Origin of the sequence: Streptomyces sp. NPDC057002, assembly GCF_042673825.1 — a bacterium.
GTDB lineage: Bacteria > Actinomycetota > Actinomycetes > Streptomycetales > Streptomycetaceae > Streptomyces.
The window spans coordinates 349839-462457 of sequence record NZ_JBHURZ010000009.1 but is presented as its reverse complement, the minus strand read 5'-3'; the positions used below and the strand labels follow the sequence as shown (position 1 = coordinate 462457).

The 112619-nt window shown below is 71.7% G+C and carries 102 protein-coding genes and 1 pseudogene (1 of these 103 only partly in view); 58 read left to right on the top strand and 45 right to left on the bottom strand.

Annotated elements, in window-relative coordinates; all coding sequences use genetic code 11:
• The first annotated feature begins 41 nt into the window (after positions 1–41).
• On the top strand, positions 42–998 hold the full coding sequence (locus ACFT32_RS37485; RefSeq protein ID WP_382498084.1) for an LLM class F420-dependent oxidoreductase: 957 nt from the start codon (positions 42–44) through the stop codon (positions 996–998).
• Between the two features lie 10 nt (positions 999–1008).
• Here ACFT32_RS37485 and ACFT32_RS37480 read toward each other — a convergent pair whose 3' ends face one another.
• On the bottom strand, positions 1009–2811 hold the full coding sequence (locus tag ACFT32_RS37480; RefSeq protein WP_382498082.1) for a glycoside hydrolase family 15 protein: 1803 nt from the start codon (positions 2809–2811) through the stop codon (positions 1009–1011).
• A gap of 474 nt (positions 2812–3285) precedes the next feature.
• Between ACFT32_RS37480 and ACFT32_RS37475 the strand changes: the two genes are divergently transcribed.
• The 10 genes from ACFT32_RS37475 to ACFT32_RS37430 all read left to right on the top strand — a co-directional run bounded on the left by ACFT32_RS37475 (position 3286) and on the right by ACFT32_RS37430 (position 15232).
• A complete protein-coding gene (locus ACFT32_RS37475) occupies positions 3286–4932 on the top strand; it encodes a CTP synthase (protein WP_382498080.1) in 1647 nt (548 codons plus the stop codon).
• 96 nt (positions 4933–5028) lie between these two features.
• The gene (locus ACFT32_RS37470; protein WP_114251190.1) at positions 5029–5655 is read left to right on the top strand and encodes an NUDIX hydrolase; all 627 of its coding nucleotides are present in this window, start codon (positions 5029–5031) and stop codon (positions 5653–5655) included.
• Between the two features lie 160 nt (positions 5656–5815).
• Positions 5816–7855, top strand: a complete 2040-nt coding sequence (locus ACFT32_RS37465) for a tetratricopeptide repeat protein (protein WP_382498078.1) — start codon at positions 5816–5818, stop codon at positions 7853–7855.
• A 136-nt stretch (positions 7856–7991) separates the two neighbouring features.
• Positions 7992–9116, top strand: coding sequence for an alanine dehydrogenase (gene ald / locus ACFT32_RS37460; RefSeq protein ID WP_382498076.1), 1125 nt, complete (start codon positions 7992–7994; stop codon positions 9114–9116).
• 412 nt (positions 9117–9528) lie between these two features.
• The gene (locus ACFT32_RS37455) at positions 9529–10656 is read left to right on the top strand and encodes a ParA family protein (protein ID WP_382498074.1); all 1128 of its coding nucleotides are present in this window, start codon (positions 9529–9531) and stop codon (positions 10654–10656) included.
• The gene (locus ACFT32_RS37450; RefSeq protein ID WP_382498072.1) at positions 10641–11231 is read left to right on the top strand and encodes a hypothetical protein; all 591 of its coding nucleotides are present in this window, start codon (positions 10641–10643) and stop codon (positions 11229–11231) included. Before ACFT32_RS37455 ends, ACFT32_RS37450 begins: the two co-directional genes overlap by 16 nt.
• An 18-nt stretch (positions 11232–11249) precedes the next feature.
• Positions 11250–12377, top strand: a complete 1128-nt coding sequence (locus ACFT32_RS37445) for a segregation and condensation protein A (RefSeq protein ID WP_382498070.1) — start codon at positions 11250–11252, stop codon at positions 12375–12377.
• On the top strand, positions 12374–13060 hold the full coding sequence (gene scpB, locus ACFT32_RS37440) for an SMC-Scp complex subunit ScpB (RefSeq protein ID WP_382498068.1): 687 nt from the start codon (positions 12374–12376) through the stop codon (positions 13058–13060). Before ACFT32_RS37445 ends, scpB begins: the two co-directional genes overlap by 4 nt.
• Complete coding sequence (locus ACFT32_RS37435; RefSeq protein WP_382498066.1) at positions 13060–14124, top strand: pseudouridine synthase; 1065 nt, start codon at positions 13060–13062, stop codon at positions 14122–14124. The genes scpB and ACFT32_RS37435 overlap by 1 nt, the downstream gene beginning before the upstream one ends.
• 88 nt (positions 14125–14212) lie before the next feature.
• Positions 14213–15232, top strand: a complete 1020-nt coding sequence (locus ACFT32_RS37430; RefSeq protein ID WP_382498064.1) for an ADP-ribosylglycohydrolase family protein — start codon at positions 14213–14215, stop codon at positions 15230–15232.
• 3 nt (positions 15233–15235) lie between these two features.
• Here the strand turns inward: ACFT32_RS37430 and ACFT32_RS37425 are convergent, their stop codons facing one another.
• Positions 15236–15676: a Rieske (2Fe-2S) protein gene (locus ACFT32_RS37425; protein WP_382498062.1), complete on the bottom strand. Its 441-nt coding sequence runs from the start codon at positions 15674–15676 to the stop codon at positions 15236–15238.
• 180 nt (positions 15677–15856) lie between these two features.
• On the opposite strand from ACFT32_RS37425, the gene aroH reads away from it, so the two are divergent.
• The 5 genes from aroH to der all read left to right on the top strand — a co-directional run bounded on the left by aroH (position 15857) and on the right by der (position 20320).
• Positions 15857–16219 carry a chorismate mutase gene (gene aroH, locus ACFT32_RS37420; RefSeq protein WP_189731135.1) on the top strand — a complete coding sequence of 121 codons (363 nt, stop codon included), beginning with the start codon at positions 15857–15859 and terminating at the stop codon, positions 16217–16219.
• On the top strand, positions 16216–17301 hold the full coding sequence (locus ACFT32_RS37415) for a prephenate dehydrogenase (protein WP_382498060.1): 1086 nt from the start codon (positions 16216–16218) through the stop codon (positions 17299–17301). Before aroH ends, ACFT32_RS37415 begins: the two co-directional genes overlap by 4 nt.
• A 117-nt stretch (positions 17302–17418) precedes the next feature.
• Complete coding sequence (gene cmk, locus ACFT32_RS37410) at positions 17419–18099, top strand: (d)CMP kinase (protein WP_382498058.1); 681 nt, start codon at positions 17419–17421, stop codon at positions 18097–18099.
• Positions 18096–18743: a lysophospholipid acyltransferase family protein gene (locus ACFT32_RS37405; protein WP_382498056.1), complete on the top strand. Its 648-nt coding sequence runs from the start codon at positions 18096–18098 to the stop codon at positions 18741–18743. Before cmk ends, ACFT32_RS37405 begins: the two co-directional genes overlap by 4 nt.
• Before the next feature lie 80 nt (positions 18744–18823).
• Positions 18824–20320, top strand: a complete 1497-nt coding sequence (gene der / locus ACFT32_RS37400) for a ribosome biogenesis GTPase Der (protein ID WP_382498054.1) — start codon at positions 18824–18826, stop codon at positions 20318–20320.
• A 66-nt stretch (positions 20321–20386) separates the two neighbouring features.
• Here the strand turns inward: der and ACFT32_RS37395 are convergent, their stop codons facing one another.
• Both ACFT32_RS37395 and ACFT32_RS37390 read right to left on the bottom strand, forming a co-directional pair.
• Positions 20387–20776 (bottom strand): hypothetical protein, encoded by a 390-nt coding sequence (locus ACFT32_RS37395; RefSeq protein ID WP_382498052.1) that lies wholly within the window; start codon positions 20774–20776, stop codon positions 20387–20389.
• An 86-nt stretch (positions 20777–20862) separates the two neighbouring features.
• Positions 20863–21645 (bottom strand): hypothetical protein, encoded by a 783-nt coding sequence (locus ACFT32_RS37390; RefSeq protein WP_382498050.1) that lies wholly within the window; start codon positions 21643–21645, stop codon positions 20863–20865.
• Positions 21646–22188: 543 nt separating this feature from the next.
• On the opposite strand from ACFT32_RS37390, the gene ACFT32_RS37385 reads away from it, so the two are divergent.
• Entirely contained in the window at positions 22189–22827 is a 639-nt protein-coding gene (locus ACFT32_RS37385; protein WP_382498048.1) for a transglycosylase family protein, read from the top strand.
• 84 nt (positions 22828–22911) lie between these two features.
• On the opposite strand, the gene ACFT32_RS37380 is transcribed toward ACFT32_RS37385, so the two are convergent.
• Genes ACFT32_RS37380 through ACFT32_RS37370 form a run of 3 tightly spaced genes read right to left on the bottom strand, consistent with a single transcriptional unit; the run spans position 22912 to position 26726 of the window.
• A complete protein-coding gene (locus tag ACFT32_RS37380) occupies positions 22912–23553 on the bottom strand; it encodes an ATP-binding cassette domain-containing protein (RefSeq protein WP_382498046.1) in 642 nt (213 codons plus the stop codon).
• Positions 23550–26240 carry an ATP-binding cassette domain-containing protein gene (locus ACFT32_RS37375; RefSeq protein WP_382498044.1) on the bottom strand — a complete coding sequence of 897 codons (2691 nt, stop codon included), beginning with the start codon at positions 26238–26240 and terminating at the stop codon, positions 23550–23552. The genes ACFT32_RS37380 and ACFT32_RS37375 overlap by 4 nt, the downstream gene beginning before the upstream one ends.
• 9 nt (positions 26241–26249) lie before the next feature.
• Positions 26250–26726, bottom strand: coding sequence for a hypothetical protein (locus tag ACFT32_RS37370; protein WP_382498042.1), 477 nt, complete (start codon positions 26724–26726; stop codon positions 26250–26252).
• Positions 26727–26865: 139 nt separating this feature from the next.
• Between ACFT32_RS37370 and ACFT32_RS37365 the strand changes: the two genes are divergently transcribed.
• The 3 genes from ACFT32_RS37365 (at position 26866) to ACFT32_RS37355 (ending at position 29803) form a co-directional block, all read left to right on the top strand.
• Complete coding sequence (locus ACFT32_RS37365; RefSeq protein ID WP_382498040.1) at positions 26866–27429, top strand: hypothetical protein; 564 nt, start codon at positions 26866–26868, stop codon at positions 27427–27429.
• Positions 27404–28690, top strand: a complete 1287-nt coding sequence (locus ACFT32_RS37360) for an ABC transporter substrate-binding protein (RefSeq protein ID WP_382498038.1) — start codon at positions 27404–27406, stop codon at positions 28688–28690. The genes ACFT32_RS37365 and ACFT32_RS37360 overlap by 26 nt, the downstream gene beginning before the upstream one ends.
• A 72-nt stretch (positions 28691–28762) precedes the next feature.
• Entirely contained in the window at positions 28763–29803 is a 1041-nt protein-coding gene (locus tag ACFT32_RS37355; protein ID WP_382498036.1) for a helix-turn-helix transcriptional regulator, read from the top strand.
• Between the two features lie 43 nt (positions 29804–29846).
• Here the strand turns inward: ACFT32_RS37355 and ctaD are convergent.
• Positions 29847–31373 (bottom strand): annotated as a pseudogene (ctaD, locus tag ACFT32_RS37350) (cytochrome c oxidase subunit I); the annotation flags it as partial.
• Between the two features lie 394 nt (positions 31374–31767).
• Between ctaD and ACFT32_RS37345 the strand changes: the two are divergent.
• A complete protein-coding gene (locus tag ACFT32_RS37345) occupies positions 31768–31983 on the top strand; it encodes an I78 family peptidase inhibitor (RefSeq protein WP_382498034.1) in 216 nt (71 codons plus the stop codon).
• A gap of 52 nt (positions 31984–32035) precedes the next feature.
• Here the strand turns inward: ACFT32_RS37345 and ACFT32_RS37340 are convergent, their stop codons facing one another.
• Together ACFT32_RS37340 and ACFT32_RS37335 are read right to left on the bottom strand one after the other, a co-directional pair.
• A complete protein-coding gene (locus tag ACFT32_RS37340) occupies positions 32036–33019 on the bottom strand; it encodes a phosphatase PAP2 family protein (RefSeq protein WP_382498032.1) in 984 nt (327 codons plus the stop codon).
• A 227-nt stretch (positions 33020–33246) separates the two neighbouring features.
• The gene (locus ACFT32_RS37335; protein WP_382498030.1) at positions 33247–34470 is read right to left on the bottom strand and encodes a glycosyltransferase family 39 protein; all 1224 of its coding nucleotides are present in this window, start codon (positions 34468–34470) and stop codon (positions 33247–33249) included.
• Between the two features lie 263 nt (positions 34471–34733).
• Here ACFT32_RS37335 and ACFT32_RS37330 point away from each other — a divergent pair, with 263 nt between their 5' ends.
• Both ACFT32_RS37330 and ACFT32_RS37325 read left to right on the top strand, forming a co-directional pair.
• Positions 34734–36338 (top strand): MFS transporter, encoded by a 1605-nt coding sequence (locus ACFT32_RS37330; protein WP_382498028.1) that lies wholly within the window; start codon positions 34734–34736, stop codon positions 36336–36338.
• A gap of 241 nt (positions 36339–36579) precedes the next feature.
• A complete protein-coding gene (locus ACFT32_RS37325; protein WP_382498026.1) occupies positions 36580–37770 on the top strand; it encodes an acyl-CoA dehydrogenase family protein in 1191 nt (396 codons plus the stop codon).
• Positions 37771–37821: 51 nt separating this feature from the next.
• Here the strand turns inward: ACFT32_RS37325 and ACFT32_RS37320 are convergent, their stop codons facing one another.
• Positions 37822–38259, bottom strand: coding sequence for a cell division protein SepF (locus ACFT32_RS37320; protein WP_184597617.1), 438 nt, complete (start codon positions 38257–38259; stop codon positions 37822–37824).
• Between the two features lie 288 nt (positions 38260–38547).
• Between ACFT32_RS37320 and ACFT32_RS37315 the strand changes: the two genes are divergently transcribed.
• From ACFT32_RS37315 to ACFT32_RS37305, 3 genes are all read left to right on the top strand, one after another.
• Complete coding sequence (locus ACFT32_RS37315) at positions 38548–39753, top strand: DUF5685 family protein (RefSeq protein ID WP_382498024.1); 1206 nt, start codon at positions 38548–38550, stop codon at positions 39751–39753.
• A 309-nt stretch (positions 39754–40062) separates the two neighbouring features.
• Positions 40063–40968 carry a S1 family peptidase gene (locus ACFT32_RS37310; RefSeq protein ID WP_382498022.1) on the top strand — a complete coding sequence of 302 codons (906 nt, stop codon included), beginning with the start codon at positions 40063–40065 and terminating at the stop codon, positions 40966–40968.
• Positions 40969–41415: 447 nt separating this feature from the next.
• Positions 41416–42498 carry a S1 family peptidase gene (locus ACFT32_RS37305; protein WP_382498020.1) on the top strand — a complete coding sequence of 361 codons (1083 nt, stop codon included), beginning with the start codon at positions 41416–41418 and terminating at the stop codon, positions 42496–42498.
• Between the two features lie 62 nt (positions 42499–42560).
• Here ACFT32_RS37305 and ACFT32_RS37300 read toward each other — a convergent pair whose 3' ends face one another.
• Positions 42561–43589: a DUF3533 domain-containing protein gene (locus ACFT32_RS37300; protein ID WP_382498018.1), complete on the bottom strand. Its 1029-nt coding sequence runs from the start codon at positions 43587–43589 to the stop codon at positions 42561–42563.
• A gap of 154 nt (positions 43590–43743) precedes the next feature.
• Between ACFT32_RS37300 and ACFT32_RS37295 the strand changes: the two genes are divergently transcribed.
• Both ACFT32_RS37295 and ACFT32_RS37290 read left to right on the top strand, forming a co-directional pair.
• Positions 43744–47259, top strand: coding sequence for a DNA polymerase III subunit alpha (locus tag ACFT32_RS37295; protein WP_382498016.1), 3516 nt, complete (start codon positions 43744–43746; stop codon positions 47257–47259).
• Complete coding sequence (locus ACFT32_RS37290; protein ID WP_382498014.1) at positions 47256–48230, top strand: hypothetical protein; 975 nt, start codon at positions 47256–47258, stop codon at positions 48228–48230. The genes ACFT32_RS37295 and ACFT32_RS37290 overlap by 4 nt, the downstream gene beginning before the upstream one ends.
• 16 nt (positions 48231–48246) lie before the next feature.
• Here the strand turns inward: ACFT32_RS37290 and ACFT32_RS37285 are convergent, their stop codons facing one another.
• Positions 48247–48621, bottom strand: a complete 375-nt coding sequence (locus ACFT32_RS37285; protein WP_184597607.1) for a cupin domain-containing protein — start codon at positions 48619–48621, stop codon at positions 48247–48249.
• A 97-nt stretch (positions 48622–48718) separates the two neighbouring features.
• On the opposite strand from ACFT32_RS37285, the gene ACFT32_RS37280 reads away from it, so the two are divergent.
• Both ACFT32_RS37280 and ACFT32_RS37275 read left to right on the top strand, forming a co-directional pair.
• Positions 48719–49165: a MarR family winged helix-turn-helix transcriptional regulator gene (locus ACFT32_RS37280; protein ID WP_382498012.1), complete on the top strand. Its 447-nt coding sequence runs from the start codon at positions 48719–48721 to the stop codon at positions 49163–49165.
• Between the two features lie 174 nt (positions 49166–49339).
• A complete protein-coding gene (locus ACFT32_RS37275) occupies positions 49340–50197 on the top strand; it encodes an esterase/lipase family protein (RefSeq protein WP_382498010.1) in 858 nt (285 codons plus the stop codon).
• 120 nt (positions 50198–50317) lie between these two features.
• Here ACFT32_RS37275 and ACFT32_RS37270 read toward each other — a convergent pair whose 3' ends face one another.
• On the bottom strand, positions 50318–51337 hold the full coding sequence (locus ACFT32_RS37270; RefSeq protein WP_382498008.1) for a lytic polysaccharide monooxygenase: 1020 nt from the start codon (positions 51335–51337) through the stop codon (positions 50318–50320).
• A 191-nt stretch (positions 51338–51528) separates the two neighbouring features.
• Between ACFT32_RS37270 and ACFT32_RS37265 the strand changes: the two genes are divergently transcribed.
• Positions 51529–51978, top strand: coding sequence for a GNAT family N-acetyltransferase (locus tag ACFT32_RS37265; protein WP_382498006.1), 450 nt, complete (start codon positions 51529–51531; stop codon positions 51976–51978).
• A gap of 27 nt (positions 51979–52005) precedes the next feature.
• Here the strand turns inward: ACFT32_RS37265 and ACFT32_RS37260 are convergent, their stop codons facing one another.
• Positions 52006–52140 (bottom strand): hypothetical protein, encoded by a 135-nt coding sequence (locus ACFT32_RS37260; protein WP_382498004.1) that lies wholly within the window; start codon positions 52138–52140, stop codon positions 52006–52008.
• Between the two features lie 138 nt (positions 52141–52278).
• Here ACFT32_RS37260 and ACFT32_RS37255 point away from each other — a divergent pair, with 138 nt between their 5' ends.
• Entirely contained in the window at positions 52279–52911 is a 633-nt protein-coding gene (locus ACFT32_RS37255; RefSeq protein ID WP_382498002.1) for a class I SAM-dependent methyltransferase, read from the top strand.
• 8 nt (positions 52912–52919) lie between these two features.
• Here ACFT32_RS37255 and ACFT32_RS37250 read toward each other — a convergent pair whose 3' ends face one another.
• The gene (locus ACFT32_RS37250) at positions 52920–53420 is read right to left on the bottom strand and encodes a DUF402 domain-containing protein (RefSeq protein ID WP_382498000.1); all 501 of its coding nucleotides are present in this window, start codon (positions 53418–53420) and stop codon (positions 52920–52922) included.
• Positions 53401–54330: a GNAT family N-acetyltransferase gene (locus ACFT32_RS37245; protein ID WP_382497998.1), complete on the bottom strand. Its 930-nt coding sequence runs from the start codon at positions 54328–54330 to the stop codon at positions 53401–53403. Before ACFT32_RS37245 ends, ACFT32_RS37250 begins: the two co-directional genes overlap by 20 nt.
• A gap of 71 nt (positions 54331–54401) precedes the next feature.
• On the opposite strand from ACFT32_RS37245, the gene ACFT32_RS37240 reads away from it, so the two are divergent.
• On the top strand, positions 54402–54770 hold the full coding sequence (locus ACFT32_RS37240) for a GntR family transcriptional regulator (protein ID WP_382497996.1): 369 nt from the start codon (positions 54402–54404) through the stop codon (positions 54768–54770).
• A 127-nt stretch (positions 54771–54897) separates the two neighbouring features.
• On the opposite strand, the gene ACFT32_RS37235 is transcribed toward ACFT32_RS37240, so the two are convergent.
• From ACFT32_RS37235 to ACFT32_RS37210, 6 genes are all read right to left on the bottom strand, one after another.
• A complete protein-coding gene (locus tag ACFT32_RS37235) occupies positions 54898–55671 on the bottom strand; it encodes a DUF72 domain-containing protein (RefSeq protein ID WP_382497994.1) in 774 nt (257 codons plus the stop codon).
• 33 nt (positions 55672–55704) lie between these two features.
• Positions 55705–56799 (bottom strand): DUF5925 domain-containing protein, encoded by a 1095-nt coding sequence (locus ACFT32_RS37230; protein WP_382497992.1) that lies wholly within the window; start codon positions 56797–56799, stop codon positions 55705–55707.
• Positions 56800–56873: 74 nt separating this feature from the next.
• Complete coding sequence (locus ACFT32_RS37225) at positions 56874–57674, bottom strand: polysaccharide deacetylase family protein (protein ID WP_382497990.1); 801 nt, start codon at positions 57672–57674, stop codon at positions 56874–56876.
• On the bottom strand, positions 57667–58692 hold the full coding sequence (locus ACFT32_RS37220; protein ID WP_382497988.1) for a glycosyltransferase family 2 protein: 1026 nt from the start codon (positions 58690–58692) through the stop codon (positions 57667–57669). The genes ACFT32_RS37225 and ACFT32_RS37220 overlap by 8 nt, the downstream gene beginning before the upstream one ends.
• Entirely contained in the window at positions 58689–59510 is an 822-nt protein-coding gene (locus ACFT32_RS37215; protein WP_382497986.1) for a glycosyltransferase family 2 protein, read from the bottom strand. The genes ACFT32_RS37220 and ACFT32_RS37215 overlap by 4 nt, the downstream gene beginning before the upstream one ends.
• Positions 59511–60018: 508 nt before the next feature.
• On the bottom strand, positions 60019–61224 hold the full coding sequence (locus tag ACFT32_RS37210) for a S8 family peptidase (RefSeq protein WP_382497984.1): 1206 nt from the start codon (positions 61222–61224) through the stop codon (positions 60019–60021).
• Positions 61225–61504: 280 nt separating this feature from the next.
• On the opposite strand from ACFT32_RS37210, the gene ACFT32_RS37205 reads away from it, so the two are divergent.
• Positions 61505–62311 carry an SGNH/GDSL hydrolase family protein gene (locus ACFT32_RS37205; protein WP_382497982.1) on the top strand — a complete coding sequence of 269 codons (807 nt, stop codon included), beginning with the start codon at positions 61505–61507 and terminating at the stop codon, positions 62309–62311.
• Positions 62312–62315: 4 nt separating this feature from the next.
• Here ACFT32_RS37205 and ACFT32_RS37200 read toward each other — a convergent pair whose 3' ends face one another.
• The 4 genes from ACFT32_RS37200 to ACFT32_RS37185 all read right to left on the bottom strand — a co-directional run bounded on the left by ACFT32_RS37200 (position 62316) and on the right by ACFT32_RS37185 (position 68981).
• A complete protein-coding gene (locus tag ACFT32_RS37200) occupies positions 62316–63923 on the bottom strand; it encodes a serine/threonine-protein kinase (RefSeq protein WP_382498141.1) in 1608 nt (535 codons plus the stop codon).
• Positions 63924–64064: 141 nt separating this feature from the next.
• Positions 64065–65672: a nickel transporter gene (locus ACFT32_RS37195; protein WP_382497980.1), complete on the bottom strand. Its 1608-nt coding sequence runs from the start codon at positions 65670–65672 to the stop codon at positions 64065–64067.
• Positions 65669–67339: a tetratricopeptide repeat protein gene (locus tag ACFT32_RS37190; protein ID WP_382497978.1), complete on the bottom strand. Its 1671-nt coding sequence runs from the start codon at positions 67337–67339 to the stop codon at positions 65669–65671. The genes ACFT32_RS37195 and ACFT32_RS37190 overlap by 4 nt, the downstream gene beginning before the upstream one ends.
• Before the next feature lie 109 nt (positions 67340–67448).
• On the bottom strand, positions 67449–68981 hold the full coding sequence (locus tag ACFT32_RS37185) for a DUF4331 domain-containing protein (RefSeq protein WP_382497976.1): 1533 nt from the start codon (positions 68979–68981) through the stop codon (positions 67449–67451).
• A gap of 227 nt (positions 68982–69208) precedes the next feature.
• Between ACFT32_RS37185 and ACFT32_RS37180 the strand changes: the two genes are divergently transcribed.
• The 3 genes from ACFT32_RS37180 (at position 69209) to ACFT32_RS37170 (ending at position 70959) form a co-directional block, all read left to right on the top strand.
• Positions 69209–69751, top strand: a complete 543-nt coding sequence (locus ACFT32_RS37180; RefSeq protein WP_382497975.1) for a sigma-70 family RNA polymerase sigma factor — start codon at positions 69209–69211, stop codon at positions 69749–69751.
• Positions 69748–70566 carry an anti-sigma factor domain-containing protein gene (locus ACFT32_RS37175; protein WP_382497973.1) on the top strand — a complete coding sequence of 273 codons (819 nt, stop codon included), beginning with the start codon at positions 69748–69750 and terminating at the stop codon, positions 70564–70566. Before ACFT32_RS37180 ends, ACFT32_RS37175 begins: the two co-directional genes overlap by 4 nt.
• A 126-nt stretch (positions 70567–70692) precedes the next feature.
• Entirely contained in the window at positions 70693–70959 is a 267-nt protein-coding gene (locus tag ACFT32_RS37170; protein ID WP_382497972.1) for a hypothetical protein, read from the top strand.
• 127 nt (positions 70960–71086) lie between these two features.
• Here the strand turns inward: ACFT32_RS37170 and ACFT32_RS37165 are convergent, their stop codons facing one another.
• Together ACFT32_RS37165 and ACFT32_RS37160 are read right to left on the bottom strand one after the other, a co-directional pair.
• Positions 71087–71869 carry an ABC transporter permease gene (locus ACFT32_RS37165; protein WP_382497971.1) on the bottom strand — a complete coding sequence of 261 codons (783 nt, stop codon included), beginning with the start codon at positions 71867–71869 and terminating at the stop codon, positions 71087–71089.
• Positions 71866–72822 carry an ATP-binding cassette domain-containing protein gene (locus ACFT32_RS37160; protein ID WP_382497969.1) on the bottom strand — a complete coding sequence of 319 codons (957 nt, stop codon included), beginning with the start codon at positions 72820–72822 and terminating at the stop codon, positions 71866–71868. The genes ACFT32_RS37165 and ACFT32_RS37160 overlap by 4 nt, the downstream gene beginning before the upstream one ends.
• Before the next feature lie 63 nt (positions 72823–72885).
• Between ACFT32_RS37160 and ACFT32_RS37155 the strand changes: the two genes are divergently transcribed.
• Positions 72886–73623 carry a TetR/AcrR family transcriptional regulator gene (locus tag ACFT32_RS37155; protein ID WP_382497968.1) on the top strand — a complete coding sequence of 246 codons (738 nt, stop codon included), beginning with the start codon at positions 72886–72888 and terminating at the stop codon, positions 73621–73623.
• Here the strand turns inward: ACFT32_RS37155 and ACFT32_RS37150 are convergent.
• The 3 genes from ACFT32_RS37150 to hmgA are packed head-to-tail and all read right to left on the bottom strand — an operon-like array spanning position 73620 to position 76881.
• A complete protein-coding gene (locus tag ACFT32_RS37150; RefSeq protein ID WP_382497966.1) occupies positions 73620–74762 on the bottom strand; it encodes a type ISP restriction/modification enzyme in 1143 nt (380 codons plus the stop codon). The genes ACFT32_RS37155 and ACFT32_RS37150 overlap by 4 nt on opposite strands.
• A gap of 26 nt (positions 74763–74788) precedes the next feature.
• Entirely contained in the window at positions 74789–75538 is a 750-nt protein-coding gene (locus ACFT32_RS37145) for a GntR family transcriptional regulator (RefSeq protein WP_382497964.1), read from the bottom strand.
• A 26-nt stretch (positions 75539–75564) separates the two neighbouring features.
• The gene (hmgA, locus tag ACFT32_RS37140; RefSeq protein ID WP_382497962.1) at positions 75565–76881 is read right to left on the bottom strand and encodes a homogentisate 1,2-dioxygenase; all 1317 of its coding nucleotides are present in this window, start codon (positions 76879–76881) and stop codon (positions 75565–75567) included.
• Between the two features lie 154 nt (positions 76882–77035).
• Here hmgA and ACFT32_RS37135 point away from each other — a divergent pair, with 154 nt between their 5' ends.
• The 11 genes from ACFT32_RS37135 to ACFT32_RS37085 all read left to right on the top strand — a co-directional run bounded on the left by ACFT32_RS37135 (position 77036) and on the right by ACFT32_RS37085 (position 91610).
• Positions 77036–77647 (top strand): hypothetical protein, encoded by a 612-nt coding sequence (locus ACFT32_RS37135; protein ID WP_382497960.1) that lies wholly within the window; start codon positions 77036–77038, stop codon positions 77645–77647.
• A complete protein-coding gene (locus tag ACFT32_RS37130) occupies positions 77644–78261 on the top strand; it encodes a TetR family transcriptional regulator (RefSeq protein WP_382497958.1) in 618 nt (205 codons plus the stop codon). Before ACFT32_RS37135 ends, ACFT32_RS37130 begins: the two co-directional genes overlap by 4 nt.
• A gap of 108 nt (positions 78262–78369) precedes the next feature.
• Positions 78370–80613, top strand: coding sequence for a molybdopterin oxidoreductase family protein (locus ACFT32_RS37125; RefSeq protein ID WP_382497956.1), 2244 nt, complete (start codon positions 78370–78372; stop codon positions 80611–80613).
• A gap of 135 nt (positions 80614–80748) precedes the next feature.
• Positions 80749–82191 (top strand): CitMHS family transporter, encoded by a 1443-nt coding sequence (locus tag ACFT32_RS37120; protein WP_382497955.1) that lies wholly within the window; start codon positions 80749–80751, stop codon positions 82189–82191.
• A gap of 42 nt (positions 82192–82233) precedes the next feature.
• Complete coding sequence (locus ACFT32_RS37115; RefSeq protein ID WP_382497953.1) at positions 82234–83475, top strand: MFS transporter; 1242 nt, start codon at positions 82234–82236, stop codon at positions 83473–83475.
• Between the two features lie 93 nt (positions 83476–83568).
• Positions 83569–84150 carry a hypothetical protein gene (locus ACFT32_RS37110; protein WP_382497951.1) on the top strand — a complete coding sequence of 194 codons (582 nt, stop codon included), beginning with the start codon at positions 83569–83571 and terminating at the stop codon, positions 84148–84150.
• 775 nt (positions 84151–84925) lie between these two features.
• Positions 84926–85906 carry a class F sortase gene (locus ACFT32_RS37105; RefSeq protein ID WP_382497949.1) on the top strand — a complete coding sequence of 327 codons (981 nt, stop codon included), beginning with the start codon at positions 84926–84928 and terminating at the stop codon, positions 85904–85906.
• Positions 85907–86087: 181 nt separating this feature from the next.
• Positions 86088–87422: an ABC transporter ATP-binding protein gene (locus ACFT32_RS37100; RefSeq protein WP_382497947.1), complete on the top strand. Its 1335-nt coding sequence runs from the start codon at positions 86088–86090 to the stop codon at positions 87420–87422.
• A 129-nt stretch (positions 87423–87551) separates the two neighbouring features.
• Positions 87552–88940: an aldehyde dehydrogenase family protein gene (locus ACFT32_RS37095; RefSeq protein WP_382497945.1), complete on the top strand. Its 1389-nt coding sequence runs from the start codon at positions 87552–87554 to the stop codon at positions 88938–88940.
• 22 nt (positions 88941–88962) lie between these two features.
• Positions 88963–90045, top strand: coding sequence for a Zn-dependent alcohol dehydrogenase (locus ACFT32_RS37090; protein WP_382497943.1), 1083 nt, complete (start codon positions 88963–88965; stop codon positions 90043–90045).
• 191 nt (positions 90046–90236) lie between these two features.
• On the top strand, positions 90237–91610 hold the full coding sequence (locus tag ACFT32_RS37085; RefSeq protein ID WP_382497941.1) for an MFS transporter: 1374 nt from the start codon (positions 90237–90239) through the stop codon (positions 91608–91610).
• Here ACFT32_RS37085 and ACFT32_RS37080 read toward each other — a convergent pair.
• The 3 genes from ACFT32_RS37080 to ACFT32_RS37070 all read right to left on the bottom strand — a co-directional run bounded on the left by ACFT32_RS37080 (position 91599) and on the right by ACFT32_RS37070 (position 94083).
• Entirely contained in the window at positions 91599–92564 is a 966-nt protein-coding gene (locus ACFT32_RS37080; protein WP_382498139.1) for a DMT family transporter, read from the bottom strand. The genes ACFT32_RS37085 and ACFT32_RS37080 overlap by 12 nt on opposite strands.
• A 111-nt stretch (positions 92565–92675) precedes the next feature.
• Positions 92676–93386: an ArsR/SmtB family transcription factor gene (locus ACFT32_RS37075; protein ID WP_382497939.1), complete on the bottom strand. Its 711-nt coding sequence runs from the start codon at positions 93384–93386 to the stop codon at positions 92676–92678.
• Between the two features lie 46 nt (positions 93387–93432).
• Complete coding sequence (locus ACFT32_RS37070; protein ID WP_382497937.1) at positions 93433–94083, bottom strand: TetR/AcrR family transcriptional regulator; 651 nt, start codon at positions 94081–94083, stop codon at positions 93433–93435.
• Between the two features lie 68 nt (positions 94084–94151).
• On the opposite strand from ACFT32_RS37070, the gene ACFT32_RS37065 reads away from it, so the two are divergent.
• The 3 genes from ACFT32_RS37065 to ACFT32_RS37055 all read left to right on the top strand — a co-directional run bounded on the left by ACFT32_RS37065 (position 94152) and on the right by ACFT32_RS37055 (position 96323).
• Positions 94152–95303, top strand: coding sequence for an acyl-CoA dehydrogenase family protein (locus tag ACFT32_RS37065; protein ID WP_382497935.1), 1152 nt, complete (start codon positions 94152–94154; stop codon positions 95301–95303).
• A gap of 59 nt (positions 95304–95362) precedes the next feature.
• On the top strand, positions 95363–95608 hold the full coding sequence (locus ACFT32_RS37060; RefSeq protein WP_382497933.1) for a YiaA/YiaB family inner membrane protein: 246 nt from the start codon (positions 95363–95365) through the stop codon (positions 95606–95608).
• A 70-nt stretch (positions 95609–95678) separates the two neighbouring features.
• Positions 95679–96323 carry a TetR/AcrR family transcriptional regulator gene (locus ACFT32_RS37055; protein ID WP_382497931.1) on the top strand — a complete coding sequence of 215 codons (645 nt, stop codon included), beginning with the start codon at positions 95679–95681 and terminating at the stop codon, positions 96321–96323.
• On the opposite strand, the gene ACFT32_RS37050 is transcribed toward ACFT32_RS37055, so the two are convergent.
• Complete coding sequence (locus ACFT32_RS37050) at positions 96314–96775, bottom strand: MaoC family dehydratase (RefSeq protein WP_189726631.1); 462 nt, start codon at positions 96773–96775, stop codon at positions 96314–96316. The two genes, ACFT32_RS37055 and ACFT32_RS37050, sit on opposite strands and share 10 nt — an antisense overlap.
• Before the next feature lie 101 nt (positions 96776–96876).
• Between ACFT32_RS37050 and soxR the strand changes: the two genes are divergently transcribed.
• Positions 96877–97341, top strand: a complete 465-nt coding sequence (soxR, locus tag ACFT32_RS37045) for a redox-sensitive transcriptional activator SoxR (RefSeq protein ID WP_382497929.1) — start codon at positions 96877–96879, stop codon at positions 97339–97341.
• Positions 97342–97456: 115 nt separating this feature from the next.
• Here soxR and ACFT32_RS37040 read toward each other — a convergent pair whose 3' ends face one another.
• Positions 97457–98173, bottom strand: coding sequence for a 3-keto-5-aminohexanoate cleavage protein (locus ACFT32_RS37040; protein WP_382497927.1), 717 nt, complete (start codon positions 98171–98173; stop codon positions 97457–97459).
• Between the two features lie 93 nt (positions 98174–98266).
• Positions 98267–98872, bottom strand: a complete 606-nt coding sequence (locus ACFT32_RS37035; RefSeq protein WP_382497925.1) for a hypothetical protein — start codon at positions 98870–98872, stop codon at positions 98267–98269.
• Positions 98873–99134: 262 nt separating this feature from the next.
• On the opposite strand from ACFT32_RS37035, the gene ACFT32_RS37030 reads away from it, so the two are divergent.
• The gene (locus ACFT32_RS37030) at positions 99135–101933 is read left to right on the top strand and encodes a penicillin acylase family protein (RefSeq protein WP_382497924.1); all 2799 of its coding nucleotides are present in this window, start codon (positions 99135–99137) and stop codon (positions 101931–101933) included.
• Between the two features lie 28 nt (positions 101934–101961).
• Here ACFT32_RS37030 and ACFT32_RS37025 read toward each other — a convergent pair whose 3' ends face one another.
• Both ACFT32_RS37025 and ACFT32_RS37020 read right to left on the bottom strand, forming a co-directional pair.
• Positions 101962–103278: a serine-threonine protein kinase gene (locus ACFT32_RS37025; protein ID WP_382497922.1), complete on the bottom strand. Its 1317-nt coding sequence runs from the start codon at positions 103276–103278 to the stop codon at positions 101962–101964.
• A gap of 109 nt (positions 103279–103387) precedes the next feature.
• Positions 103388–104623 carry an exo-beta-N-acetylmuramidase NamZ domain-containing protein gene (locus tag ACFT32_RS37020; RefSeq protein WP_382497921.1) on the bottom strand — a complete coding sequence of 412 codons (1236 nt, stop codon included), beginning with the start codon at positions 104621–104623 and terminating at the stop codon, positions 103388–103390.
• Between the two features lie 195 nt (positions 104624–104818).
• Here ACFT32_RS37020 and ACFT32_RS37015 point away from each other — a divergent pair, with 195 nt between their 5' ends.
• The 3 genes from ACFT32_RS37015 to ACFT32_RS37005 are packed head-to-tail and all read left to right on the top strand — an operon-like array spanning position 104819 to position 107876.
• On the top strand, positions 104819–105592 hold the full coding sequence (locus tag ACFT32_RS37015; protein ID WP_382497919.1) for an SDR family oxidoreductase: 774 nt from the start codon (positions 104819–104821) through the stop codon (positions 105590–105592).
• Complete coding sequence (locus tag ACFT32_RS37010; protein ID WP_382497917.1) at positions 105589–107253, top strand: class I adenylate-forming enzyme family protein; 1665 nt, start codon at positions 105589–105591, stop codon at positions 107251–107253. Before ACFT32_RS37015 ends, ACFT32_RS37010 begins: the two co-directional genes overlap by 4 nt.
• Positions 107254–107282: 29 nt before the next feature.
• Positions 107283–107876 carry a TetR/AcrR family transcriptional regulator gene (locus tag ACFT32_RS37005; RefSeq protein ID WP_382497915.1) on the top strand — a complete coding sequence of 198 codons (594 nt, stop codon included), beginning with the start codon at positions 107283–107285 and terminating at the stop codon, positions 107874–107876.
• Positions 107877–107954: 78 nt separating this feature from the next.
• On the opposite strand, the gene ACFT32_RS37000 is transcribed toward ACFT32_RS37005, so the two are convergent.
• A complete protein-coding gene (locus tag ACFT32_RS37000; RefSeq protein ID WP_382497913.1) occupies positions 107955–109169 on the bottom strand; it encodes an acyl-CoA dehydrogenase in 1215 nt (404 codons plus the stop codon).
• A 5-nt stretch (positions 109170–109174) separates the two neighbouring features.
• Positions 109175–110209, bottom strand: coding sequence for a phosphotransferase family protein (locus tag ACFT32_RS36995; protein WP_382497911.1), 1035 nt, complete (start codon positions 110207–110209; stop codon positions 109175–109177).
• 205 nt (positions 110210–110414) lie between these two features.
• On the opposite strand from ACFT32_RS36995, the gene ACFT32_RS36990 reads away from it, so the two are divergent.
• A complete protein-coding gene (locus tag ACFT32_RS36990) occupies positions 110415–111359 on the top strand; it encodes an NADP-dependent oxidoreductase (protein ID WP_382497909.1) in 945 nt (314 codons plus the stop codon).
• Between the two features lie 27 nt (positions 111360–111386).
• Here ACFT32_RS36990 and ACFT32_RS36985 read toward each other — a convergent pair whose 3' ends face one another.
• The 3 genes in view from ACFT32_RS36985 to ACFT32_RS36975 are tightly spaced (at most 45 nt apart) and all read right to left on the bottom strand, a layout consistent with a single transcriptional unit that may run on beyond the window.
• On the bottom strand, positions 111387–111722 hold the full coding sequence (locus tag ACFT32_RS36985) for a DUF202 domain-containing protein (RefSeq protein WP_382497907.1): 336 nt from the start codon (positions 111720–111722) through the stop codon (positions 111387–111389).
• Positions 111719–112111, bottom strand: coding sequence for a YidH family protein (locus ACFT32_RS36980; protein WP_215122459.1), 393 nt, complete (start codon positions 112109–112111; stop codon positions 111719–111721). Before ACFT32_RS36980 ends, ACFT32_RS36985 begins: the two co-directional genes overlap by 4 nt.
• Before the next feature lie 45 nt (positions 112112–112156).
• On the bottom strand, positions 112157–112619 hold the 3' portion of the coding sequence (locus tag ACFT32_RS36975) for an NUDIX hydrolase (protein WP_382497905.1). Its footprint extends 53 nt past the window's final position; only the last 463 of its 516 coding nucleotides appear in the window; its start codon lies off the right edge, out of view; its stop codon occupies positions 112157–112159.

Here is a 112619-nt window from a genome sequence, read left to right as displayed (position 1 = left end):
TGCCCGGATTACGGCGTGATCGCCCGGGTACGGGCGCTGTCATGGACATCAGCGTGGTGGCAGTGGGGCGCGAGGACGACAGTCCGGTCGAGGAGCCGTTGCGGGTCGCGATGCTCGCCGACCGGCTCGGGTACCGGGAGGTGTGGGCGGGTGAGGGACCGACGTGGGACTCGTTCGTCCTGGCGACGGCGATCGGCGCGGCCACCGAGCAGGCAGTGCTGACGGCCGGGCCGGTGCCGGTGTCGGTGCGCGACCCGCTCACCGTCGTCCGGGGCGCCGCGTCCGCCGCCGCCGTCACCGGCCGGCCCGTCGGTGTGGCCCTCGGCACGTCCAGCAAGCGGGTCGTCGAGGGCGTGCACGGCCGGCCGCGGACCCGGCCGGCCGCTGCCCTCGAGGAGTCGGCGGCGGCCGTGCGCGCGCTGTGGGACAGCGTGCCGGGCGATCCGATCGTGCCCGGCAGCGGCTTCCCGCGCCGGCTGCCTCCGCCCGGGGGCGAGGTCACCGTCGCGGCGTTCGGCGAGCGCGCGATCGGCACCGCCGTCGCGCACGCCGACCGGATGCTGCTCGACATCGTCTCGCCGGAACAGGTCCGCGTCCTGCGGGCGCGCATGCTCGCCGCCGCCGAGCGGGCGGGCCGTACGCCGCCCCGGCTGGCCGCCTGGCTGCCCGCCGCCGTGGACCCGGGGCCGGAGTCGCTCACACAGGTCCTGCGCAGCGTCGTCGGCTATCTCGCCGTGCCGGGCTACAGCGACATGTTCGTCGAGGCGGGGCTCGCCGAGGTCGTCGAACTGGCCGCCAAGGGCGCCGACCGGGACACCCTGCTGCGGGCCATGCCGCCCGAGGCCGCGGGCACGGTCGCCCTCGTCGGCGACCCCGGCACCGTCCGCGCCCGTATCGACGCCTACGCCGAGGCCGGCCTCGACGAGATCGCCCTGGTCCCGGCCACAGCGGGCGACCTGGCGGGGGAGCGCACACTCACGGCCCTCAGGCCGGTGTGACGCACCGCGTTCAGCCGCCGTAGGCGCCCGAGGCCGTCAGACGCAGGGCCGTGTCGATCAGCGGCACATGGCTGAACGCCTGCGGGAAGTTGCCCACCTGGCGCTGGAGGTGCGGGTCCCACTCCTCGGCCAGCAGACCGAGGTCGTTGCGCAGGGCCAGGAGCTTCTCGAACAGCTTGCGGGCCTCGTCCACGCGGCCGATCATCGCCAGGTCGTCGGCCATCCAGAACGAGCAGGCGAGGAAAGCCCCCTCGTCGCCGGGCAGCCCGTCGACGCCCGCGTTGTCGCCCTCCGTCGGGTAGCGCAGGATGAAGCCGTCCGGCGTGGACAGCTCCCGCTGGATCGCCTCGATGGTGCCGATGACGCGCTTGTCGTCCGGCGGCAGGAAGCCCATCTGCGGGATGAGCAGCAGCGAGGCGTCCAGTTCCTTCGAGCCGTACGACTGCGTGAAGGTGTTGCGCTCCTTGTCGTAACCCTTCTCGCACACGTCCCGGTGGATGTCGTCGCGCAGTTCCTTCCAGCGCTCCAGCGGGCCGTCGGCGTCACCGGACTCGATCAGCTTGATCGTGCGGTCGACGGCGACCCAGGCCATCACCTTGGAGTGCACGAAGTGGCGGCGCGGGCCGCGCACCTCCCAGATGCCCTCGTCCGGCTCCTGCCAGTGGCCCTCCAGGTAGCGGATCAGCTTGAGCTGGAGCAGCGATGCGTAGTCGTTGCGCGCGAGGCCCGTCATGTGGGCCAGGTGCAGGGCCTCGGTGACCTCGCCGTACACGTCCAGCTGGAGCTGGTGGGCCGCGCCGTTGCCGACCCGGACCGGGGCGGAGTTCTCATAGCCCGGCAGCCAGTCCAGCTCCGCCTCGCCCAGCTCGCGCTCGCCGGCGATGCCGTACATGATCTGCAGGTTCTCCGGGTCGCCCGCGACCGCCCTGAGCAGCCACTCGCGCCAGGCGCGGGCCTCCTCGCGGTAGCCGGTGCGCAGCAGCGAGGACAGGGTGATCGCCGCGTCGCGCAGCCAGGTGTAGCGGTAGTCCCAGTTGCGGACGCCGCCGATGTCCTCCGGCAGGGAGGTGGTGGGCGCGGCGACGATGCCGCCGGTCGGGGCGTACGTCAGGGCCTTCAGCGTGATCAGCGAGCGGATCACGGCCTCGCGGTAGGGGCCGTGGTACGTACAGTGATCGACCCACTCGCGCCAGAAGTCCTCCGTCGCCTCCAGCGACTGCTCCGGCTCGGGCAGCGGCGGCGGCTCCTTGTGCGAGGGCTGCCAGGAGATCGTGAACGCGATCCGGTCACCCGGGGCGACCGTGAAATCCGCGTACGTCGTGAGCGACTTGCCGTAGGTCTCGGCGGATGTGTCGAACCACACGGAGTCGGGGCCCGCCACCGCCACCGTGCGCCCTTCGTGCTTGTGCACCCAGGGCACCACCCGGCCGTAGGAGAACCGCATCCTGAGCGCCGAGCGCATCGGCACGCGGCCCGAGACGCCCTCCACGATCCGGATCAGCTGCGGGGCGCCGTCACGCGGCGGCATGAAATCGGTCACCCGGACCGTGCCCCGCTGGGTGTCCCACTCGGATTCCAGGACCAGCGAGTCACCGCGGTAGCTGCGCCGGGCGGCGGTGGGCGGCTGCTGGTCGGAGGCGTACGCGGGGCCGAGCCGCCAGAAGCCGTGCTCCTCGGTGCCCAGCAGGCCGGCGAAGATGGCGTGCGAGTCGAAGCGGGGCAGGCACAGCCAGTCGACTGTCCCGTCCCGGCAGACCAGGGCAGCGGTCTGCATGTCTCCGATGAGTGCGTAATCTTCGATGCGCCCGGCCACGTGCAACTCCAGTCGAACGGCCACGTCACCCCACGAGGGGGCTGTCGCTAGTGCGGTCAAGGGGGGTTTTCAGCAGGTCCTGCAATGCGTCGTTGAGTCATGAAGCAAAACAGTTCACTCAGCTGCGACGCAAAGCGCCGATTGTTGCTCAACGAACTGACGAGCTCACGTTGTTCCGGTGCTTACGGGCGGGGGGTGGTGCCGTTGGGCCGGCGGGCTCGGCAGCGAGTGTCCGAGCAGGATACGACGCACGCAGATGATCTGTGTGCCGCTCCGGGCAAGGCAGGTACGCCGAACGAGTGAGCAACGGGTGAGAGACCGGTAACGATGATCGCCTCCGTGTCGGCGCGTGTGCGGAGCGTGGCCGGAAGCCATCGCCTCGCGGCGCTGATACGCTGGTAGCCCGTGGACCGGTGGGCGTCTGACCCCCGAACCGCACCTCCAGATCGCGACCACGGGAGCCCCCTCTTGGCCATGCCCAATTCCACGACGACCAAGCACATCTTCGTCACCGGGGGTGTCGCCTCCTCGCTCGGCAAGGGCCTGACGGCCTCCAGCCTCGGCATGCTGCTCAAGGCCCGCGGCCTGCGCGTCGTGATGCAGAAGCTCGACCCCTACCTGAACGTGGACCCGGGGACGATGAACCCCTTCCAGCACGGTGAGGTGTTCGTCACGAACGACGGCGCCGAGACCGACCTGGACATCGGCCACTACGAGCGCTTCCTCGACCGCGACCTGGACGGCTCCGCCAACGTCACCACCGGTCAGGTGTACAACACCGTGATCGCCAAGGAGCGGCGCGGCGAGTACCTCGGCGACACCGTGCAGGTCATCCCGCACATCACCAACGAGATCAAGCACCGCATCCGCCGCATGGCGACGGACGAGGTCGACGTCGTGATCACCGAGGTCGGCGGCACGGTCGGCGACATCGAGTCGCTGCCGTTCCTGGAGACCGTCCGCCAGGTCCGTCACGAGGTCGGCCGTGACAACGTCTTCGTCGTCCATATCTCGCTCCTGCCCTACATCGGCCCCTCGGGTGAGTTGAAGACGAAGCCCACCCAGCACTCGGTTGCGGCCCTGCGCAACATCGGTATCCAGCCGGACGCGATCGTGCTGCGCTGCGACCGCGAGGTGCCCACCGCGATCAAGCGGAAGATCTCGCTGATGTGCGACGTCGACGAGGCCGCCGTCGTCGCCTGCCCCGACGCCCGCTCGATCTACGACATCCCGAAGACCGTGCACGGCGAGGGCCTGGACGCCTACGTCGTCCGCAAGCTGGACCTGCCGTTCCGGGACGTCGACTGGACCACCTGGGACGACCTGCTCGACCGTGTCCACAAGCCCGACCACGAGATCACCCTCGCCCTGGTCGGCAAGTACATCGACCTGCCCGACGCCTATCTGTCGGTCACCGAGGCGCTGCGCGCCGGCGGCTTCGCCAACCGGGCCCGCGTGAAGATCAAGTGGGTCACCTCCGACGACTGCAAGACCCCGGCGGGCGCTGCCCAGCAGCTCGGCGACGTCGACGGTGTCTGCATCCCCGGCGGCTTCGGCGACCGCGGCGTGCTCGGCAAGGTCGGAGCGATCAAGTACGCCCGCGAGAACAAGCTCCCCCTGCTCGGCCTCTGTCTCGGCCTGCAGTGCATCGTGATCGAGGCCGCGCGCAACCTGGTCGACATCCAGGACGCAAACTCCACCGAGTTCGACCCGGCCACCGGCCACCCCGTCATCTCCACCATGGCCGAGCAGCTCGACATCGTCGCCGGTGAGGGTGACATGGGCGGCACGATGCGGCTGGGCATGTACCCGGCCAAGCTGGCCGAGGGCTCGATCGTGCGCGAGGTGTACGACGGCAAGGAGTACGTCGAGGAGCGGCACCGTCACCGGTACGAGGTGAACAACGCCTACCGGGCCGAGCTGGAGAAGAAGGCGGGTATCCAGTTCTCCGGCACCTCCCCGGACGGCAAGCTCGTCGAGTACGTCGAGTACCCGCGCGACGTCCACCCGTACCTGGTCGCCACCCAGGCACACCCGGAGCTGCGCTCGCGCCCGACGCGTCCGCACCCGCTGTTCGCCGGGCTCGTCAAGGCCTCGGTCGAGCGGAAGACTTCGAAGTAACACACCAGTTGTACGGTGGCCGGGGTGCATCCCTTCAAAGGGTGTGCACCCCGGTTTTCTTTCAGCAGGTCGGGTCGGGTACGTGGAAGGACAGGCATGACCATCAAGGACACCCCGGAGGAGTGGGAGGTCCGGGCGACGGACACCCCCTTCGTCGGCAACAAGACCTCCGTCCGCACCGACGACGTGGTCATGCCCGACGGCACCGTGGTCGGCCGTGACTACCAGGTCCACCCCGGCTCGGTGGCCGTCCTCGCCCTCGACGAGGCCGACCGCGTCCTGGTCCTGCGCCAGTACCGCCACCCCGTGCGCCACAAGCTGTGGGAGATCCCGGCCGGTCTGCTCGACGTCCCCGGCGAGAACCCGCTGCACGCCGCGCAGCGGGAGCTGTACGAGGAGGCGCACGTCAAGGCCGAGGACTGGCGGGTGCTGACCGACGTCTACACCACCCCCGGCGGCTGCGACGAGGCCGTACGGATCTTCCTCGCCCGCGATCTGTCCGAGGCCGAGGGCGAGCGCTTCGCGGTCGAGGAGGAAGAGGCCGACATGGAGCTCGACCGGGTTCCGGTCGAGGACCTCGTCCGGGGCGTACTGGCCGGCGAACTCCACAACAACTGCCTCGTGGTGGGCGTCCTGTCCCTGGTCGCCGCGCGTGCGGGGGACGGCCTGGACGCACTGCGCCCGGCCCAGGCGCCGTGGCCGGCGCGGCCGTTCGAGGCGTGAAGGAGCTCCAAGGTGTGAAGATCGGCTGATCCGATCGGGGGATGTGGCTGCCGTGCCCGTCGTGCTCCACCCGGAACGTTGCAGAGCGTGAACTAGGCTCTGAGGCACGCCCGAACCGGATTCCCGGCGGGCTTGCGTGCGTGGGACGGGAGTGTGGCCCGTGACGGATCAGGTCGTGGAGAAAGGCGACGTGCGGCTGACCGGACACGCTGCCGGCGAGAGTCAGTTCCTGGGCCGCACACGGGAGTTGAAGGAGCTGCGCGCCGATATCGAGCGCGCCGGCCTGGACACCCTCGCCGGCCGCAAACCCCCACGCGCGCGTGTGCTGCTCATCGCCGGCCGGCCCGGCTCGGGACGCACCGCCCTCGCCGAGGAACTCGCCCACCAGGTCGCGGACCGTTACCCGGACGGGGTACTGCGTGCCCGACTGACCGACCCGGACGGCACCCCCGTACCGGTCGAACGAACGGCCCGCGAGCTGCTCGCCGCCCTGGACCGGGAAGCCCCGGCCGGGGCCTGCGGCGACGACCTCACCGACTCGCTGCGCGGCGCCCTGGCCGACCGCCGCGCCCTGCTCCTGCTGGACGACGCGGCCGACGCCGAGCAGGTCGACGCCCTGCTGCCCGACACCCCGGACTGCCTGGTCGTCGCGGTCTCCGAGGGCCCGCTGACCGGCATCTCGGACGTCCGCCCCTGCACGCTGGGCGGCCTGGACGCCAAGTCCGGAGTGGAGCTGCTGTCCCGGCACACCGGCTCGGTCCGCATCACCGTCGACCCCCGGGCCGCCGAGGGCCTCGCCGAGGAGTGCCAGGGGCAGCCCGCCGCGCTGATGCTGGCGGGCGGCTGGCTCGCCGCCCGCCCCAAGGCGGCCGTCCTGGACCTCGCCAAGCAACTGCGCACCGACCCCGCCGAGGGAACCGCCCTGAGCCGGGTCTTCCGCCTCGCCTACGACGCCCTGCCGGCCACCGCCGCGAGGATGCTGCGCCTGCTCGCCCTCGCCCCGGCCGGACTGGTCGACCCGCAGACCGCCTCCGCGCTCGTCGGCTGCTCGGTCGACAGCGCCCGCACCACCCTGGAGGACTTCGTCGCCCTCGGCTTCCTGCACGCGGTGGACTCGCCGCTGCCGCAGTACGAGGTCCCCGGCTGTCTGCACCCCATGCTCCGCGTCCTCGCCGGGCACCACGAGCGCCCCGCCGATCTCCAGGTGGCCCGGGCCCGGATGCTGGAGCGGACCGTACGACTGCTCCAGGTCTGCCGTGCCATCACCGAGACCGACAGCCCCCAGGCACGCCAGAAGCTCCTCGACATGCCGCGCGCCCTGCGCTTTCCCACTCCCCGGGCGGCCGCCGACTGGCTGCGCCTGACCCGGCCCGCCCTGCTGGCCTCGGCCCGGCTCGCGGTCGACGACGGGGAGCTGGACACCCTGGCCCGGCGGCTGATGTCCCAGCTGGTGCGGGCGATGGCGGCGCACGTCGGCACCCAGGCGGCCGCACCCGACCTCTACGACATCCACAGCCTGGTCCTCGACGTGGCCGAGCGCCGCGATCTGCCCCGCGAGCGGGCCGCCGCCCTGCTCAACCTCGGCGACCTCGACGCCCGGAGCGGCCGTACGGCCGACGCGCTGGTGCGCTACCGGGCCGCGCTGGACGCCGGACGCGAGGTCGACGACCCGTACGCGGCCGGACGCGCGATGGAATCCGTAGGCGGTGCGCACCTGGATCTCGGCGACTTCGACCGGGCCGCCGACTGGTTCGGCCGGGCCCTGGTCGAGCGGCTCGCCCGGGGCGAGCGCGCCGACGCCGCGCGGCTGTACGGGCGGATCGCCGCCGCCCACACCTTCGCGGGCCGCTACGGCGAGGCCCTGCGGAACTGGCGCGCGGCGATCTCCGGGCACCGCAAGCTCGGCGATGTGGCCGCCCAGGCGCGGGCCCTGAGCGAATTGGCGCGGGTCCAGGAGTACGCGGGCCGGCCCGACGAGTCGCTGCGCACCTGCCGGGAGGCCGTGGAATGGGCGCGGCGGGCCGAGGACACGCGGTTGCAGGCCGCGCTCCATCTGCGGGTCGCCGACACCCTCGAACACCTCGGCGATCCCGCGTCGGCCGGGCTGCACCGGGGCGCCGCCGAGCGGCTCCTCGGAGACATAAACCAGGAAGACGACCCTGACGCCTGCGAAATCCGTACCGCATCAGCTGAAGATTGATGCAATGAAAGGCTAGACAGCGGGAACACCTTCATTAGACTGGCTGTGCCGCACGTTCTCCTGCGGTCTCTCCCGGTGTGCCCGAGCGCGGCCGGGTATGTGTAGTAATGCCCCCATACCCTCTGAGCCAAGGACCGTGATCGACGTGAAGGTCGGCATCCCCCGCGAGGTCAAGAACAACGAGTTCCGGGTGGCCATCACCCCCGCCGGCGTGCACGAGCTGGTGCGTTACGGCCACCAGGTCGTCATCGAGCGCGGCGCCGGCGTCGGCTCCTCGATCGTGGACGAGGAGTACGTCCTCGCCGGTGCCCAGATCCTGGACACCGCCGACGAGGTGTGGGCCGCCGCCGACCTGCTGCTGAAGGTCAAGGAGCCCATCGCCGAGGAGTACCACCGCCTCCGCAAGGACCAGACGCTCTTCACCTACCTGCACCTCGCCGCCTCCAAGGAGTGCACGGACGCCCTCCTGGAGTCCGGCACCACGGCCATCGCGTACGAGACGGTCGAGCTGCCCAGCCGCGCGCTCCCGCTGCTCGCCCCGATGTCCGAGGTCGCGGGCCGGCTGGCCCCGCAGGTCGGCGCCTACCACCTGATGCGCGCCAACGGCGGCCGGGGCGTGCTGCCCGGCGGCGTCCCCGGCGTCCTGGCCGGACGGGCCGTCGTCATCGGCGGCGGTGTCTCCGGCTGGCAGGCGGCGCAGATCGCCATCGGCCTGGGCTTCCATGTGACCCTGCTCGACAAGGACGTCAACAAGCTCCGTGAGGCGGACAAGATCTTCGGCACGAAGATCCAGACCGTCGTCTCGAACACCTTCGAGCTGGAGAAGGCCTGCCTGGAGGCCGACCTCGTCATCGGCGCGGTGCTGATCCCCGGCGCCAAGGCCCCGAAGCTGGTCACCAACGAGCTCGTCTCGCGGATGAAGCCCGGAAGTGTCCTTGTCGACATCGCGATCGACCAGGGCGGCTGCTTCGAGGACTCCCGCCCGACCACCCACGCCGAGCCGACCTTCCCGGTCCACGAGTCGGTCTTCTACTGCGTCGCCAACATGCCCGGCGCGGTGCCCAACACCTCCACCTACGCGCTGACCAACGCCACGCTGCCGTACATCGTGGAGCTCGCGAACCACGGCTGGGCGCAGGCGCTGCGCCGTGACCCGGCACTGGCCCGGGGCCTCAACACGCATGACGGCAAGGTCGTTTACCGCGAGGTCGCCGAGGCCCACGGCGTGGAGCACGTGGAGCTGGCCTCGCTGCTCGTCTGAGTCCGGCGGCCGGTAAATCGGCTAAGTCATCAACCGGTAAAGGCGATACGTCAACACAGGCCGTCAACGCCGCGCACCCGGCCGGACCTTGCCCGACAAGGTCCGGCCGGATGTGTGTATGGTCACTTCGCGCTTCTCGAGCAACTCGCCTCGAACGTAACCCTTCAACCGATTCGCACACCGGTGAAACCTGCCGTGCGACGGCCGTACGCCCTTGACAGCGGGATGTTTCATTGCCGACACATCGGGCCGGGTCCGGCGGATTGTGTTGCTGCGGACGCCCGACACGCCATAGAGTCGCCAGTCGTCGGCATGGTGCCACGCTGACCTGTCTAGAAGTTTCCTGGTCACCAAGGAGGTAAGACGACTTGTGAATGAGTCGACATTTACTCCCGGGGGTGGCCAGCCAGGAATGCCTGCACGGGACCAGGAGCCCGCGGGATTCGCGGCTGTCGGCTCCGTCGCTGTGCGCACCTTCGCAGCCCACCAGAGTCCGCAGGCGACTCACACAGCACACCAGAAGATGGATGGCCATCACGTGAACGCCATGGCCGGCGGCGGAAGTGGCGCGCCCCACAACCAACTCGCCGACTACGACGACCTGCCCGAGGGGCACTTCTACGACCCCGACGCGGAGTACGAGCCCGACCCCGAGTACGCGGCCACTCTCGCGCCCGACGCGGCCAGACAGCGCCGGGAGCGCATCGGCCCGACCGGGCGTCCGCTGCCGTACTTCCCGATCCCGGGCCCGCTGGGCGACCACGGTCCCGCGAAGATCATCGCGATGTGCAACCAGAAGGGCGGCGTCGGCAAGACGACGTCGACCATCAACCTGGGTGCCGCGCTCGCGGAGTACGGACGCCGGGTCCTGCTCGTGGACTTCGACCCGCAGGGCGCGCTGTCGGTCGGTCTCGGCGTCAACCCGATGGAACTCGACCTCACCGTCTACAACCTGCTCATGGAGCGGGGCATGGCGGCCGACGAGGTGCTGCTGAAGACGGCGGTCCCCAACATGGACCTGCTGCCCAGCAACATCGACCTGTCGGCGGCCGAGGTCCAGCTGGTCTCCGAGGTCGCCCGCGAGTCGACACTGCAGCGCGCCCTGAAGCCGCTGCTGCCCGACTACGACTTCATCGTCATCGACTGCCAGCCCTCGCTCGGCCTGCTCACGGTGAACGCCCTGACGGCCGCGCACAAGGTGATAGTCCCGTTGGAGTGCGAGTTCTTCGCGCTGCGCGGTGTGGCGCTGCTGACGGAGACCATCGAGAAGGTCCAGGAACGGCTCAACCCGGAGCTGGAACTCGACGGGATCCTCGCCACGATGTACGACTCGCGCACGGTGCACAGCCGTGAGGTCCTCGCGCGTGTCGTCGAGGCGTTCGACGACCACGTCTACCACACGGTCATCGGGCGCACGGTCCGCTTCCCGGAGACCACGGTCGCCGGTGAGCCGATCACCACGTACGCCTCCAACTCCGTCGGTGCCGCCGCCTATCGCCAGCTCGCCAGGGAGGTGCTCGCCCGGTGTCACGCCGAGTGAGTCTGCCGGGGGCCGACGAACTCTTCCGTACGACAGGGGGGATGGGGCTGCAGTCGTCCTCGCCCAGGCGCCAGGCCAACGGCGACGCCCGGGTGCCCGCTCCGGCGGGTGAGGGCGACGCGGCGGCGGCAGCCGGCGCGGAGGACGCGCCGCAGTCGGTGCCCGCACAGGGCGGCGACGGCGAGGGCGCCGAGCATGTGGCGACGGACGCGGAGCCGGCCGATGCCGGGGAGTCCCGCAGCCGCTCCGCGGCCGCGGAGCGCTCCGGCTCCGAGCGGCGTCAGGCGGCGCAGGAAGGTTCTGCCGCCGCGTCCGCGGGCGCGGCGCCCCGCAAGCGCGGACGGGCGGCCGCGCGCCGCCCCAGCGGCCGTGAGCGGCACGACGAGAAGATCACCGTGTACGTGTCCGCCGAGGAGCTCATGGACCTGGAGCACGCCCGTCTCGTGCTCCGCGGTGAGCACGGCCTGGCCGTCGACCGGGGCCGCATCGTCCGCGAGGCGGTCGCCGTGGTCCTCGCCGACCTGGAGACCCGCGGGGACGCCAGCATCCTCGTACGACGTCTGCGCGGGCGGTAACGGTAGCCTGCGGGGGCTATGACCTCGAACGCTTCCCCTCCACCCGCCGACGGCCCGAACGGCCGTCGGCGCGCGTTGGGGCGGGGGCCGGGCGCCGGGCCCCTGCCGGGAGCTGAGCCGGTAGAGCCGGGATCGCCTCCGGAGATGGCTTGGCCCGAGGCTGCGCCGCCCGAGCCCCCGGCACGGGCTGAGCCGACAGCGGCGGAGACCTTGGGGCCGGTGGCCGAGCGGGTGGAGCCCGTTGAGCCGCAGTCGGCCGTCGAGTCGGTGGTGGTTGTAGAGCCGACGGCGCCCGTTGAGCCGGATGCAAGGTCCGAGAGCCCGGGTAACGCCGGTGACGGGGTCTTCAAGGTTCGGCTCGCAAACTTCGAAGGGCCCTTCGATCTGCTGCTTCAGTTGATCTCCCGGCACAAGCTGGACGTCACCGAGGTCGCGCTGTCGAAGGTGACCGATGAGTTCATGGCGTACATCCGGGCGCTGGGGCCGGACTGGGATCTGGACGAGACGACCGAGTTCCTCGTCGTCGCGGCCACGCTGCTCGATCTGAAGGCGGCCCGGCTGCTGCCCGCCGCCGAGGTGGAGGACGAGGGCGATCTGGCGCTGCTCGAAGCCCGGGACCTGCTCTTCGCCCGGCTGCTCCAGTACCGCGCGTACAAACGGATCGCGGACATCTTCAGCGGGCGGCTCGACGACGAGGCCCGGCGCTATCCGCGTACCGTCGGGCTCGAACCGCAGCACGCCGAGCTGCTGCCCGAGGTCGTCATCAGCATCGGGGCGGAAGGGTTCGCCAAGCTTGCCGTGAAGGCGATGCAGCCCAAGCCCAGACCGCAGGTCTACGTCGACCACATCCACGCCCCGCTGGTCAGCGTGCAGGAGCAGGCCCAGCTCGTCGTGGCCCGGCTCAGGGAGTTCGGCGAGGTCAGCTTCCGGGCGCTCATCGAGGACACCGACGACACACTCACCGTCGTGGCCCGCTTCCTCGCACTGCTGGAGCTGTACCGCGAGAAGGCGGTGGAGCTGGAGCAGGAGGCCGCGCTGGGCGAGCTGCTCGTGCGGTGGACCGGCGGGGACGGGGACGAGACACCGACCGTCACCGACGAGTTCGACCGGCCGCCCGAGCCGCCGAAGGAGGAGAAACAGGCGTGAGCGAAGAAATCAGCGAGCTCCCGGCCGGGCTGCGTACCGTCGCCGACCTCGACCTCAAGCCCGCTCTGGAGGCCGTCCTGATGGTCGTGGACGAGCCCGCGACCGAGGAACATCTCGCGAAGATCCTCGACCGCCCGCGCCGCCAGATCACGGACGCGCTGCGCGAGCTGGCCGACGAGTACACCGTCCAGGGGCGCGGCTTCGAACTGCGGTTCGTCGCGAACGGCTGGCGGTTCTACACCCGCGCCGAGTATGCGCCCGCCGTCGAGCGCTTCGTGCTGGACGGGCAGCAGGCCCGTCTCACCCAGGCCGCCCTGGAGACCCTGGCCGTCGTCGCGTACCGGCAGCCGGTCAGCCGCAGCCGGGTCTCGGCCGTGCGCGGAGTCAACTGCGACGGCGTCATGCGCACCCTCCTGCAACGGGGTCTGGTCGAGGAGGCGGGCACGGAACCCGAAACAGGTGCGATCCTGTACACGACGACGAACTACTTCCTGGAGCGGATGGGCCTGCGCGGTCTGGACGAGCTCCCGGAGCTCGCGCCCTTCCTCCCGGAGGCGGAGGCGATCGAGGCCGAGACCCAGGAGGGCGTACCGTCGTTCGACCCGGACGCGCCTGATGACGACGTGCCGGGCCGCCCGGTCTCCCCGGGTACCGACGACGAAGACGACCAGACGGAACTTTGATGCGAAGCAGCGGCAGGAACGGCGGAAACGGCGGGCGGGGCAACCACCGCGGTGCCGGCAACAACAGGGACGACAAGCAGGGGCAGGGCCGCCCCAGCAAGCCCCGCCCCGAGGAGCGCCGCTACGACGTGGGCCCCGGGGCGACGAAGGACGGGCCCAAGTCCGGGCGCGGCGGTGCGGCCCGCGGCGGCGCCAAGGGCGGTCCGAAGCAGCCCCAGCAGCGTGGGCGTACGGCTCCGGCGCGCCCCCGTGAGTACGAGGCGCAGATCGAGGAGCGCAACCGCGACCGGTACGCCGGCAAGAAGGATGTCAAGCTGCCCAAGACCTTCCCGGGCGCCGAGCAGGAGGGCGAGCGGCTCCAGAAGATCCTCGCGCGCGCGGGCTTCGGCTCCCGGCGGGCCTGCGAGGAGCTGATCGAGGAGGCCCGGGTCGAGATCAACGGCGAGATCGTCCTGGAGCAGGGACGGCGTGTCGATCCCGAGAAGGACGAGATCAAGGTCGACGGGCTGACCGTCGCCACGCAGAGCTATCAGTTCTTCTCGCTGAACAAGCCCGCCGGGGTCGTGTCGACGATGGAGGACCCGGAGGGCCGGCAGTGCCTCGGTGACTACGTCACCAACCGCGAGACCCGGCTCTTCCACGTCGGCCGGCTCGACACCGAGACCGAGGGCGTCATCCTGCTCACCAACCACGGCGAGCTGGCCCACCGGCTGACCCACCCGAAGTACGGCGTGAAGAAGACCTACCTCGCGCACATCGTCGGCCCCATCCCGCGCGACCTGGGCAAGCAGCTCAAGGACGGCATCCAGCTGGAGGACGGCTACGCGCGCGCGGACCACTTCCGGGTCGTCCAGCAGACCGGCAAGAACTACCTGGTCGAGGTCACCCTCCACGAGGGTCGCAAGCACATCGTGCGCCGGATGCTCGCGGAGGCCGGTTTCCCGGTCGACAAGCTGGTCCGGGTCGCCTTCGGGCCGATCACCCTGGGCGACCAGAAGTCGGGCTGGCTGCGGCGGTTGTCCAACACGGAGGTGGGGATGCTGATGCAGGAAGTCGATCTCTAGGCACGGCGCCGACCTCCCAGTGCTTTCTGTTCCCCGCGTCCTCCATGGCGCGGGGAACTGTTCGTGACCGGCCGGAAGGACACCCCGCATGAGCCTCCTCGTCCACAAGCAAGCCGCCACCGGCGCGCTCACCGGCCTGGCCCTGGGGGACGCGCTGGGCTATCCGACCGAGTTCAGCGGCGTGCCGGCGATCCTGGACAGATTCGGCCCTTGGCGGCAGCTGGAGCTGCCGACACCGGCGATCGTCAGCGACGACACGCAGATGACGCTGGCGCTCGGGTGGGCGGTCCGGACGGCGATGGACCGGGGGCTGCTCACCCCGGCGCGGCTGGCCCGGCCCCTGCGCGAGGAGTTCGTGAACTGGTACCAGTCGCCGCAGAACAACCGGGCTCCGGGTCGCACCTGCCTGAAGGCTTGCTCGCTGCTGAAGGACGAGGCCCGCCCCTGGCAGGACGCCAGCCAGATCCACTCCAAGGGCTGCGGCGCCAACATGCGCGTAGCGCCCCTGGGGCTGATCGTGGGTCTGAGCGACGAACAGCGCGCGGGAGCCGCCCAGTTGCAGTCCGCCCTCACTCACGGGCATCCCACGGCGCTCGCCGCGTCCGATCTCACCGCACACGCGATACGCCTGCTCGCGCAGGGCGCCGAGCCGGCCGGGCTGATCGGCCTGCTCCGTTCGTACGCCCTGGAGAACCGCAGCCACTACCACGAGCGCTGGCTCGGCGATCTGTGGCGCCGGGCCCAGGACCCGAGCCCCGAGCAGTTCATCGCGCGCGGCTGGGACGAGTGCCTGGAGATCCTCGACCGTCTCGGGCACGCCGTGCGCACCGTCTCGCCCGAGGACGACCCGTGCCTGGCCACAGGCGAGGGCTGGATCGCCGAGGAGGCCCTGGCGACCGGGCTGCTGTGCTTCCTGCTCTTCGCCGACGAACCGGTGACGGCCCTGCGGCGCGCCGCCTGCACCGCCGGTGACTCGGACTCGATCGCCTGCCTGGCGGGCGCCTTCGCCGGCGCGTATCTGGGCGCGGAGGCCTGGCCGACCGAGTGGGCCGACCGCGTTGAACATCGAAGCGACCTGCTCACGCTCGGGGCGCTCTGGGACGCGTGAGGGTCAGGTGAGGCGGACCGAGTTTCCCTCCACGGTGATCTGTTCGGCGGGCAGGGCGCGGGTCGCCGGGCCGTGGGCCACCGCGCCGTCGGCGATGCGGAACTTGCTGCCGTGGCAGGGGCAGTTGATCGTGCCGTCGGAGACCGTCGACACCAGACAGCGCTGATGGGTGCAGATGGCCGAGAAGGCCTTGAACTGGCCCTGCTCCGGCTGGGTCACCACGACCTCCTCGTCCTTGAAGATCTTGCCGCCGCCGACCGGGATCTCGTCGGTGGAGGCCAGCTCCTGGCCGGCGGGGGCGCCCGTCGTCTCCTTGTCGGTGGGGGAGACCGTCGACGTGGAGCCGTCGTCGCCGCCGCCCCCTCCGCAGGCCGCGACCAGTGCCACCGCTCCTGTCGCGCCCGTGGCGAGGAGAACCGTCCGGCGAGTGGTGTCGTACGTCATGTCGTCACTCCGGAAGTGCCAATAAGGGAGAAAAGGGACTTTTCTGAATCCTGGCACTGAAAATACCCAAGGAGTAGTAATTCCGGTGTCTCATCGGGCGGGCGCCGCGCATCCGGTTCGCGCGGGCTGACTAGGCTGGTCGGACGTAGAGCGACACGCACGTCAGCAAGGAGCAGCGCCGTGGCGGTACGAGCGGTCCGGGGGGCCGTCCAACTCGAGCGGGACGAGGCCGGGCACATGGACGAGCAGGTCGGAGCCCTGCTCACGGCCATCCTGGAGCGCAACGAACTCGCGGCCGACGACCTGATCAGCATCTGGTTCACGGCCACGCCCGACCTGCACAGCGATTTCCCGGCGGCCGCCGCCCGCAAGCTCGGCATCGTCGACGTACCGCTGATCTGCGCCCAGGAACTCGACATCGAGGGCGCCATGCCGCGCGTCGTCCGGGTCCTCGCGCACATCGAGTCCGACCGGCCCCGGGCCGGTATCGCCCACGTCTACCTCGGCGCCGCGGCCGCCCTGCGCAAGGACATCGCCCAGTGAGAACCGCACTCGTCATCGGCACCGGCCTCATCGGCACGTCCGCCGGCCTGGCCCTGTCCCAGCGGGGCGTCACCGTGCACCTCGCCGACCCGAACCCGGAGCAGGCCCGCACGGCGGCCGCCCTGGGCGCCGGCACGGACGAGGCGCCGGACGGGCCCGTCGACCTCGCGATCGTCGCCGCCCCGCCCGCACACGTGGCCGACGTGCTCGCCGACGTGATGCTCCGCGGTGCGGCGCGCGGCTACCTGGACGTCGCCAGCGTCAAGGGCGGGCCCCGCCGCGAGCTGGAGGCACGCGGCCTCGACCTGAACGCCTACATCGGCACGCACCCCATGTCGGGCCGGGAGAAGTCCGGCCCGCTGGCCGCGACCGGGGATCTCTTCGAGGGCCGGCCCTGGGTGCTGACCCCGACCCGGGATACCGACACCGAGGTGCTGAACCTCGCCCTCGAGCTGGTCTCGCACTGCCGCGCCGTGCCGGTGGTCATGGACGCCGACGCCCACGACCGTGCCGTCGCCCTCGTCTCCCACATGCCCCACCTGGTCTCCAGCCTGGTCGCCGCGCGTCTGGAGAACGCCGAGGAGGCCGCCGTACGGCTGTGCGGGCAGGGCATCCGGGATGTGACGCGGATCGCCGCCTCCGACCCCCGGATGTGGATCGACATCCTCTCCGCGAACCCCGGGCCGGTGGCCGACCTGCTCACGGACGTCGCCGGCGACCTGGAGGAGACCGTGCGGGCCCTGCGCGCCCTGCAGTCCACCGACGACCACAAGCGCCGCGAGGGCAGTACCGGCATCGAGGACGTCCTGCGGCGCGGCAACGCGGGGCAGATCCGCGTCCCCGGCAAGCACGGGTCCGCCCCGCGGGTCTACGAGGTCGTGGCGGTGCTCATCGACGACCAGCCGGGACAGCTGGCCCGGATCTTCGCGGACGCGGGCATGGCCGGCGTCAACATCGAGGACGTACGGATCGAGCACGCGACGGGGCAGCAGGCCGGCCTGGTGCAGCTGATGGTCGAACCGAAGGCGGCACCCGTGCTGAGCGCCGCGCTGCGCGAGCGGGGCTGGGCCATTCGGCAGTAGGGCATCCTGGAACAGGGCCGGCCGACGCGCGGCCGGACGAGTGACCCGCACCCAGTAACCTTGTGCGGGGCAGTCGCGCCCTCACCCCCGCCAGCCCGGTCCAGGAAGGTCTCCACTGTGGAAAGCCCCACGCCCGTGATTGTCGCCATCGACGGCCCCTCCGGCACGGGCAAGTCGAGCACCTCGAAGGCCGTGGCGGCACAGCTCGGGCTGAGCTACCTGGACACCGGCGCCCAGTACCGGGCGATCACCTGGTGGATGGTGAGCAACGGCATCGACATCGACGACCCCGCCGAGATCGCCGCCGCGGCCGGCAAGCCGGAGATCGTCTCGGGCACCGACCCGCAGGGCCCGACCATCACCGTCGACGGCGTCGATGTGGCCGGCCCGATCCGCACCCAGGAGGTCACCTCCAAGGTCAGCGCGGTCAGCGCGGTGTCCGAGGTGCGGGCCCGGATCACCGAGCTGCAGCGCACGATCGCGGCCTCCACGGAGAACGGCATCGTGGTCGAGGGCCGTGACATCGGCACCACCGTGCTGCCCGACGCCGACCTGAAGATCTTTCTCACCGCCTCCCCGGAGGCGCGTGCCGCCCGCCGCAGCGGCGAGCTGAAGGGCTCCGACGTCCACTCCACCCGCGAGGCCCTGATCAAGCGGGACGCGGCCGACTCCAGCCGCAAGACCTCGCCGCTCGCCAAGGCGGGCGACGCCGTCGAGGTGGACACCACCGAACTCACGCTGGCCCAGGTCATCGAGTGCGTCGTCACCCTCGTCGAGGAGAAGCGGGCGGGGAAGTGACCGAGCTGCCTTCGGTACGGGGTGCCGAGGTCGGGCGGCGCATCGGCGTCGGCCTGATGTACGGGTTCTGGAAGCCGCGGGTGCTCGGCGCCTGGCGGGTGCCGACGAACGGCCCGGTGATCCTCGCGGTCAACCACTCCCACAACATCGACGGCCCGATGGTCATGGGTGTGGCGCCCCGGCCGACGCACTTCCTGATCAAGAAGGAGGCGTTCATCGGGCCGCTGGACCCCTTCTTGCTCGGCATCGGGCAGGTGAAGGTGGACCGCGACACCACCGACCGGACGGCGATCACCCAGGCGATCGGCGTCCTGGACAACGGCGGCGTGCTCGGCATCTTCCCCGAGGGCACCCGGGGCGAGGGCGACTTCGCCTCGCTGCGCGCCGGGCTGGCGTACTTCGCGGTGCGCAGTGGTGCCCCGATCGTGCCGGTCGCCGTGCTGGGAAGCACCGAGAAGCGCGGACGGTTGATAAAGGGGCTGCCTCCGCTGCGCTCGCGCGTCGACGTCGTCTTCGGCGAGCCCTTCGACGCGGGCGACGGCAGCGGGCGCCGTACGCGCAAGGCGCTGGACGAGGCCACCGGCCGCATCCAGAAGCAGCTCGCCGCCCACCTGGAAAACTCCAGGCGCCTCACCAGGCGCTAGGCAACACTGAGTAGTGGATCAGCCCGGCAGACAGCGGGTACTCCACCGACCACCAAGATGAACGACGAGGTACGGACTTCATGAACGACCACATCCAGCCCGACGGCTCGGCCGCCTCCGAGGGCGCGCACGAGCACGACCACGGGGCGCTCGGCGACGCCGAGTTCGCGGAGTTCATGGAGCTCGCCGCGGAGGAGGGCTTCGACCCCGAGGACGTCGAGGGCGCGATCGAGGAAGCCGGGCACGGCCCGCTGCCCGTGCTCGCCGTGGTCGGCCGGCCCAATGTCGGCAAGTCGACTCTCGTGAACCGCATCATCGGACGCCGCGAGGCCGTCGTCGAGGACAAGCCGGGCGTCACCCGCGACCGTGTGACCTACGAGGCCGAGTGGGCGGGCCGCCGCTTCAAGGTCGTCGACACCGGCGGCTGGGAGCAGGACGTCCTCGGCATCGACGCCTCCGTGGCCGCGCAGGCCGAGTACGCCATCGAGGCCGCCGACGCGGTCGTCTTCGTCGTCGACGCCAAGGTCGGCGCCACCGACACCGACGAGGCCGTCGTACGACTGCTGCGCAAGGCCGGCAAGCCGGTCGTGCTGTGCGCCAACAAGGTGGACGGCCCGAGCGGCGAGGCCGACGCCTCGTATCTGTGGTCGCTGGGCCTGGGGGAGCCGCACCCGGTCTCGGCGCTGCACGGCCGGGGCACCGGCGACATGCTGGACCAGGTGCTGGAGGCGCTGCCCGAGGCCCCGCGCGAGGCGTTCGGCCCGGGCGGTATCGGCGGCCCGCGCCGCATCGCCCTGATCGGCCGCCCCAACGTCGGCAAGTCCTCGCTGCTGAACAAGGTGGCGAACGAGGAGCGCGTCGTCGTCAACGAGCTGGCGGGCACCACCCGTGACCCGGTCGACGAGCTGATCGAACTCGGCGGAGTCACCTGGAAGTTCGTCGACACGGCGGGCATCCGCAAGCGGGTCCACCTCCAGCAGGGCGCCGACTACTACGCCTCGCTGCGCACCGCCGCCGCCGTCGAGAAGGCGGAGGTCGCCGTCATCCTCGTCGACGCCGCCGAGTCGATCTCGGTGCAGGACCAGCGGATCGTCACCATGGCCGTGGAGGCGGGCCGCGCGATCGTCCTGGCCTTCAACAAGTGGGACACCCTCGACGAGGAGCGCCGCTACTACCTGGAGCGGGAGATCGAGACCGAGCTCGGCCAGGTGGCGTGGGCCCCGCGGGTCAATGTCTCGGCCCGCACCGGGCGGCACATGGAGAAGCTGGTCCCGGCGATCGAGACGGCCCTGGCGGGCTGGGAGACCCGGGTCCCGACGGGCCGGCTGAACGCCTTCCTCGGCGAGCTGGTCGCCGCCCACCCGCACCCGGTCCGGGGCGGCAAGCAGCCGCGCATCCTGTTCGGCACCCAGGCGGGCACCAAGCCGCCGCGGTTCGTGCTGTTCGCCTCCGGCTTCATCGAGGCGGGCTACCGGCGCTTCATCGAGCGCCGCCTGCGCGAGGAGTTCAGCTTCGAGGGCACGCCGATCCACATCTCGGTGCGGGTGCGCGAGAAGCGCGGCGCGAAGAAGAAGTAGCGCGAGACAGCAAACAGTGGAGGGGCGGCCCCACGGGGCCGCCCCTCCACTGTGTCCGGTGCTCGCTCAGACGCCGCTTCGTGGTACCGGCGGCAGGGCGGCCGGCACATAGTGCATCGCCGTGCCGTGTGCGCTGACGGTCCCGACACGCTGCCAGTGCGGCTGCTGTCCGGCGGCATGGCGGGCGCTCTGGGCCCCCGCGCTGTACGCACTGTACGAGCTGCCGTACGAATGGCTGTACGAGCCCGTACTGTGCGGGATGGTCCCGAAGGCGGTGAACCCCAGCTTCTCCTCGCCGCTGCGGTCGCCGGGCAGTGCGCGGAAGGACTTGACGTACTCGGCGTAGAGCGCGTCGTAGATCGGCGTGGCCGATGGGCCGCCCAGGGAGTCCTGAGCCGACCGCGCGGAGGGGATCGACGAGAAGGACTGGCGGCGGGGAACGTCGTATGCGTGCACGTATGTCCAAACGACCCCGCGGGTCAGGGGATGCGGCCCTTGTACGGCTTTCGCCGGTGTACGGCGCAGGCGGGTGACCCGCCGGTTCAGGTGCCGGCCAGCGGCAGGGCCGCGCCGACCAGCTTTCCGGTCGCCGCCGCCTTGTCCAGGGCGTCCCGCATCAGGTCCTCGCGCGGCTGACGGCCGATCGAGCCGACGGGCGCGGCGAACATCAGCACCTGCTGGTGCTTGTTGGCGGCCGCGCGCCAGGGGTCGGTCACCTGGAGCGGCTGGTGCGCCTGCCACCAGGCCACCGGCTGTCCGCCGTTGCTGCCCGGCTGGAGCACCGCGTGCAGCTGGCCCACGGCGAGCAGCACCGACCAGCCGTGCAGCACCGGCGGTACGGCGGACAGGTCGCTCAGCGGCATGAAGCCCTGCTCGATGAGCAGCGGCAGGAAGTCGTCGCCGGAGCCGGTGGTGCCGGCCCGGGCGATGGGCGCGGTCGGCTCCACCACCAGGGCCGGGTGCAGCTCCCCGGCGATCAGGACGAGCCCGCTGGTCACGCCGAGCACCGCCGGTTCGGGCGCCGACTGGTCGGACACCATGCCGTCGGTGTCGCCGGCGATGGACTTCACGGCGCCCCGGAGCTGCTCCTCGGTCACCTGGACGACCTGCGAGGGCAGACAGCCGGAGTGGGCGAAGGCGAGAACGGCGGTCTCGTCCCCGATGAAGAGGACGGTGCTGGTGCGCTCCTGCTCGGAGTCGCCCGGAGTGCGGCAGGACGTGCAGTCGTAACTGCCCGGGGCGGTCTCTCCGGCGAGCAGGCGGTCTGCTTCTTCGTCGCCGATCTCGGCGCGTACCTCGTCGCTGACGTCGAGCATGCGCGGCACGGGTGGCTCCCTCGGGGATGCGGTGCGTGGCAAAGCCGGGTGGCTCCCGGCCCGTGGTCCGGGTAGGTCCCGGCTCATGAAGAAGACAACGGACGATCTGTGGCGGGAGTCACGCCCCAGGGCGAACGGAATCGAACCAACCAGCGCGCAGGGTCACGTTCGGCACGGAATCGCACACTCACGGTCAAGTCCCTGATTTGTAAAGGGCGTTGGAGTGGTGAAGTGGGTCACACGTCGACGAGCCGGTTGGTCGATAAATCACGAAATCCAGGAATGAAGTGGGTGTCCGGAAATTGCCGTTACCCGGGGTATCGGTGAACTGGCCTGGCGTGACGGGCCGCCGGTTGATGACAGGCCGTCAACTCCTTAGATTCCTCCGCCGTGTGCAGCGAGCACCGCTCGGGTACGTCCGCCGGCCGCACGGTTCCCCGGAACCGGGCAGCACCACCACCGGCGGGCGGGGCGAGCGCGACCCACGTGCCCCATGGCGCGGGGAGTGGCGTTCCGCCTTGGGGGACCCCGGGTGTTTCGAGAGGGATCTACATGTCCGAATGTGCCGATACCACCCGCGACAGCGCTCGGAAGAACCCGGTTCGTACGACGGCGGTCCTCGCCGGGGCGGCACTGCTCGCGCCCCTCGGACTGCTGGCGGCGACCGGCAACGCCGCGGCCGCTGACAGCGGGGTGTGGGACCGCATCGCCCAGTGCGAGAGCGGCGGCAACTGGCACATCAACACCGGCAACGGCTACTACGGCGGACTCCAGTTCGCCCCGTCGACCTGGAGCGCCTACGGCGGCACGGCCTACGCGGCCACCGCCGACCGGGCGAGCAAGTCCCAGCAGATCGCCGTCGCCACCAAGGTCCAGCGCGCCCAGGGCTGGGGCGCCTGGCCGACCTGCTCGGCTCGCGCCGGGGCGAGCGGAAGCGCACCAGCGGCTTCCGCGTCCGCTCCGGTCACCTCCAAGCCCGCTCCGGCGAAGCAGTGGAAGGCGCCGGCGCGTTCCGCGGAGCACCCGGACCGCAGCTCGTCCCGCGGCGACTACACCGTCCGCGAGGGCGACACCCTGAGCGGCGTCGCCGCCCGGCACGGGACCACCTGGCAGCGCCTCTACGCCGCCAACAAGGCCGCCATCGGCGGTGATCCGAACATGATCGTGCCCGGCCTGCGCCTCGACATCTGAGCCGCTGCACCCCCTCGCCGGGACACGGGTCCCGTCCGGTCGCCGACCGGACGGGACCTCGGCCGTGCGGGCACCGGTGCACGGTCATCGCCTGAGCTCGCCCGCCTCCCCGGCGAACACGACCGACCCGCGGCGCAGTTCGTAGACCAGGGCGGGCCGGTCCCGGAGATCGGGCGGCAGTCGCTGCTCGGCGATCACCACACACGCGTCGAGCGCGCTCAGCAGCTCGTAGGTCCGGGCCGCGACCGGGGGCGACATGCCCTGGGCGGGCTCGTCGACGAGCACCACGCGCGCGCGTGCCAGCAAAGCCCGGGACAGGGCGAGCATGCGCTGCTCCCCGCCGGAGAGGGTGCCGGCGCGCCGCTCCAGCAGAGGACGCAGCTGCGGATAGGCGTCGAGGGCCGGGGCATGGTCCGGGGCGGCGAGTCCGAGGTTCTCGCGCACGCTGAGCGAGCCGAACACGGCCTGCCGTTCCGGCACCAGGCACAGCCCGCGCCGGGCCCGCTCGTACGCCGGTACGCGGGTCACGTCGACGCCGTCCCACACCACCGCCCCGCCGGACAGGGGCACGATGCCGGCCAGTGCGCGCAGGGCGGTGGTGCGGCCGGAGCCGTTGCGGCCCAGCAGGACGGTGAGGCCGGGGCCCGGGGCGGCGAGGGTGACGCCGTGCAGGGCCTCCAGGGGGCCGTAGCGCACGCGGGCGTGGCGCAGGGAGACCGTCGTCATCGGCCGGCCGCCGTTCCCAGGGCGTCCAGGACGCGCTCGGGCGGACCCGAGGCGACGATCCGGCCCGCGGTCATGACGTGCACGACATCGGCGAGGCCCGCGACCAGGTCCAGGTCGTGCTCGACGACGAGGAGGGCCGTGCCGTCGGCGGCCAGGGCCTTCAGGACCCGGGCCAGGGCGGCCACTTCGGCGCTGTCCAGGCCGGCGGCGGGCTCGTCGAGCAGCAGCACGCGGGGGCCGCCCGCGAGGACCCGGGCCAGTTCGACGCGGCGCAGTGTCCCGGTGGGCAGCCCGGCGGCGGGCAGTGCCCGCACCGGCCCGTCCAGCCCGAGCAGCCTCAGCGTCCGCTCCACCGCGCCCGGGTCGGTCACCCGGCCCTGCTCGGCACCGACCCGGACGTTCTCGGCCACGGTCAGCGACGGGAAGACGGCCAGTTGCTGGAAGGTCCGCGCGACACCGAGCCGGGTGCGGGCGTGGGCGGGCAGCGCGGTGATGTCCCGCCCGGCGAGCCTTACGGTCCCGCGCGCGGGCCGCAGTGTCCCGGCCAGACAGTGGAACAGGGTGCTCTTCCCGGCCCCGTTGGGGCCCACGACGGCGGTGATCCGGCCGGGGGAGAGGTCCAGGTCGACTCCGTCGAGTGCGGTGAAGCCGCCGTAGCGGGCGTGGATACGGCGGGCGGTGAGGAGGGGAGCGGCAGGGGTGGGGGGTGTGGCTGCGGAGGCCTCGGGTGTGGGTGCGGGCGGCGACGCCGGTGGCCGTTCGCCGCTGCCCGGTACCGCAGCCGTCGCCGTCGCCCCCGCGGGCACCGGTGCCGGCCGGGCCGCCCGTGGCTCCACCGGGCGCAGCAGCGCTCGGGCCCGGGCACCCAGTGGTGTCAGGGCCGGTGCCCGGCGCAACCGCAGGCGTTCCGCCGCCGTGCGCAGGGCCTCGTACGGGCCGCCGGGGAAGCGGCCCACGAGGATCGCCAGGATGCCGATCAGGGCCGCGGCGAAACCGCCCCGGGTGCCCGCGTCCAGACCGACCAGGAGGGCCGCGGCGGCGAGGGCGCCGAGGGTGCTGTCGGCGCCCAGCACCACGACCGCCGCGAACCACAGCAGGCCGCGCACCGGGTCGTACGCGGCGGCGTCGAAGGCGCGCAGGCCCATGCCGAGCATGCCGCCGCCCAGCGCCGCCAGCGCCGCGCCCGCGACGAAGGCCAGCAGCTTGAGGGACGGCACCTGGACGCCCGCCGCCTGCGCGCCCCGCTCGTGGTCCCGCATGGCCGCCAGGGCCCGGCCCGTCCGCCCCCGCCGCAGGGCGTGCGTCGCCAGCAGCGCGACCGCCAGCAGGAGCAGCTCCAGGACGTAGTAGGCACGGTCCCCGTCGAACCCGGCCGGACGGCCCAGCGACAGGCCCGACGTGGCGTACGGCTGGGCGAAGACGAAGCGGCTCACCCCCACGCCGACGGCGAACGTCGCCAGCGCCAGCGCCAGACCCCGGCGGCCGATCGCCGGCCAGCCGGTGAGCAGACCGAGGGGCGCCACCAGGACGACCGCCACCGCGAGGGCCGCCAGCTCCGGCAGGCGCGGCAGCCCCGGGAAGCGGCCCGCCGCCAGCAGCGCGGTGAACAGGGCGCCCAGACCCGCGTACGCCGCCTGCCCCAGTGAGATCTGGCCGCCCCGGCCGGTGACCACCACCAGGGACAGCAGGATCACGGCCAGCGCCGGTACCTGGACGGAGGTGTGCAGGTCCCGGCCTGCGAGGCCGAGCGGCAGCAGGAACAGGACGAGCGCCACGATCCACGCGCCCGGCGGGGTCCGTACGCGCGCGGTGGCCGTGCGCGGCAGCGCGTCACGCGCATCGGCCCCCGGCAGTGCCAGCGCCGCGATCAGCAGGGCGACGACGAACAGGTTCGTGCCGGCCGCCTGGAGCAGCGGCTCGCCCCAGCCCGACGGATGCAGCCGCGTCAGCTGGCTCTGCGCCACCCCGATGCCCAGCGCCACCACCACCGCGACCGGCAGGCTCCGCATCCGGGCGGCCACCGCGACCGCCACGACCTCCATCACGAGCAGCGGCAGACCGTACGGATCGAGACGCACGTACGGCGCCAGCAGCACGCCCGTCAGACCCGCCGTGAACGAGCCGAACGCCCAGCCCGCCGCCGCGACCCGGTCCGCGTCGACGCCGCCCAGCACGGCGAGCTGCCGGTCGTCCACCACGGCCCGCAGCTCCCGCCCGAACCGCGTCCGGCGGACCACCGCCGCGACCCCGGCGGCCAGCACCAGCACCACCGCCAGCTGCCCCCACGGCTCGTCCGGCACCAGCTCCGGCGCGTCCTGGCGCGCCCCCTGCCCCCACAGCAGCGCCGCCCCGCCCACCAGCAGCACGAACACCCCGATGGACGCCACCAGAGTCTGCGCCGGGTCGCCGCCGAGGACCGCCAGCGGCCGGAAGACGAACCGCTCCAGTACGACACCCAGCCCCGGCGCCAGCACCAGCAGGGTCACCGCGGCCCCGAGCCACAGCGGCCAGCCCCACTCGACCACGCACTGCCGCAGCACGTACGCGCACACCATCGCGATCGCGCCGTGTGCGAAGTTCAGCACCCCGGTCGCGCGGTACGTCACGATCAGGCCGATCCCGGTCAGGGCCGCCGCGCTGCCGACCGAGAGGCCGGCGAGGGTGAGGTCGTACGTCAGCGAGGACATCGGCCGGGCTCAGTCGGTTTCCCCGGTGGGCTCGCAGATCGGGCAGGGGCCCAGTTCACCGCTCGCCACCAGCTTGGAGTCCACCGGGACCGCCTCCGCCTTGCCCGCGACCAGCGGGCAGTCAGCGCGGTGCCACAGCGTGCCGCCCGGCACCATCAGCTGCTCGCCGCTGACCGCCAGGGGCGCGAGGGACGCCTGCCCGGTCTCGTCCGTGTCGGCGGGTTCGGCGGCCACCAGCAGGCCGTACAGCTCCTCCACACGCGCGGCGGCGATCGAGCCCCGGCCGTGGGCCAGCAGCACCGCCCCGGAGACGATCAGCGCGGCGCCGGGGACCGTGCAGGAGGCGAGATAGGGAAGCTGCCGTTCCGCGAAGCGCTCGCCGGAGACGCCGTACCAGCCGACGACGCACAGCACCGCGCCCGCGGCCAGCGCGGCCCAGCCGGTCCACAGGACGGGGTGCACGGTCCGCAGTCGGCTCGTTCGCATCGCTGGCTCCCACACGTCGGTTCGGCTGTGTGCTGGCTGCCTGTTCAAGTCCGGCGATCGCTTGCACTATGCCCCGTGGAAGCTGACCCTGAAAGCACCGGGCGCACATGGCCCGGACCGACACCCGGTGGTGAGCCAGATGGTTCTCGGCAGCGACCTCAGGCGGGGTAGAGCGACAGAGGGCCCGCGAGCCGCGGGACGGGGCACGGCGATCGCGGCCGCCCTGGTCCTGGCCCTCGCCCCGGCCCTCGCGGCATGCAGTGACGACAGCGGCGGCGGCAGCGAGAGCACGCCGCCCACACCGACCGCGGAGCGGACCGCGAGCGCGCCGGCCAGCGCACCGGCGGACCGGGCCGCGGCCGAGCAGGAGATCAAGCAGAACTGGGAGACGTTCTTCGACCCGGAGACCTCGACCGAGGACAAACAGGCCGTTCTGGAGAACGGCGACCGGATGGGCCCGGTGCTCCAGGCCTTCAGCGGTGACGAGCGCGGCGGACAGGTCCAGGCGAAGGTCACCAAGATCGAGTTCACCTCGGCGACCGAGGCGAACGTGACGTACACGCTCACCCTGAAGGGCGCCACCGCTCTGCCGGACGCCTCCGGGACAGCCGTCGAGCAGGAGGGCACCTGGAAGGTGTCCGTCAAGACGCTGTGCTCGCTGGTGCAGATGAGCGGCAATGGGTCGCCGGTCCCGGGCTGCTGAGATCCTCGCCGCGGTGCTGCTGCTCGCCCTGAGCGCGGCCTGCGGCAGCCGGCTCCCGGAGAGCGACTTCGAGCGCGACGACCGCACCCCGGCGCCCCGTGACTCCGTGCCCCTGCGGGTCGGCATCATCACCAGCGCCACCAGCCCGGTCGGCGGCAGCGCCTTCACGGGCCCGCGCGACGGCGCCGAGGCCTGGTTCGACCGGCTCAACGCGCGCGGGGGCATCGACGGCCGCCGTGTCGAGGTGCGCCTGTGCGACGACGGCGGCAGCGGCGTCGGCAACAACGAGTGCGTGCACAAGCTGGTCGAGGAGGACGAGGTCGTCGCCCTGGTCGCCACCACCGCCCTGGACTACGCGGGCGCCTCCCGGGTCTCACGCGCGCGCGTGCCCGACATCGGCGGCCAGCCCATCGGCGGCGCCTACGACACCTACCCGCACCTCTACGGCATCTACGGCAGCCTCGCGCCCCGCGACGGCACCACCGGCTGGGACGGCAAGCTGTACGGCGGCACCGAGGTCTACCGCTACTTCAAACGTGAGCACGGCGCCCGTACCGCGGCCGTCGTCTCCTACAACCAGTCCGCGTCCGCCGCCTACGCCCGGCTCGTCGAGCGGGGCCTGCGCGCCGAGGGCTACAAGGTCGTCACCGAGCAGGTCGACTTCGCCCTGCCCAACTTCCGCGCCGTCGCGGCCGACCTGAAGGAACAGGGCGCCGACCTGGTCTTCGACGCCATCGACTCGCACGGCAACGCCCGGCTCTGCCAGGCCATGGACGAGGCCGGTGCCCGTGTCACCGCCAAGGTGACCAACGTGCAGAACTGGACGTCCACCGTCCCGGACGACTACGAGGACGCCCCGCGCTGCCGCAACGCCCTCTGGGCGACCGGCGCGAGCCGCGACTTCGACGACACCGGCCACCCGGCCGTACGGGAGTTCCGCGAGGCGACGAAAGACCTGGAGACGCACTCCCAGTGGCAGCTGGAGGGGTGGGCCGCCGCACGCTGGTTCACGGACGCGGCGAAGTCCTGCGCGAAGTCGGGCATCACGCGCGCGTGCGTCGACGGCTACATGAACCGCAGCCAGGGCTACACGGCGGGCGGACTGCTCCTGCCCGTCGCGTTCCAGCGGCTCGCCGAGCCCCCGAAGACCCGCGAGACCTGTCTGTCGGTGGCCCGCTGGCAGGACGGCGAGGGCTGGGTCGGCCAGGGCGACATGAACCGCAACTGCTTCGACGTACCCCAACTGGCGTACGAGCCATGAGGACAGCGGGGCCTTGCGGACAGCGGGGCCTTGAGGTCAGCCGCTGTCCGCAAGGGCTGGCAGACTCGCCCCATGTTGGAGACCTCGGCACGCCTGCTGCGACTGCTGTCACTGCTCCAGGCCCACCGCGAGTGGTCCGGCGCCGACCTGTCCGAGCGGCTCGGCGTCAGCGCCCGCACCCTGCGCCGCGACGTCGACCGGCTGCGCGGGCTCGGCTACCCGGTCAACGCCAGCCCCGGGACGGGCGGCGGCTACCAGCTGGGCGCCGGCGCCGAACTCCCACCGCTGCTGCTGGACGACGACGAGGCCGTGGCGGTGGCGGTCGGGCTGCGCACGGCCGCCGGGCAGGGCATCGAGGGCATCGGCGAGACCTCGGTACGGGCCCTCGCCAAGCTGGAACAGGTGCTGCCGAACCGGCTGCGCCGCCGGGTGGGCGCCCTCAACGCCTTCACCGTGCCGATGCTGCGCGGCCCCGTGCCCGACGCCGTCGACCCCGTCGTGCTGACCGAGCTCGCCCACCTCTGCCGGGACGCCGAGCGGCTGCGCTTCGAGTACCGGGGCCATGACGGCACCCTCAGCCGCCGCAGCGTCGAACCGCACCGCCTGGTGTGCACCGAACGCCGCTGGTACCTGGTCGCCTGGGACCTGGAGCGGGAGGACTGGCGCACCTTCCGCGTGGACCGCGTCACGCCCAGGCCGCCCCACGGCCCGCGCTTCGTGCCGCGCGAGCCGCCCGCCGAGGACCTGGCCGCCTACGTCTCCCAGGGCGTCTCCACGCGCGTGTACGCCGCCCACGCCGTGGTGCGGCTCCTGGCGCCCCTGGAGGAGGCCGCCGCCCACATCTCGCCCTCCGCCGGGGTGCTGGAGGCCGAGGGCCCCGACAGCTGCCTGCTGCGCTGCGGCGCCGGCAGCCTCGACGTCATGGTCATCCACGTGGTGATGCTGGGCTTCGAGTTCGAGGTGCTGGAGCCGGTTGAGCTGATCGAGGCGGTCAGGAGGACTCGCGACCGGCTTGATGCCGCTTTGGCTCGGGCTGCGCAGTCACCGCCGCGTACTCCGGATGGTGCAGATCGAACGCCGGCGACTCGGACCGGATCCGGGGCAACGTCGTGAAGTTGTGCCGGGGCGGCGGGCAGGACGTCGCCCACTCCAGGGAGCGGCCGTAGCCCCAGGGGTCGTCGACCTCGACCTTCCGCCCGTACTTGGCGGTCTTCCACACGTTGTAGAGGAACGGCAGCGTCGACATGCCGAGCAGGAACGCGCCGATCGTCGAGACGGTGTTGAGCGCGGTGAACCCGTCCGCGGCGAGGTAGTCCGCGTACCGGCGGGGCATGCCCTCGGCGCCCAGCCAGTGCTGCACCAGGAACGTGGTGTGGAAACCGACGAAGAGTACCCAGAACTGGATCTTGCCGAGCCGTTCGTCGAGCATCTTCCCGGTGAACTTCGGCCACCAGAAGAAGAAGCCGCCGAAGATCGCGAAGACGACGGTCCCGAAGACGACGTAGTGGAAGTGCGCGACCACGAAGTACGAGTCCGTCACATGGAAGTCCATCGGCGGCGACGCCAGGATCACCCCGGTCAGCCCGCCGAACAGGAACGTCACCAGGAAGCCCGCCGCCCAGAGCATCGGGGTCTCGAAGGACAGCGAGCCCTTGAGCATGGTGCCGGACCAGTTGAAGAACTTCACTCCCGTCGGCACGGCGATCAGGAAGCTCATGAGGGAGAAGAAGGGCAGCAGCACCGCGCCCGTGGCGAACATGTGGTGTGCCCACACGATCATCGACAGACCGGTGATCGCCATCGTCGCGCCGACCAGTGTCAGATAGCCGAACATCGGCTTGCGGCTGAAGACCGGGATGATCTCCGTGATGATCCCGAAGAACGGCAGCGCGATGATGTACACCTCGGGATGCCCGAAGAACCAGAACAGGTGCTGCCACAGGATCGCCCCGCCGTTGGCCGCGTCGAAGACCTGCGAGCCGAACCGCCGGTCCGCCTCCAGCACCAGCAGCGCCGCCGCCAGCACCGGGAACGCCATCAGGATCATGATCGACGTGAACAGCGTGTTCCAGACGAAGATCGGCATCCGGAACATGGTCATCCCGGGGGCGCGCATCCCGATGATGGTGGTGACGAAATTGACCGCGCCGAGGATCGTGCCGAACCCGGACAGCGCCAGCCCCATGATCCACAGATCGGCCCCGATACCCGGCGTGCGCTCCATGCTGTTGAGCGGGGCGTAGGCGGTCCAGCCGAAGTCCGCCGGACCGGAAGGCACCAGCAGCGAGCCGAGCACGATCAGCCCGCCGAACAGGAACAGCCAGTACGAGAGCATGTTCAGCCGCGGGAAGGCGACGTCGGGCGCGCCGATCTGGAGCGGCATCAGCTCATTGGCGAAGCCCGCGAAGGTCGGCGTCGCGAACAGCAGCAGCATGATCGTGCCGTGCAGCGTGAACGCCTGGTTGAACTGCGTGTTGTCGAGGATCTGCAGTCCCGGGCGGGCCAGTTCGGCGCGCATCAGCATCGCCATCACACCGGCGACCAGGAAGAAGCCGAACGACGTGATCAGGTACAGATGGCCGATCTTCTTGTGGTCCGTCGTCGTCAGCCAGTCGACCACCGCCCGCCCGTGCCGCGTCCTCGGTGCAGGCCACGCCTTCGCCTGTACGGTCTGCGTCCCCATCGCTCGCTCGCCCCTTCGCTCATCGCGCACCGGGCCCGCCGAAGCCCGCGCCGCACGTGCCCGCGAGCTCACGCCATGATGCTCGGGTCGCCGCGTGCTCCGACAGGGGCGTATCGGCCTCTCCGTGCCCGATCCACGCATTTCCTGTGCGGCGCCGGCTCGGCCGGACCGGGGGCGGCGCCGGAATGGAATGGAGCTCCGGGGGTACTTCTCCCGGAACTTTCCGCCGGGCTTTTCCAGGAGCTCATGTGACACGCGGGAATTACGATCGAATGCCTGCGGAAGGCCTAGGGAACCGCTCGTCCGTGTGACGGACAGCGCCGGAAACGCCTGTCGTGATCTTGTGACAGAAGTGTGACCGGGGCCGGACAGCCACCGGGGGTAGCGTGGCGGCATGGCACCGATTCCGACACCTTCCGCGGAACCCGACGACAGCCCGGACACCTATGTCGGCCTGCCGGCCGACCGGGCCGAACACCTCGCGCGTGAGCGCGGCTGGCCGACGGTGCGCTCGTTGCCGCCAGGGGCGATCATCACGATGGAGTACCGCGTGGGACGGCTGAACTTCGAGGTGAAGGGCGGCCGGGTGGCGCGCGCCTGGAAGGGCTGAGACACGGCGAAGGCCCCGGTTCCGCTCCGGAACCGGGGCCTTCGTGTGCCCGTCAGGGGTGGGCCGAGGATGCCGAGCCGCGCGGGAGCCGCTCCGGATGCGGCGGACGGCGGCTGCCGGCCGGGGTGACCGGGGTGCGCTCCGAGCGGGCCGTGTGCGGCCCCGGGGCCAGATAGGCGGGGGCCCGGGGCGAACGGGCCGCGACGTCGTCCCGGTCGGCGGGCAGCGGAGTGACCGCCACGGGCGGCGCGCTGACCGGGACGGGAAGCGTACTGCTCCGGCGGGACCGCCAGCGGTCGCGAAGCTCGAAGATCCTGGCCTCGGCACGGGCGATCAGCGGCTCGAACCACGGCAGGGCGAGCATGATCAGCAGTCCCGCGACCCAGCCGAGGAGTACATCGCTCAGCCAGTGCGTACCCAGGTAGACGGTGGCCAGCCCGACGCCGAGCGAGGTCACGGCGGACACGGCGGACAGCCAGCGCTGCGCTCTCGCGGTAGAAGCCAGGTAGGCCAGGATTCCCCAGGTCACCACGGCGTTGGCGGTGTGACCGCTCGGAAATATATCGCCGCCGCGCCACATCTCGTTGGAGCCGATCACGGTCGCGTAGTGCGGTCCCAGGCGGCCCATGCCGTACTTGGCGGCGCCGACCGTGATGTTCAGCAGCATCAGTGAGACGCCGAGGGCGAGCAGCGGACGCAGGGTGTGCTGCCGCCACGAGCGCCAGCCCAGCCAGGCCGCGACCATCACCGCGGTCGGGCCGCGCTGGCCGAGCACCACGTAGTAGTCGACGAACCAGTGGATCTCCGACCACTGCTGGTACGGCCGGAAGAACATGACCTGCCAGTCGAGCCGGACCAGCCAGGACGTGATCACCACGGCCCACACGATCGCGCCGTAGAACGCCGCGGTGGCGGCGACGAGCACGATGCGGTGCCTGCTCATCTTCGGCACATCGATGTGGGCGGGTCGTTCCGGCTCACGATCCAGCCGGGCGAACACCCGGTCCAGACGGGTGAGCTTCGGTTCGGTACGCACCCAATCGACGTTACAGCGAGTGAGCTCTGATGCCGGGCGAATCAACGGCTTTGTGATGACGATGTGATGTGGGATTCCTCTCAGGAGGAGGTTTATTTCCACCGAATCTACAATCGTCGACCGCTGCGGCCTTCAATTCCTTTGATCATTCCGGATGGGGGTTTTATTGCGCTTTTGAATTCGTTCACCGGAGCATGGCGCGGAATTCCCCCGGTGCTCACAGCGGGTCAGGGCGGACCGGAGCCGTTCAGCCAGAACGCCCCGTACACCGCGGAGGCTACCGCCACCGACCCCAGCACCAGTGCTGACCTGCGCGTACGCAGCCGGGCGAGGGCCGGCGCAAGGGGTAGCAGCAGGGGGAAGGCGGGCACCAGCAGGCGCGGTTTCGAGCCGAAGTAGCTCGATGCGCACAGCGCGAGCGCGACGACGACCCCGGTGTAGACCAGCAGCGGGAGCGGCTGGCGCTGACGTACCCCGACCACATACAGCCAGATGACTGACGCGACCCCGACGATCAGCCCGACGCCGGCCAGGGCCGAGGGGAACGACGTGAACTTCTCCGCGACGAACCGGGCGAAGGCGTAACCGCCGTCGAAGCCGTTGCGCCACCCGGCCTGCACGTCGAGATAGCCGAGCGGCCCCTTACCGGTGTGGTGGCCGACCCACAGCACGTAGCCGGCGGTGCCGAGGGGGGCCAGCAGCATGCCGAGGACACGGGAGGCGTCGGCCGAGGCGGAGACGGACATCGAGGTGAGGGCGGAGGCGGGGGCGCTCGGCGTGGTCCGCGCGCCGTCCGGCTCGCTCGCGCGTCGGTCCCGCACGAAAGAGGCCACGGCGGTCACCCACACCGCCGCCACCACCGCCAGACCCACCGGACGGGTCAGCCCCGCCAGCAGTGCCAGCGCGCCCGCCAACGGCCAGCGGCCGGTCAGAACCGCGTACAGCGCCCACGCGGCGAGCGCCGTGAACAGGGACTCGCTGTACGCCATCGACTGCACGATCCCGACCGGGAGCACGGCCCACAGCAGCACCGCGCACACCCCGGCCCGGCGGCCGTACACATGGTCGGCCACCGCGAAGATCCCCCAGGCCGCGGCGAGAGAGGCGAACAGACTGACGAGGAAACCCCCGTCCGTGTACGACAGCGGGGACACCGCCGTCACCAGCCGCTCCAGCCAGGGCAGCAGCGGGAAGAACGCGAGATTGGAGTGCACGTCCCCGTTCGCCAGGCGCACCTCGTAGCCGTAGCCGAGCTCGGCGACCCGGGTGTACCAGAGTGAGTCCCAGCGGGCGGTCAGCAGCGTGTACGCGTTCTTGTCCCGCGCGGCGCTCCACAGGGCCAGGGCGACAAGGCCCAGGGCGCGCACGGCCGCGTACCCCAGCAGGGCCGGGGCCGCCCGGCGCAGCGCCCCGGCGCGGGACGGAGCCGCGCGCGTCTCGAGATCGGTCACGCGCCCGATTATCGACCCGCGGCGGAACCGCACGGCCGGCCGGGGCGTGGTCGACGCTGAGGGGAGTGGCGTACGCCACATCGTTCCGCCGGGACTGTGAGAGGTCCGCCACTAGGCTCCGGCGGGGACTCGCGTACGCTGACGTGTCACTCGCTTTTCGTTTGCGCGGGCCGGAGACCACCGCTCCTCTCCGGCCGAGTCGCGGGGGCGTCCCCCACCCCGTGAGCCCGCCGATCGCGAGGGAACATCTGGGAGGTACGTACATGTCCGGGACGACCACGGCTGCCGCTGCGCTGCGCCGTCGGGCGGCCGGGGCCGGTGCCAACCGCTGGGTGGTTCTCGTCGTCCTCTGCGTCAGCCTGCTGCTGGTCGCCGTCGACGCCACCGTGCTGCACGTGGCGGTCCCCGCCGTCACCGAGGACCTGAAGCCCGGCGGGATCGAGCTGCTCTGGATCGTCGACATCTACCCGCTGGTCTGCGCCTCGCTGCTGATCCTGTTCGGCACGCTGGGCGACCGCGTCGGCCGCCGGAGGGTTCTGCTCCTCGGGTACGCGCTGTTCGGCGTCGCCTCGGGCCTCGCGGCCCTGGCGGACAACGCCCAGGTACTGATCGTGGCGCGGGCGCTGCTCGGTGTGGGCGGCGCGATGATCATGCCCGCGACCCTGTCGATCCTGCGGCAGGTCTTCCCGGACCGGCGCGAGCGGGCGCTCGCGATCGGCATCTGGAGCGCCGTGGCCGCGGTGGGCGCGGCGGTCGGGCCACTGCTCGGCGGCTTCCTGCTGGAGCACTTCTGGTGGGGTTCGGTCTTCCTCGTCAACATTCCGTTGATGCTGGTCAGTCTTCCGGTGGGGCGGCTGCTGCTGCCCGAGTCGAAGGGCGACGGCACCGGCCCCTGGGACGTCGTCGGCGCCCTGATGGCGGCCGCCGGGCTGTTCGGCGTGGTGCTGGGCGTCAAGCGGCTCGGGGGCGGGGAGCCGGTGTGGAGCATGTTCACCGTGCTGCCGCTGGTCCTGGGCGCGGGGCTGCTGGTGGCCTTCGTACGGCGGCAGCGTCGGCGGGTGTCTCCGCTGGTCGACCTCACGATGTTCGCCCGGCCGGCGTTCAGTACGTCCGTCGGCTGCATCGTGCTGGCGATGCTCGCGCTGGTCGGTCTCGAGCTGATCGCGGCGCAGTACCTCCAGCTGGTGCTCGGGCTGTCGCCGCTGGAGACGGGGCTGCGGCTGCTGCCGCTGACGTTCGCCGCGATGGCGGCCGGGCTGGCCGGTGCGCGGATGCTGCGGCGGTTCGGTCCGCGGCGGATGGTGAGTGTCGGGTTCTGCCTCACGGCGTTCGCGGTGCTGCTGCTGACGGCGCTGGGCCGGACGGACGACTGGGGGCTGATGCTGGCTGCGTTCGTGCTGCTGGGCTTCGGGCTGGAGACGACGCTGTTCGGGGCGTACGAGTCGATGCTGAGCGAGGCGCCGCAGGAGCAGGCCGGTGGGGCTGCGGCGATCGGGGAGACGTCGTACCAGCTCGGGGCGGGGATCGGGATCGCGCTGCTCGGCACCGTGATGAACGCGGCGTACGCGCCCGGCTTGTCGGGTGTCTCGGGGGTGCCGGAGTCGGCGTCCTCCTCGGCGGGGCATTCGCTGGGGGAGGCCTACGAGGTTGCCGCGCAGCTGGGCGGGTCGGCCGGAGCCGCTCTGCGGCATGCCGCCCGGGACGCGTTCGTGCACGGGCTGCATGTGACGTTGCTGGTGAGTGCGGGGTTGTTGCTGCTCGGGGCGGCGATGGCGTTGCGGTTGCCGCGGACCATGCAGTGCGAGGAGACGGGACCGGTGGAGGTACCCGCACCGAGGGACGCCGCGGAGTCGCGCGTCTCCGTATAGATCGCCCACCCATGCACCGCCCGTAACTGCCGACCGAGGGGTCCGGCCCGCCTGTGGTGGCGGGGCGCCGTCGGCGGCTTGCGGGTAGCGGGAGGGCCCGGGCCTGAGGGCCTTGGAGGAACGGGGAGGTGGAAGGCGACCTTCCCTCCTTATTTGGCAGCTACGGGTGGTGCGCGGGTGGGCGGAGGTCGTAGCGTCTTGGTTAGCGGTGCTAGTTATAGAAGCCTCGGAGGGTGTCGTCATGTCCATGTCGTCCAAGTTGCCCCCCTTCGACCCCACCGACCCCCTCGGTCTCGACGACCTGCTGGATGCGGAGGACCTCGGGATCAGGGACACCGTCCGGGCCTGGGCCGCGGACCGGGTGCTGCCGTATGTGGCCGACTGGTACGAGAAGGGGGAGCTGCCGGAGATCCGGGAGCTGGCCCGGGAGCTCGGGGGGCTCGGCGCGCTCGGAATGTCGCTGAGCGGGTACGGGTGCGCCGGCGCCTCCGCCGTGCAGTACGGGCTCGCCTGTCTGGAACTGGAGGCCGCCGACTCCGGCATCCGGTCCCTCGTCTCCGTGCAGGGCTCTCTCGCCATGTACGCCATCCACCGGTTCGGGAGTGAGGCGCAGAAGCGGGAATGGCTGCCCCGTATGGCCTCCGGCGAGGTCATCGGGTGCTTCGGGCTCACCGAGCCCGATCACGGGTCCGACCCCGCCTCCATGCGGACGTACGCCAAGCGCGACGGTTCGGACTGGGTGCTCAACGGGCGCAAGATGTGGATCACCAACGGCTCGGTCGCCGGTGTCGCCGTCGTGTGGGCGCAGACCGAGGACGGGATCCGGGGGTTCGTCGTGCCGGCCGGCAGCAGTGGATTCTCCGCGCCGGAGATCAAGCACAAGTGGTCCCTGCGCGCCTCGGTGACCAGCGAACTCGTCCTCGACGACGTACGACTGCCCGCCGACGCCGTACTTCCGGAGGGCACCGGCCTGCGCGGACCGCTCAGCTGTCTGTCACACGCCCGGTACGGAATCGTCTGGGGCGCCATGGGCGCGGCCCGCAGTTCCTTCGAGGCCGCGGTCGACTACGCGAAGTCGCGGGAGCAGTTCGGGCGGCCCATCGGCGGCTTCCAGCTCACCCAGGCCAAACTCGCCGACATGGCGGTCGAACTGCACAAGGGGATTCTGCTCGCCCATCATCTGGGGCGGCGTATGGACGCCGGCCGCCTGCGTCCCGAACAGGTCAGCTTCGGCAAGCTCAACAACGTACGAGAAGCGATCGAGATCTGCCGCACGGCCCGCACCATTCTCGGCGCCAACGGGATCTCGCTCGAATACCCCGTGATGCGGCACGCGACCAACCTCGAGTCGGTGCTCACCTACGAGGGCACCGTCGAGATGCACCAGCTCGTGCTGGGCAAGGCGCTCACCGGACTCGACGCCTTCCGGTAGACGCCGTCCGGTGAACCCTGCGCGGGGGCAGGGCCGGTGAGCGGCCCTGCCTCAGCTCTGGTTGAAGAAGCCGTCCGTGCGGTGCCCGGCCGGGTCGCCGTTCACGATCTCCGTGTTGGCCGGGGTCAGCAGGAAGACGCGGGTCGACACCCGCTCGATCGAACCCCGCAGGCCGAAGATCAGCCCGGCAGCGAAGTCGACCACGCGCTTGGCGTCGGCGGCGTCCATGGCCGTGAGGTTCATGATGACCGGCACGCCCTCGCGGAACAGCTCGCCGATCGCGCGGGCGTCCCGGAAGCTGTCCGGGGTCACCGTGCCGATGCGACGGCCTCTCTCCTCGGCGACGTCCGAGGCCACCTTGACACGCGGATCGGTGACCCAGGCCTCCCCGGACTCGGTCCCGTCGGAGTAGTCGTCGTCGTAGTAACGCTCGTCTTCGTTGTCGTCGACGAGGCCAAGCCAGGCACTTGCCTTGCGTACCGATCCCATGGACGCCTCCTCTCACAGCGGTCTTTCTGCTTTCCGCATCCCTATGGTCGTCCATGATGCGGATGGCGCGCCAAGTGGATAGACGCCGCACGGGGGGTTTGTGACGGTACTGGTGCACAGCGATTCCGTCGAGAGTCCGTGTTTCCCAAGGGCCTTGTCGTAAACGACTGCTGACTGTGAGTGAAATATGATTCTTCACGGCGTATGGGTGATGGGCAGTGCGTACGGGTGAACGGGTTGGCCGATACTATGCGGCGCCCAAACATCGTACGGAGCGCGGGGGACGTCGTGTTCGGAATGGTCAGGCCCTGTCGGCATCGGCTCGGTGAGACTCTCACCGCTCAGTGGATGGCGCATTTGTGTGGGCTGTGTCTCGCATTGCGCGGGGATCACGGGCAGCTCGCGCGCATCGTGACGAACTATGACGGGCTTCTCGTCTCTGTATTGACGGAGGCTCAGACACGTCCTGTCACCGGCGCGTCGGGTGGTGTGGGGCGGCGTACGGCTGGTCCGTGTCCGCTGCGGGGAATGCGCACCGCGTCCGTCGCGCACGGTGAGGGAGCGCGGCTCGCGGCGGCCGTGTCGCTGGTGCTCGCCTCCGCCAAGGTGCGCGACCATGTCGCCGACGGCGACGGGCTGCTGGCGCGGGCGCCGGTGGCGCGTGCCGCGCGCCGGGTCGCGGCGGGCTGGGACCGGGCCGGGGCCCGGACCGGCTCCGCCGTCGGGTTCGACACGGCCGTCCTGGTCGATGCCGTGGACCGGCAGGGCGGCATCGAGGCGCTCGCCGGGCCCGGGACACCGCTTCTGACGGTGACCGAACCGACCGAGACCGCGACCGCCGCCGCCTTCGCGCACACGGCGGTCCTCGCCGGCCGGCCGTACAACGCCGGGCCGCTCGCCGAGGCGGGGCGCCTCTTCGGGCGGCTCGCCCACCTCCTGGACGCCGTGGAAGATCGGCACGCTGACGCCGCGTCAGGCGCCTGGAACCCGATCACCGCGACCGGCACCTCCCTCGTGGAGGCCCGGCGGCTCGCCGACGACGCGGTGCACGGCGTCCGGCTGGCGCTGCGGGAGGCGGAGTTCACCGACGGGCGGCTGGTGCACCGGCTCCTCGTGCACGAGCTGCGCACCTCTGTCGACCGCGCCTTCGGCACGACCGCCTGCGCTCACACCGCCGGCCCCGAGGCGGCCGGTCCTCATGCGCCGCCCGGTACCGGTGCCCCGGGCGGCCCCGGCGCCCCGCTGCCGCCGGAGCCGCCGCGCGGCAACCGGCGCGGGCCGCTCGCCGGGTGCGCGGTGTGGCTCGGGCTCGCCTGTACGTGTCAGATGTGCTGCGGCACGTATCAGGACCCGTGGACGGGCGAGCGCAAGGAAGGGCAGTGCGGCAACTGCGACTGCAGCGGATGCGGGGACTGCTGCAGCTGCTGCGACTGTTGCGGCAACTGCTGTGACAACTGCGGCTGTGACGGCTGCGACTGCGGCTGCAACTGCTGAGGCACCGGTGGGGACGCCCGTGGAAGGGCGGGGCGGGCACTGTTGCCGCTGTGCGCGGGGGAGCGCGTGCTGGCGTGAGGCGCGGCGTACGGGCACGTGAGGTGCGGTGGGAGCGCGTGTCGCAAAGATCGTTCAAAGGTTGACGGCCGAAAGGCACCCTTGCGCCTACCGGCCGTTCGGCCGAATACTCCCCCACAGCGCTTGTCAGGGGCACGGCGTGTTCGGGAACCGGACGCGCGGTCCCAGGCTGCGCCTCACGGGCCCGAGACCCCACGAGGGCCCCCTACTTCCCCTGTGGAGGAACGAAAAGTGAGGATCAAGCGCACCACCCCCCGCAGCGGCATCTCGAGACGGACCCGGCTGATCGCCGTTTCCACCGGCCTCGTCGCCGCAGCAGCGATCGCGATCCCCAGCGCGAACGCGTCCGACACCCCCACCACCTTCAGCGCCGCCGAGCTCAAGAGCGCGAGCGGCTCGATACTGAAGGCCGACATCCCGGGCACCGCCTGGGCCGTCGACAGCAAGACCGACCGTGTGCTCGTCACCGTCGACAGCACGGTCACCCAGGCCGAGATCGCGAAGATCAAGCAGCAGGCCGGCGCCAACGCCGACGCGCTCACGATCAAGCGCACCCCCGGCAAGTTCAACAAGCTCATCCAGGGCGGCGACGCCATCTATGCGAGTAGCTGGCGCTGCTCCCTCGGCTTCAACGTCCAGAACAGCAGCGGTCAGCAGTTCTTCCTGACCGCCGGTCACTGCACCGACGGCGCGGGCACGTGGTACTCCAACTCCGGCCGCACCACGGTCATCGGCTCTACCGCCGGCTCCAGCTTCCCGGGCAACGACTACGGCCTCGTGCGCTACAGCGGGTCCGTCAGCCGGCCCGGCACCGCGAACGGCGTGGACATCACGCGCGCGGCCACCCCGAGCGTGGGCACCACCGTCATCCGCGACGGCTCCACGACCGGTACGCACAGCGGCCGGGTCACCGCCCTCAACGCCACCGTCAACTACGGCGGCGGCGACATCGTCTCCGGCCTGATCCAGACCACCGTCTGCGCCGAGCCCGGTGACTCCGGCGGCTCGCTCTACGGCAGCAACGGCACCGCGTACGGTCTGACGTCCGGCGGTAGCGGCAACTGCTCCTCCGGCGGTACGACGTTCTTCCAGCCCGTCACGGAGGCCCTGAGCGCCTACGGGGTCAGCGTGTACTAAGCCCTACCGAGCAGCAGTAGGCAGCGTTTGTGCCCCCGCACGCATTGCGTGCGGGGGCATTCCTTTGTGGGGTGGGGCGGTTTGTGGCTGCTTGTCATGCCTTAGGGAGAGTGCAGGGAAAGGTGGGCCAATGTCCGCCCCTCGGATGCCGATTGGGGTCACTTGGTTGGGCGATTTTCAGCCATGGCCAGACCTCGCAGAGTGCGCACACATTACTCACGCGTAATGTTTGCAGTGTGAACGCGTGTGAAGCGCGTGCGAGTTGGGTCCGATTTGACCGTGCGCGGTCAAAATGTGGGGGCGTGGGGTCGGCAATCTACGCGCGTCCTGAACTCGACCTTGTGTGCTCCCCGTTGTCCTCGGAATAGTGGGCGCTCGTCAACAAGGCCTTCCGGCCCGCGAGGTCCCCACAACCTCCCGGGTCGACCCCCCACAGGAGGACATGAGTTGAAGCACCGACGCATACCCAAGCGACGTGCAGCCCTGGCAGGTGCGGGTGTCGCCGCACTGGTCGCCGCTGGAGTGACCTTCCAGTCTGCGAACGCCAGTGAGCCCGCGAAGGCCTCCGCGCCCGAGACCCTGTCGGTCTCCGCGGCCGGAAAGCTCGCCTCGACGCTGGCCAAGGACCTGGGCGCCGACTCGGCCGGTACGTACTACGACACGAAGAGCAAGAACCTCGTGGTGAACGTGCTCGACGAGGCCGCGGCCAAGGCCGTCGAGAAGGCCGGCGCCAAGGCGAGAGTCGTGGCGAACTCCCTCGCCGAGCTGAAGAGCGCCCGCGGCACGCTGAAGGCGGACGCGACGATCCCCGGCACCGCCTGGGTGACCGACCCGACGACGAACAAGGTCGTCGTGACCGCCGACCGTACGGTCTCCAAGGCCGAGTGGGCGACGCTGACGAAGGTCGTCGACGGGCTCGGGGCGAAGGCCGAACTGAAGAGGTCGAAGGGGGAGTACAAGCCCTTCATCGCCGGTGGCGACGCGATCACCGGTGGCAGCGGCCGCTGCTCGCTCGGCTTCAACGTGGTCAAGGGCGGCGAGCCGTTCTTCCTGACCGCCGGGCACTGCACCGAGGGCATCTCCACCTGGTCGGACTCCAGCGGCAAGGAGATCGGCACCAACGCGGACTCCAGCTTCCCGGACAACGACTACGGGCTGGTCAAGTACACCGCCGAGGTGGCTCACCCGAGCGAGGTGAACCTCTACAACGGCTCGACCCAGAAGATCTCGGGTGCCGCCGAGGCGACCGTCGGCATGGAGGTCACCCGGAGCGGGTCGACCACCCAGGTGCACGATGGCAAGGTCACCGGGCTGGACGCCACCGTGAACTACGGCAACGGTGACATCGTCAACGGTCTGGTCCAGACCGACGTCTGCGCCGAGCCCGGCGACAGCGGCGGCTCGCTGTTCTCCGGCGACAAGGCGATCGGGCTCACCTCCGGTGGCAGCGGTGACTGCACCTCCGGTGGGGAGACGTTCTTCCAGCCGGTGACCGAGGCGCTGTCGGCGACCGGTACCGAGATCGGCTGACACACGCACAGCTTCGCGAAGTCCCGCCCCTTGTGTGAGGGGCGGGGCTTTTCGTGTGTGTCCTACGGCTCGTGCGCCGGGAGCGGGGTGGCTGCTCGCTTTCGCAGCGCGGCGGCCGCCAGTGTGAGGGCCGCTCCCACCACCGCCCAGGCGGCCAGTACCAGGAGTGATGTGGCCATGGCGTTGTTCTCGAAGTAGGCGATCGAGCGGGTGGCCCAGGTGCCCGCCCCCGGGGGGAGTGCCGGGCCGATCGCCTTCCAGAAGGGCGGCAGCAGGGGTGGGGGGAGGGCGCCGCCGGCGCTCGGGTTGCCGAGGATCACCACCAGCAGGATCACCAGGCCGATCCCGATCGTGCCGAAGATGCCCTGGAGGGCGAGGGTGGCCGCGCCCACGGCGAAGATGATCAGGGCGCCCAGGCCCCAGAGGGCCGCTGTGCTGCCGGGGAGGGCGTCCAGGACCGGGCCGGCGATTAGGGCTCCGCCCAGGCCGCCGGTGATCGCGACCAGGGCCATGACCGCCAGGCGGATCGCGGCGCGTTCGGGGTTGGAGGGTTTCGCTCCCGCGCTGATGGCCAGGGCCGCGGCGCCCAGATAGCCGCCCACGCACCAGCCGACCACCAGATAGAAGGACGAGAGCCCGTTGGGGTCGTGGGCGGCGGACGGGATGACGTCGACCGTGCGGAGTCTGCGGTTCTCCGATTTCTCCAGCGTGGTGACGAGGGTCGTCAGGGTGCTGGCGAGGACCCTGCCGCCGCCGGTGGCCACGAGGAGGGTGTCGGTGCCCGCCGGGTCGATGATCAGGGCGCCGTCGATGTCCCGGTTCATGATCTGGTTGCGGGCCGCGGCCGCGTCGGGCAGTGCGCGAGGGTCCAGCGGGGAGCCGGGCAGCTGTTCCAGTCGGGTCACCGCTTGTGCGGAGGCGGCCTGGGGGGCGACCACCGCGAAGGGCACGTCCTTGAGTTTCGGGTCGTGCAGTGCCCCCACGTAGGAGGCGATGAAGAGCAGCTGGAGGGCGATCACGCCGAGGATGAGCAGCGTGGCCCGCGGGGTGACGGCGTCTTTCACCTCACTGAGGAACGAGCTGTGCGGCATGCCTCCACGGTCGGGGGTGGCCGGGTGTTTCCGCAGGTGGGGCGGGGCCGAACGGATGTCGCACACACATTCGAAAATTGGTCTATGGTGGGGGTGAGGTAGCTGGGAACAGATGTTCGAGAGCTGGTGTGGCTCACGAGTGCGGGAGGTGCGTGTGCCGGGGTTCACGCATCTGCACACCGTCTCCGGATTCTCGTTGCGATATGGAGCCTCGCATCCGGAGCGGCTGGCCGAGCGTGCCTCCGAGCGGGGTATGGACGCCCTGGCTCTCACCGATCGCGACACGCTCGCCGGTGCCGTCCGGTTCGCGAAGGCCAGTGCGAAGGCGGGGGTCCGTCCGGTGTTCGGGGCGGATCTGGCGGTGGCGGGCGCCCAGGCTCCGGAGAGCGGTGACCGGAGGGGGCGGCGTCGGACTCCGGTGCGGGGCGGTGCCTTCGTCGACGAGTCGGCTCCCCGCGTGATCTTTCTTGCCCGGGACGGTGCCCGGGGGTGGGCCGAGCTGTGCCGGCTCGTCTCGGCGGCGCACGCGGGGGAGGGTCCTACGCCGCTGCTGCCCTGGGAGCACCGGCACGCCGAGGGGCTGACCGTGCTGCTCGGGCCCGAGTCGGACGTCGGGCGCGCCCTGGCCGCGGGGCGTCCCGATCGTGCGGCGCGGCTGCTCGTGCCCTGGCGTGAGGTCTACGGCGACGATCTGCGGCTGGAGGCCGTCTGGCATGGCCGAAAAGGTACGGGTCCAGGGTCCCTGCGGCTGGCCGCCCGCACCGTCGGGTTCGCCGCGGAGCAGCGGATCCGGCCCGTGCTCAGCAACGCCGTGCGGTACGCCGACCCGGGGCTGGGCCCGGTCGCCGACGTCCTGGACGCCGCCCGGCGTCTGGTGCCCATCGACCCGACCAAGGAGCTGGACTCCGGCGAGGCCTGGCTCAAGGGGGCGGGGGCCATGTTCGGGGCGGCGGAGCGGATCGTGGAGGCCGCGGGGTTCCGGCGGGACACCGCTCATCGGCTGGTGGAACAGACCGAGGCCACGGCCGCCGAGTGCCTGGTCGACCCCGAGGACGACCTCGGGATCGGTACGGTCCACTTCCCCGAGCCGCAGCTGGTCGGCGCCGGGCGCCGTACCGCCCAGCGGACGCTGGCCTCGCGGGCGGTGGCGGGGATGGTGCTGCGCGGGTACGACCGGCGGCGGGAGTACTGGGAGCGGATGCACCATGAGCTGGACATCATCGCCCATCACGGCTTCGCCTCTTATTTTCTGACCGTCGCCCAAGTGGTCGACGATGTCCGGGGGATGGGCATCCGGGTCGCCGCCCGGGGGTCCGGGGCGGGGTCGCTCGTCAACCATCTGCTCGGGATCGCGCACGCCGATCCGATCGAGCACCGGCTGCTGATGGAGCGGTTCCTGTCGAAGGAGCGGGTCGTGCTGCCCGACATCGACATCGACGTGGAGTCCGCGCGCCGGCTGGAGGTCTACCGCGCGATCATCGGCCGGTTCGGCACCGAGCGGGTCGCGACGGTCGCGATGCCGGAGACGTATCGCGTACGGCACGCGATCCGGGACGCGGGGGCCGCCCTGTCCATGGACCCGGCCGAGATCGACCGGGTCGCCAAGTCCTTCCCGCATATCCGGGCGCGGGATGCCCGTGCGGCACTGGAGGAACTGCCCGAGCTGCGTGCGCTGGCCGGGGAGAAGGAGAAGTACGGGAGGCTGTGGGAGCTGGTCGAGGGGCTGGACGCCCTGCCGCGCGGGGTGGCCATGCATCCGTGCGGGGTGCTGCTGTCGGACGCCTCGCTGCTCGCGCGTACGCCGGTCATGCCGACCAGCGGCGAGGGTTTTCCGATGTCGCAGTTCGACAAGGACGATGTCGAGGACCTCGGGCTGCTGAAGCTGGACGTGCTGGGTGTGCGGATGCAGTCGGCGATGGCGCACGCGGTGGCGGAAGTGGAGCGGGTGTCGGGTGTCCGGGTCGATCTGGACGCCCTGCCGCCGGGGGATCCGGAGACGTACCGCCTGGTGCGGTCCGCCGAGACGCTCGGGTGCTTCCAGATCGAGTCGCCGGGCCAGCGGGACCTGGTCGGGCGGCTCCAGCCGGCCACGTTCCACGATCTCGTCGTCGACATCTCGCTGTTCCGGCCCGGGCCGGTCGCCGCCGACATGGTGCGGCCGTTCATCGAGGCGCGGCACGGGCGGGCGCCGATCCGTTATCCGCATCCGGACCTGGAAGGGCCGCTGAAGGAGACGTACGGGGTCGTCGTCTTCCACGAGCAGATCATCGACATCGTCGACATCATGACCAGGTGCGGGCGTGGTGAAGCGGACCGGGTGCGGCGGGGCTTGTCGGATCCGGAGTCGCAGGGGCGGATCAAGGTGTGGTTCGCGCAGCACGCGGCGGCCCGGGGCTATGACGCGGAAACGATTCAGCGGACCTGGGAGATCGTCGAGGCCTTCGGGTCGTACGGCTTCTGCAAGGCGCACGCGGTCGCCTTCGCGGTGCCGACGTACCAGTCGGCGTGGCTGAAAGCGCATCACCCCGCTGCTTTTTACGCCGGGCTGCTCACTCATGACCCCGGGATGTATCCGAAGCGGCTGCTGCTGGCGGACGCGCGGCGGCGGGGGGTGCCGGTGCTGCCGCTGGATGTGAACGCGTCGGGGATCGCACATCGTATCGAACTGGTGTCCGGTAGTTGGGGGCTGCGGCTGGCTCTCTCCGATGTGCACGGCATCAGCGAGGCCGAGGCGGCACGGATCGCCGAGGGGCAGCCGTACGCCTCGCTGGTCGACTTCTGGGAGCGCGGCCGGCCCAGCCGCCCGCTGGCCCAGCGGCTCGCGCAGGTGGGGGCGCTGGACGCGTTCGGCGCCAACCGCCGTGATCTGCAACTGCATCTGACCGAGCTGCACCGGGGCGCGCGGGGTGCGGGCGGTGGCCAGCTCCCGATGGCCGGAGGGCGGAAGACCGCCCCGGCCGGGCTGCCCGACCTCTCCTCGGCGGAGCGGCTCAGCGCCGAACTGGGCGTGCTGTCCATGGACGCCTCGCGCCATCTGATGGACGACCACCGGCAGTTCCTCGACGAGCTGGGCGTGGTCTCGGCGCGGCGGCTGCGCGAGGCCCGGCACGGGGAGACGGTGCTGGTCGCGGGCGCCAAGGCGGCCACCCAGACCCCGCCGATCCGGTCCGGCAAGCGGGTCATCTTCTCCACCCTGGACGACGGCACGGGCCTGGTCGACCTCGCCTTCTTCGACGACTCCCACGACGCCTGCGCCCACACCGTCTTCCACTCCTGGCTGCTGCTGGTGCGCGGGGTGGTGCAGCGGCGCGGCCCGCGCAGCCTCAGCGTGGTGGGCGCCGCCGCCTGGAACCTCGCGGAACTGCTGGAGGTGCGCCGGGAGGAAGGGCTGGAGGGGGTCGCGGCCCGGCTGGCCGGCGGCGGTGACGCCGGGGGCGATTCCGGTGGCGACGGTGAGGACGACGGTGAGGGAGCGGCGCGCCGGCGGCTCGCCGGGTCGGAGGGGGCACCGGCACCGGCGGGCTCCGCGGCCCAGGATCCGACGGAGCAGCGGAAGATCCGCATGCCCACGGGGTACGAGATGCACCCCTGGGCCGATCTGCGCCCCGCGGGCGAAGGGCCCGCGGTGGGACGGAAGTTGTGGCACCAGAGTCCGGGGAGTGCGGGATGACCATCCTCTGCGTACGTTTCCAGCTGCCTCCGACGCGCGAGGCGGATCTGCCCAGACTGCTCGGGATGCTCGAGGAGTTCACGCCCGTCGTCCAGGCCCTGCCACCGGACGGGGCACTGGCCGACCTGCGGGGCGCCGAGCGGTACTTCGGACGGGACGCCGTCGAACTGGCCTCGGTGATCCGGGTGCGGTCGCTCGCACTGCACGGTGTCGACTGTGTGATCGGCGCCGGGCCCGGGCCGATGCTGGCCCGTGTCGCGCTGGGCGACGCCGTGCCCGGGATGACGTCCGTGGTGCCCGAGGGGCGGGACGCCATCGCGGAGTTCCTCGCGGTCAAGCCCGTCGCCGCGCTGCCCGGTGTCGGCACCAGGACCGCCCGTACGCTGGGCGACTACGGCCTCGACACCCTCGGCCTGGTCGCCGCCGCGCCGCTGTCCACGCTCCAGCGGCTGGTCGGCGCGAAGGCCGGCCGTGAGCTGCACGAGAAGGCGAACGGCGTCGACCGCGGCCGGGTCGTCCCGAACGCCGTCTCCCGCTCGCTCGCGACGGAACGCCCCTTCGAGCGCGACGAACTGGACCCGGACCGGCACCGCCGGGCGCTGCTGTCGGCCGCCGAGGAGATCGGCGCCCGGCTGCGGGCCCTGGACAAGGTCTGCCGCACGCTCACCCTCACCGTGCGCTACGCCGACCGGTCGGCCACCACCCGCAGCCGCACACTGACCGAACCGACCGCGCACTCACCGGCGCTGACCAGGACCGCGTACGGCATGTACGAGGCGCTCGGGCTGCAGCGCGCCCGGGTGCGCGCGCTCGTCCTGCGCGCCGAGGGGCTCGATCCCGCCGACCAGGCCTCCTACCAGCTGACCTTCGATCCCGTGGACGAGCGGGTCCGCCGTATCGAGGAGGTCGCGGACCGCGCGCGAGCGAAGTTCGGGCCGCGGGCGGTGATGCCCGGGGGGCTGGCGGCGTAGGTCCCTCCGCGTGACGTCAGTTGGCCCACGGCGGCGCGATGCGGGTGCCGTCGGCCAGGCGTGCCTCCAGGCCGATGGAGGTGGTGACCCAGGAGTACGCGGTCCGGTCGGTCGGGTTCTCGACGGTCAGGGTGGCGCCGGGGTTGATGATCACCGTGTCGCCGGCCGTGATCCGGTCGGTGCGGCCGTCGAGGGTGATCAGCAGCTCGCCGTCGAGCAGATGGAAGATCTCCTCCCGGCTGACCGTGTGCGCGGGAGCCTTGAGGCCGGCGGGAATCTCACCGCGCCAGGCGCACAACTCCTTGCTCCCGCTCAGCGGTGTGGCGTACGAGACGAAACGGGCGCCGTGGATCTCGTGTGTGACGGCTTCCGAGGAGCGGATGACGGGCATGGCTGCCTCCGGTCGATCAGTCGGGTCAGTTGGTCAAGTAGCTTGACTATATGGTCAAGCCGCTTGACCGTCACGTCAAGGGTGTTTCAATGCATGCGTGCAGAACTCCGAGGCCATGGCCCTGTCCGCCGCCCTGCTCGCCGCCGCCGGCGGGCTCACGCAGCGCATCCACGAGGGCGTGGTCGCGCGCGGCTTCGAGGGGTTGCGGCCCGCGCACGGCTTCGCCTTCGCCCGGCTCGCTCCGGACGGCGCGACGGCCACCGACCTCGCCGTCCATCTCGGCGTGACCAAGCAGGCCGCCAGTCAGCTCGTCGACGAGATGGTGCGCAAGGGGTACGCCGAGCGGCGGGCGCACCCCGGGGACGCGCGGGCGCGGCTGGTCGTCCTCACCGCGCGGGGGTGGGCCTGCACACGGGCGGCCGAGGAGGCCGCCGCGGAGGTGGTGCGGGAGTGGGGCGCGGTGCTGGGGGAGGGGGAAGTGCGGGTGCTGCGGGAGCAGTTGCTGCGGATCGCGCCGCAGGGTCCGGTGCGGCCTTCCTGGTGAGGGCGGTGGCAGGGGTGGGGCGGTCGGTGCCGGTTACCGCCGGAAGTTTTTACTGACGCGTAACTTCCCAGGTTGGCTACTCGCTCGTAACTTGACGAGTGAACAGCATCCTCGTGATCCGGATCACAGGCGTCGTGCCGTCGCACTTCCCTTGACCCGCAAGGAGATCACTCGATGCTGCCCTGGAAACGAGTGCTCAGACCCCTGGCCGCGCTGCTGCTGACCGCCGCGGCCGTCACCGTCCCCGCCACCACCGCCCAGGCCGCCGCCACCGGCGCCGGCTGGAACGACTACTCCTGCAAGCCGTCCGCCGCCCATCCCCGCCCCGTCGTCCTGGTCCACGGCACCCTCGGGAACTCCGTCGACAACTGGCTGGGCCTCGCCCCCTATCTGAAGGTCCGCGGCTACTGCGTCTTCTCCCTCGACTACGGCCAGCTCGAGGGCGTCCCCTTCTTCCACGGCCTCGGGCCCGTCGAGAAGTCCGCCGGACAGCTGAAGGAGTTCGTCGACAAGGTACTCGCCGCGACCGGCGCCGCCGAGACCGACGTCGTCGGACACTCGCAGGGCGGCATGATGCCCCGTTACTACCTGCGCTTCCTCGGCGGAGCGGCCAAGGTGAACGCACTGGTCGGCATCGCGCCCTCCAACCACGGCACCACCCTGAGCGGCTTCACCAACCTGCTGCCCTATTTCCCGGGTGCCGCGGACCTGTTGGCGAAGAACACCCCCGCCCTCGCCGACCAGGTCGCCGGCTCCGACTTCCTCGAGCGGCTGAACGCGGGCGGCGACACCGTGCCCGGCGTGCGCTACACCGTCATCGCCACCAAGTACGACGAGGTGGTCACGCCGTGGCGCAGCCAGTATCTGAGCGGGCCGGACGTGCGCAACGTCCTGCTCCAGGACCTGTGCCCCGTCGACCTCTCCGAGCATGTGGCCATCGGGCTGTTCGACCGGATCGCCTTCCATGAGGTGGCCAACGCGCTGGATCCGGGGCGGGCTCGGCCCACGACCTGTGCGTCGGCGTTCGACTGACACGTGTCACGCTGACGCGAGTACCGCTGGCCCGTGTCTGCTGACACGTGTAGGGGAAACGTTTCGGGGCCTGTCCGGCCTGAGCCGCCGGACAGGCCCCGAGTCAGGGGCGGACGCTGGTCAGCGGCCGTGGCGGCCGCCGCTCACCGCCCGGCGCCGGGTGGTGAGGAACAGGGCCGACGAGCCGAGCGCCAGCGCGGCGGCGCCGCCGATCGCGAGATACGTCGTGCTGGAGTCGCCGCCGGTCTCGGCGAGGTTCTCGGTGGCACCGGCCGCCTTCGGGCGGTTCGGGGCCGTGGTCGGGGCCTCGTTCGGGGTCTCTCCCGTGGCGGTGTCTGTGGCGTTGTCCGGGACCGCTGCCGGCTCCGCCGACGTCTTGGCGTCGTGGTCGCCGTGCCCGTGGTTCTCGACGGTCGACTTGTCGGTGCCGTCCTCGATCTGCTCCTTGGTGGGAGCGGAGGCGGTCGGGGCCGGGGCCGTGCCGCCCGTCGCGGTGTCGCCGCCGCCTCCGAAGGAGACGTCCGAGCAGGAGTAGAACGCCTCCGGGCTGTCCGACCGCTGCCAGACCGCGTACAGCAGATGTCTGCCCGAACGCTGGGGCAGGGTGCCGGAGAAGGTGTAGAAACCGCCCTTGGCGGCCGGGTCGGTGGACGTCGCCACCGGGTTCTTCAGATCCAGGTCGCTCCAGGCCAGCGGCTTGGCCGGGTCGTAGCCGGACTTGGTGAGGTACACCTTGAAGGTGCCCTTGTGGGGCGCCGTCACGCGGTACTTGAAGGTGTGGGAGCCGCTGCGCACGCCGGTGGCGGGCCAGTCGGCGCGGGCCAGGTCGAGCCCCTTGAACTGCGCGTTGTTCGCGCTGCACAGCTTGCCGTCCGGGATGAGCTGCTGGTGCCGTCCGCCCGCGTCGCCGATGCGGATGCCGTTCCAGTCGTAGAGGGCCTGGGTGCCGCCCGCGGCGACGGCCGCCTTGCACGCGGCCGACTTCGGGCTCTCGGGACCCTCGGCGTAGCACTGCGAGACCCGGCTGACCGGGTCGCCCATGGAACCGTGCGCGGCCGCCGGCGTGGCGGTCAGCGCGGTCAGGGCGAGCGGAAGGCTGCCGAGGGCGGCGATGGTGGCTACCGTGCGGCGTGCGGGCATGCGGGAACTCCTCGAAACGGTTCATGCGGTGCATGGGGACAGGTCCGGGCCCGAGTGGGCCGGATCCCGTGGGGTGATCCGAAGCTAGCCCCAGAGAACCGTGAAATCGCCTGCTGGGGACGGGTGGAGGAGATCCTTATGGCCGCGTTAAGGGAGTGCTCAGACTGGCATCAGGTAGGTACCGTCGCGGCATGGCAGACGAGGAGATCCGGCCGGCCGGAGCCGCCGACGTACCGGTCGTCGAGGGCGTGATCGACGCGGCCTTCCGCCCGTACATCGAGCGCATCGGCCGGGTGCCGCAGCCCATGGAGGAGGACCACGCGGCGAATGTGGCCGCAGGGAAGGTGTTCGTGACGGGCGAGCCCGTGATCGGCCTCGTCGTGGTCGAGGCCTTCGAGGACCATCTGTTCCTCGACATCATCGCCGTCCACCCCACCGCGCACGGCAGGGGAGTGGGGCGACGGCTGCTTCGCTTCGTCGAGGCACGCGCGCGTGCGCTGGGTCTGCCGGAGATCAGGCTCTGCACGAACGCGATGATGTGGGAGAACCAGAAGATCTACCCGAGGTACGGCTACGAGCTGATGGAGCGGCGTGTGGACGGGCCCTACGACCGTGTCCACTACCGCAAGCGGCTGCTCTGAACGCGTCTCATGATCGGCACCGGCCGGTCAGCTGTCCGGCCACCATGTGCGCGCGACGTCCTTGCGGACCTCCGGGCGCCCGCCGGGGCACTCGTCGGCCTCCTCGCGGACCCTGCGGACTTCCGACTTCTTCAGGGGCTTCTGCACGGTCACACGGCGCATGGCTGCCTCCTTAGGGGCTACCGGGTTCCGCGTTCTCACGGAGGTAGACCTTTCGGGGGAGAGTTCCTCATCGCTCCCGGTCTGTCTGTGGCGGCTGTCACCATTCGAGTGTCAGTGGCGGGTGTCACTCTTGGGCCCATGACGCCTGACGATGAACCTGTGACCTCGGCGAACACCCCCTGCCCGGGCGTGGACTGGGACGCGCGGGCCGCCTCCTTCGACGAGGAGCCGGACCACGGGCTGCGCGATCCGGGAGTGCGCCGCGCCTGGGCCGGGCGGCTGCGCGGCTGGCTGCCCGGACGCGCGGGCGACCTCCTCGATCTCGGCTGCGGCACCGGCAGCCTGTCGCTCCTCGCGTCCGAGCAGGGACACCGGGTGACGGGCGTGGACCTCTCGCCGGCGATGGTGACGCTCGCCCGGGAGAAACTGGCCGGGCGCGACGCGGTGTTCCTCGTCGGCGACGCCGCGGTTCCGCCGATCGGGGAGCAGCGCTACGACGTCGTTCTCGTACGGCATGTCCTGTGGGCCCTGCCCGATCCAGCCCGCGCCCTGCGGCACTGGGCCGGGCTGCTACGGCCGGGAGGGCGGCTCGTGCTGGTCGAGGGCGTGTGGGGGACGGTCGATCCGGTCGGGATACCGGCGGAGCGCCTCACCGCTCTCCTCGCCCCGGTCGCCGGGCAGGTGCGCATGGAGCGGCTGTCGGACGACCCGCAGCTGTGGGGCGGGGAGGTGACGGACGAGCGGTATGCGGTGGTCGCGGTGACGGGCTGAAGCGGGGATCAGGCCAGGAGCGCGGAGAAGTCGCCACCGCGGGCCAGGGTCTCCAGTTCGTCGAGTGCGGACAGGGCGGCGGCCGCGGCCTTCGGGTCCGTCTCGGCGAGGCCGCTTTCGGCGAACTCGTCCTCGTCGAGGCGGCGTACGTCCGTGCCGTCGGCGGAGCGCCAGAGGTCCAGGTCGAGGTCCTCGACGAGCAGCTCCGGGCCGGATCTGACGGCGGGGCGGGTGATGTCGCAGTACCAGCCCTTCAGCGTGCCCGTGGCGGAGCGGACCTCCTTCACCGCGTACCAGCGGTCACGCCAGTAGTACTCCGTGAAGACGTCCCCGGGCTCGAAGCGGACGAACCCGAAGTCGCGCACGCCGCTGCCCGCCCACGGGGCCCGGACCGTGACGCGGGTGCCGTCGTCCGCCAGGAGCTCGCCGGTGTAACGGATCTTCGTACGGCCCGCCTTGACGAGTACGACGTCCACCTCGCCGGGCCCGTCAGCCGAGTTCACGGACATGGCGCACCTCCTTCGCGCAGATCTCGTAGCCGAACCATTTGTTGATGGCGATCATCGGGTCGTTGCCGGTGTCGTTGCCGGTGAAGGCCTCCGTGCACCCGGCGGCGCGGGCCCGGTGCAGGGAGTCGTTCTTGGCGAGCTTGGCCAGGCCCCGGCCGCGGAAGGCGCGGGCGGTGCCGGTCATGGCGGTGGCGTAGCGGGTGCCGCCGTCGGTGTACGCCACACTGAAGGCCGCGGGGCTGCCGTCGACGACCGCGACCGTGGTCAGGTCGAGATCGAGGAGCGGGTGCTTCCAGTGCTGCTCGATCCAGGCCTCGTAGTCCGTGAACTCGGTCTCGATGTCGCTCGGTTCGTCGGTGGACGTCGCCGCGTCCAGTTCGAACAACGGGCGCGGGTCGTCCGCGAAGTCGGCGCCCGTGCGCAGCTCGACACCCGTCGGCGGCTCCTGGCGCGGCGGCAGCGTGCCGGCCGCCAGGTCCAGGCGCAGGAAGTAGGCGGAGCGGCTGGCCCGGAAGCCGTTGCGCTCGGCGAAGGCGAGGTTCTCCGGCTCGTCCAGCACCCAGGCGAACAGCTTTCTGACACCCAGTGCGGCCAGGCGTTCCTCGGCGGTGCGCAGCAGCAGCGAACCGGCACCGCGGTGCCTGCGGTCGGGGCGCACATAGATGTTGGCGGAACCCTGGCCGGGTTCCGGGCTGTCGTGGGCGACGCTGATCTGGGCCGTGCCGATGATCTCGCCGTCCTCCTCGGCGATGAGCTGTCCGAAGTGGGCGTCCGGATGGACGTGCGTCAGGGTGTGCACCACCGACTCGGGGGTGGACAGCATGTACGGAAGGGCCAGGCGACGGGTGTCGGAGAACCCCTCGGCGTCGGCTCGGACGTCGGGACGCAGGTCGCGCACGATCACAGTCATGGAGGCGGACGTTACGTGGAGGCACACCCCGGCTGCCTCTCATTTTCCGCCGGGTACGGGACAATCGGCCTGTGACGTTGAAGATCGACATCGATGACAGTGCTCCGCCGTACGAGCAGGTGCGAGCGCGGATCTCCGAGCAGGCCCGGTCGGGGGCGCTGCCGGTGGGATACCGGCTGCCGACCGTGCGGGGGCTGGCCGAGTCGCTGGGACTCGCCGCGAACACCGTCGCCAAGGCGTACCGGGCGCTGGAGGCGGACGGCGTGATCGAGACGCGAGGGCGCCACGGCACGTTCGTGGCCGCCGCCGGCGCGGCGGCGGACCGGGAGCTGGCGACCGCGGCGCAGGCCTATGTGGAGCGGGCCCGACGGCTCGGGCTCACGGAGGCCGACGCACTGGCGGCGGTACGGGATGCCCTGCGGGCGGCTTACGGGGAGTAGGGCGTCGGGCTGCTGGTCGGGTTGGGCTGTCGTCCGGGTGCGGGCCGGTGGGGGTTGTTCGCGCAGTTCCCCGCGCCCCTTGAGGGCGTCGCTCCAGGGGCGCGGGGATGTGTCGATGAAGCCCGGTTCAGCCGGCCCGCGCCAGCCGCCCCGGCGTCCGGGTGATCTCCAGGCCCGCCGACCTCCCCACCCGTGCGAACGTCCTCGCGTCCTCCACCGCCGCGCCGCCCGGGTCGTTGTTGAAGTACGCGTAGACGTCCTCGCCGTCGGGCCAGGTCGTGGCGATGCGGTCGAGCCAGGTGGCCAGGGAGCGCCGGCCGTAGCGGGGCCAGGGGTGGGCGCGGCCCTGGTGAAAGCGGACGTAGCCCCAGTCGGTGGTGCGCCACAGCGGTGTCGCGGGGCGGGCCAGGACGTCGGTCCAGCACAGGGCCGCGCCACGGGACCGCAGGACCGCGCGGACCTCCGGTGTCCACCAGGAGTCATGGCGGGGCTCCACCGCGACCCGGGTCGAGCCGGGGACGCAGGCGAGGCAGGCGTCCAGGAGGCCCGGGTCGGCGCGCAGGTTGGGCGGGAGCTGGAGGAGGACCGGGCCGAGGCGGCTCCCCAGGCCCGCCGCGTGGCTCATCAGGCGGTGCACCGGCTCCTCGGGGTCCTTGAGCCGCTTGATGTGGCTCAGATAGCGGCTCGCCTTGACCGCCACGACGAAGTCCCGGGGCACCCGCCCCCGCCAGTCCTCGAAGGTCTCCCGCGCCGGCAGCCGGTAGAACGCGTTGTTGATCTCGACGGTCGCGAAGTGCTGGGCGTACTCCTCCAGCCAGAGCCGCATCGGCAGCCCGGACGGGTACAGGACGTCCCGCCAGTCCTTGTACTGCCACCCGGACGTGCCGACGAACAGGGTCATAACCCCATCAAAACACCGGCCGGCAGGGGCCTTCTACAGATACAGCCCCGCGTCGGCGTCCCCGCGCGGCTCCGGCAGGGCCGTCGGTGACGTGCCCCGGCGCAGCGCGTACAGCTCGGCCAGGGTCGCGCCCTCGCGGCCGACGCCGTCCTCGTGGCCAAGCCAGCCCACCGCCTCCGAGCGGGTCAGCGGACCCACCTCGATCCGGGCGAGACAGCGGCCGGGGCGGACGACGGCGGGGTGCAGGCGCTCCAGGTCCTCGTTGGTCGTGACACCGACCAGGACGTTGCGGCCCTGGCCGAGCAGTCCGTCCGTCAGGTTCAGCAGCCTCGACAGCGCCTGGCCCGCCGTGTGCTTGGCCTCGCCGCGGATCAGCTCGTCGCAGTCCTCCAGCAGGAGCAGCCGCCAGCGGCCCTTGCCCGTCGCGTCCTCCTCGCCGATCGCGATGTCCATGAGATACCCGACGTCGGAGAAGAGCCGCTCGGGGTCCAGGACACAGTCCACCTGGCACCAGTCCCGCCAGGAACGGGCCAGGGTGCGCAGCGCGGACGTCTTGCCGGTGCCGGGCGGGCCGTGCAGCAGGAGCAGCCGGCCAGCGATGTCCTCCGGGGTGGTCTTCATCAGGCGGTCCATGGCGTCCGCCACCGGCGCGGTGTAGTTGGGCCGCACCTCGTCCCAGGTGCCCGCCGCGATCTGGCGGGTCGTGCGGTGCGGGCCGCGGCGCGGGGAGACGTACCAGAAGCCCATCGTGACGTTCTCCGGCTGCGGTTCGGGTTCGTCCGCCGCGCCCTCCGTGGCCTGGTCGAGGACCTTCTGCGCCAACTCGGCGCTGGTCGCCGTGACCGTGACGTCGGCGCCCCGGTTCCAGCGGGAGACCAGCAGCGTCCAGCCGTCGCCCTCCGCCAGTGTGGCGCTGCGGTCGTCGTCCCGGGCGACGCGCAGCACGCGGGCGCCGGACGGCATCAGCGCCGCCCCGGACCGTACGCGGTCAATGTTCGCCGCGTGGGAGTACGGCTGCTCGCCCGTCGCGAAGCGGCCGAGGAACAGCGCGTCGACGACATCGGACGGGGAGTCGGAGTCGTCGACGTTGAGCCTGATCGGCAGCGCCTCGTGCGGGTTTCCAGACATGCCGCCATGATCCGGCACAGGGGCGCCGCGTGCACCCGGTTTCCCGGTGCACGCGGCAGGTTCCCCCGCGCAGGTCAGACCCCGGAGCGGGACACCAGCCGGCGTGCCCGCCGGGTCCTGCGGACCAGTGCGTACCCCTTGGTCAGGGCACGGTCCCCGGCGAACGTACGGGCGATCGCGCGCCCCTCGACCACCCGCTCGAACTCGTCGATGCCCGTGCCGCGGCGCACCGTCACGCGCCGCAGGGCGTACGGCCCCTGCGCGCGACGCGCCAGACCGTTGCCCACGGCGAGTGCCTGGGCGTACCCCGTCTCCCGCACCGCCCGCCGGACCCGGCGGCTGGAGTAGCCGTAGGGGTAGGCGAACGAGGCCGGAACACTGCCCAGTTGGTCCGCGACGATCTCCTTGCAGTGGATCAGCTCGAACCGCAGCGTGGCATCGGAGACCTGGTCGAGCTGCGGGTGGCTGTGGCTGTGCCCGCCGATCTCGACGCCCGCCGCGGCGAGCTCGCGCACCTGGTCCCAGTCCAGCATGGTGTCCAGGCCGCCGCCGGTGTCGTACGGCCCTTTCAGCCACCCCGTCGAGACGAACAGGGTGGCCGGGAAGCCGTGCTTGGCGAGCGCGGGCAGCGCGTGCCGGTGCACGCCCTCGTAGCCGTCGTCGAAGGTGATGAGGACCGGCCGTTCGGGCAGCGGGCGGCCGGAGCGCCAGCACGCCGCCAGTTCGGCCGTGGTGAGGGGCCGCAGCCCCCGGTCCGCGAGCACCGCCATCTGCTCGGCGAACGCCTCCGGGGTCACGGACAGGGCGCGGGTCGCGTCGTTCGGATCGGTCGCGACCGCGTGGTACATGAGGACCGGTACGCGCATGTCACTCACGGACCCGCACCTCCTCCGGCACCGACGGCCGCGCCGGCTCCACCGCGGGCACCGAGAACGTGGCGCCGCCCCGGCGGGCCCGCACGCTCCCCACCACGTACCCGCCCGCCGCCGTGAGCACCCCGGCGACGATCGCGCCCGCCCGGCCCGCACCGCCCGGCCGGGCCAGCAGCGCGTCCCGAAGGCCCCGGGCCACCCCGGCCGGCAGCACCCGGGTCGTATACCGTCGCTCCGACTCGAGTCCCTTCTCGGCGCCGACGCTCCGGGCCACCAGGGCCTTGGACAGGCCCTCGGCGTAGGCGCGCGTACGGAAGTAGCGGAAGTGCTCGCGGACCTCCGGCACCCGGTGGTGGATCACCGCACGGTCGTCGATCAGCAGCACCGCGTCGGGCCGGGCGCGACTGAGACGGATGCACAGTTCCGTCTCCTCGCAGCCCAGCGGGCGTTTGTCGCCGTCCCTGCCGATGCCGGTGGCGAAGCCGCCCGCCGCGTCGAACGCGCTGCGACGGAACGAGGCGTTGCCGCCGAGCACATTGCGCACCCGGACCCGGCCGCGCGGCAGACCCCGGTAGGTGCAGCCCACCACCCAGTCGAACTCCTCCGGGAACCAGTCCGGCCGCCGCCCCGACGCCCAGACCGGCACCGTGCGCCCGCCGACCGCCATCACCCGCGGGTCGGAGTACGCCTCGGCGAAGTGCAGCAGCCAGTCGCGCTCGGCCACGGCGTCGTCGTCGAGGAAGGCGACGATCTCGCCGCGCGCCGCCGCGATCCCGGTGTTGCGGCCCGCGGACAGGCCACGGGGGCCCGCGTTGGCGAGCACCCGCACCACAGCGCCCCGGGAGGGCTCCTTGTACTCCTTGGCCAGCCGCTCCCGCAGCGTGTCGTTGTGGTCGACGACCAGCAGCGTCTCCAGGGCCGGCCGTGACTGCGCCCGCACCGAGGAGACCGCCGCGAGGATGTCCTCCCAGCGGTCCTCGGTGTACGCGCAGATCACGACGGAGATGCCGGGACCGCTCAAGACACCTCTCCCCGCATGGCGTCCACCATCGGCGACCGGTCCGAACGGCGGCGCAGCGCACGGCGGTTGGAGCGCTCCTGAAGGATCACCCTCAGCACGCGCAGCCCGTCCCGCACGGCCCGCAGATTGCTGGTGCCGTGGATGCGCAGATACTCGTAGCTCGGGATCTCCTGCACCTTGAGCCCGGCCTTGACGACCCGGATGTTCATCAGGGTCTCGACCTCGAAGCCGGTGCAGTCGAGGTCGATCTTGTCGAGGCAGTGCCGCCAGAACGCGTTGTACCCGTAGCACAGGTCGGTGTAGCGGGCGCCGAACTTGCGGTTGACGACCGTGCACAGCGCCCAGTTGCCGAGCTTGCGGATGAAGGTCATGTCGTCGGTGCCGCCGCCGTTGGCGAAGCGGGAGCCCTTGGCGAAGTCCGCGCCGGAGACCAGGGCGGAGACGTACGAAAGGATCTCGCCCCCGTCGGCCGAGCCGTCCGCGTCGACCATCACGATGATGTCGCCGGTGCAGGCCTGGAACCCGGTGATCAGGGCGTCGCCCTTGCCCTTGCCGCGCTGCTCGACGACCTTCACCTCGGGCCACAGCTCGCGGGCCACCTGGACGGTGTTGTCGGTGGAGTTCCCGTCGACCAGGACCACTTCGTGTATCCAGTCGGGCAGGGTCTTGAAGACGTACGGAAGATTCTCCGCCTCGTTCATGGCCGGGATGACCACGCTCACCGGTGGCGCGATGGCCAGGTGAGAGGAGACGGGCCGGTACTTCCCGGCGACCGGCGGATGCTGCTCCGCGGCGGCCGGCTGCAGAACTGAGCTCATGAGTCTGGTCCCTCTCGTCCGGTGGACCGCCCCCCCAGGGCAGTCCGGATCCAATCCGGTTCGAAAGGGGGGTTCTCACCCGTGGCACGCACGCCGAGATGGAGCTTCGGGCACGCCGGGTGAGCTGGCAAAGCTGGCCGGCCGCGAAAACGGCAGCCGACCGCGCGGCACGGCTCGGTCACCATGTGCGGTCACCGAGCACGGCACCCCCCTACCGCGCCCCGCGCCGGTACGTCGCGGTCCTTGAGCCCTCCCCTAGAGCCGCGTACTGACGGACCGATGCGGGTGAGATGTATGACGGTATTGACGATTGAACCCGTATGGCAAGACCTGGAACGGCCCCTCACGTTTTTGTTGGTTTGGCCGTTACGGGATGTCTTTTGTGGGCCGTAAGTTGAAAGGTTCCGGTCACGAAAACAACCGTTCCCCGGAGGCGCGACCCGCCTCCGGGGAACAGTTGTTCAGGTGCCGACGTCCGTACCGACGTCCGTACCGACGTCCGTGCCGGTTACTGCACGAGCTTCAGCAGCCGGTTCGGCGAGCCCGTACCCGCGCTGGTGACCTTGCCGGTGGTGGCGCCGGCGACCAGGGCCGAGGCGACCTGGGCCGGGGTGGAGGAGGTGTGGCCCGCCAGGTAGACCGCCGCCGCGCCCGCGACGTGCGGGGTCGCCATCGAGGTGCCGGAGATGGTGTTGGTCGCGGTGTCGCTGGTGTGCCAGCCGGCCGTGATGGACGAGCCGGGCGCGAAGATGTCCAGGACCGAGCCGTAGTTGGAGTAGCTCGCCTTGGCGTCGGTGTTGGTCGTGGCGCCGACCGTGATGGCCTCGGCGACCCGGGCCGGGGAGGACGAGGAGGCGGTGGTGCTGCTGTTGCCCGCGGCGACGGCGTAGGTGACGCCGCTGGCTATGGAGTTGCGGACCGCCGTGTCCAGCGAGGCCGAGGCGCCGCCGCCGAGCGACATGTTGGCGACCGAGGGGCCGGAGTGGTTCTGCGTCACCCAGTCGATGCCCGCGATCACACCGGCCGTGGTGCCGGAGCCGCTGTTGTTCAGAACCCGCACGCCCACGATCTTCGCCTTCTTGGCGACACCGTAGGTCGTGCCCGCGATGGTGGTGGCCACATGGGTGCCGTGGCCGTTGCCGTCGGAGGCGTCGTTGTCGCCGTCGACGGCGTCGTAACCGTGCGCGGCACGGCCGCTGATCTGCTGGTGGGTGACGCGCACACCGGTGTCGATCACATAGACCGTCACGCCGCTGCCCGCGCTGTCCGGGTAGGTGTAGGTGCCGGAGAGCGGGAGCGAGGTCTGGTCGATGCGGTCCAGGCCCCAGGGGGCGTTGGTCTGGGTGGCGTCGGCCTGGACGCGCTGGTTCTGCTCGACTGCGGCCACGGCCGGGTCGGCGGCGAGCCGCTTGGCCTCGGTGGCGGAGAGGACGGCGGAGTAGCCGTTCAGCGCCTTGCCGAAGGTCCTGTCGACGGTGCCGCCGTACTCCTTCACCAGGCCCTTGCCCGCGGCCGAGGACGCCTTCAGTCCCGCGCTCTTCTTGAGCGTGACGATGTAGCTGTCCTTGACGGCGGTCGGGGAGTCCGCGGCGAGCACCCGGCCCTCGGCGGGAGCGGCCTGGGCGGGGAGGGCGGTCAGCCCGCCCACGAGGGCGGCGGTCGCCGACACGGTGATCGCGGCGAGTCCGAGTCTCTTGCTACGCAGTTGTGCCATTACGAGGGAGTCCTCCTCTAGGCGGCGCGCGCCTGGGTGGGGCGCGCGTCATGTGGGGGTGGTGCGCGTGCTCGCGCACTCCGGCCGGGGAGCGTCGCGTTCCGCTCTCGGCCGGAGTAAAGCGTCTGCCATCTACCGGCGTAGAACAAGAGAGTTGAGCATCAGTCAACAAATCTGTCATGAGCACGAAATAAATCAACAGACTTGGCATGGACACTTCCTGTCAACACGCGTAGCTGCTACGACGGTTATGGCAGAGATCCTGCTAAAGGGAGGTTCCATGAGACGTTCCCGACTTGTCGTCCTCGTGAGCTCGCTCCTCCTCGCCGTCGGCACCGCCCTCACCGGGGCCGCGACGGCGCAGGCGTCCTCACTCGCAGCAACCGGCGGCTATGTGGCGCTCGGTGACTCCTACTCCTCCGGAGTGGGCGCCGGCAGCTACATCAGCTCCAGCGGTGACTGCAAGCGCAGCACGAAGGCCTTCCCCCACCTCTGGGCAGCCGCCCACTCACCCTCGACCTTCGACTTCACGGCCTGCTCGGGCGCCCGAACGGGTGATGTTCTGGCCGGTCAGCTCGGCCCCCTGAGCAGTGCCACCGCCCTCGTCTCCGTCAGCGTCGGCGGCAACGACGCCGGATTCGCCGACGTCATGACGACCTGTGTGACCCAGTCCGACAGCTCCTGCGTCTCCCGCATCAACACCGCCCGCGCGTACGTCGACTCCACGCTGCCCGGCAAGCTCGACGGCGTGTACTCGGCGATCCGCTCCAAGGCACCCAACGCACGGGTCGTCGTCCTCGGCTACCCCCGCTTCTACAAGCTCGGCACGACCTGTCTCGGTCTCTCCGAGACCAAGCGCAAGGCCATCAACGACGCCTCCGACTACCTCAACACCGCCGTCGCCAAGCGCGCCGCCGACCACGGCTTCGTCTTCGGCGACGTACGCACCACGTTCACCGGCCACGAGATCTGCTCCGGCGACTCCTGGCTGCACAGCGTCAGCTGGCTCAACATCGGCGAGTCCTACCACCCGAAGGCCCCCGGCCAGTCGGGCGGCTATCTGCCGGTGCTCAACGCCAACGACTGACCGGTCATCCGGAGTCCGAACCCGAGTCCGAACCCGTGTCCGTGTCCGTGCCCGAAGGAGAAGGGGAGGCCCCGTCCGTCGGGGTCTCCGTCTCGCACGTCACCGAGAACGGCACCCCCTCGGACGTCGTCCGCACCGGCTCCCGCACCTCGACGCTGATCTCGTTCTCGAACGCCCCGCTCTCCGCGTCCGTCGTCACGGTCACCGCGTCCTGCTTCGTACGCCCGCCCCCTTCCGCGAACGACAGCGTCTTCCAGCCCCCGTCGAGCACCGAGCCGTCCTGCGTCACCCAGCGGTAGCGCACCTCGGCCGGCAGCCGGCCCACCGTGAACGTCGCCGTGAACTGCGGCGCCTCGGCGTTCGGCGGCGGACACGGACCCGAGTAGTCCGTGCGCCTGCCCTCCAGAGCCACCCGCACCGACTGCGGCGGCGGACTGCTCTTCTCGGTCTCGCTCTCGCTCGGCGTCGGGGACGGGCTCGACTTCCCGCTCCCGGTGTTCTCCTTCGGGCCGGTCTCGGCCGGCGTACTCGCCCCGCCACCCTGGTCGTTGTCCCGGGAGCCGTCACCGCCCCCGTTGTTCAGCAGCGCGTACGTCAGCCCGCCCACCGCCAGGGCCACTGCGACCACGCCCGCGACCAGCACCCGGCCGGTCCGGCGGTCGCGATCCTGACGGGTGGCCGTCGTCGTCGCACCCGAACCGGAGGGCACCGGCTGCCCCGGGAAGGGCATCGGGGGCGTGGCGGCGGGCTCGGCGCGGGTCGCGGACGGCGGCGGGTACGGGACCGCCCGCGTGGTGTCCACGCTCGGCGCGCCGCCCGCGGCGATGACCCGCAGTTCCTGCTCGGCCCGCTCGGGCGGCAGCCGCTGCTCGGGATCCTTGCGCAGCAGTCCCTCGATGACCGGGGCGAGCGGACCGGCCCGGTACGGCGGCGGCAGCTCCTCGTCGACGATCGCGCGCAGCGTGCTCAGCGGCGTGTCGTGGCGGAAGGGGGAGTGGCCCTCGACCGTCGCGTACAGCAGCACCCCGAGCGACCACAGGTCGGACTCCGGACCCGGCGTACGGCCGAGCGCCCGCTCCGGGGCGAGGAACTCCGGCGAGCCGATCACCTCCCCGGTCATGGTCAGCGCGGAGCTGCCCTCGACCATGGCGATCCCGAAGTCGGTGAGCACGATCCGGCCGTCGTTCGAGATCAGCACATTGGCCGGCTTCACGTCCCGGTGCAGCACCCCGGCCTCGTGCGCGACCCGCAGCGCGGCCAGCACCTCGGCGCCGATGTGCGCGGCCCGCTGCGGCGGCATCGGGCCCTCGGCCTCCAGCACCTCCGCCAGCGAGAGCCCGCGGACCAGCTCCATGACGATCCACGGCCGGCCGCCGTCCGTGGCCACGTCGTACACCGTCACCACGTTCCCGCTGGCGACCCGGGCAGCCGCCCACGCCTCCCGCTCCAGCCGGGCGTACATCCGCTGCACGTCGTCTGCCGCCAGTCCGGCCGGGGCGCGCACCTCCTTGACGGCGACCTCGCGGTGCAGCACCTCGTCTCGGGCGCGCCACACCGTCCCCATGCCGCCCTCGCCGAGCGGCGCCAGGAGCCGGTAGCGGCCCGCGATCACACGCTCATGGCCCGGTTCTTCGGACACGGCGCCCCCATTCGCAGCCGGGCGAACTCTCCACGAGGTCTGTTTTCCCCACGGGGTCGGTTTTCCTCACGACGTCCGCTTTCCCTTTGACGCCTGTTTTCTCACGAACGTAACTCAGCCGAGTGCGGATGCCGCCCCCTTGAACACGAGTCCGGCGCCGAGTACCACCACGGCGAAGGCCGAACCGAGCGGCGCGGTGCGGCGTATCAGGGCCGCCATCGGGCCGGCCGTCCAGCGGGGGCGCCGGTCCAGGAGCCGTGTCATCCCGCTGCCCGCCTTGACGACGGCGTACCCGGCGGCCGTCAGGGTGAGCGCCAGTCCGACGCCGTACGCGACGACGAGCAGCAGACCGAACCAGGCCTGCCCGAGGGCCGCGGCGCCGACGAGTACCACCACGGCGGACGGGCTGGGCACGAGTCCGCCCGCGAAGCCCATGAGGATCGTGCCGCGGAGGGTGGGGGCGACGGGGTGCGAGTGGGTGAAGCCGCCGTGGGTGTGCACGACCGTGTGCGGGTGGGAGTGGGGGTGCGCGTGGTCGTGCGGATGGCTGTGGTCGTGGTGATCGTCGTGCGCGTGGTCGTGGTGGTGGTCGTTCGTGTGGCTGTGGCCCGTGTGCTCATGCCGGTGGTCGTGTTCGTGATCGTGGTCGTGTTTGTGCGCGTGGGGGTGGGGGTGGGGGTGGGGCGCGCGGCTGCGCAGCGCGCGGCGGACCAGGCTCGCGCCCGCCAGGGTCACCAGCAGACCGCTGGCGACGCCGAGCCAGGCGATCACCGAGGGGGCCGCCGCCGAACCGGCCGTGACCAGGAGGCCCAGGGCGACCACGCCCAGGGTGTGGGTGACCGTCACCGAGGCCGCCATGGGCAGGACGTCCTTCATCCGGGCCGCACCGCCCCGGGCCGCCGCCGTCGCGGCCATGATGGTCTTGCCGTGGCCCGGGGCGAGCGCGTGCATCGCGCCGAGGACGACGGCGATGCCCAGGGCCAGTGCGGCGAACCCCGCGGTGAGGTCGTGCCGGGCGACCAGTTCGTCCAGGGCACGCGTCCAGCGGTCGGCGCCGCGCGGCAGCACGGAGGCGGCGGGGGCGTCCGACTCCTCCTCGGCCAGAGCGGCCCCGCCGGGGCGCACCCGCAGGGCGGCGGACGCGGTGTCGGCCGGAGAGGAGAGCAACTCCTCGGGGTACTTGGTCAGTTCACCCGATATCGACTTCTCGGGTACGTCCGAGGCGATGAGGGTCATTCGGTCGCCCCGGGCCGTGACCTCCCGCCAGCCCGGGCCGGAGGAGGCGCCCGCGCCGCGGAAGCCGAGCGACACGCTCTCCTTGTCCGACGGGAGGGGAGCGGTCAGCTCGCACTCCACGCGGAGGGTGTCGAGCCCCGCCTGCCCGGGCCGCACCCGCGCCCGGCTGCGCTCGGAGGTGAGGGCGGCGGCACGGCCGTCGACGGTCACCTTGCTGTCCGCGGCGGCCGTGGCGCAGCGCTCGCGGGCCCACAGGGCGATGCCCAGCCGCTCGATGTCCGGCTTCGCCTGGGTCGCCGGGATCTCGGCGAGGTCCTCGACGTGCTGGACCCGGAGTTCGCCGGGGGCGGCGACGAGGCCGTCGTAGCGGTTGACGGTGAAGTTGCCCAGCGGGTGGGCGCTCGCCGTGGCGGCGGGCAGCAGAGTGAGCGCGCAGGCGGCCGTGAGGACGGCGGCGCCCGACGCGAACAGTCGGCGCAGGGTCACCGGTTCTTCTCCAGGTCCTTGAGCGCGGCACGGGCCTCGCGGGCGCCGAGGGGCGAGAAGCCGGGGTTCAGGTCGAGTGCCGCCTTCAGGTGCTCGCGGGCTTCGCGCTCGTCGCCGGTGGCGCGTTCGATGATTCCGCGGTGGAAGAGGAAGGTGGCGTTGCGGTAGCCGGTGGCGGTGGCCCTGCGGGCGTACGGCAGGGCCTCCTCGTCGCGGCCGTTGACGTGCAGGGCCCAGGCGAGGGCGTCGGCGGTGTGCACGCTGTGGCGGCGGTCCCACTCGGCGCGGGCGGAGCGCAGGGCCTCCTTCTTGTCGCCGTGGTCGGCGGCGGCCATGGCCGAGTCGAGGTCGGCGTTGACACCGCCGGCGCGGGCCAGCGCGGTCCAGGCGTCGACCAGGGCGTACTGGTCGCCGGCCTTCGCCCGGTCGCCGTCGCCGCCGCGGTCCTCGTACAGCTCGCCGAGGGCGACGAGCGGGCCGGGCAGCGGGAAGCGGGCGACGACCTGCTCCAGGCCCCGCACGGCGGCCGCGCGGTCGCCGTCCGCCGCCTCGGCGCGGGCGCGGCCCTCCAGGGCGGGCAGGTAGGAGTCGTCGGCGGCGAGCGCACGGGCATAGTGGCCGCGGGCCGCCTTGTAGTCGCCCTGGTTCCAGGCCAGTTGCCCGAGCGCGGTGGCGACGTAGGCGATGTCGGCGGGCGAGTCGGCGGAGTCCAGGGCGCGTTCCAGCACCTCACGCGCCGTACGGACGTCGCCGCGCAGCTCCCGCACATACGCGTACCGCGTGAAGACGGGCACGCCGGGGCGCCTGTCGTCGGCGGTGTCGGCGGCCTTCTCGGCGTCGTCGTACCGGCCGAGTTCGACGAGGGCGTCGATACGGGTGCACAGCGCACGTTCGTTGTAGGGGTTCTGCTTCAGGGCCCGGTCGGCGTACTTCAGGGCGCCGGGGAAGTCGTGCCGGGCCGCGGCGAGGGCGGCCTGGCCGGCCAGGGCCGGGTCGTTGCCGGGCTCCAGTCCGAGAGACCGCTTCAGCGCGCGCTCGGCCTGCGGATAGCGCGAGGGGTCGCCCTTCGTCCGGGCCTGTTCGACGTAGGCGAGGCCGAGGGTGGCCCAGCTGCCGAAGTCCCTCGGCTGGGCCCGGAGGTGCTTCTGGAGGGACGCGATCCCCGCGTCGAGGTCCCCCCGGGCCAGCGTGCCCGGCGACAACGCCCCGGCCGCGGACACGGCCGCCACTTCGCCGCCGGCCGGGCCGTTCCCCGCACCCCCGAAGGCGATGGCCCCGCCGGTGAGCGCGACGGCCAGCAGCGCGGCACACCCGGCCAGATGAGCCGCCCGCCAGCGCCGCGCGCCGTCGGCGGTCCGCCGCATCGCGGCCACGCGCTGCTCGACGCCCTCGCCGGCGGAGGATGTGCTGTCGCTGTCGCTGTCGCTGTCGCTGTCGCTGTCGCTGTCGGTGTCGGTGTCGGTGTCGCTGCCGGTGTCCGGCCGGGTGTCCTGCTCATCGTCCCGTGCTTCGCCGGCCTCCGCGTCACGCCCGGCGGCGGCTTCGGCCTCCGGCTCGACGGCCGGGTCGGCGGCGTGCTCGTGCCCTGCCTCCGCGGCCGGCTCGTGGTCCGGGCGTGGGCGGTCGTCGCGCCTCTCCGGTGCGCTGTCCGTCGTACGCGGAGGCATGGGTCTCCTCAGTCGGCTGTGCAGGTGCGGGTGCGGGAGTAGGCGGCGCGGCCCGTGCCGTGGGGGATGGGTGGGAACGGGCCGCGCCAGCAAGGGGGAGCGGAACGGGTCAGTACGCCCGGTTCCGCATACGGCGCCACCACATCAGGGCCGCGCCGATCAGGACGATTCCGCCCGCGCCGGCCCCGGCGGACGCGGCGATCAGGCGCATGTCGTCCGAGCCCTGCGCGCCGGCCGGCTGCAGCGCGTCGCCGAGCTGGCTGCGGACGTCGTTGCCGCCGTCCACACCCTTGGCGAGCGGGCCGCGCGAACCCTCGGTGGGGTTGGCCAGGTACGGGAAGGACTTGCCGAACTTCTTGTCGTTCTCGTTCACCGCGTCGCCGAGGTCGTTCTTGGCGCCGAGCAGCTCACCCTCGACGACCTGGAGCGACGCGTCGATCACATCGTCGGTGAGCCGCCGCCCGTTCGGGAAGCCCGCGTTGTCACCGTCCAGGACACCCAGCCGCTTGGGCTTGGCGGCCGGCTTGATGGAGGTGTTGAGCCGCAGCTGCTCCGAAGGCGTCACGTGCGGCGGCTGGTTGAGGTCCTTGACGCCCTTGAGGAACACGTCGACCAGGTCGTTGCGCGGCTCGTCGGGCGCCGGGATCTTGTAGATCGCCTCGATGAGCTTGGGCAGCTCCGGGTTGGTGACGTTCTCCAGGAACTGGGCGTCGTCCCGCGGTGCGGACGCGTTGAACTTGTCCTTGTCCTTCAGCGGGTTGACGACCTCGTTCACCAGCGGCATGCCGAGGCGCGAGACCTGGGAGTAGTAGCCCTTGGCGTTCTTGCGCTGCGTCGTCGACCAGAGGCCGACGATCGGCTGTTCGTGCGACTCGGCGATGAAGCTGTTGGGGACCTGCAGGGCGATCGAGTTGACGTTGTAGCCCTTGAGCGTGTCGTTGCCGACCTCGGAGAGGTTCCCGCCGTACAGCAGGTCGAAGACCCTCAGGTCCAGGAAGAACGGGTCGTCGGCCTGCCCGGCGAAGGTCTGGGCGCCCCCGGCGAGCTTGTGGATCGCCTGCTTGCGCAGGGTGTTGTAGTCCGGCATCGACGCCTTGCCGACGTTCGACGGCGCCACCGGCACGTCGTCGGCGACCTTGGTCTTCGACACCGCCTTCAGGTCCTTCAGCTTGATCAGCTCGATGTCGTAGGTCTGCGTGATGTTGAGGTCGGGGTCGTCGAGGCTCTCGACCGGACCCGTGTTGTACAGGAACGTCTTGTCGTTCTTCGTGTGCGTCTTGAACGTGTACCGGAACAGCAGGTCTTCCTGCGCGTCACCGTTGCTGTCGATGCGCAGGTCGTACTCGGCGTCCTCGGCGAACGTGAAGAAGTTGGGCCCGCCCGCCGGTTCCTCCATGGGGATCCAGTTTGCGACGATGGTCGTCGTGTCCGGCTTGTCCGGGCTGACGAACGCGTACACGTCGGTGTTGTCGAACTGCGGGGTCCCCGAGATCAGCGGGGCCTCGCGGTGACTGGAGGCGGAGGCCTCCTCAGGTGCCAGCGCGGTCACACCGGCGGCGGTGAGCCCGCCGGTGGCCAGCGCACCACAGATCACAGTCGCGATGCTCCGGCGCCCCGCGCCGGTCCTGAAGCTAGGTGTCATGCCGTCCGTCCTCGGTGCCAACTTGCCTGACACACGCCATTCGGAGTGGTCGGCAGAGCGGATTGGTCGAATCTCAAACGTTCTTACGGCGCGACTGAAAAGTTGTTTCATCGCCAGGCGACCCGCGTTTTCGGCGAGTTGATCCGTAACCCCATCCGGAGGTGTGTGCGTTGCGAATACCTCGTGTGAGGGGACAGGCCCGATGCGGCCTCGGAGAGGGGGAACGAGTGGAGGCGGACGAGCTGCTGCTGCTCGTGGCGGGCGGGAACCACCAGGCCTTCGAGGAGCTGTACGGACTGGTGTCCGGCCCGGTGTTCGGTCTTGTACGGCGTGTGGTGCGCGATCCGGCCCAGTCGGAGGAGGTGGCTCAGGAGGTGCTGCTCGAACTGTGGCGGTCCGCCTCGAAGTTCGACCCGGACCGGGGGAGCGCGCTGTCCTGGATCCTCACCCTCGCCCACCGCCGTGCCGTCGACCGGGTGCGCAGCGCCCGCGCGGCGGGGGAACGCGAGCAGCGCGAGGCCTGGCGCGCCCACTTCCCGGCCTTCGACCAGGTGACCGAGGAGGTCGAGGCGGGACTCGAACGCGAGTGGGTACGCCGCTGCCTCGACCGACTCACCGAACTCCAGCGCCAGTCCGTCACCCTCGCCTACTACGAGGGCTACACCTACCGTGAGGTGGCCGAGCGGCTCTCCCTGCCGCTGGGCACCGTCAAGACGCGGATGCGCGACGGGCTGACCCGGATGCGCGAGTGCCTGGGAGGCGTGGCATGAGTCTCTTCCGCCGCGACGACCCGCACTCGCTGGCCGCGCCCTACGCGCTCGACGCCCTGGAACCCCCGGAGCGGGTCCGCTTCGAGAGGCATATGAAGGACTGCGACCGCTGCGCCGCCGAGGTGCGTGACCTGTCCGAGGACGCCGTCCGGCTCGCCTGGTCCACGGCCGCCCCGGCCCCGGCCGCGATGCGCGACCGCGTCATGGCCGCCGTACGGACCACTCCGCAGGACCCGGTGCCCCAGGAGGCGGCGCGCGAGCCGGCCCGCGCGCGGGCGACTCAGCTGCCGCCGCATGTGTGGGGCACCCAGCCGCCGCCGCGGCAGCGGGGGCGGCGCCGGATCCCGCTGTTCGTGCCCTTCGCCACGGCCACCGCCGCCGCGGCCCTCGTCGTCGCCTCGCTGTTCGCCGTCCAGGCGAACCGGACCCAGGACGAACTGACCGCCGAGCGGGACCGGTCACGTGAGATCGCCCACGTTCTGGCGGCTCCGGACGCCCGTGCGAGCAGTGGCCGGGACGGACGGGGCCGAACCATCGGAGTGATCGCTTCCGCGACAGAGGGGAGCGCGGTGGTCACCCTCGGCGGATACAGCACCCCGCCGGGCGGCCGAGTGCACCAGTTGTGGCTCATGCGCCCGGGCGCGCAACCACGCTCCCTGGGGCTCCTCAAAGGCGACACGCCCCTGGTCGCGACCAGTCTGGGCTCCTCCGCGACGTCACTGGCCGTAACCGTCGAGCCCGCTGGCGGCTCTCCGCAGCCCACCACCCAGCCAATCGTCCAACTCGCCCTGAAATCTGTTGGATTCGGAGAGTAATCGGAGATACATCGTCAACCCCCTTATGGGGAAGGTGAATCCTGTGACCGCGATACACGAGTGCCCGGGCGGGGCGATAGGGTTAACCTGCCCGGGCCGGGTGGACTCGTACGGGTGGGGAGTGACATGGAACAGATAACAGTGCGCAGCAGGGCGAGGGTCCCTGCGATCACCTGCGGGAGCAGCGCGACCAGTTCGCGCCTCGACCGCCATCTGTCGGTGCTGGGCGGTCCTGCCGTCCCGCAGCGGGAGACGGTCGAGGCGACCTCGCTGATGCGTGAACTGACCGCGCGCCAGCCGCACGACCGCAGTGGCAGGGGAGCGCGCGTGCGCCGCGTCTCGCTCTTCGCACCGCTGCGCCGACTGCGCCGCACGCTGTTCGGCGGCAGGTAGGGGCCCGCGCTCGGGCGGTCACACCGCCCCCGGCGTCACGCTGCGCACTCGTCGTCCGTCATCCCCACGGCACGCAGCAGCGCCAGGTGTGTTCCCGAGCGCGGCACGCTCCCCCTACCCCCCCGGTTCACCGCTCCCCGCGCGCGTACTGACGCACGGCCAGCGGTACGAAGATCCCGAGCAGCACGGCGCACCACATGAGTGACCCCGCGACGGGGTGGGCCACCGGCCAGGCCGCTTCGCCGGGCACGGGCGCGTTGCCGAACAGATCCCGCAGAGCCGTCGCCACCGCGCTGATCGGATTCCACTCGGCGACCGTCCGCAGCCACCCCGGCAGCCCCGTCGTCGGGATGTACGCGCTGGACAGCAGCGGCAGCAGGAAGGTCGCCCCGCCCAGCTGACCGGCCGCCTCCTCGTTCCGGGTGAGCAGGCCGAGGTAGATTCCGGCCCAGGTGCACGCGAAGCGGAACAGCATCAACAGCCCGACGGCCCCCGCCGCTTCGAGCGGGCCGCCCTCGATCCGCCAGCCCACCGCGAGCCCCACCAGCAGGAACGGCACCGTTCCGACGGCCGTGACCACCACGTCCGCCGCGGCCTGTCCGAGCGGTACGGCCGCCCGGCTCATCGGCAGCGTACGGAAGCGGTTCGTCACACCCCGGTGCGTGTCCTGGGCCGCCTGGAACATGCCGGTCATGATGCCGCCCGCGGCGGTCGCCACCAGCAGGCCCGGTACGAGGAACGACCGGTACGCCTCGCCCGGCATCGCCAGCGCGCTGCCGAACACATAGCCGAAGAACAGCAGCATGCTGACCGGCATCGTCTGGGTGAGGATCAGCAGCCCCGGGTTGTTCCGCATCCGCAGCAGCTGGCGCCCCAGCATCGCGGTCCCGTCGTACGCCAGCATGCTCATGCGGCAGCCTCCCTTTTCTCGGTGGTGGTCTCGGTCAGGCGCAGGAACACGTCGTCCAGGGTCGGTGGCCGCAGGCTCACGTCGAGCAGCGGCACGCCCGCCGTGTCCAGCGCGCGCACCAGCAGCGGGAGGGTGAGCGTCGGGTCCTTGCTGACCGCGCCGACGGCGTTGCGCTCGTGGTCGAACGACGGCTGTGCGCCGGTGAGCCGGTCGAGCACGCCCGCCGCCCGCACGAGCACGTCCGCGTCCGTCACGACGACCTCGGCGTGCGCCCCGACGAGCGCCTTGAGCTGCGCAGGCGACCCGGTGTGCGCGACCCGGCCGCGGTCCACCAGGGCGATGTCGTCGGCCAGTTGATCGGCCTCCTCCAGGTACTGGGTGGTGAGGAGCACGGTCGTGCCCTCGGCGGTCAGATCGCGCACCGCGTCCCAGATGAGGTTGCGGCTGGCCGGGTCGAGGCCGGTGGTCGGCTCGTCCAGGAACAGCACGTCGGGGCGGCGGATCAGGCTCGCCGCCAGGTCCAGGCGGCGGCGCATGCCGCCGGAGTAGGTGGACGCGGGCCGGTCGGCGGCCTCGGCCAGCCCGAAGCGGTCGAGGAGTTCCGCGGTCCGGCCTGCCGGACCACGCACCCGGTGCAGCCGGCCGAAGAGCTTCAGGTTCTGGCGTCCGGTCAGGTCCCCGTCGATCGAGGTGTCCTGCCCGGTGACGCCGATCCGGCTCCGTACGGCGGCGGCCTCGCGGACGAGGTCGTGCCCGGCGACCCGCGCGGAGCCCGCGTCCGGCCGCAGCAGCGTGGTCAGCAGCCGCACGGCCGTGGTCTTGCCCGCGCCGTTCGGCCCGAGCACCCCGCACACCGTGCCCTCGGCCACCGCGAGGTCCAGTCCGCGCACGGCACGGACCTCCCCGAACCGCTTCTCGAGACCCTCACTAAGTACAGCGTACGTAGAAGTCATGGCTCGACCATAGCGCACTACGTACGCTGTACGTAACTAGGATGGTGGCCGAGGTGATGATCGATGGCGGGCCGAGCGGCCGTACCCGAAGTGATCTGGGCGCGCCCCGAGCGCACCGGCCGTGGGCCGAAACCGGCGTTCACCCGCGCCGGCATCGCGGCGGCGGCGGTGCGGATCGCCGACGCGGAGGGGCTCGACGGGGTGTCCATGCGGCATGTCGCCGCGGAGTTGGGCTGCGGCACGATGTCGCTGTACAACTACGTCCCCCGAAAGGAGGACCTGTACGAGCTGATGGTGGACGCCGTCGGTGCCGAGCACGAGATGTTCGAACCCACGGGCGACTGGCGCGCCGACATGCTCCGCAACGCGGAGGAGACGCGGGCCATCATGTACCGCCACACCTGGGTGCCGCGTCTGATGGCGGGGGTGCACGGCTTCAGCCCCAACACCCTGCGCTACCTGGAGCACTGCCTGGCCTGCCTCGAACCGCTCGACGTGCCGGCCGGTGCGAAGACGGAGCTGATCGCGCTGCTCAACGGCATCGTGTCGACGTACACCGCGAACGACATCGCGACCGTCGAGCGCACCCGCTCCATGCCGTGGTCCGAGGAGGAGGAGAACGCGGTGCGTATGGCCTATCTGGGCAGCCAGGTGGCCACCGGCGCCTATCCGCGACTGGCCGCGGCCTTCATGGAGCAGAGCGGGCCGGTCGATCTGGAGGCGGTGTTCCGGCGGGCGCTCGAACGCGTCATGGACGCCTACGACCCCGAGCTGCGCCAGGAGGGCCCCGATCCGCGCTAGAGCAGCGCGAGCTGGCCCTCCGGGCCCTCCTCGGGGCCGTCCAGCACGGAGGCGGGCCGACGGGCCGTCGTGGGTACCGGGAGGAGACCTGCGGCGCGGAGTTCGGCGGCGGTGACCGGGTCGGGGAGCGCCTGCTCGTCCGAGGGACGCAGTTCGGCCAGCAGTGCGAGGACCGTGATCAGCTCGAGCAGTTCCGATGTCCAGGTCTGCGACCAGGTCGCGGGCCGGATCGCCGCGAGGGTGCCCGGCTCGGCCTCGGTGACGCGCGCCGCGAACCACTGCTCCAGGACGCGGACCCCGCCCGCCTCGAAGTCCCAGGCCTCCGGCGGCACCGGGGAGATGCGGCCCTCGTCCAGCAGCAGGGCCTCCTCGTCCCCGTCGTAGTCCAGGGTCAGGGGCCGGGAGGGCAGCGGGGCGCGGACGTAGGGGCGGCGGCCGCCGGGGAGCTTCGGGCGTTCGCCGTCGCGGCGCATCAGCCACAGCAGGCGGTGGCCCCGCTCCACGCCCCGCGCCCATGCCTCGGCGTCACCGGTGAGCGGGACGGTGAGGTCCGGGCGGGCCGTCGCCGTGATCCAGGCCAGTACGTCCAGCGGCGCGGGGGCGTCGCCCAGGCGGGTGCCCAGGTGCTCCAGCAGGCCGGGGGCCAGGTTCGGCTCCCGCCCGCCCGGCCGGCGGAACAGCGGGCGGACGCGGCCGGGGCGGAGCAGCGGGAGCAGCGAGGTGACCAGGAGGGTCTCCGGCGCTTCCACCAGGAAGACCTGTTGCTCGTCCGCCACCCGCCACAGCTCCGGGCGGGCCGCGTCGATCAGCCGCTGGTCGGGGATCAGCCACTGTTCGTCGAAGGGCGCGTGCAGCACGCGCACCGGCTCGGGGCACGGGCCCGAGGCGCGGAGCAGCTTCTCCGTGCCGCCCGTCCGGCCGGGCAGCTGGCCGACCGCCGTGTGCAGCGTGCGTGAGCGGCTCGGCTCGAACAGGGCCTCGCGGTCGGGTCCCTCGGCCTTCACCAAGGCGTCCCAGCGGGCCTTCAGGAACGCCGGGTCGGGGGCCGCCGGCCAGCCCCGGCCGAGCCGCGGCGGTGCGACGGACCACGGCATGAGGTCCGCCAGCGGCGGAGCGTCGTCGTGCGTCACGCAGGGCATCGTACGGTGCGGCTCTGACACGCGGGTCAGTTGGCGTCGAGGGTCACCGTGAAGGAGAACCGGTCGCCCCGGTACTGGATGACGGCCACGTCCAGCGGCCGGCCGTCGGTGTCGTAGGTGATGCCCGTGTAGTGCAGGATCGGGCTGAGCAGCGGCACTTGCAGCAGCTTCGCGGTCTCCGGGTCGGCCAGCCGGGCCTCCACCGTGTCCGTGATGCGGCTGATGTCCACCCCGACGACATCCCGCAGCACCTTGGTCATGGGCCACCGGACGAGGTCGTCCAGGTCGATCCGCGCGGCCAGTTCGGGGCGGACGTAGTTCCGGGCGTGGTTCGTCGGCTCACCCGTCTTCTCGTCGCTCCGCAGCCGGTGGTACGTCGCGACCTCCCGCACCTCCGGGAAGAACTCGGCGAGTTCACCCGGCACGGGGGCCGTGCCGTGGTCCAGCAGCGTGGTCGTCATGCCGGACTGCTGGGCCACGATCGCGTCCACCGAGCCGAGCAGACGCACCGGGGAACCCCTGCGCGCGTGCGGCTCGATGAAGGTGCCGCGCCGGCGGTGGCGGGTGATCAGCCCCTCGTCCTCCAGCTCCTTCAGCGCCTGCCGCATGGTCAGCACGCTCACGCCGTAGTGCCCGGCCAGCTGCTCCTCGGTGGGCAGGCGCAGCGGGTCCTGGGGCGAGCGGCCGAGGATCGAGGCACGCAGTGACTGCGACACCTGGTACCAGAGCGGCAGCTTGCGGTTCAGGACGATCGAGTCCGGGGCGAAGGAGGTCACGGGCCATCCGTACCGGTCAGGGGTGTTCAGTGCAAGGGACGGAAGTGCCGCTCCAGGCCCTGCCAGACGTCGTCGTAACGCTGCTGCAGGTGTTCCGCCCGGGCCGCGTGCGGTGTGAGGGTCAGCGGCCAGCGGGTCTCGAACATGAACGCCAGTCCGTCGTCGATCTTCTGCGGCTTCAGCTCGGCGGCGCTCGCCCGGTCGAAGGTCTCCCGGTCCGGGCCGTGCGCCGACATCATGTTGTGCAGCGAACCGCCGCCCGGCACGAAGCCTTCCGCTTTCGCGTCGTAGGCGCCCTCGATCAGGCCCATGTACTCGCTCATCACATTCCGGTGGAAGTACGGCGGCCGGAAGGTGTCCTCGCCCACCAGCCAGCGTGGCGCGAACACCACGAAGTCGACACCGGCCAGGCCCGGGGTGTCCGACGGGGACGTCAGCACCGTGAAGATGGACGGGTCCGGGTGGTCGTAGGTGATGGTGCCGAGCACATTGAAACGGCGCAGGTCGTATACGTACGGCACATGGTTGCCGTGCCAGGCGACGACATCGAGCGGGGAGTGGTCGTAGGTGGCCGTCCAGAGGTTGCCGCAGAACTTGTTCACCACCTCCACCGGGCCCTCCACGTCCTCGTAGGCGGCGACCGGGGCGCGGAAGTCCCGGGGGTTGGCGAGCCCGTTGGCGCCGATCGGGCCCAGATCGGGGAGGCGGAAGGGCGCGCCGTAGTTCTCGCACACATAGCCGCGGGCCGAAGCGTCCAGCAGCTCCACACGGAAGCGGACCCCACGCGGGACGAGCGCGACATGGCCCGGCTCCACATGGAGCAGTCCGAACTCGGTGCGCAGCAGCAGCCCGCCGCGCTCCGGGACGATCAGCAGCTCACCGTCGGCGTCGCTGAACACCCGCTCCATCGAGGCGTTGGCGGCATAGAGGTGCACGGCCACGCCGGTGCGCTGGGTGGCGTCGCCGTTGCCGCCCAGCGTCCACAGCCCGGCCAGGAAGTCGGTCTCGGGTGCCGGGTCGGGAAGGGGGTTCCAGCGCAGGCGGTTCGGGTCGGGCGCGGTCTGGGTGAAGGGAGCGGTGCGGACCGAGCCGTTGTGGGTCCGGGTGAACGCCGGGTGCGCGGCCGACGGGCGGATCCGGTACAGCCATGAGCGGCGGTTGTGGGACCGCGGCTCGGTGAAGGCCGTACCGCTCAGCTGCTCCGCGTACAGCCCGAGCGGGGCCCGCTGGGGTGAGTTGCGGCCCTCGGGCAGCGCGCCCGGGACGGCCTCCGAGCCGTGCTCGTTGCCGAAGCCGGAGAGGTAGGTCAGCCCTTCGGCGGTCTTCCGCGCGTCCGAACCCATGATCGCTGCTCCCTTGCGGTCTGATTCCTATGCAACACCGTAGGATTGCGTTTTCCCCTGCGCAAGAGGGACACGCGCCCTCCTCTCGGGGGATGACCTGAACCCGACTTGAGAACGATCCGCCGGATCGGACGCGCGTTCTACGCTCGCGGACATGACGTGGACACGTGGACCTCGCACCCTGCTCGCGGTCTGCGTGCTGCTGGCCGGAGCCGCGGGCTGCGGCTCCGGCGACGCCGGGGAGCGGGGGAGCGGGGCCTCGCCCACGCCCGTGGGCACGCTCCTGGAGGACCGGGATCCCGAGGGGCGGCCCTTCCGCCAGGTGGCGCGGCGGGACGCGCCCGACGTCGGCATCGAGGTGCAGCCCGACGCGGGGGGCGGCTGGGACGTCCGGCTGGCCGTCCGCAGGTTCCGCTTCTCGCGGGCGGGTGCGGAGGGGGAGGCGGTGGCAGGGCGCGGACTCGCGCACCTCTATGTGGACGGCCGGCTCGTCACCCGGCTCCGCGCCTCCGAGTACCGGCTGGCCGCCCACCTCGTGCCGCGCGGCACGCACCATGTCACGGCCCGCCTCTACGCCGACGACGGCACCGCCTGGGCGGTGGACGGCCGGCCCGTGGAGAGCACGGCCGACATCACCGCGTCGGAGCCCGGCCCGGGCGCGACGCCGAGCGCGAGCGCCCCGGGGGAAGCGCGGACGCACGCGACGGACAACCGGTCCCGGATCGGGGGGCGAGGTTCACCGGACCGCGCCGGAAAGGCATCATGAAGCCCGTGCCCCACGCGACATCGCTCCGTCGTGCGCCCGTGCAGCGGCGCAGTGTCGAACGCCTGACCAGGATCCTCGACGCCTGCGCCGACCTCCTCGACGAGGTCGGCTACGACGCCCTGAGCACCCGCGCCGTCGCCCAGCGGGCCGGCGTCCCCATCGGCTCGGTCTACCGCTTCTTCGGCAACAAGCGCCAGATGGCCGACGCGCTGGCCCAGCGCAACCTCGAGCGGTACTCCGCCCGCGTCACCGAGCGCCTGCGGGAGACGGGCGACGGGGACTGGCGCGTGGCCATGGACGCCGTGCTCGACGAGTACCTGGAGATGAAGCGCACCGCGCCCGGCTTCTCCCTCGTCGACTTCGGCAACCAGATCCCGGTCGGCGCCCGCCACACCGAACCCAACCACCGCGTCGCCGACCGCCTCACCGAACTGCTCTCCGGCTACCTCGACCGCGAGCCCGACGAGGAGCTGCGCCGGGTGTTCCTCATCGCCGTCGAGACCGCCGACACCCTCGTGCACCTGGCGTTCCGGGTCATGCCGGAAGGGGACCCGAAGATCATCGAGGAGATGCGGGAGATGCTCCGGGCGTATCTGTCCCGGGTGCTCGACTAAGGGTCCCTCAGGTGATCCGGTGTCGTCAGGGCCTCCCCTCCGTGCATACCGGTCGGTATGCTCGGGCGCGTTCGCGCGTCACCGAAGCCGCCGCCCCCGGGAGGACCCGTGTCCCGCACCGCCCTGCGTATCTGTCCCCTGTGTGAGGCCACCTGCGGCCTGACCCTCACCATCGAGGGGACGCGCGTCACCCGTGCCCGAGGTGACCGCGACGACGTGTTCAGCGAGGGCTTCATCTGCCCCAAGGGCGCCTCCTTCGGAGCCGTCGACTCCGACCCCGACCGGCTGCGCACCCCGCTGGTGCGCAGGGACGGCGAGCTGCGCGAGGCCACCTGGGAGGAGGCCTTCGACGCCGTCGCCGCCGGGATCCGCCCGGTCGTCGAGCGGTACGGCCCGAACTCCGTCGGTGTCGTCCTCGGCAACCCCAATGTGCACACCATGGCCGGCGCGCTCTACCCGACGATGCTGCTCGCCGGGCTCGGCACCCGCAGCGTCTTCACCGCCTCCACGGTCGACCAGATGCCCAAGCACGTCTCCAGCGGACTGCTCTTCGGCGACGCGAACGCCATCCCCGTGCCCGACCTCGACCACACCGACCATCTGCTCCTGATCGGCGCCAACCCGCTGGAGTCCAACGGCAGTCTGTGCACCGCCCCCGACTTCCCCGGCAAGCTCAAGGCGCTCAAGGCCCGCGGCGGCACCCTCGTCGTCATCGACCCGCGGCGCACCCGGACCGCCAAGCTCGCCGACCGGCACATCGCCGTGCGGCCCGGCACCGACGCGCTGCTGCTGGCCGCGATGGCGCAGGTGCTCTACGCCGAGGGCCTCGTCGAGCCGACCCCGCACGTCCAGGGCGTCGAGGAACTGGCCGACGCCCTGCGGGAGTTCACCCCCGAAGCCGTGGCCCCGGCCTGTGACGTCGACGCCGGCCTCATCCGCACCCTCGCCCGCGAACTCGCCGCCGCCCCCACCGCCGCCGTGTACGGCCGTATCGGCAGCTGCACCGTCCCGCACGGCACCCTGGCCAGCTGGCTCGTCGACGTCCTGAACATCCTCACCGGCAACCTCGACCGGCCGGGCGGCGCGCTCTTCCCGCAGGCCGCCACCGACAAGACCCCGCGCCCCGCCGGACCCGGCCGCGGCTTCGCCCTCGGGCGCTGGCTCTCCCGGGTCAGCAGGCACCCCGAAGCGAAGGGCGAGCTGCCCCTGTCGGCCCTCGCCGAGGAGATCGACACCGCCACCGAGGAAGGCGAGCCGGTCCGCGTGATCGTCGCCGTCGCCGCCAACCCCGTGCTGTCCGCGCCCGACGGCGACCGGCTCGACAAGGCGCTCGACTCGCTCGACTTCATGGTCAGCGTCGACCCCTACCTCAACGAGACCTCACGCCACGCCCACGTCGTGCTGCCCCCGCCCCCGCCCTCCCAGAGCCCGCACCACGACTTCGCCTTCAATACCCTCGCCGTACGCAACCAGGTCCGCTACACCCGCCCCGCGGTCCCGCTGGAACCCGGCCGGATGGCGGAGACGGAGATCCTGGCCCGGCTGATCCTCGCCGCGACGGGCATGCACGGAGCCGACCCCGCCGCCGTCGACCACATGGTCATCGACCAGACCCTCGGCAAGGCCGTCGAGGAACCCCACTCGCCCGTGCACGGCCGCGATCCCCGCGAGCTCGCCGCACAGCTCACCGGCGACACCGGCCCCGAACGACGGCTGGACATGATGCTGCGCCTCGGCCCCTACGGTGACGGCTTCGGCGTACGACCGGACGGACTCTCTCTGGAGAAGCTGCTCGCGCATCCGCACGGCATCGATCTCGGCCCGCTGCGGTCCCGGCTCCCGCAGCCGCTGAAGACCCGGAGCGGCCTGGTGGAGCTGCTGCCGGAACCGATCGCGGGGGACCTGCCCCGTCTGCGCGCGGCCCTGGCCGAACGCCCCGAGGGGCTCGTCCTGGTCGGCCGCCGCCATCTGCGCTCCAACAACAGCTGGATGCACAACGTGCCCGCCCTGACCGGCGGCTCCAACCGCTGCACCCTGCACATCCACCCCGAGGACGCCGAACGGCTGGGCGTGACGGACGGGGCGCCGGTACGGGTGAAGGGCGCCGGGGGAGAGGTGACCGCACCGGCCGAGGTCACGGACGCCGTCCGCAGGGGTGTGGTGAGCCTGCCGCACGGCTGGGGCCACGACCGGCCCGGCACCCGCCTCGGTCACGCCTCGACCGACCCCGGCGTCAACGTCAACCAGCTCCTCGACGGATCTCTGCTCGACCCGCTGTCGGGCAACGCGGTCCTCAACGGAGTGCCCGTCGAATGCGCCCCGGCGGCCGAAAAGCTCATGCCCCTGACCTGAGCAAAGCTGTGACCAGCAGTTTTGCGCTTATTGCTCGCACGTCAACGTCTTGTTAACGCTGCTTTGCGGGACCTAACGTCTCGGGAACCGCCGGCCCTGGTGGAATGTTCAAGGGCGAACGTTAGGTACCCACTCATGCTGACCATCCTCGGCTTCGCCATGATCGCGACCTTCCTGGTCCTGATCATGATGAAGAAGATGTCGCCGATCGCGGCGCTCGTGCTGATTCCCGCTCTCTTCTGCGTGTTCGTCGGCAAGGGCGCCAAGCTCGGCGACTACGTCCTCGACGGCGTGACCGACCTCGCCCCCACCGCGGCGATGCTCATGTTCGCGATCGTCTACTTCGGCGTGATGATCGACGTCGGTCTCTTCGACCCGATCGTCCGCGGGATCCTCAAATTCTGTAAAGCGGACCCGATGCGGATCGTCGTGGGCACCGCCCTGCTGGCGGCGATCGTGTCGCTGGACGGCGACGGCTCCACCACCTTCATGATCACCGTCTCGGCGATGTACCCGCTGTACAAGCGCCTGAAGATGAGCCTGGTCGTGATGACCGGTGTCGCCGCGATGGCCAACGGCGTGATGAACACCCTCCCCTGGGGCGGCCCGACCGCCCGCGCCGCGACCGCGCTCAAGCTGGACGCCAGCGAGATCTTCGTCCCGATGATCCCGGCGCTCCTGGTGGGTCTGCTCTTCGTCTTCGGCCTCTCCTACGTGCTCGGTGTGCGTGAGCGCCGGCGGCTGGGCATGCTGACGCTGGACGAGGTGCTGGAGGAGGAGAAGGAGAGCGAGACGGTCCTCGTGGGCTCCGGCGGCTCGGGCGACGGCAAGGTCTCCATGCGCAAGGGCGGCGGCACGGGTGCCGGTGCCGACGCGGGTGCGGGTGCGGGCTCCGGCAGTGGCGCCGACGCCGATGACGACACCGAGGACGACGGCTTCCAGGGTCTCGACCCGAACCGGGCCACCCTGCGCCCCAAGCTCTACTGGTTCAACGCGCTGCTCACGGTCGCGCTGCTCACCGCCATGATCATGGAGTTGCTGCCGATCCCGGTGCTGTTCCTGCTCGGTGCCGCGCTGGCCCTCACCGTGAACTTCCCGCACATCCCCGACCAGAAGGCCCGGCTGGCCGCCCATGCCGACAACGTCCTGAACGTCTCCGGCATGGTCTTCGCCGCCGCCGTCTTCACCGGCGTCCTCCAGGGCACCGGCATGGTCGACAACATGGCCAAGTGGATGGTGGACGTCATCCCGGCGGGCATGGGACCGCACATGGCCATCGTCACCGGTGTGCTGAGCCTGCCGCTCACGTACTTCATGTCCAACGACGGCTTCTACTTCGGTGTCCTGCCCGTCCTCGCCGAGGCCGGTGCCGCGCACGGCGTCTCCCCGGTGGAGATGGCCCGCGCCTCGCTGGTCGGCCAGCCGCTGCACATGTCGAGCCCGCTCGTCCCGGCCGTCTACGTCCTGGTCGGCATGGCCAAGGTGGAGTTCGGCGACCACACCAAGTTCGTGGTGAAGTGGGCCGCCCTCACCTGCTTGGTGATCCTCGGAGCGGGCATCCTGTTCGGAATCATCTGACGTCGTTCGATTGATGTTGCTCGATCCCCGTTGGAGGACATCGTGAGGCCCGGTGGGAACCGCGGCTGGCTGCTCCGTCTCGTCATCGCCTTCAGTTTCGCGCAGGCGGCGGTGTCGATGGCCCGGCCCGCCGTCTCCTACCGGGCCCTCGCGCTGGGCGCGGACGAACGCGCCGTCGGTGTGATTGCCGGTGTGTACGCGCTGCTTCCGCTGTTCGCCGCCGTCCCTCTGGGCCGCCGTACCGACCACGGCCGCTGCGCGCCCCTGCTGCCCTTCGGCGTGGTCCTCATATCCGGCGGCTGCGCCCTCAGCGGCGTCGCCGGCTCCCTGGCGACGATGGCCCTGTGGAGCGGGGTGATGGGCCTCGGCCACCTCTGCTTCGTCATCGGCTCCCAGTCCCTGGTCGCCCGCCAGTCCGCGCCACACGACCAGGACCGCAACTTCGGCCACTTCACCATCGGCGCGGCGCTCGGCCAGCTGGTCGGCCCCATCGCGGCGGGCGGGCTGATCGGCGGCGAGGACATGGCGGGCACCAGCGCGCTCGCCCTGGTCGTGGCGGGCGGGGTCGGCGCGGTCGCCTTCACCTCGCTGTGGCGCATCGAACACCGCCGTACGGCGGCCACGTCCCGCCCGGACAAGGGCGACCGGGTACCGGTCCGGAGCATCCTGCGCACCCGGGGCGTGCCCGCCGGCATCTTCATCAGCCTCGCCGTGCTGTCCGCGACCGACATCCTCACCGCGTACCTCCCGGTGGTCGGCGAGCACCGGGGCATCGCGCCCTCCGTGATCGGCGTCCTGCTCAGCCTGCGCGCGGCGGCCACCATCGCCTGCCGCCTGGTGCTGACGCCCCTGCTGCGGCTGCTCGGCCGGACCCTGCTGCTCACCGTGACGTGTCTGCTGGCCGCCCTGCTGTGCGCGGGGATCGCCCTGCCCGTGCCGGTGTGGGCGCTCGGTCTGCTGCTCGTGCTGCTCGGCTTCTGCCTGGGCGTCGGGCAGCCGCTGTCCATGACGACGGTCGTCCAGGCGGCACCCGACGAGGCCCGTTCCACGGCCCTCGCCCTGCGTCTGACCGGCAACCGGCTCGGCCAGGTCGCCGCGCCCGCAGCGGCCGGGCTGATCGCCGGGGTCGCGGGGGTGGCGGCGCCGTTCGTGATGCTGGGGGTGCTGTTGCTGGTGTCCTCGGGGGTCGCGGTGCGGTCGCCGCGGGAGCCGGACGAGGCGGGCGGAGCGGACCCCGAACCCCGGCGGAACGGGATGCCGTTGGGCCGGAAGAGCGACATCTGACGCGTCGTGGGCGCTGCTCCGGCGTTTCCGGGTGACATGTGGCAGATAGTCAGGTGACGAGGTGTTTGTATGAAAATCATCTGACTTGGAGGCATGTTCATGCCCGTCGTACCCCTCGCACGCCGTGCCGGCACCCGCACCGCCGTCCTCGCCGCTCTCACCCTCGCCGGGACCACCCTGAGCGGGGTGCCCGCTGTCGCCGCTCCGGGGGACAACGGGGACGTCAAGATCCACGCCACCGAGACGGCCGCCGGAGATCGCCGCAACGATCCGAAGGTCTGCGACTTCTACCTCGCCGCGTTCGACTTCGAGGCGGGCGAGACGGTCAACTGGACCATCCAGGCCCTGCCCGAGGTACCGGCCAAGAGCGGCTCGGTCACCCTCAACGCGGCCGGAGCGGGCCGTAGCCCGCTCATCGACCTGCCCAACGGGCAGTACAAGCTGACGTGGCTCACCGACCGGGCCCACGGCGCGGGCAAGTTCAAGGTGTTCCAGGTCGCCTGCCCGGACTCCAAGGCCACCATCACCCCGAACGGCGGCGCGCCGGCGGGTGGTGGCGGCATCGCCCGTGCCGAGGCCTTCACCCCGGTCGCCGGCGCCGCCGCCGTCGGCCTGGCCGCCGTCGCCGGAGCGGTCTGGTTCCGCCTCCGCCGCCGCCCTGATGGCGCGGCGTAGGACACCATCCGCGTATCGCGCCGCTCCTGTGGGGCGGCGCGAGTCCGGGGCGGGTGGTCGTGCGGGTTCGGTGGGGCGGGGTGGTGCATCTGGAACCGCGCCCGGGATTCGGCGTGGGGGTGGGGGTGGGATGGGGTCTGGGGCTGAGCCGGGGGGTCGGCGTGGGGCCGGGTCTGGCTATGACGGCCGCTTGATGGGGTGGCGTGAGGCTGGCCCTGACGATGGCCCGGCGGGGTGGCGCGAGGCCGGTTCCCGTTCTGACGGCTCTCCGGTGGGGCGGCGTGGGGCCGGGGGAGGCGATGGTGCGGGCTCGGGGGGACAGCGGGCTGGGGTTGAGCCGGTAACTCGGCGTGGCGCCGGGCCTGGGTCCGTTGGGACTTCGGTGACTCGGCGTGGGGCTGGTTCTGGATCTGTTGCCGTCTCTGCCCGGCGAGGGGCCGGAGTGGGGGCTGCTGCCCCTCCGGGGGGTCGGCGTGGGGCCGGGCCCGGGTCCGTTGGGGCTTCGGTGGGTCGGCGTGGGGCTGGTTCTGGATCCGTTGCCGCCTCTGGCCGGCGAGGAGCCGGAGTCGGGGCTGCCGCCCCTCCGGGGGGTCGGCGAAGGGGTGGGGCGGGTTCCGGTGCCGGGCCCGTGGTTCGGCGTGGGGCCGGGGCCGGGGGCCCCGGTGGGGCCGGAGGCCGCCGTGGGACCGGGGGCAGCGGCCCCGCGGCCCGGCCCCGGCGGCCGCGCAGGCCCTGGTACCGGACGCGTGCCTACCGGCTGGCGCGGACGATCGCGGTGGCCTTCTCGCTGCTGTTGCTCGGTGTCTGCTGGGACCCGGGCGACGAGCCCGGCGAAACGGTCACGGCTCTCCCGACGGGCTCCACCGAAGCTGCCGCGGACGCCCTGCCGGGCGATTCCGACAACGCCCCGGCCGACGCCTCGGACACTTCCGCCGGCACCTCCGCCCTGCCCAGCCGCTCCGCCCCCACTCCTGCCCTGCCGGGCAATGCAGCCTCCGCTTCTGCCTCGCCGGGCGATCCCACCCCTACCCCTGCCCTTCCAGGCCGCTCCACCGGCCCCTCCGGAGCCCCCGGGCCAGGCACCCGTACGCCACAAGCACCCGCATCCCGTACCGCCCCGGCTCAGGGGCCCGGCGCCCAGGCCTCCGAGCCCCCCGCCGCCGGCCACCCCGCACCGGGCCGGCGCCCCGCAGCCGGCACCCCCCACCCGAACCGCCCCCCGACCTCCACACGCCCCCGATACCCCGCCCGCACCCAGACCCGCCCCCAGCCCTCCACCCACCCCCTGCCCCACTCCCTGCCCCGCTCCCGTGCCACCCGCCTCCTCATCCCCTACCTCCGCATCGACGCCCCGATCATGCCCCTCGGCCTCGACCGCGAACGCCGTCTCACCGCGCCCCCGGAGGACAACCCGAAACTGGTCGGCTGGTACCAGCACGGCGCCTCGCCCGGCGAACAGGGCACCGCCGTCGCCGTCGGGCATCTCGACACGGACCGCGGTCCCGCCGTCTTCGCGGGGCTGACGGAGCTGAAGCGCGGCCGGGAGATCAAGGCCCGCCGCGCCGACGGACGGATCGCCGTCTACACCGTCGACGCGATCAAGTCGTACGAGAAGGACCGATTCCCGAACCAGGAGGTGTACGGCGCCCGGGGCCGCCCCGAGCTGCGCCTGATCACCTGCGGCGGCGCCTACGACCGCAGGAAGGGCTACTCCGGGAACGTCGTGGTCTTCGCCCATCTCACCGCCGTCCGCTGACGCCTGGCCGAATCAGGCCGTCCGCCTTCTCACCAGATGGACCGAAGCCCCCGATCCCGCCCGGTGTCTTCCCCCGGCCGCACACATTCCGTTAACTTCCGTGACCCACAGCCCCGTGCGAACCGCGCGTGGCTTCCGACCCGCGGAGCACCAGCGCCCTGAAGACCCCTCGGGGGCACTCATGACACGCGCCATCTCCCTGCACGACGTGAGCAAGGCCTACACGCGAGGCGCCCGCGTGGTGGACCGGCTGTCGCTGGACATCACCCCGGGCGAGTTCCTCGTGCTGCTCGGCCCGTCCGGCTGCGGCAAGTCGACCGTGCTCAGAATGATCGCCGGGCTGGAGGAGATCGACGAGGGCCGGCTGCTGCTCGACGGCGAGTACGCCAACGACCTGCCGCCGTCCGGCCGGGACATGGCGATGGTCTTCCAGAACTTCGCCCTCTACCCGAACATGACCAGCCGGGCCAACATCGGCTTCCCGCTGCGCATCGAGGCCCCCGGCACGGACCCCCGCCCACGCGTGGACGCCACCGCCCGCATGCTGGGCATCGAGGACCTCCTCGACCGCCTGCCCGCCCAGCTCTCCGGCGGCGAACGCCAGCGCGTCGCCATGGGCCGGGCCATCGCCCGCCACCCCTCCGCCTTCCTGATGGACGAGCCGCTGTCCAACCTCGACGCCAAGCTCCGCACCCACCTGCGCGCCGAGATATCCCAGCTCACCGGGGAGTTGGGCGTCACCACGGTCTACGTCACCCATGACCAGGCCGAGGCCATGTCGCTCGGCGACCGGGTCGCCGTGCTGCGCGGCGGTGTGCTCCAGCAGGCCGACAGCCCGCGCGCGGTGTACGCGCTGCCCAGCAACGTCTTCGTCGCCGCGTTCATCGGCACCCCGCGCATCAACCTCCTGCGCGGCCTGGTGCGTGCCCCGCTGGACGGTGCGATGACCATCAGTCTGGGCAAGCAGTTCCTGCGCCTGCCCGAACCGCTCTCCCTGGACCACCAGTTGCTGCGGGTCCAGCAGGGCCGCGAGGTCATCGTCGGCCTGCGTTCGGAAGCCGTCCGGATCGCCAAGCACTCCTCGGCCCGTCCCGGCGAGGTGCCGATCACCGGCCTGGTCGAGCATGTGGAGTTCCAGGGGCACGAGATCCTCGTCCACTTCAACACCGGCTCCAGCCCCGCCGTCGTCCCCGACCTGGAGGCCCCGCGCCCCCGCCCCGGCCGCCCCGCCCGGCGGCGCCGCCGCGAGGGCTCGGTGCTCACCCGGCTGCGGGAGCGGTCCGCGGCCGGGCGGGCCGGCCCCGTGGTCGCCCTGGACCACCCCGAGGCCGCCGCCCCCGCCACCGCCGAACCCCGGCTGCCCGGGGACCTCATCGTCCGCACCACCCCGGACCTGGCCCTCCGCCACGGCATGCAGGTGCCGCTCCTCGTCGACCTCGCCCACCTCTTCGTCTTCGACCAGAACGGCGACCGCATCTGCCCGCACCCGGCGCGCCTGCCCGACCTGGGGGAGTGAGGAGCCGCACACCCGGGCGGGGCCCGCTCCGTGCTGTGATGACCGGGGTGACCGGGACGTCTGGCGTCAGAAAACTATCGCCGCTAGTTTATGTGCCGGACGACGACGCCCCGCCCCGGAGGAAGCGCGATGAAGGCATACGACGGCATGTACATCGGGGGCGCCTGGCGCCCGGCCGCCGGCCAGGACGTGATCGAGGTCGTGAACCCGGTCGACGAGCAGGTCATCGGCACGGTCCCGGCGGGCACCGCCGAGGACGTCGACACCGCCGTACGGGCCGCCCGCGCCGCCCTCGCGGACTGGGCCGCGACCCCGCCCGCCGAGCGTGCGGCCCGCCTGGCCGCCCTCCGGGACGTGCTCGTGGCCCGCGCCGACGAGATCGCCGAGACGGTCACGGCCGAACTCGGCTCGCCCCTGAAGTTCTCGCAGGCCGTCCACGCGGGCGTGCCGATCGCGGTCGCGGGCTCCTACGCCGACCTGGCGGCGACGTACGCCTTCGAGGAGAAGACCGGCAACTCGGTCGTGCACCACGAGCCGGTCGGTGTCGTGGCCGCGATCACGCCGTGGAACTACCCGCTGCACCAGATCGTCGCCAAGGTCGCCCCGGCCCTCGCGGCCGGCTGCACGGTCGTGGTGAAGCCCGCCGAGGACACCCCGCTGGTCGCCCGCCTGTTCGCCGACGCGGTGCACGAGGCCGGGATCCCGGCGGGCGTCTTCAACCTGGTCACCGGCCTCGGCCCGGTCGCCGGCCAGGCCCTCGCCGAACATCCCGGCGTCGACCTGGTCTCCTTCACCGGCTCCACCGCCGTCGGCCGGCAGATCGCCGCGATCGCCGCCGGGGCCGTCAAGAAGGTCGCCCTCGAACTCGGCGGCAAGTCCGCCAACGTCATCCTCCCGAGCGCCGACCTGGCCAAGGCGGTCAACGTCGGGGTCGCCAACGTCATGTCCAACTCCGGGCAGACATGCAGCGCCTGGACCCGGATGCTGGTCCACCGCGACCGGTACGACGAGGCGGTGGAACTCGCCGCGACGGCTGCCGCCAAGTACGGCGACCGCATCGGCCCCGTCGTCAACGCCAAGCAGCAGGCACGGGTACGCGGCTACATCGAGAAGGGCGTCGCGGAGGGTGCCCGCCTGGTCGCCGGCGGCCCCGAATCCCCGCGTGAGACGGGCTACTTTGTCAGCCCGACCGTCTTCGCCGACGTCACCCCGGACATGACCATCGCCCAGGAGGAGATCTTCGGCCCGGTCCTGTCGATCCTCCCCTACGACGACGAGGAGGACGCCCTGCGCATCGCCAACGGCACGGTCTACGGCCTGGCCGGCGCCGTCTGGGCCGGTGAGGAGGCCGAGGCCGTGGCTTTCGCGCGCCGGATGGAGACCGGCCAGGTCGACATCAACGGCGGCCGCTTCAACCCCCTCGCGCCCTTCGGCGGTTACAAGCAGTCGGGCGTGGGCCGCGAACTCGGCGTGCACGGCCTGGCCGAGTACCTCCAGACCAAGTCCCTCCAGTTCTAGAACCAGGGGAGTCCCTTCCGCCATGGCTGTCCGCGCCGCCGTTCTGCCCGCCGTCGGATCTCCGCTGGAGATCACCGGCATCGACCTGCCGGACCCCGGACCCGGACAGGTCCGCGTCCGGCTCGCCGCCGCCGGGGTCTGCCACTCCGACCTGTCCCTGTCCGACGGGACCATGCGCGTCCCCGTCCCCGCCGTCCTCGGCCACGAGGGCGCCGGCACGGTCGTCGCCGTCGGCAAGGACGTCACCCATGTCGCGCCCGGCGACGGGGTCGTCCTCAACTGGGCCCCGTCCTGCGGCGCCTGCCACGCCTGCTCGCTCGGCGAGGTCTGGCTGTGCGCCAACGCCCTCAACGGCGCCGCCGACGTCTACGCCCGCACCACCGAGGGCACCGACCTCCACCCCGGCCTGAACGTCGCCGCGTTCGCCGAGGAGACGGTCGTGTCCGCCGCCTGCGTCCTGCCCGTGCCCCAGGGCGTCCCGCTCACCGACGCGGCCCTCCTCGGCTGCGCCGTCCTCACCGGCTACGGCGCCGTCCACCACTCGGCGCGGGTCCGGCCGGACGAGACGGTCGCGGTGTTCGGCGTCGGGGGAGTGGGCCTCGCCGCGCTCCAGGCGGCCCGGATCGCGGGCGCCTCGAAGATCGTCGCGGTCGACGTCTCCGCCGAAAAGGAGGAACTGGCCAGGGCGGCCGGCGCCACCGACTACGTCATCGCCTCCGAGAACACCGCCCGCGAGATCCGCGCCCTCACCGGCAAGCAGGGCGTCGACGTCGCCGTGGAGTGCGCCGGCCGCGCGGTCAGCATCCGCACGGCCTGGGACTCCACCCGGCGCGGCGGCCGCACCACGGTCGTCGGCATCGGCGGCAAGGACCAGCAGGTCACCTTCAACGCCCTGGAGATCTTCCACTGGGGCCGCACCCTCTCCGGCTGCGTCTACGGCAACTCCAACCCGGCCGAGGACCTCCCGGTGCTCGCCGAACACGTCCGGGCGGGCCGCCTCGACCTGAGCGCGCTGGTGACGGAGCGGATCTCCCTGGAGGGCATCCCGGCCGCGTTCGAGAACATGCTGGCGGGCAAGGGCGGCCGGGCGCTGGTCGTGTTCTAGCCCGGTTCCCCCGCACCCCGGCCTCCGCGCGAGGCCGGGGCCCTAGGCATGCCCGCACGCACAGTCGGTGCCAAGTACAGGTAAAAGTCCTGGTGCGCGACCCGTTGACGTACATACCGTCCGGTCAGTACGTTCCCGGAACCCGAGCCACCCCCCCGTTCCGTCCCCGCACCCATCGGAGCGTGCACCGCATGGACACGGCACCTTCCGCTCAACCCGCCACCACCACCCCGGCCGCCGGCAACCGCCGCCGGGTAGCCACCGCGGCAGCGCTCGCCTCGGCCGTCGAGTGGTACGACTACTTCGTCTTCGGCATCGCCGCGGCTCTCGTTCTCGGCGATCTCTACTTCCCCGCGGGCAGCCCCACCGCCGGAGTCCTGGCCTCGTTCGCCACCTTCGCCGTCGGCTTCCTCGCCCGCCCCATCGGCGGGATCGTCGCCGGACACCTCGGCGACAAGCGCGGCCGCAAGCCGATGCTGGTCCTCGCCCTCACCCTGATGGGCGTGGCCACCACCGGCATCGGCCTGCTGCCGACCTACGAAACGATCGGCGTCGCGGCCCCGATCCTGCTGGTCCTCTTCCGCGTGCTGCAGGGCATCGCCGTAGGCGCCCAGTGGGGCGGCGCGATGCTGATGGCCACCGAGTACGCCCCCGAGGGCAAGCGCGGCATCTACGGCAGCTTCGTCCAGCTCGGCGTCCCCATCGGCGTGGTGACCGCCAACACGGTGTTCCTGCTGGCCGGCGCGTTCACCACCGACTCCGAGTTCGCGGCCTGGGCCTGGCGTGTGCCGTTCCTCGTCGGCCTGCTCGTCCTCGTGCTCGCCTGGTACATCCACACCCGCGTCGAGGAGACCCCCGAATTCCGGGAGGCGGAGAAGAAGCTGGCCGAGAAGGAGAAGGGCGAGCAGTCCTCTCCGCTGCGCACGATCCTGCGCGGCCACCTCGGTACGGTGCTCCTCGCCGGCGGTTCCTTCGCCGTGAACACGGCGACCTTCTACATCATCATCACCGGCGTGCTCGACTACACGACCCGCGAACTCGGCATGAAGAAGAGCGCCGTCCTCATGGTCTCGCTGTGCATCAGCCTCACCCAGCTGGTGCTGATCCCGGCTGCCGCCGCGCTCTCCGACAAGTTCGGCCGCATCCGGATCTACGCCATCGGCGCGGTCGGCATCGCGCTGTGGGCCGTACCGCTCTTCCTGCTGATCGACACCGGCTCGCTGCTGTGGCTCGCCGTCGGCACGTTCGTCGCCAGCTGTTTCCTGAGCATCATGTACGGCCCCCAGGCCGCCCTGTTCGCCGAGCTGTTCACGCCCGAGATGCGCTACACCGGCGCCTCCCTCGGCTACCAGATCGCGGCCGTCGCCGGCGGCGGGCTCGCGCCCTTCGTCATGGTGCTGCTGCTGGAGGCGACGGGCACGTCGATGGCCGTGTCCGGCTACATCATCGTGCTCTCGGTGATCGCGCTGGTCTCGATCAAGGTCCTCGCGGACCGTGCCCGTGCGGCGGAATCAGCGGCGGAACCCGCGACCGAGCCGGCGGCGGAGGCCGAGTCAGCGAGCTGAGTCCGCGGCCTCCTCGGGCCGGGGCTCCGCAGCCGCTCCCGGAGCCCCGTCCCGAGCCGTCGCCCGCGCCCGCGACCGGGACACCGCGACACCCGCCAGGCACAGCGCACCGCCGACCAGGGTCAGCAGCCCCGGCACCTCGCCGAGGAACAGCCAGGACATCAGGACGACCAGCGCGGGCGCCGCGTACGTCGTCGCGCCCATCCGGCTCGCGGTCGTCCGGGACAGGGCGTACGCCCACGTCGTGAAGGCGAGGGCGGTAGGGAAGATGCCCAGGTACACCATGTTGAGCGTCGCGGAGGCCGGAGCGTCGGCGGCCTCCTGGACCAGTTGCCCGGCGAACGGCAGACACAGGACCGCGCCGACCAGGCACCCGAACGTCGTCACCTGCAAGGGACTCGCCGTGCCCAGCGCCGGCTTCTGCGCCACGACACCACCGGCGTACGCGACCGCCGCCAGCAGGCACAGCACCACCCCGAGCACCGAGGAACCGCCCTCGCCCGACATCGAGAGACCCACCGTCACCGCGCCGGCGAACGACACCGCCATCCCCGCCAGCAGCCGCGGCGGCATCGGGTCCCCGAGCAGCCGGGCACCGAGCAGCGCGATCAGGATCGGCCCGGTGTTCACGACCAGGGCGGCCGTACCCGCGTCGACCTGCTGCTCGCCCCAGTTGAGCGCGACCATGTAGAAGCCGAACCACAGCAGCCCCGATATCGCGATCCCGCGCCAGGCCGTGCGCGGCGGCAGCCCCTCCCGCCGCAGCAGGCAGATCACCCCCAGCGTCAGCGCCCCGGCCAGCAGCCGCCCGAGCGCCAGCGCGCCCGGCGAGTACGCGTCACCCGCGCTGCGGATCGAGACGAAGGCGGACGCCCACAGCACGACGGTGACCGCGGCCGCACCGGCGGCCAGCAGTTCCGCCCGGCGGTCGGTACGGGACGGGGAGGTGTTCATCATGCTCCAGAGGCTAGGAGGGCGGAGGGACGGACGCTCGCGGTTTTCGGACCGGGCGTCGAGGCATGCCGGACGGTGGTGTGTCCGGGCCGGTCCGGCCAGGGTTCGGGGTCAGCGCAGCGCCGTCGGCTCCACGCCCAGCAGGTCGAAGAAGGCCTGTTCACCGGCCCCCGTCACCTTCACGGCCCGTTCGGAGCCGATGCGCACGCACCACCCGGTGTCCAGGGCATGCCGGCACAGCGCCGCGCCCGCCACGCCCGCGAGATGGGGCCGGCGTTCGGTCCAGTCGAGACAAGCCCGCGCCAGGGGACGCCGGCTACGCCGTTCGAGGCCGATACCGGCCGACGCGAACCACGCCAGGCCCGTGTCGGTGAGCGCGAACCCGGTCTCCTGCTGCAGCAGCCCGCGCGCCGTCAGGGCGTCGGTGACCGCGATGCCGAGCCGGCCGGCGAGATGGTCGTAGCAGGTGCGGCCCCGGGCCATCGCCGAACCCGCGCTCGACTCCCGAAGGCTCCGCGGCCGTACGGCCGTGCCCGGCGCGACCTGCGCGGCCAGGTCCTCCACCAGCTGCGCGACCCGTGCGTCGGCCAGCCGGACATACCGGTGCCGGCCCTGCCGTTCCTCAGTGAGCAGCCCGCCCGCGACGAGCCTGCTCAGGTGCTCGCTCAGCGTCGAAGCGGCGACACCCGCGTGCCGCGCCAGCTCGCTCGCGGTCCAGGCCCGCCCGTCGAGCAGCGCCAGCAGGCACGCGGCCCGGGTCTCGTCCGCGAACAGCCCGGCGAGCCGTGCCAGGCTCGTCGCCCGCGGGTCCCTCGTCGTCATGGCCCCAGCATGGGACACGGACCGTTCGGCCGCCGCCGAAGTGTCCCTACGCGGTCCGCCGCACCTGCTCGTACTGGCGTGCCAGCCCGTCCAGCAGGGCCGTCAGCCCCGTCTCGAAGGCCCGCTCGTCGATCTTCTCCTGCTGCTCGGCGAGGAGATGGGCCTGCTGGAGATGGGGGTAGTCGGCGGGGTCGTAGGCGCTCGCGTCGTCCACGAAGCCCCCGGCGAAGGAGCCGAGCGCGGAGCCCATCACGAAGTACCGCATCAGCGCGCCGATGGACGTGGCCTGCGCCGGCGGCCAGCCCGCGGCGACCATCGCGCCGTAGACGGCGTCCGCGAGGCGCAGGCCCGCCGGGCGGCGGCCGGGGCCGCGGGCCAGCACCGGGACGATGTTCGGGTGGTCGCGCAGCGCGGCCCGGTAGGAGACGGCCCAGTCGTGCAGCGCGGTCCGCCAGTCGCGGCCGTCCTCGAACATCGACAGGTCCACCTGGCCGCTCACCGAGTCGGCGACCGCCTCCAGGATCTCGTCCTTGGTGCGGAAGTGGTTGTAGAGCGAGGGCCCGCTGACGCCCAGTTCGGCGGCGAGCCGACGGGTGGAGACGGCCGCGAGGCCCTCCGCGTCCACGAGCACACGAGCGGTCTCGATGATCCGGTCGGTGCTGAGCAAGGGCTTGCGCGGTCGGGCCATGGCGCACATAGTAGGGCTGCGACTGGAAACTAGCAGTGCTAATTTAAATGTACGGTTTTCAAGTGGGGTGACTCGTGGTGAACCTGGAGCTCAGCGAGGAGCAGAGCGCGGTCCGGCAGCTCGCGCGGGACTTCGTGGAGCGGGAGATCACCCCGAACGTCATCGCCTGGGACCGCGCCGAGGAAGTCGACCGCGCGATCGTCAAGAAGCTCGGCGAGGTCGGCTTCCTGGGCCTGACCATCGACGAGGAGTACGGCGGCTCCGGCGGCGACCACCTCGCGTACTGCCTGGTCACGGAGGAGCTCGGCCGGGGCGACTCGTCGGTGCGCGGCATCGTCTCCGTGTCGCTGGGACTGGTCGCCAAGACCGTCGCCGCGTGGGGGAGCGAGGAGCAGAAGCGGCAGTGGCTGCCCGGGCTCACGTCCGGCGAGTCGGTCGGCTGCTTCGGACTCACCGAGCCGGGCACCGGCTCGGACGCCGGCAACCTCGCCACCCGAGCGGTCCGGGACGGCGACGACTACGTCATCAGCGGCACCAAGATGTTCATCACCAACGGCACCTGGGCCGACGTCGTCCTGCTCTTCGCCCGATCCACGGACGCCCCCGGCCACAAGGGTGTCTCCGCCTTCCTGGTCCCCACCGGCACACCCGGCCTGACGCGCCGCACGATCCACGGAAAGCTGGGGCTGCGCGGCCAGGCCACGGCCGAACTGGTGCTGGACGACGTACGTGTGCCCGCCTCGGCGCTGCTGGGGGAGGAGGGCAAGGGCTTCTCGGTTGCCATGTCCGCGCTCGCCAAGGGCCGGATGTCGGTCGCCGCGGGCTGTGTCGGCATAGCCCAGGCCGCTCTGGACGCGGCGGTGCGTTACGCGGGCGAGCGCGAGCAGTTCGGGAAGCCCATCGCCCGGCACCAGCTCGTCCAGGAGCTGATCAGTGACATCGCCGTGGACGTCGACGCCGCCCGGCTGCTGACATGGCGGGTCGCCGATCTGATCGACCGGGGGCGACCGTTCGCCGTCGAGTCGTCCAAGGCCAAGCTGTTCGCCTCGGAGGCGGCCGTCCGCGCCGCGAACAACGCGCTCCAGGTCTTCGGCGGCTACGGCTACATCGACGAGTACCCGGCGGGCAAGCTCCTGCGGGACGCCCGCGTGATGACCCTCTACGAGGGCACCAGCCAGATCCAGAAGCTGGTCATCGGGCGTGCGCTGACGGGGGTTTCGGCGTTCTGAGTACCTTCTGAGTACATCGGCGGATGTGGCGCGGGCCACTTCGGCCGAAGCTTGCCCCCATGAGTGACACACCGGGTAAGCAGAACACCGCGGCCTTCTACGGCCAGGCCGTAGCCTCCTTCGCCGTCGCCATGGCGGCCACCGCCATCGGTATCTACCAGCTCAGCGCCGACGCCTGGGTCCGGGGCTTCCTCGCCATCGCCGTCCTGTACCTGGTCACCTCCGCCTTCACCCTGGCCAAGGTGATCCGGGACCGGCAGGAGGGAGCGGCGGCGCCCGCCTACACCCCCTTCGAGAAGCACTGACCGGCCGCACTAAGCGCCCGCTCACCTTCAACGGTATGGTGGTGGCCCTGCCAGTGGAGAGGGGCATGTGATGGGTACGGCGGAGGAGACGGCCGGCGGCGAGGCGCAGGCGTGGGGCGAGGTCACGCCCGACGCGGCGCGGCGGCTGCTGATCGCCGCGGTGGAGGCCTTCGCCGAGCGCGGGTACCACGCCACGACGACCCGTGACATCGCGGGTCGCGCCGGGATGAGCCCCGCCGCGCTCTACATCCACTACAAGACCAAGGAAGAGCTGCTGCACCGCATCAGCAGGATCGGGCACGCCAAGGCCCTGGAGATCCTGCGGACGGCGGCCCGGCGCGAGGGCAGCGCCCGTGAGCGCCTGGCCGACGCGGTCGGCTCCTTCGTCCGCTGGCACGCCGGCGGGCGCACCACGGCCCGGGTCGTCCAGTACGAGCTGGACTCGCTCGGGCCGGACGCCCGGGCCGAGATCCTCGCGCTGCGCCGGCAGTGCGACGACGAGGTGCACCGGGTCATCGAGGACGGCGTGGCGTCGGGCGAGTTCGACGTGCTCGACGTCAAGGGGACCACCCTCGCGGTGCTCTCCCTCTGCATCGACGTGGCCCGCTGGTTCAACGTCGACGGGCCCTGGACGCCGGACGAGGTCGGCGCGCTGTACGCCGACCTCGTGCTGCGGATGGTCGGAGCCGGGGAGCCGGCGCCGGCTCAGAAGTAGTAGCGCGCCACGGACTCGGCGACACAGACGGGCTTGTCGCCGCCCTCGCGTTCCAGGGTGAAGGCGACGGTGACCTGGACACCGCCGGTCACGTCCTCGACGCCGGTGATCGTGGCGGTGGCGCGCAGCCGGGAACCGACGGGCACGGGCGCGGGGAAACGCACCTTGTTCGTGCCGTAGTTGACGCCCATCTTCACGCCCTCGACGGCGATCAGCTGCGGCCCGAAGAGGGGGAGCAGCGACAGCGTCAGATAGCCGTGCGCGATGGTCGTGCCGAAGGGGCCCGCGGCGGCCTTCTCGGGGTCGATGTGAATCCACTGGTGGTCACCGGTGGCGTCCGCGAAGAGGTCGATCCGCTTCTGGTCGATGTCGAGCCAGTCGGTGTACCCCAGCTGCTCGCCCACCGCCGACTTCAGGTCGTCGACGGACGTGAAGATCCTCGGCTGTGCCATGTCCCGGCCTCTCGCATATCAGGGATGCTGTTTCTCTAAGCGACTGCTTAGCATGGTCGGCGCCGGGGGGTCGTGTCAACGGACTGGGTAGGGTTCGATGGGTGCCCCAGATTCCAGAGAAGATCCATGAGCTCACGGTCGGCCAGCTCGCGGCGCGCAGTGGCGCGGCCGTATCCGCGCTGCACTTCTACGAGTCCAAGGGCCTGATCGGCAGTCGCCGGACCTCCGGCAACCAGCGCCGCTACTCACGTGACACGCTCCGCCGGGTCGCCTTCATCAGGGCCGCGCAGCGGGTCGGCATCCCGCTGGCCACGATCCGCGAGGCGCTGGCGGAACTCCCCGAGGAGCGGACGCCGACGAAGGAGGACTGGGCGCACCTCTCGGAAGCCTGGCGCTCCGAACTGGACGAACGCATCAAGCAGCTGAACCGCCTTCGAGACCACCTCACCGACTGCATCGGCTGCGGCTGCCTCTCCCTCGACGGCTGCGTCCTCTCCAACCCGGACGACGCCTTCGGCGAACGCCGCACGGGCTCCCGCCTGCTGGTGGACAAGGGCCGCACGTAGCTATAACTGCGGGCATGCGTGCCGCTGGGGGCGGCACGGGTGGGCGCAGCGGCACCCCGCTCCGCCGGGTTGCGCAACGCCCCGGCCCCAGCGGCGACGCCGAGTACCTCGCAAGCTAACGAGCCCCGTACTCACCCAACCCCGCCAAAACCAACTCCGCATTGGACCCGGCCCGCCTCCCGTCCGGCAGCACCAGCACATCCTCCAGCCCGACCCTCGTAGCCACCCCCAACCGCCCCGCGAGCCGCAGCACAGGCCAAGCACCCCCGTCCTCCCCGTGCAACAACACAGGACGGCCATGGGCGGATCCGATATCGGACAGCAACACCCGCGCTGCTGACACGGCACCTCCCGGGTCCGTGTCCGTCACCTCCGCCAAGACTCGCAACACCTTCGGCCCGAGCCGAGAGGCCGCGAACCGCTCCGCCCCGTCCGTCCCCGACCAGATACCGGCCTCGACCCCCACCCCGAGATCGAGGAGCGCGGCGGCCACCTCCTCCGCCCCCGGCTCATGCCAGTTGACCGACGCATGGTCGGGCAGCACGCTCCAGCCCCGGACCCGGTCCAGCCTGGCGGCGGGGTCCGGCTCCGCCCACGCCCCCGTCGTCACACCGACCGGCACCGACACCCGCGCCCGGATCGCCTCCAGCGTCACCGCGAGCACCCGCGGCGACAGCGTGTCCCGCCCGCACGGCGTCTTGGGATGGACATGGACGTCCGTGGCCCCGGCCGCGACGGCCTCCGCCGCGGACTCGGCCATGGTCTCGGGCGACAGCGGCACCGCCGTACCGTCGGCGGCTCCCCGCGTCCCGTTCAGACACACCTGCACCATGTCCCGATGGTGCCAGTCACCACTGACAGCCGGCCCCGGCGGCGACAGTGGGGGTGCGGCATCCCCGGCGCACCCCCCGCGCACCCGCGTTCGTCAAGCCGACATCAACAGTGGCCGTGCCCGCCTGGCGTACGCCAGGGACTCGGGCGTGAGCACGGGACGCGGTACCAGGATTCCGCAGTCCGCGCAGACCGGACCCGCCGATGGTTCGTGGTCCAGGTCGTACTTCCAGGCGAGCTGCTCCCCGCCGCACACCGGGCACGCCGAGCCCGGTTCGCGCTCCAGCGCGGCGATCAGCCGGCGCAGCACCTCGGCCAGCGGTTCACGGGGATGGACCGCCGGATCGTCGCACCACGCCACGCCGAAACCGCCCCAGGTCAGCCGGTGCCAGTCGTCCACGCTGCCCGGCCGGCGCAGTCCGTCGTGCTTCTCCTTCTTGCGGCGCTCGGCGAACTCGACCTCGTAGGCCAGCCAGACCGCCCGCGCCTCCTCCAGCTCGTCCAGTGCGGCCACGAGCCGCACTGGATCGGGGGACCGGTCCTCGGGACCGAATCCCGCCCGGGCGCACAAATGGTCCCAGGTCGCCCTGTGCCCGTAAGGGGCGAACCTCTCAAGGCACTTGCGCAGCGAATAGCGTCGCAAGGCCAGATCGCACCGCGGATCGCGGACCTGTCTCGCCAGACTCCGGAAACCGGCCATCGTCCTGCACCTCCGTCACACCTGCACCTGTAATCCGGTCACTTCGGCGTCGTCGTACGGACGTCGCCGAATAGACGTATCGACAAGCGAATCGGCTCCATCCGATTTCAAATGCCCTCCATAAGCCGTCCTAAGAGGCTCGCGAGTCGACTGCCGTGGTCCGTGTGCCTGTTGTGCTGACTCCAAGAAGTGACGCTTGTTCATCTTCAATCCCGGGGCTACCGGCGGTAACATCCGGCCACCCCCTCGGGAGGAGCCCCCCATGCCACGGCGTACCCCACGCACCGTTCTCGGCAGAATGAGAACTCCCCGGGGATTCCCCGGGTTCCTGAAGACCGCTTCGGTATGCGCCCTGATCGCAGGTCTTTTGTCGCCGCTTGCCCCGGCGGCCGCCGCGGAAACACCGACAGCGCAGGTCGCGGCCGCGGCGAACGACCATTGCGGGAACCAGTGTTCGGACATCCTCCCGCCGGGCCAGAACGGCAACGCCACCCTCGCCCAGATCCTCCTCAACCAGGCCTTCGGCACCCAGCCCGAGCACGCCGAGGACCAGCTCGGGCCCTACGCGAATCTCGCCAAGGGCTACACCGGCCTCACCAACGACAAGATCAACAACTTCTTCAACGACGCGTCCTTCGGGGTCCCGGCGGACCAGGTCGCCTCCACGGTCAAGCCGGCCGGGCGCAGCGACGTGACGATCGTCCGTGACAAGAAGACGGGTGTGCCGCACATCACCGGCACCACTCGGTACGGCACCGAGTTCGGGGCCGGCTACGCGGCCGCCCAGGACCGGCTGTGGCTGATGGACGTCTTCCGGCACGTCGGGCGCGGTCAGCTGACCTCCTTCGCCGGCGGCGCGCCCTCCAACCAGGGCCTGGAGCAGCAGTTCTGGCGGCACGCCCCGTACACCGAGGCCGATCTCCAGGCACAGATCGACAACGCCGTCGCCACCAACGGCGAGCGCGGCAAGCAGGCCCTCGCCGACGCCACGGCCTATCTCGACGGCATCAACTCCTACATCGACGCCTCGGACAGCGGCCGCTACTTCCCGGGCGAGTACGTCCTCACCGGGCACAAGGACTCCGTCACCAACGCCGGGAAGATCGAGCACTTCAAGATCACCGACCTGGTCGCGCTGGGCGCGGTCATCGGCGCGCTGTTCGGTTCCGGCGGGGGCGGCGAGGTCAACAACGCGCTCTCGCTGCTCGCCGCCCAGGAGAAGTACGGCGTGGCGGAGGGCACCAAGGTCTGGGAGTCCTTCCGCGAGCGCAACGACCCGGAGGCCGTCCTCACCGTCCACGACGGCAGCTTCCCGTACGCGACCAAGCCCGACGACCCGCAGGGCACGGCCCTGCCCGACGCCGGCTCGGTCGAGCCCGAGCCGCTCGTGTACGACCGCACCGGCAGCGCCAAGACCCCCAGTGCCACCGGCGCGTCCGGCGAAGCGGCCAAGACGGCCCTGTCGTCCGCCAGGCGCGGTATGTCCAACGCCCTCGTGGTCGGCGGCGAGCACACCGCCAGCGGCCACCCCGTCGCCGTGTTCGGCCCGCAGACCGGCTACTTCGCCCCCCAGCTGCTGCTGCTCCAGGAGATCCAGGGCCCGGGCATCAGCGCCCGCGGCGCCTCCTTCGCGGGCCTGAGCATGTACGTCGAACTCGGCCGCGGCCAGGACTACGCGTGGAGCGCCACGACCTCCGGCCAGGACATCATCGACACCTACGCCGTCGAACTGTGCCAGGACGACTACCACTACCTGTACCGCGGCACCTGCACACCGATGGAGAAGGTCGAGCAGAAGAACGCCTGGAAGCCGACCACGGCCGACGGCACCGCGGCCGGCTCCTACACGATGCGCGTCTGGCGCACGAAGTACGGCCCCGTCGAGTACCGCGCGACGGTCGGCGGCAAGAAGGTCGCCTACACCACCCTGCGCTCGTCCTTCCTGCACGAGGCCGACTCCATCATCGGCTTCCAGATGCTGAACGACCCCGACTACGTCAAGGGCCCGGAGTCCTTCCAGAAGGCGGTGCAGCACATCAACTACACCTTCAACTGGTTCTACGCCGACTCCGAGCACACCGCGTACTACAACAGCGGCGACAACCCGGTGCGCGCGAACGGCGTCGACGCCGAGTTCCCGGCGTGGGCGCGGCCGGCGTACGAGTGGCGTGGCTGGGACCCGGCGACCAACACGGCCGACTACACCCCGCCCTCCGCCCATCCCAACTCGATCGACCAGGACTACTACATCTCCTGGAACAACAAGCAGGCCAAGGACTACACGACAGCTCCCTGGGGCAACGGCTCCGTGCACCGCGGCAACCTCCTGGAGGACCGGGTGAAGAAGCTGGTCCGGCAGGGCGGGGTGACCCGGGCCGCGCTGGTGAAGGCCATGGCCGACGCGGCAACGGCCGACCTGAGGGCGGAGGACGTCCTGCCCGACCTGCTGAAGGTCGTCAACAGTTCACCGGTCACCGACCCCGCCGCGGCCGCTGCCGTGAGCAAGCTCCAGGCCTGGGTCGCGGCCGGCGGCAAGCGCACGGAGACCTCGGCCGGCTCCAAGAAGTACGCCGACGCCGACGCGATCCGCATCCTGGACGCCTGGTGGCTGCTGCTGGTCAAAGCCGAGTTCGAACCGGGCCTCGGCAGTGAGCTCTATGCCGCCATGACCGCGAACCTGCCCGTCGACGAGTCCCCGTCGGCCGCCCACGGACCGACCGGCTCGCACGCCGGAAGCTCATTCCAGTACGGCTGGTGGAGCTATGTCGACAAGGACATCCGGGCCGTGCTCGGCGAGCAGGTGCAGGGTCCGCTCGCCAGGAAGTACTGCGGCGACGGCAGCCTCGGCGCCTGCCGCGACACGCTGATCAGCACGTTGAAGGAGGCGGCCGGCAAGACCGCCGCCCAGGTCTACCCCGGCGACGACCAGTGCTCGGCGGGCGACCAGTGGTGCGCCGACTCGGTCATCCACCGCACCCTCGGCGGCATCAAGCACGGCAAGATCAGCTGGCAGAACCGGCCGACCTACCAGCAGGTCGTGGAGTTCACCTCGCACCGGTGACGCCAGGGCTTCTGTGGCTGACGGCGGGTCAGCGGACGCGGCCCGCCGCCAGCACCAAGCGCGCCAGCTCCTCGTGCAGGATGTCGCTGTGCGCGCCGGCCGGCGGGCCGCCGCGTCTGACCACCGCCGCCGCGTCGACGTTCACGCACCCCGAGGCGGGCAGTTCCACCGTCAGGGCCTTGGCGAGCGTGTACGCGCGCGTGCCCGGCACCGCCCGCACCCCGCCGCAGCCCATCGCGCCCCACTTCTCGCCCAGGGCCCGGATCGGATCGAGGCCGGTGGCCGACCAGCTGTCGCCCGCCATCCGCGACGCCAGCGGGTAGAACGTGCCGAGGGCCGAGTCGTGCCGGGAGTGGCAGCACACCACAGGGCCGTCGACACGGTTCTGCTGCCCTTGCAGCACCCCTCCGGCGCGCGCGTCGTGCGGCAGCCGGGCCGCGAACGCGTAGTGCGAGAACGCCCCCTGGAGCAGCGTCACGGACTTCACCGTGCGCACGCCCTCGGGGAGTCCGCGCAGCGCGAACGACACCAGCCGGGCGCCGAAACTGTGCCCCACGAGGTGCACGCGCACGCCCGGCGCCGCCTTCGCGAGCTGCCCGACGACCCGGCCGAGACCGCGCTCACCGACGGTTCCCGCGCGCCGCTTCATCGCGTAGTACGCCGCCTGCCGCAGCAGTTCGTGCGCACCGTCCCAGGGGTTCGGGAGCCTGAAGTCCCGCCGTGCGCCGGACGCTTCGAGCTCCGCGAGCGCCTGCGCGAACTCCTCGCAGGCCGCCGCCGAGGATCCGGCGAACATCTCCGGCTCGCTCTGCGGCGCCCCCTCCGCCACCGTGTCCGCCGCGAACAGCTCCTGCGGCCCGGGCGCCACCACCTCCACCAGCAGCCGCACCAGTCGCCCGAACTCCTCCAGCTCGGACTCCTCCCGCGGCTGCTGCTCCAGCAGCCGCGCGATCTGGTCGACCAGGATCGCCCGGCCCGGGAAGGTCTCCAGCAGCGCGTGCCGCGTGTCCTTGTCGAGCGCGGGACGCCCGGGGGCCCCGGCCGCCACGGCCCGGGGCAGGTCCGGGATCGGTTCGTCGGAGAACCGCATCGCCGGCCACAGCACCCCGACGTACCCGACCCGGGCCGCCGGGGCCAGCCGTGGGACGGGTGCGAGGAAACGGTCGTAGAGCCGGGTCGCGCCCGAACGGTCGTTGTTCCAGCCGTGCGCGAAGACGATCAGGTCGCGCACCTTCCGTTCGGCCACCCCGGCGAGCAACCGGTCCCGCTGGCGGCCCGCCGGGTCCCCGTCCGCGTCGAAGGTCAGCTCCCAGTAGGGAGCCACACTCATCGCCGGATCCGCCATGACAGGCCCCCTAGCCCCCGGGTGACGCCACGATCTGGGCGCATCGTCCTGCCAACGGGGCGACTTGGCCATACGTCACGGGCGCATTGGGTACCGCGGCATGCCTCGCTCAGCGGTAGACGAGGTACTCCCGCCGCGTCCGCCGGAACGCCGCCAGGTCCTGCTGCCACCCCGCCACGACCTCGTCGGTGTCCGCACCCGCGTCGATCATCGTGCGCACGCGCGTGGAGCCGGTGAGCTTGTCGATCCAGTTGTCGGGGCGCCAGGCGAAACCGCTCCAGGCCCGCTTGGCGGTCACCAGCAGGGCGATTCCCGTGCGCACGGGGTCGAACGCGGCCCGGTCGTGCACATGGACCTGTACGCCGCCGATCGTCTTGCCCTGGAACTTCGAGAAGGTGGGCGCGAAGTACGCCTCCCTGAACCGCACACCGGGCAGCCCGAGTTCGTTCGCCCCCTCCGCCCAGCGCCGGTCGACGCCCTCCGCGCCCAGCAGCTCGAACGGCCGGGTCGTGCCCCGCCCCTCCGACAGGTTCGTGCCCTCGAACAGACACGTCCCCGAGTACACCAGGGCCGTCTCGGGCGTCGGCATGTTCGGGCTCGGCGGCACCCAGGGCAGGCCGGAGGCGTCGTAGAACTCCGAGCGCTTCCAGCCCGACATCGTCACGGTCTCCAGCGGCACGGGGTCGGTCAGGAACTCGCCGTTGAACAGCCGAGCCAGCTCCGCGACGGTCATCCCGTGGGCCTGGGAGACGGGCTGCCGCCCGACGAACGTGGCGAACTCCTTGTGCAGCACGGGCCCCAGCGCCGCCCGCCCGGTCACCGGGTTGGGCCTGTCCAGGACCACGAACCGCTTGCCGGCGAGCTGCGCGGCCTCCATGCAGTCGTACAGGGTCCAGATGTACGTGTAGAAGCGGGCGCCGACGTCCTGGATGTCGAAGACGACCGTGTCCACGCCGGACGCGGTGAAGATGTCGGCGAGGGGCCGGCCGCTCTTGAGGTACGTGTCGTAGACGGGCAGGCCGGTCGCCGGGTCGTCGTAGCGGCCCTCGGAGCCGCCGGCCTGTGCGGTGCCCCGGAAGCCGTGCTCGGGGCCGAAGACGGAGGTGAGGTCGACGCGGTCGTCCGCGTGCATGACGTCGACGATGTGGCGGGCGTCGCGGGTGATGCCGGTGGGGTTGGTGACGATGCCGACCTTTTGGTTGCCGAGCAGGGTGTAGCCGTCTTGGGCGAGTCGTTCGAAGCCGGTGCGTAGTTTTCTGTGGCGCTGGGCTGCTGCGGCGGCGGGTGCGGTAGAGAGGGCTGCCGCCGTGGTCGCGGTGAGTACGGCTCGTCTGGAAGGGCGCATGCGGTGGCCTCCTTGAGCGGGGACGGTCGGCATGGGCACGGTATGCGCTCCCGCGGGCTGTGGGGAGGCAGCGGGCCGTCTGTGGTCGATCGCGCAGTTCCCCGCGCCCCTTGAGGGGCGTTGCCGATACCCCTTCCGCGGTACATACCGACCGGTTAGTCTGGCGCCATTGCTGAGCCGCGTCTAAGGAGACCGATGGTGGGAGCCTTTCAAGGGGCCGGAGTCGTTGTCACGGGGGCCGGTGGAGGTATCGGGGCCGCGCTTGCCCGGCGCTTCGCCGCCGAGGGGGCCCGGGTCGTCGTCAACGACCTGGACGCCGAGCGGGCCAAGCACGTCGCGGACGAGGTCGGGGGCATCGCCGTGCCCGGTGATGCCTCGGCGATCGTCGGGGACGCCCGGGACGCGCTCGGCGGGACCGTCGACGTGTACTGCGCCAACGCCGGTGTCGCCTTCGACGGCGTCGATTCCGGTCAGGCGCTGGACGAGAAGGCGTGGGCGACGTCCTGGGACGTGAACGTCATGGCCCATGTCCGGGCGGCTGAGCAACTGCTGCCCGCCTGGCTGGAGCGCGGCAGTGGCCGGTTCGTGTCCACCGTGTCCGCCGCCGGGCTGCTCACCATGATCGGCGCCGCCCCCTACGCCGTCACCAAGCACGGCGCCCTGGCCTTCGCCGAGTGGCTGTCGCTGACCTACCGGCACCGGGGCGTGAAGGTCCACGCCATCTGCCCGCAGGGCGTCCGCACCGACATGCTCGCCGCCACCGGCAGCGCGGGTGACCTGGTCCTGCAGCCGACCGCGATCGAGCCGGAGGCCGTCGCGGACGCCCTGGTCAAGGGCATCGAGGAGGACCGGTTCCTGATCCTGCCGCACCCGGAGGTCGCCGCCTACCATCAGGCCCGGGCCGGTGACCCCGACCGGTGGCTGACCGGCATGAACCGCATCCAGCAGCAGTGGGAGGCGAGCCGGTGACAGAGTCCCGCTACGCCGCCAAGCCCTGGCTGGACCTGCTCGACGAGGCCCAGAAGGGCCCGATAAGCCCCGCCGGCTCCCTCGTACACGCTCTGCGGCGGGTGATGGCCGAGACGCCGGACCGTGACTTCCTGGCCTACTTCGACGGCCGGCTGACCTACCGGGACGTCGACGAGCTCAGCGACTCCGTCGCCGGGCACCTCGCGGCACGCGGCCTGGAACGCGGTGACCGGGTAGCGGTGCTGCTCCAGAACTCCCCGCACTTCGTGCTCGCCGTGCTCGGTGCGTGGAAGGCGGGCGCGGTCGTCGTGCCCGTCAACCCGATGTACAAAGCGGGCGAGGTGACCCACGTCCTGCGGGACGGCGAGGTGGCCGCGCTGATCTGCTCGGACCGGGCGTGGGAGTCGTATCTGCGCGAGACGGCGGCGGACTCGCCCGTGCGGATCGTGCTCACCGGGTGCGAGCTGGACTTCCAGACGCGTGACGACGCGCGCGTGCTCACCTTCGAGCGGCTGCCGCAGGCCCGGGACGCCGATGACCTGGTGACCGTGGCGCGGGCCGGGCACAAGGCGCCCGAGGACCGGGAACCCGGCCCCTCCGACATCGCGCTGATCAGCTACACCTCCGGCACGAGCGGCGCGCCCAAGGGTGCCACCAACACCCACGGCAACATCATGTACAACGCCGAGCGGCAGCGGACCGGCCTGGGGCTGCCCGAGCGGCCCGTGTACTTCGCGATGGCGCCCCTGTTCCACATCACGGGCATGGTCTGCCAGTTCGGCGCCTGTCTGAACAGCGGGGGCACGCTCGTGCTGGCCTACCGCTTCGAGGCGGGCACGGTGCTGGACGCGTTCGCCGAGCACGCGCCGCACTACACGGTCGGCCCGTCCACGGCCTTCATGGCGCTGGCCGCCCACCCCTCCGTCACCCGTGAGCACTTCTCCTCCTTCCGGGTGATCTCCTCCGGCGGCGCCCCGCTGCCGCCCGCGCTGGTGGAGAAGTTCCGGGCGGGCTTCGGTCCGTACATTCGCAACGGCTACGGGCTGACCGAGTGCACCGCGCCCTGCGCCTCCGTGCCGCCCGGTCTGGAGGCGCCCGTCGACCCGGCCTCCGGGACGCTCGCCGTGGGCCTGCCCGGCCCCGACACCGTCGTACGGATCGTCGACGACAACGGCGCCGAGGTGCCCTTCGGCGAGCAGGGCGAGATCGCCGTACGCGGCCCGCAGGTCGTGCCCGGCTACTGGCGGCGCGCCGACGCCACCGCCGAGACCTTCCCCGGGGCCGAACTGCGCACCGGCGACATCGGCTTCATGGACGAGCAGGGCTGGCTGTACGTCGTCGACCGCAAGAAGGACATGATCAACGCGTCCGGTTTCAAGGTGTGGCCGCGTGAGGTCGAGGACGTGCTCTACACGCACCCGGCGGTGCGCGAGGCCGCCGTGGTCGGGGTGCCCGACGGCTATCGCGGGGAGACCGTCAAGGCGTACATCAGCCTGCGTCCGGACGCCGAGACGGACCCGGATGCGCTCGCCGCGTACTGCAAGGAGAGACTGGCCGCTTACAAATACCCGCGCCAGGTGGAGATCCTGCCCGACTTGCCGAAGACGGCCAGTGGGAAGATCCTCCGTCGGGAACTGCGTTCCCGGACGCAAGACAATTGACCAGCAGTACGGAAAGGCAGGTGGCGGCAGTGCCCAGGACGACGGACTCGGACGGCATCCCCGTGCCTCAGCGGCTCCTGGCCGCCGCCACCCGGCTCTTCGCCGAGTGGGGCTACGACCGCACCTCGGTGCAGGAGATCGTCGAGGCGGCCGGTGTCACCAAGGGGGCGCTGTACCACTACTTCGGCTCCAAGGACGACCTGCTGCACGAGGTGTACGCGCGTGTGCTGCGCATCCAGCAGGAGCGGCTGGACGCCGTCGCGGACGCGGACGAGCCGGTGGAGAAGCGGCTGCGGTCCGCGGCCGCGGACGTCGTGGTGACGACCATCGACAACCTCGACGACGCGATGATCTTCTGGCGGTCGATGCACCACCTCAGCCCCGAGAAGAACAAGCAGGTCCGCTCCGAGCGCCGCCGCTACCACGAGCGCTTCCGCGCGCTGGTGGAGGAGGGCCAGGAGTCGGGTGTCTTCTCGAAGACGACCCCGGCGGACCTGGTCGTCGACTACCACTTCGGCTCGGTCCACCACCTGTCGACGTGGTACCGGCCGGATGGTCCCATGAGCCCCCAACAGGTAGCCGACCACCTGGCCGACCTGCTGATGCGGGCACTGCGCCCCTGACCCAGGGGGCGGAGCCCCCTGGAAGATGGGACGGGTAGGGGCGGCGGGGGCGAGAAGACCCCCACCGCCCGCACCACCTCAGACGTACTTCTTCAACTCCCGCCGAGCCAGCGACCGCTGATGCACCTCATCGGGCCCGTCCGCGATCATCAGCGTCCGCGCCCCCGCGTACAGCTCCGCCAGCGGGAAGTCCTGACTGACACCCCCCGCACCGTGCAGCTGGATCGCCCGGTCGAGAATGTCCACCACCGCCCGAGGCGTAGCGATCTTGATCGACTGGATCTCGGTGTGCGCGCCCTTGTTCCCGACCGTGTCCATCAGCCAGGCCGTCTTCAGCACCAGCAGCCGCAACTGCTCGACCGTCACCCGCGCGTCCGCGATCCAGTTGTGCACCACACCCTGCTGCGCCAGCGCCTTCCCGAAGGCCGTACGGGACACCGCCCGCCGGCACATCAGCTCGATCGCCCGCTCCGCCATGCCGATCAGCCGCATGCAGTGGTGGATCCGGCCGGGACCGAGCCGGGCCTGCGCGATGGCGAAACCGCCGCCCTCCTCGCCGATCAGGTTCGACGCCGGCACGCGCGCCCGGTCGAAGATCACCTCGGCATGGCCGCCGTGGTAGTGGTCCTCGTAGCCGAAGACCTGCATCGCCCGCTTGATCGTGACACCCGGCGTGTCACGGGGCACCAGCACCATGGACTGCTGACGGCGGATGTCGTCGCCGTCCGGGTCCGTCTTGCCCATCACGATGAAGATCTTGCAGTCGGGGTGCATCGCCCCGGAGATGTACCACTTGCGGCCGGTGATGACGTACTCGTCGCCATCCCGCTCGATGTGCGTGGTGATGTTGGTGGCGTCCGAGGAGGCCACCTCCGGCTCGGTCATCGCGAACGCCGAGCGGATCTCACCGGCCAGCAGCGGCTCCAGCCACTGCTTCTGCTGCTGCTCGTCGCCGAACTGGGTCAGCACCTCCATGTTCCCGGTGTCGGGCGCCGCGCAGTTGGTCACCGTCGGCGCCAGCTGCGGGGACCGGCCCATGATCTCGGCGAGCGGCGCGTACTGGAGGTTGGTGAGACCGGCCCCGTACTCGGAGTCCGGCAGGAAGAGGTTCCACAGGCCCTGCCTGCGCGCCTCGGCCTTCAGCTCCTCCACCACGGGCACCGTCTCCCACGGCGAGGCGAGCGCGGCACGCTGCTCGTCCGCCACCGCCTCGGCCGGATAGACGTACTCGTCCATGAACGTGAGCAGCTTGGCGCGCAGCTCCTCGGTGCGTGCGTCGAACGCGAAGTCCATATGGATCAGCCCTCCTGAAGGCCCTCGTGAAGCGTGGTCAGCCCGTGCCGGACGAAGACGGGCACGAGGTCGCCGATGCGGTCGAACCCGCGCCCGACCGTCTGGCCGAGCGTGTAGCGGTAGTGGATGCCCTCGAGGATCACGGCGAGCTTGAACCAGGCGAACGCCGTGTACCAGGAGACCGCGGAGACGTCGCGCCCCGAGCGCGCGGCGTACCGCTCGATGAGTTCGGACGGCGCCGGATGCCCGGGGGCCTCGGCGGTCGTGGAGACGGGGGACTCGGGCATGCCCAGCGGCATGCTGTACATGACCAGCAGACCGAGGTCGGTGAGCGGGTCGCCCAGCGTCGACATCTCCCAGTCGAGGATGGCCTTGATCTGGTCGTCCTCGCCGATGAGGACGTTGTCGAGCCGGTAGTCGCCGTGCACGACGGCCGGGGCGGGGGAGCGGGGCAGGTCACGGCCGAGGGCGGCGTGCAGTTCGTCGATGCCGTCCAGCTCGCGGTTGCGGGAGGCGTCCAGCTGCTTGCCCCAGCGCCGCAGCTGCCGGTCCAGGAAGCCCTCGGGCCGCCCGAAGTCCGCGAGCTCGGCCTCGCCCGGGTTCACCGCGTGCAGCTCCACCAGCGTGTCCACCAGGTTCAGCACCGCGCCGCGGGTCCGCTCCGGACCGAGCGGGGCGAGCTGGTCGGCGGTGCGATAGGGGGTGCCCTCGACGAACTCCATGACGTAGAAGGGCGACCCGAGGACCTCCTCGTCCTCGCACAGCAGCACCGGCCGCGGAACCGGCACGGCGGTCGGATACAGCCCGCTGATCACCCGGTGCTCGCGCTTCATGTCGTGCGCGGTGGCCAGCACATGGCCGAGCGGAGGCCGCCTTACGACCCAGCGTGCGGTGCCGTCGGAGACCGCGTACGTGAGGTTCGACCGTCCGCCCTCGATCAGCCGGCCGGACAGCGGGCCGTTCACCAGGCCGGGGCGCTCCCGGTCGAGCAGGCCGCGAAGCCGGTCGAGATCGAGTCCGGGCGGGTGGTCGGGGCTCATGCGTCGCTCCTACGGGGAGATGGACGGTTCCCGACTCATGATGCCGACCGGTCGGTATGTCGTCCAGAGGGGGGCCGAAACGTGATCGGAGCCACGATAGGCCGACGGCTCCTCCCGCGGGACGCCGGGGAGGCCCGAGAGCCGGCCCGCTTCGTTCAGGCCATCCGGCTTGCGGGCCGTGCGGGGAGCCTCGAAGGTCGGAGCCATGAAGGCCATCAGCTACTCACGGTACGGCGGACCCGAGGCGCTGGCGTTCGGGGAGGTCCGCGATCCCAAGGTCGGCCCGGACGCGGTGCTGGTGAAGGTGCGGGCGGCGTCCGTGAACCCCGTCGACTGGAAGGCCCGTGAGGGCTACCTCGACGCCATCCTCGAACCCGTCTTCCCCGTGGTGCCCGGCTGGGACGTCTCGGGCGTCGTCGTACGGCCCGGCGTGGCCGTCTCGGAGTTCGACGTCGGGGACGAGGTCATCGGGTACGTACGCGAGGACTTCCTCTCCCGGGGCACCTTCGCCGAGTACGTGGCCGCGCCCCTGCGCACCCTCGCCCGCAAGCCGCGCAACCTCTCCTTCGAGGAGGCGGCCGGACTGCCGCTGGTCGGGCTCACCGCCTACCAGGTGCTGCTGAAGGTGCTCCAGGTGAAGCGGGGCGAGACCGTCCTGGTGCACGCGGCGGCCGGCGGCGTGGGATCGCTCGCCGTACAGCTCGGCACCCACCTCGGCGCCCGGGTGATCGGTACGGCGAGCGAGCCCAACCACGACTTCGTGCGGGGCCTCGGCGGTGAGCCGGTGACCTATGGGGAGGGCCTGGGGGAGCGGGTGCGGGGGCTGGCGCCCGAGGGCGTGGACGCGGTGTTCGACACGGTCGGCGGAGACGCGCTGAAGGCCTCGGCGAACCTGCTGGCCCCCGAGGGGCGACTGGTGTCGATCGCCGACGGCGACGTGGTGAACTACGGCGGCCGCTACTACTTCGTGCGCCCCGACGCCGAGGACCTCCAGCGGTTGTCCGAACTGGCGGAACAGGGCGTGGTGAGCGTGCATGTCTCCGAGACGTTCCCGCTGGAGCGGGCGGCGGACGCGCACGTGCTGAACCAGGAGGGCCGCACCCGCGGCAAGATCGTCGTGACGGTGGACTGGGAGACGGAGGGCGCGTAGCCGTCGGCCGTCGAGGCGCAGTGCGTCTCAGAGGACGAGGGCCGCCCCGCACGCCGCCATCGCCACCGTGCACAGCACCGCGGCCGTCGCGTGCCGGGGCGCGAACGCCGCTGGGCTGCCCGAGGCGGAGAGCGTGCGGATACGGCGGTGGGCGACGCCGAGGAAGCCCAGCCACAGGACACAGCACAGGGCGCACGCGACGACCCCGGCCACCGACACGCCACCGTGCAGCGCGGTCTTCACGGCGAGCACGGCCGAGACCGTGCCGGAGAGGGTCGTACGCCGCCACGCGAGCCGGGTTCGCTCGGGCTGGAGCCCGGGGTCGCGGTCGGGTGTGCGAGGCGCGCTGTGAGCCGCGCTCACCCCTCCCACCCCACGAGCACCACCAGCACCATCGCCACGGCGACGACCGCCACGACGAGGCTCAGCAACGCCGGGAACCGGGAGACGGGCAGATCCTCGCCCCGGCGCATGGCCCGCTCGCAGCGCACCCAATGGTTGACCGCCCGCAGCGAGCACAGCACCCCCGCGGCGAGCAGTGCGAGGGCCAGCCCCACCCGCCAGCCCCAGCGCAGGTCCGGCAGGAACTGGTCCACGGCGAAGCCGCCGCCGATCAGCGCGAGGGCGGTGCGCAGCCAGGCCAGGAAGGTGCGTTCGTTCGCCAGTGAGAACCGGTAGTCGGGCGTCTCGCCGTCCTGCCGGACCTCGGCGGGCGCGAACCACAACCGGACGTTCCGTACGAACTCGATCACGTGCGCGACCCTACCCGGGAGGCGATCGCCGGTCGCCGGCGCCGGCTACGGCCTCGCCCGGAACGCCTTGAGCCGCTCGTACGCCGCCAGCCCGTCCGGCACCCACTCCCAGTCCCCGAGGCGCCGCTCCACCTCGTCCTCGGGCAGGAAGTCGTGCCAGGCCACCTCCTCGGCCTGGGGCCGCACGGGAAGCTCGCAGCGGACCTCGTACACCGCCGACCACCAGCTCTGGCCGGCGCCGTTGTCGTAGAGGAACTTGAAAAGGTACCGCGGGTCCGGCAGGCCGGTCACGCCCAGTTCCTCCTCGGCCTCGCGCAGGGCCGCCGTGCCGTAGGCCTCGCCCGCGCCGACCACGCCGCCGACGAACATGTCGTAGAGGGAGGGGAAGACCAGCTTGGTGGGTGTCCGCCGGTGCACGAAGAGACGCCCCTCGGCGTCCCGGGCCTGGATGAACACACAGCGGTGCCGCAGGCCGCCGGCGTAGACCTCGCCTCGGGGCAACTGCCCG

What these genes read in the sequence shown, in the direction of transcription:
- ACFT32_RS37365 (WP_382498040.1), top strand. Translation starts at nt 26,866, where the DNA reads ATGGTTCTCGGCAGCGACCTCAGGCGGGGTAGAGCGACAGAGGGCCCG.
- ACFT32_RS37095 (WP_382497945.1), top strand. Translation starts at nt 87,552, where the DNA reads ATGAAGGCATACGACGGCATGTACATCGGGGGCGCCTGGCGCCCGGCC.
- ACFT32_RS37205 (WP_382497982.1), top strand. Translation starts at nt 61,505, where the DNA reads ATGAGACGTTCCCGACTTGTCGTCCTCGTGAGCTCGCTCCTCCTCGCC.
- ACFT32_RS37120 (WP_382497955.1), top strand. Translation starts at nt 80,749, where the DNA reads ATGCTGACCATCCTCGGCTTCGCCATGATCGCGACCTTCCTGGTCCTG.
- ACFT32_RS37485 (WP_382498084.1), top strand. Translation starts at nt 42, where the DNA reads ATGGACATCAGCGTGGTGGCAGTGGGGCGCGAGGACGACAGTCCGGTC.
- ACFT32_RS37150 (WP_382497966.1), bottom strand. Translation starts at nt 74,762, where the DNA reads ATGCCCTGCGTGACGCACGACGACGCTCCGCCGCTGGCGGACCTCATG.
- ACFT32_RS37325 (WP_382498026.1), top strand. Translation starts at nt 36,580, where the DNA reads ATGTCCATGTCGTCCAAGTTGCCCCCCTTCGACCCCACCGACCCCCTC.
- hmgA (WP_382497962.1), bottom strand. Translation starts at nt 76,881, where the DNA reads ATGGGTTCGGACGCGCGGAAGACCGCCGAAGGGCTGACCTACCTCTCC.
- ACFT32_RS37165 (WP_382497971.1), bottom strand. Translation starts at nt 71,869, where the DNA reads ATGAGCATGCTGGCGTACGACGGGACCGCGATGCTGGGGCGCCAGCTG.
- ACFT32_RS37290 (WP_382498014.1), top strand. Translation starts at nt 47,256, where the DNA reads ATGACCATCCTCTGCGTACGTTTCCAGCTGCCTCCGACGCGCGAGGCG.
- der (WP_382498054.1), top strand. Translation starts at nt 18,824, where the DNA reads ATGAACGACCACATCCAGCCCGACGGCTCGGCCGCCTCCGAGGGCGCG.
- ACFT32_RS37050 (WP_189726631.1), bottom strand. Translation starts at nt 96,775, where the DNA reads ATGGCACAGCCGAGGATCTTCACGTCCGTCGACGACCTGAAGTCGGCG.
- ACFT32_RS37275 (WP_382498010.1), top strand. Translation starts at nt 49,340, where the DNA reads ATGCTGCCCTGGAAACGAGTGCTCAGACCCCTGGCCGCGCTGCTGCTG.
- ACFT32_RS37090 (WP_382497943.1), top strand. Translation starts at nt 88,963, where the DNA reads ATGGCTGTCCGCGCCGCCGTTCTGCCCGCCGTCGGATCTCCGCTGGAG.
- ACFT32_RS37020 (WP_382497921.1), bottom strand. Translation starts at nt 104,623, where the DNA reads ATGCGCCCTTCCAGACGAGCCGTACTCACCGCGACCACGGCGGCAGCC.
- ACFT32_RS37055 (WP_382497931.1), top strand. Translation starts at nt 95,679, where the DNA reads ATGGGTACGGCGGAGGAGACGGCCGGCGGCGAGGCGCAGGCGTGGGGC.
- ACFT32_RS37265 (WP_382498006.1), top strand. Translation starts at nt 51,529, where the DNA reads ATGGCAGACGAGGAGATCCGGCCGGCCGGAGCCGCCGACGTACCGGTC.
- ACFT32_RS37455 (WP_382498074.1), top strand. Translation starts at nt 9,529, where the DNA reads ATGCCTGCACGGGACCAGGAGCCCGCGGGATTCGCGGCTGTCGGCTCC.
- ACFT32_RS37300 (WP_382498018.1), bottom strand. Translation starts at nt 43,589, where the DNA reads ATGCCGCACAGCTCGTTCCTCAGTGAGGTGAAAGACGCCGTCACCCCG.
- ACFT32_RS37160 (WP_382497969.1), bottom strand. Translation starts at nt 72,822, where the DNA reads ATGACTTCTACGTACGCTGTACTTAGTGAGGGTCTCGAGAAGCGGTTC.
- ACFT32_RS37075 (WP_382497939.1), bottom strand. Translation starts at nt 93,386, where the DNA reads ATGACGACGAGGGACCCGCGGGCGACGAGCCTGGCACGGCTCGCCGGG.
- ACFT32_RS37475 (WP_382498080.1), top strand. Translation starts at nt 3,286, where the DNA reads ATGCCCAATTCCACGACGACCAAGCACATCTTCGTCACCGGGGGTGTC.
- ACFT32_RS37015 (WP_382497919.1), top strand. Translation starts at nt 104,819, where the DNA reads ATGGTGGGAGCCTTTCAAGGGGCCGGAGTCGTTGTCACGGGGGCCGGT.
- ACFT32_RS37035 (WP_382497925.1), bottom strand. Translation starts at nt 98,872, where the DNA reads ATGGCCGGTTTCCGGAGTCTGGCGAGACAGGTCCGCGATCCGCGGTGC.
- ACFT32_RS37030 (WP_382497924.1), top strand. Translation starts at nt 99,135, where the DNA reads ATGCCACGGCGTACCCCACGCACCGTTCTCGGCAGAATGAGAACTCCC.
- ACFT32_RS37085 (WP_382497941.1), top strand. Translation starts at nt 90,237, where the DNA reads ATGGACACGGCACCTTCCGCTCAACCCGCCACCACCACCCCGGCCGCC.
- ACFT32_RS37385 (WP_382498048.1), top strand. Translation starts at nt 22,189, where the DNA reads ATGTCCGAATGTGCCGATACCACCCGCGACAGCGCTCGGAAGAACCCG.
- ACFT32_RS36990 (WP_382497909.1), top strand. Translation starts at nt 110,415, where the DNA reads ATGAAGGCCATCAGCTACTCACGGTACGGCGGACCCGAGGCGCTGGCG.
- ACFT32_RS37380 (WP_382498046.1), bottom strand. Translation starts at nt 23,553, where the DNA reads ATGACGACGGTCTCCCTGCGCCACGCCCGCGTGCGCTACGGCCCCCTG.
- ACFT32_RS37270 (WP_382498008.1), bottom strand. Translation starts at nt 51,337, where the DNA reads ATGCCCGCACGCCGCACGGTAGCCACCATCGCCGCCCTCGGCAGCCTT.
- ACFT32_RS37445 (WP_382498070.1), top strand. Translation starts at nt 11,250, where the DNA reads ATGACCTCGAACGCTTCCCCTCCACCCGCCGACGGCCCGAACGGCCGT.
- ACFT32_RS37370 (WP_382498042.1), bottom strand. Translation starts at nt 26,726, where the DNA reads ATGCGAACGAGCCGACTGCGGACCGTGCACCCCGTCCTGTGGACCGGC.
- ACFT32_RS37070 (WP_382497937.1), bottom strand. Translation starts at nt 94,083, where the DNA reads ATGTGCGCCATGGCCCGACCGCGCAAGCCCTTGCTCAGCACCGACCGG.
- ACFT32_RS37175 (WP_382497973.1), top strand. Translation starts at nt 69,748, where the DNA reads ATGAGTCTCTTCCGCCGCGACGACCCGCACTCGCTGGCCGCGCCCTAC.
- ACFT32_RS37355 (WP_382498036.1), top strand. Translation starts at nt 28,763, where the DNA reads ATGTTGGAGACCTCGGCACGCCTGCTGCGACTGCTGTCACTGCTCCAG.
- ACFT32_RS37255 (WP_382498002.1), top strand. Translation starts at nt 52,279, where the DNA reads ATGACGCCTGACGATGAACCTGTGACCTCGGCGAACACCCCCTGCCCG.
- ACFT32_RS37320 (WP_184597617.1), bottom strand. Translation starts at nt 38,259, where the DNA reads ATGGGATCGGTACGCAAGGCAAGTGCCTGGCTTGGCCTCGTCGACGAC.
- ACFT32_RS37025 (WP_382497922.1), bottom strand. Translation starts at nt 103,278, where the DNA reads ATGGCGGATCCGGCGATGAGTGTGGCTCCCTACTGGGAGCTGACCTTC.
- ACFT32_RS37375 (WP_382498044.1), bottom strand. Translation starts at nt 26,240, where the DNA reads ATGTCCTCGCTGACGTACGACCTCACCCTCGCCGGCCTCTCGGTCGGC.
- ACFT32_RS37245 (WP_382497998.1), bottom strand. Translation starts at nt 54,330, where the DNA reads ATGACTGTGATCGTGCGCGACCTGCGTCCCGACGTCCGAGCCGACGCC.
- ACFT32_RS37425 (WP_382498062.1), bottom strand. Translation starts at nt 15,676, where the DNA reads ATGACGTACGACACCACTCGCCGGACGGTTCTCCTCGCCACGGGCGCG.
- ACFT32_RS37435 (WP_382498066.1), top strand. Translation starts at nt 13,060, where the DNA reads ATGCGAAGCAGCGGCAGGAACGGCGGAAACGGCGGGCGGGGCAACCAC.
- ACFT32_RS37080 (WP_382498139.1), bottom strand. Translation starts at nt 92,564, where the DNA reads ATGAACACCTCCCCGTCCCGTACCGACCGCCGGGCGGAACTGCTGGCC.
- ACFT32_RS37040 (WP_382497927.1), bottom strand. Translation starts at nt 98,173, where the DNA reads ATGGTGCAGGTGTGTCTGAACGGGACGCGGGGAGCCGCCGACGGTACG.
- ACFT32_RS37235 (WP_382497994.1), bottom strand. Translation starts at nt 55,671, where the DNA reads ATGACCCTGTTCGTCGGCACGTCCGGGTGGCAGTACAAGGACTGGCGG.
- ACFT32_RS37230 (WP_382497992.1), bottom strand. Translation starts at nt 56,799, where the DNA reads ATGTCTGGAAACCCGCACGAGGCGCTGCCGATCAGGCTCAACGTCGAC.
- ACFT32_RS37260 (WP_382498004.1), bottom strand. Translation starts at nt 52,140, where the DNA reads ATGCGCCGTGTGACCGTGCAGAAGCCCCTGAAGAAGTCGGAAGTCCGC.
- ACFT32_RS37210 (WP_382497984.1), bottom strand. Translation starts at nt 61,224, where the DNA reads ATGGCACAACTGCGTAGCAAGAGACTCGGACTCGCCGCGATCACCGTG.
- ACFT32_RS37470 (WP_114251190.1), top strand. Translation starts at nt 5,029, where the DNA reads ATGACCATCAAGGACACCCCGGAGGAGTGGGAGGTCCGGGCGACGGAC.
- ACFT32_RS37060 (WP_382497933.1), top strand. Translation starts at nt 95,363, where the DNA reads ATGAGTGACACACCGGGTAAGCAGAACACCGCGGCCTTCTACGGCCAG.
- ACFT32_RS37330 (WP_382498028.1), top strand. Translation starts at nt 34,734, where the DNA reads ATGTCCGGGACGACCACGGCTGCCGCTGCGCTGCGCCGTCGGGCGGCC.
- ACFT32_RS37100 (WP_382497947.1), top strand. Translation starts at nt 86,088, where the DNA reads ATGACACGCGCCATCTCCCTGCACGACGTGAGCAAGGCCTACACGCGA.
- ACFT32_RS37360 (WP_382498038.1), top strand. Translation starts at nt 27,404, where the DNA reads ATGGGTCGCCGGTCCCGGGCTGCTGAGATCCTCGCCGCGGTGCTGCTG.
- ACFT32_RS37215 (WP_382497986.1), bottom strand. Translation starts at nt 59,510, where the DNA reads ATGAGCTCAGTTCTGCAGCCGGCCGCCGCGGAGCAGCATCCGCCGGTC.
- ACFT32_RS37190 (WP_382497978.1), bottom strand. Translation starts at nt 67,339, where the DNA reads ATGCCTCCGCGTACGACGGACAGCGCACCGGAGAGGCGCGACGACCGC.
- ACFT32_RS37285 (WP_184597607.1), bottom strand. Translation starts at nt 48,621, where the DNA reads ATGCCCGTCATCCGCTCCTCGGAAGCCGTCACACACGAGATCCACGGC.
- ACFT32_RS37130 (WP_382497958.1), top strand. Translation starts at nt 77,644, where the DNA reads ATGAAGCCCGTGCCCCACGCGACATCGCTCCGTCGTGCGCCCGTGCAG.
- ACFT32_RS37155 (WP_382497968.1), top strand. Translation starts at nt 72,886, where the DNA reads ATGGCGGGCCGAGCGGCCGTACCCGAAGTGATCTGGGCGCGCCCCGAG.
- ACFT32_RS37430 (WP_382498064.1), top strand. Translation starts at nt 14,213, where the DNA reads ATGAGCCTCCTCGTCCACAAGCAAGCCGCCACCGGCGCGCTCACCGGC.
- ACFT32_RS36995 (WP_382497911.1), bottom strand. Translation starts at nt 110,209, where the DNA reads ATGAGCCCCGACCACCCGCCCGGACTCGATCTCGACCGGCTTCGCGGC.
- ACFT32_RS37250 (WP_382498000.1), bottom strand. Translation starts at nt 53,420, where the DNA reads ATGTCCGTGAACTCGGCTGACGGGCCCGGCGAGGTGGACGTCGTACTC.
- ACFT32_RS37345 (WP_382498034.1), top strand. Translation starts at nt 31,768, where the DNA reads ATGGCACCGATTCCGACACCTTCCGCGGAACCCGACGACAGCCCGGAC.
- ACFT32_RS37000 (WP_382497913.1), bottom strand. Translation starts at nt 109,169, where the DNA reads ATGGACTTCGCGTTCGACGCACGCACCGAGGAGCTGCGCGCCAAGCTG.
- ACFT32_RS37185 (WP_382497976.1), bottom strand. Translation starts at nt 68,981, where the DNA reads ATGACACCTAGCTTCAGGACCGGCGCGGGGCGCCGGAGCATCGCGACT.
- ACFT32_RS37170 (WP_382497972.1), top strand. Translation starts at nt 70,693, where the DNA reads ATGGAACAGATAACAGTGCGCAGCAGGGCGAGGGTCCCTGCGATCACC.
- ACFT32_RS37135 (WP_382497960.1), top strand. Translation starts at nt 77,036, where the DNA reads ATGACGTGGACACGTGGACCTCGCACCCTGCTCGCGGTCTGCGTGCTG.
- ACFT32_RS37110 (WP_382497951.1), top strand. Translation starts at nt 83,569, where the DNA reads ATGTTCATGCCCGTCGTACCCCTCGCACGCCGTGCCGGCACCCGCACC.